This is a genomic window from Pseudomonas sp. LD120, from assembly GCF_009861525.1.
Lineage (GTDB): Bacteria > Pseudomonadota > Gammaproteobacteria > Pseudomonadales > Pseudomonadaceae > Aquipseudomonas.
Genome location: NZ_WVHL01000005.1, coordinates 2,745,926 through 2,859,770, shown reverse-complemented (window position 1 = coordinate 2,859,770; position 113,845 = coordinate 2,745,926). Strand labels below are relative to the sequence as shown.

Annotated in this window: 99 protein-coding genes, 1 tRNA gene and 3 pseudogenes (2 of these 103 cut by a window edge); 53 read left to right on the top strand and 50 right to left on the bottom strand. The window is 63.7% G+C overall.

Features of this window, described 5'->3' with window-relative positions; genetic code table 11:
* The 5 genes from rtcA to PLD_RS27475 form a co-directional block, all read right to left on the bottom strand.
* Nucleotides 1-961: the 5' portion of an RNA 3'-terminal phosphate cyclase gene (gene rtcA / locus PLD_RS27495; protein ID WP_159897849.1), read on the bottom strand. Its footprint begins 68 nt before the window's first position; the window shows 961 of its 1,029 coding nt (coding positions 1-961); it begins with the start codon at nucleotides 959-961; the stop codon falls past the left edge of the window.
* A gap of 8 nt (nucleotides 962-969) precedes the next feature.
* Nucleotides 970-1,758, bottom strand: a complete 789-nt coding sequence (locus tag PLD_RS27490) for a nucleotidyltransferase domain-containing protein (protein ID WP_159897848.1) — start codon at nucleotides 1,756-1,758, stop codon at nucleotides 970-972.
* A 145-nt stretch (nucleotides 1,759-1,903) separates the two neighbouring features.
* Entirely contained in the window at nucleotides 1,904-3,247 is a 1,344-nt protein-coding gene (locus tag PLD_RS27485) for a PBS lyase (protein WP_159897847.1), read from the bottom strand.
* 4 nt (nucleotides 3,248-3,251) lie between these two features.
* Nucleotides 3,252-4,478 (bottom strand): RtcB family protein, encoded by a 1,227-nt coding sequence (locus PLD_RS27480; RefSeq protein ID WP_159897846.1) that lies wholly within the window; start codon nucleotides 4,476-4,478, stop codon nucleotides 3,252-3,254.
* Between the two features lie 900 nt (nucleotides 4,479-5,378).
* On the bottom strand, nucleotides 5,379-6,929 hold the full coding sequence (locus tag PLD_RS27475; RefSeq protein ID WP_159897845.1) for an RNA-binding protein: 1,551 nt from the start codon (nucleotides 6,927-6,929) through the stop codon (nucleotides 5,379-5,381).
* 204 nt (nucleotides 6,930-7,133) lie between these two features.
* Between PLD_RS27475 and rtcR the strand changes: the two genes are divergently transcribed.
* From rtcR to PLD_RS27410, 13 genes are all read left to right on the top strand, one after another.
* Complete coding sequence (gene rtcR / locus PLD_RS27470; RefSeq protein WP_159897844.1) at nucleotides 7,134-8,726, top strand: RNA repair transcriptional activator RtcR; 1,593 nt, start codon at nucleotides 7,134-7,136, stop codon at nucleotides 8,724-8,726.
* Between the two features lie 269 nt (nucleotides 8,727-8,995).
* Nucleotides 8,996-9,277, top strand: a complete 282-nt coding sequence (locus tag PLD_RS27465; RefSeq protein ID WP_007924449.1) for a peptidylprolyl isomerase — start codon at nucleotides 8,996-8,998, stop codon at nucleotides 9,275-9,277.
* A 145-nt stretch (nucleotides 9,278-9,422) separates the two neighbouring features.
* Nucleotides 9,423-11,285, top strand: a complete 1,863-nt coding sequence (locus tag PLD_RS27460) for an extracellular solute-binding protein (protein ID WP_159897843.1) — start codon at nucleotides 9,423-9,425, stop codon at nucleotides 11,283-11,285.
* Nucleotides 11,285-12,346 carry a microcin C ABC transporter permease YejB gene (locus tag PLD_RS27455; protein WP_159897842.1) on the top strand — a complete coding sequence of 354 codons (1,062 nt, stop codon included), beginning with the start codon at nucleotides 11,285-11,287 and terminating at the stop codon, nucleotides 12,344-12,346. The genes PLD_RS27460 and PLD_RS27455 overlap by 1 nt, the downstream gene beginning before the upstream one ends.
* Nucleotides 12,346-13,368 (top strand): ABC transporter permease, encoded by a 1,023-nt coding sequence (locus PLD_RS27450; RefSeq protein ID WP_159897841.1) that lies wholly within the window; start codon nucleotides 12,346-12,348, stop codon nucleotides 13,366-13,368. The genes PLD_RS27455 and PLD_RS27450 overlap by 1 nt, the downstream gene beginning before the upstream one ends.
* Nucleotides 13,369-13,382: 14 nt before the next feature.
* Nucleotides 13,383-14,957 (top strand): ABC transporter ATP-binding protein, encoded by a 1,575-nt coding sequence (locus tag PLD_RS27445; protein ID WP_159897840.1) that lies wholly within the window; start codon nucleotides 13,383-13,385, stop codon nucleotides 14,955-14,957.
* A 226-nt stretch (nucleotides 14,958-15,183) separates the two neighbouring features.
* Nucleotides 15,184-16,602 carry a sigma-54-dependent Fis family transcriptional regulator gene (locus PLD_RS27440; protein WP_159897839.1) on the top strand — a complete coding sequence of 473 codons (1,419 nt, stop codon included), beginning with the start codon at nucleotides 15,184-15,186 and terminating at the stop codon, nucleotides 16,600-16,602.
* Nucleotides 16,603-16,933: 331 nt separating this feature from the next.
* A complete protein-coding gene (locus PLD_RS27435; protein ID WP_159897838.1) occupies nucleotides 16,934-18,325 on the top strand; it encodes a GntP family permease in 1,392 nt (463 codons plus the stop codon).
* Nucleotides 18,326-18,332: 7 nt separating this feature from the next.
* Nucleotides 18,333-19,106: a 3-hydroxybutyrate dehydrogenase gene (locus tag PLD_RS27430; protein WP_159897837.1), complete on the top strand. Its 774-nt coding sequence runs from the start codon at nucleotides 18,333-18,335 to the stop codon at nucleotides 19,104-19,106.
* A gap of 211 nt (nucleotides 19,107-19,317) precedes the next feature.
* Nucleotides 19,318-21,273 (top strand): acetoacetate--CoA ligase, encoded by a 1,956-nt coding sequence (locus PLD_RS27425; RefSeq protein ID WP_159897836.1) that lies wholly within the window; start codon nucleotides 19,318-19,320, stop codon nucleotides 21,271-21,273.
* A 434-nt stretch (nucleotides 21,274-21,707) separates the two neighbouring features.
* Nucleotides 21,708-24,260 (top strand): PAS domain-containing sensor histidine kinase, encoded by a 2,553-nt coding sequence (locus PLD_RS27420; RefSeq protein WP_159897835.1) that lies wholly within the window; start codon nucleotides 21,708-21,710, stop codon nucleotides 24,258-24,260.
* 39 nt (nucleotides 24,261-24,299) lie between these two features.
* Nucleotides 24,300-24,575 (top strand): peptidylprolyl isomerase, encoded by a 276-nt coding sequence (locus PLD_RS27415; RefSeq protein ID WP_011061856.1) that lies wholly within the window; start codon nucleotides 24,300-24,302, stop codon nucleotides 24,573-24,575.
* A gap of 227 nt (nucleotides 24,576-24,802) precedes the next feature.
* Complete coding sequence (locus tag PLD_RS27410; protein ID WP_159897834.1) at nucleotides 24,803-25,852, top strand: GGDEF domain-containing protein; 1,050 nt, start codon at nucleotides 24,803-24,805, stop codon at nucleotides 25,850-25,852.
* A 104-nt stretch (nucleotides 25,853-25,956) separates the two neighbouring features.
* Here PLD_RS27410 and PLD_RS27405 read toward each other — a convergent pair whose 3' ends face one another.
* From PLD_RS27405 to PLD_RS30865, 5 genes are all read right to left on the bottom strand, one after another.
* Nucleotides 25,957-26,865, bottom strand: a complete 909-nt coding sequence (locus PLD_RS27405; RefSeq protein ID WP_159897833.1) for a sugar kinase — start codon at nucleotides 26,863-26,865, stop codon at nucleotides 25,957-25,959.
* Between the two features lie 119 nt (nucleotides 26,866-26,984).
* Nucleotides 26,985-28,202 carry an amino acid deaminase gene (locus tag PLD_RS27400; RefSeq protein WP_159897832.1) on the bottom strand — a complete coding sequence of 406 codons (1,218 nt, stop codon included), beginning with the start codon at nucleotides 28,200-28,202 and terminating at the stop codon, nucleotides 26,985-26,987.
* Between the two features lie 47 nt (nucleotides 28,203-28,249).
* Entirely contained in the window at nucleotides 28,250-29,014 is a 765-nt protein-coding gene (locus PLD_RS27395) for an IclR family transcriptional regulator (RefSeq protein WP_159897831.1), read from the bottom strand.
* Between the two features lie 163 nt (nucleotides 29,015-29,177).
* Nucleotides 29,178-29,564 carry a RidA family protein gene (locus PLD_RS27390; RefSeq protein WP_159897830.1) on the bottom strand — a complete coding sequence of 129 codons (387 nt, stop codon included), beginning with the start codon at nucleotides 29,562-29,564 and terminating at the stop codon, nucleotides 29,178-29,180.
* A 431-nt stretch (nucleotides 29,565-29,995) separates the two neighbouring features.
* Entirely contained in the window at nucleotides 29,996-30,157 is a 162-nt protein-coding gene (locus PLD_RS30865; RefSeq protein WP_256674784.1) for a hypothetical protein, read from the bottom strand.
* Here PLD_RS30865 and PLD_RS30860 point away from each other — a divergent pair.
* The 4 genes from PLD_RS30860 (at nucleotide 30,156) to PLD_RS27370 (ending at nucleotide 31,302) form a co-directional block, all read left to right on the top strand.
* On the top strand, nucleotides 30,156-30,284 hold the full coding sequence (locus PLD_RS30860; protein WP_256674783.1) for a hypothetical protein: 129 nt from the start codon (nucleotides 30,156-30,158) through the stop codon (nucleotides 30,282-30,284). The two genes, PLD_RS30865 and PLD_RS30860, sit on opposite strands and share 2 nt — an antisense overlap.
* A gap of 89 nt (nucleotides 30,285-30,373) precedes the next feature.
* Nucleotides 30,374-30,553 carry a type II toxin-antitoxin system HicA family toxin gene (locus tag PLD_RS27380; RefSeq protein ID WP_159897829.1) on the top strand — a complete coding sequence of 60 codons (180 nt, stop codon included), beginning with the start codon at nucleotides 30,374-30,376 and terminating at the stop codon, nucleotides 30,551-30,553.
* 50 nt (nucleotides 30,554-30,603) lie between these two features.
* Nucleotides 30,604-31,029: a type II toxin-antitoxin system HicB family antitoxin gene (locus tag PLD_RS27375; RefSeq protein ID WP_159897828.1), complete on the top strand. Its 426-nt coding sequence runs from the start codon at nucleotides 30,604-30,606 to the stop codon at nucleotides 31,027-31,029.
* A 48-nt stretch (nucleotides 31,030-31,077) separates the two neighbouring features.
* Nucleotides 31,078-31,302: a hypothetical protein gene (locus PLD_RS27370; RefSeq protein WP_159897827.1), complete on the top strand. Its 225-nt coding sequence runs from the start codon at nucleotides 31,078-31,080 to the stop codon at nucleotides 31,300-31,302.
* 78 nt (nucleotides 31,303-31,380) lie between these two features.
* On the opposite strand, the gene PLD_RS30855 is transcribed toward PLD_RS27370, so the two are convergent.
* Together PLD_RS30855 and PLD_RS27365 are read right to left on the bottom strand one after the other, a co-directional pair.
* Nucleotides 31,381-31,503, bottom strand: a complete 123-nt coding sequence (locus PLD_RS30855) for a hypothetical protein (RefSeq protein WP_256674782.1) — start codon at nucleotides 31,501-31,503, stop codon at nucleotides 31,381-31,383.
* Nucleotides 31,504-31,766: 263 nt separating this feature from the next.
* Entirely contained in the window at nucleotides 31,767-33,200 is a 1,434-nt protein-coding gene (locus tag PLD_RS27365; protein WP_159897826.1) for an RtcB family protein, read from the bottom strand.
* Between the two features lie 220 nt (nucleotides 33,201-33,420).
* Here PLD_RS27365 and PLD_RS27360 point away from each other — a divergent pair, with 220 nt between their 5' ends.
* Nucleotides 33,421-33,993, top strand: a complete 573-nt coding sequence (locus tag PLD_RS27360) for a type 1 glutamine amidotransferase family protein (RefSeq protein ID WP_159897825.1) — start codon at nucleotides 33,421-33,423, stop codon at nucleotides 33,991-33,993.
* Between the two features lie 123 nt (nucleotides 33,994-34,116).
* Here PLD_RS27360 and PLD_RS27355 read toward each other — a convergent pair whose 3' ends face one another.
* A complete protein-coding gene (locus PLD_RS27355) occupies nucleotides 34,117-34,578 on the bottom strand; it encodes a DUF6368 family protein (RefSeq protein ID WP_256674781.1) in 462 nt (153 codons plus the stop codon).
* A gap of 482 nt (nucleotides 34,579-35,060) precedes the next feature.
* Between PLD_RS27355 and PLD_RS27350 the strand changes: the two are divergent.
* Nucleotides 35,061-35,273: pseudogene (locus tag PLD_RS27350) on the top strand (UDP-N-acetylglucosamine 2-epimerase); the annotation flags it as partial.
* 76 nt (nucleotides 35,274-35,349) lie between these two features.
* Here PLD_RS27350 and PLD_RS27345 read toward each other — a convergent pair.
* The 3 genes from PLD_RS27345 to PLD_RS27335 form a co-directional block, all read right to left on the bottom strand.
* On the bottom strand, nucleotides 35,350-36,912 hold the full coding sequence (locus PLD_RS27345) for a TerC family protein (RefSeq protein WP_159897824.1): 1,563 nt from the start codon (nucleotides 36,910-36,912) through the stop codon (nucleotides 35,350-35,352).
* Between the two features lie 343 nt (nucleotides 36,913-37,255).
* Nucleotides 37,256-37,633 (bottom strand): VOC family protein, encoded by a 378-nt coding sequence (locus tag PLD_RS27340; RefSeq protein WP_159897823.1) that lies wholly within the window; start codon nucleotides 37,631-37,633, stop codon nucleotides 37,256-37,258.
* Nucleotides 37,634-37,709: 76 nt separating this feature from the next.
* The gene (locus tag PLD_RS27335; protein ID WP_159897821.1) at nucleotides 37,710-38,591 is read right to left on the bottom strand and encodes a LysR family transcriptional regulator; all 882 of its coding nucleotides are present in this window, start codon (nucleotides 38,589-38,591) and stop codon (nucleotides 37,710-37,712) included.
* Nucleotides 38,592-38,847: 256 nt separating this feature from the next.
* On the opposite strand from PLD_RS27335, the gene PLD_RS27330 reads away from it, so the two are divergent.
* On the top strand, nucleotides 38,848-40,389 hold the full coding sequence (locus tag PLD_RS27330) for an MFS transporter (RefSeq protein WP_159897820.1): 1,542 nt from the start codon (nucleotides 38,848-38,850) through the stop codon (nucleotides 40,387-40,389).
* 141 nt (nucleotides 40,390-40,530) lie between these two features.
* Nucleotides 40,531-41,610 (top strand): FAD-binding oxidoreductase, encoded by a 1,080-nt coding sequence (locus tag PLD_RS27325; protein WP_256674779.1) that lies wholly within the window; start codon nucleotides 40,531-40,533, stop codon nucleotides 41,608-41,610.
* Here PLD_RS27325 and PLD_RS27320 read toward each other — a convergent pair.
* Nucleotides 41,607-43,814, bottom strand: coding sequence for a TonB-dependent siderophore receptor (locus PLD_RS27320; RefSeq protein WP_159897816.1), 2,208 nt, complete (start codon nucleotides 43,812-43,814; stop codon nucleotides 41,607-41,609). The genes PLD_RS27325 and PLD_RS27320 overlap by 4 nt on opposite strands.
* Before the next feature lie 141 nt (nucleotides 43,815-43,955).
* Nucleotides 43,956-44,906: a helix-turn-helix transcriptional regulator gene (locus tag PLD_RS27315; RefSeq protein ID WP_159897814.1), complete on the bottom strand. Its 951-nt coding sequence runs from the start codon at nucleotides 44,904-44,906 to the stop codon at nucleotides 43,956-43,958.
* A gap of 180 nt (nucleotides 44,907-45,086) precedes the next feature.
* On the opposite strand from PLD_RS27315, the gene tssI reads away from it, so the two are divergent.
* From tssI to PLD_RS27295, 4 genes are read left to right on the top strand one after another with little or no spacing between them, the layout of a single operon-like run.
* Nucleotides 45,087-47,168, top strand: coding sequence for a type VI secretion system tip protein TssI/VgrG (gene tssI / locus PLD_RS27310; RefSeq protein WP_159898223.1), 2,082 nt, complete (start codon nucleotides 45,087-45,089; stop codon nucleotides 47,166-47,168).
* Nucleotides 47,168-48,277, top strand: a complete 1,110-nt coding sequence (locus PLD_RS27305) for a DUF2169 domain-containing protein (RefSeq protein ID WP_159897813.1) — start codon at nucleotides 47,168-47,170, stop codon at nucleotides 48,275-48,277. Before tssI ends, PLD_RS27305 begins: the two co-directional genes overlap by 1 nt.
* Before the next feature lie 2 nt (nucleotides 48,278-48,279).
* Entirely contained in the window at nucleotides 48,280-53,241 is a 4,962-nt protein-coding gene (locus PLD_RS27300) for an RHS repeat-associated core domain-containing protein (protein ID WP_159897812.1), read from the top strand.
* A complete protein-coding gene (locus PLD_RS27295) occupies nucleotides 53,238-53,597 on the top strand; it encodes a hypothetical protein (protein ID WP_159897810.1) in 360 nt (119 codons plus the stop codon). The genes PLD_RS27300 and PLD_RS27295 overlap by 4 nt, the downstream gene beginning before the upstream one ends.
* A 123-nt stretch (nucleotides 53,598-53,720) precedes the next feature.
* Here PLD_RS27295 and PLD_RS27290 read toward each other — a convergent pair.
* The 8 genes and pseudogenes from PLD_RS27290 to PLD_RS27255 form a co-directional block, all read right to left on the bottom strand.
* Nucleotides 53,721-54,650, bottom strand: a pseudogene (locus tag PLD_RS27290) (IS66 family transposase); the annotation flags it as partial.
* A pseudogene (locus tag PLD_RS27285) lies at nucleotides 54,651-55,634 on the bottom strand (tyrosine-type recombinase/integrase); the annotation flags it as partial.
* Nucleotides 55,635-55,870: 236 nt separating this feature from the next.
* Nucleotides 55,871-55,946 (bottom strand) — tRNA-Gly (locus tag PLD_RS27280).
* Nucleotides 55,947-56,011: 65 nt separating this feature from the next.
* Nucleotides 56,012-56,572 (bottom strand): CDP-diacylglycerol--glycerol-3-phosphate 3-phosphatidyltransferase, encoded by a 561-nt coding sequence (pgsA, locus tag PLD_RS27275; RefSeq protein WP_159897808.1) that lies wholly within the window; start codon nucleotides 56,570-56,572, stop codon nucleotides 56,012-56,014.
* A 32-nt stretch (nucleotides 56,573-56,604) separates the two neighbouring features.
* Entirely contained in the window at nucleotides 56,605-58,428 is a 1,824-nt protein-coding gene (gene uvrC, locus PLD_RS27270; protein WP_159898222.1) for an excinuclease ABC subunit UvrC, read from the bottom strand.
* Between the two features lies 1 nt (nucleotide 58,429).
* Nucleotides 58,430-59,071 carry a UvrY/SirA/GacA family response regulator transcription factor gene (gene uvrY, locus PLD_RS27265; RefSeq protein ID WP_159897806.1) on the bottom strand — a complete coding sequence of 214 codons (642 nt, stop codon included), beginning with the start codon at nucleotides 59,069-59,071 and terminating at the stop codon, nucleotides 58,430-58,432.
* Between the two features lie 263 nt (nucleotides 59,072-59,334).
* Nucleotides 59,335-59,796 (bottom strand): N-acetyltransferase, encoded by a 462-nt coding sequence (locus tag PLD_RS27260; protein WP_159897804.1) that lies wholly within the window; start codon nucleotides 59,794-59,796, stop codon nucleotides 59,335-59,337.
* Nucleotides 59,796-60,548 carry a carbon-nitrogen hydrolase family protein gene (locus PLD_RS27255; RefSeq protein WP_159897802.1) on the bottom strand — a complete coding sequence of 251 codons (753 nt, stop codon included), beginning with the start codon at nucleotides 60,546-60,548 and terminating at the stop codon, nucleotides 59,796-59,798. The genes PLD_RS27260 and PLD_RS27255 overlap by 1 nt, the downstream gene beginning before the upstream one ends.
* 638 nt (nucleotides 60,549-61,186) lie before the next feature.
* Between PLD_RS27255 and PLD_RS27250 the strand changes: the two genes are divergently transcribed.
* On the top strand, nucleotides 61,187-62,254 hold the full coding sequence (locus PLD_RS27250; protein WP_159897800.1) for a 3-deoxy-7-phosphoheptulonate synthase: 1,068 nt from the start codon (nucleotides 61,187-61,189) through the stop codon (nucleotides 62,252-62,254).
* Between the two features lie 351 nt (nucleotides 62,255-62,605).
* Here the strand turns inward: PLD_RS27250 and PLD_RS27245 are convergent, their stop codons facing one another.
* Both PLD_RS27245 and PLD_RS27240 read right to left on the bottom strand, forming a co-directional pair.
* Nucleotides 62,606-62,836 (bottom strand): helix-turn-helix transcriptional regulator, encoded by a 231-nt coding sequence (locus tag PLD_RS27245; RefSeq protein WP_159897798.1) that lies wholly within the window; start codon nucleotides 62,834-62,836, stop codon nucleotides 62,606-62,608.
* 9 nt (nucleotides 62,837-62,845) lie between these two features.
* Entirely contained in the window at nucleotides 62,846-63,406 is a 561-nt protein-coding gene (locus tag PLD_RS27240; RefSeq protein WP_159897796.1) for a DUF2975 domain-containing protein, read from the bottom strand.
* Nucleotides 63,407-63,768: 362 nt separating this feature from the next.
* Between PLD_RS27240 and PLD_RS27235 the strand changes: the two genes are divergently transcribed.
* Nucleotides 63,769-64,566, top strand: coding sequence for a DUF4349 domain-containing protein (locus PLD_RS27235; protein WP_159897794.1), 798 nt, complete (start codon nucleotides 63,769-63,771; stop codon nucleotides 64,564-64,566).
* A 22-nt stretch (nucleotides 64,567-64,588) separates the two neighbouring features.
* Here the strand turns inward: PLD_RS27235 and PLD_RS27230 are convergent, their stop codons facing one another.
* On the bottom strand, nucleotides 64,589-65,206 hold the full coding sequence (locus PLD_RS27230) for an ATP phosphoribosyltransferase regulatory subunit (RefSeq protein ID WP_159897792.1): 618 nt from the start codon (nucleotides 65,204-65,206) through the stop codon (nucleotides 64,589-64,591).
* A gap of 362 nt (nucleotides 65,207-65,568) precedes the next feature.
* A complete protein-coding gene (locus tag PLD_RS27225; protein WP_159897790.1) occupies nucleotides 65,569-66,660 on the bottom strand; it encodes a DUF1615 domain-containing protein in 1,092 nt (363 codons plus the stop codon).
* Nucleotides 66,661-67,105: 445 nt separating this feature from the next.
* On the opposite strand from PLD_RS27225, the gene PLD_RS27220 reads away from it, so the two are divergent.
* Both PLD_RS27220 and PLD_RS27215 read left to right on the top strand, forming a co-directional pair.
* Nucleotides 67,106-67,720, top strand: coding sequence for a LysE family translocator (locus tag PLD_RS27220; protein WP_159898221.1), 615 nt, complete (start codon nucleotides 67,106-67,108; stop codon nucleotides 67,718-67,720).
* A gap of 63 nt (nucleotides 67,721-67,783) precedes the next feature.
* Nucleotides 67,784-69,334 (top strand): FAD-dependent oxidoreductase, encoded by a 1,551-nt coding sequence (locus tag PLD_RS27215; protein WP_159897788.1) that lies wholly within the window; start codon nucleotides 67,784-67,786, stop codon nucleotides 69,332-69,334.
* Here the strand turns inward: PLD_RS27215 and PLD_RS27210 are convergent.
* Nucleotides 69,321-70,178, bottom strand: coding sequence for an SDR family NAD(P)-dependent oxidoreductase (locus PLD_RS27210; RefSeq protein WP_159897786.1), 858 nt, complete (start codon nucleotides 70,176-70,178; stop codon nucleotides 69,321-69,323). The two genes, PLD_RS27215 and PLD_RS27210, sit on opposite strands and share 14 nt — an antisense overlap.
* Nucleotides 70,179-70,338: 160 nt before the next feature.
* Between PLD_RS27210 and PLD_RS27205 the strand changes: the two genes are divergently transcribed.
* The gene (locus tag PLD_RS27205; protein WP_159897784.1) at nucleotides 70,339-71,334 is read left to right on the top strand and encodes a LysR family transcriptional regulator; all 996 of its coding nucleotides are present in this window, start codon (nucleotides 70,339-70,341) and stop codon (nucleotides 71,332-71,334) included.
* On the opposite strand, the gene PLD_RS27200 is transcribed toward PLD_RS27205, so the two are convergent.
* The 7 genes from PLD_RS27200 to PLD_RS27170 all read right to left on the bottom strand — a co-directional run bounded on the left by PLD_RS27200 (nucleotide 71,286) and on the right by PLD_RS27170 (nucleotide 79,609).
* A complete protein-coding gene (locus tag PLD_RS27200) occupies nucleotides 71,286-73,760 on the bottom strand; it encodes a TonB-dependent receptor (RefSeq protein WP_159897781.1) in 2,475 nt (824 codons plus the stop codon). The genes PLD_RS27205 and PLD_RS27200 overlap by 49 nt on opposite strands.
* A 104-nt stretch (nucleotides 73,761-73,864) precedes the next feature.
* Complete coding sequence (locus PLD_RS27195; RefSeq protein WP_159897779.1) at nucleotides 73,865-74,836, bottom strand: FecR domain-containing protein; 972 nt, start codon at nucleotides 74,834-74,836, stop codon at nucleotides 73,865-73,867.
* The gene (locus tag PLD_RS27190) at nucleotides 74,833-75,354 is read right to left on the bottom strand and encodes a sigma-70 family RNA polymerase sigma factor (RefSeq protein WP_159897778.1); all 522 of its coding nucleotides are present in this window, start codon (nucleotides 75,352-75,354) and stop codon (nucleotides 74,833-74,835) included. Before PLD_RS27190 ends, PLD_RS27195 begins: the two co-directional genes overlap by 4 nt.
* A 111-nt stretch (nucleotides 75,355-75,465) precedes the next feature.
* A complete protein-coding gene (gene hemB, locus PLD_RS27185) occupies nucleotides 75,466-76,440 on the bottom strand; it encodes a porphobilinogen synthase (protein WP_047303488.1) in 975 nt (324 codons plus the stop codon).
* A gap of 271 nt (nucleotides 76,441-76,711) precedes the next feature.
* Complete coding sequence (locus tag PLD_RS27180) at nucleotides 76,712-77,308, bottom strand: hypothetical protein (RefSeq protein ID WP_159897776.1); 597 nt, start codon at nucleotides 77,306-77,308, stop codon at nucleotides 76,712-76,714.
* Complete coding sequence (locus tag PLD_RS27175; protein WP_159897774.1) at nucleotides 77,305-78,207, bottom strand: PhzF family phenazine biosynthesis protein; 903 nt, start codon at nucleotides 78,205-78,207, stop codon at nucleotides 77,305-77,307. Before PLD_RS27175 ends, PLD_RS27180 begins: the two co-directional genes overlap by 4 nt.
* Before the next feature lie 100 nt (nucleotides 78,208-78,307).
* A complete protein-coding gene (locus PLD_RS27170) occupies nucleotides 78,308-79,609 on the bottom strand; it encodes an IS4 family transposase (RefSeq protein ID WP_159890820.1) in 1,302 nt (433 codons plus the stop codon).
* 891 nt (nucleotides 79,610-80,500) lie between these two features.
* Between PLD_RS27170 and PLD_RS27165 the strand changes: the two genes are divergently transcribed.
* Nucleotides 80,501-81,751: an IS256 family transposase gene (locus tag PLD_RS27165; protein ID WP_159890008.1), complete on the top strand. Its 1,251-nt coding sequence runs from the start codon at nucleotides 80,501-80,503 to the stop codon at nucleotides 81,749-81,751.
* 162 nt (nucleotides 81,752-81,913) lie between these two features.
* Here the strand turns inward: PLD_RS27165 and PLD_RS27160 are convergent, their stop codons facing one another.
* Nucleotides 81,914-82,618 (bottom strand): glutathione binding-like protein, encoded by a 705-nt coding sequence (locus PLD_RS27160; protein WP_159897773.1) that lies wholly within the window; start codon nucleotides 82,616-82,618, stop codon nucleotides 81,914-81,916.
* A gap of 226 nt (nucleotides 82,619-82,844) precedes the next feature.
* On the opposite strand from PLD_RS27160, the gene PLD_RS27155 reads away from it, so the two are divergent.
* The gene (locus PLD_RS27155; RefSeq protein WP_159897771.1) at nucleotides 82,845-83,519 is read left to right on the top strand and encodes a histidine phosphatase family protein; all 675 of its coding nucleotides are present in this window, start codon (nucleotides 82,845-82,847) and stop codon (nucleotides 83,517-83,519) included.
* Here the strand turns inward: PLD_RS27155 and PLD_RS27150 are convergent, their stop codons facing one another.
* Genes PLD_RS27150 through PLD_RS27135 form a run of 4 tightly spaced genes read right to left on the bottom strand, consistent with a single transcriptional unit; the run spans nucleotide 83,520 to nucleotide 87,036 of the window.
* Nucleotides 83,520-84,809 (bottom strand): FAD-binding oxidoreductase, encoded by a 1,290-nt coding sequence (locus PLD_RS27150; protein ID WP_159897769.1) that lies wholly within the window; start codon nucleotides 84,807-84,809, stop codon nucleotides 83,520-83,522.
* Nucleotides 84,806-85,552 carry an amino acid ABC transporter ATP-binding protein gene (locus PLD_RS27145; RefSeq protein WP_159897767.1) on the bottom strand — a complete coding sequence of 249 codons (747 nt, stop codon included), beginning with the start codon at nucleotides 85,550-85,552 and terminating at the stop codon, nucleotides 84,806-84,808. The genes PLD_RS27150 and PLD_RS27145 overlap by 4 nt, the downstream gene beginning before the upstream one ends.
* Nucleotides 85,549-86,205 (bottom strand): amino acid ABC transporter permease, encoded by a 657-nt coding sequence (locus PLD_RS27140; protein WP_016964559.1) that lies wholly within the window; start codon nucleotides 86,203-86,205, stop codon nucleotides 85,549-85,551. The genes PLD_RS27145 and PLD_RS27140 overlap by 4 nt, the downstream gene beginning before the upstream one ends.
* A 60-nt stretch (nucleotides 86,206-86,265) precedes the next feature.
* Complete coding sequence (locus tag PLD_RS27135; RefSeq protein ID WP_159897765.1) at nucleotides 86,266-87,036, bottom strand: ABC transporter substrate-binding protein; 771 nt, start codon at nucleotides 87,034-87,036, stop codon at nucleotides 86,266-86,268.
* 171 nt (nucleotides 87,037-87,207) lie between these two features.
* On the opposite strand from PLD_RS27135, the gene PLD_RS27130 reads away from it, so the two are divergent.
* From PLD_RS27130 to PLD_RS27110, 5 genes are all read left to right on the top strand, one after another.
* A complete protein-coding gene (locus PLD_RS27130) occupies nucleotides 87,208-87,984 on the top strand; it encodes an IclR family transcriptional regulator (protein ID WP_159897763.1) in 777 nt (258 codons plus the stop codon).
* A gap of 225 nt (nucleotides 87,985-88,209) precedes the next feature.
* Nucleotides 88,210-89,265 (top strand): permease, encoded by a 1,056-nt coding sequence (locus tag PLD_RS27125; protein WP_159897762.1) that lies wholly within the window; start codon nucleotides 88,210-88,212, stop codon nucleotides 89,263-89,265.
* An 86-nt stretch (nucleotides 89,266-89,351) separates the two neighbouring features.
* Nucleotides 89,352-89,603: a type II toxin-antitoxin system HicA family toxin gene (locus PLD_RS27120; protein ID WP_019094202.1), complete on the top strand. Its 252-nt coding sequence runs from the start codon at nucleotides 89,352-89,354 to the stop codon at nucleotides 89,601-89,603.
* On the top strand, nucleotides 89,600-89,941 hold the full coding sequence (locus PLD_RS27115; protein WP_159897760.1) for a type II toxin-antitoxin system HicB family antitoxin: 342 nt from the start codon (nucleotides 89,600-89,602) through the stop codon (nucleotides 89,939-89,941). The genes PLD_RS27120 and PLD_RS27115 overlap by 4 nt, the downstream gene beginning before the upstream one ends.
* A gap of 459 nt (nucleotides 89,942-90,400) precedes the next feature.
* A complete protein-coding gene (locus PLD_RS27110; RefSeq protein WP_016964563.1) occupies nucleotides 90,401-90,742 on the top strand; it encodes a DUF3077 domain-containing protein in 342 nt (113 codons plus the stop codon).
* 52 nt (nucleotides 90,743-90,794) lie between these two features.
* Here PLD_RS27110 and mnmH read toward each other — a convergent pair whose 3' ends face one another.
* Genes mnmH through PLD_RS27095 form a run of 3 tightly spaced genes read right to left on the bottom strand, consistent with a single transcriptional unit; the run spans nucleotide 90,795 to nucleotide 93,340 of the window.
* The gene (gene mnmH, locus PLD_RS27105; protein ID WP_159897758.1) at nucleotides 90,795-91,895 is read right to left on the bottom strand and encodes a tRNA 2-selenouridine(34) synthase MnmH; all 1,101 of its coding nucleotides are present in this window, start codon (nucleotides 91,893-91,895) and stop codon (nucleotides 90,795-90,797) included.
* Complete coding sequence (gene selD / locus PLD_RS27100) at nucleotides 91,895-92,929, bottom strand: selenide, water dikinase SelD (RefSeq protein WP_159897756.1); 1,035 nt, start codon at nucleotides 92,927-92,929, stop codon at nucleotides 91,895-91,897. Before selD ends, mnmH begins: the two co-directional genes overlap by 1 nt.
* Nucleotides 92,930-92,974: 45 nt before the next feature.
* Nucleotides 92,975-93,340 carry a DUF4440 domain-containing protein gene (locus tag PLD_RS27095; RefSeq protein ID WP_159897755.1) on the bottom strand — a complete coding sequence of 122 codons (366 nt, stop codon included), beginning with the start codon at nucleotides 93,338-93,340 and terminating at the stop codon, nucleotides 92,975-92,977.
* Between the two features lie 213 nt (nucleotides 93,341-93,553).
* On the opposite strand from PLD_RS27095, the gene PLD_RS27090 reads away from it, so the two are divergent.
* From PLD_RS27090 to PLD_RS27045, 10 genes are all read left to right on the top strand, one after another.
* Nucleotides 93,554-94,501 carry a LysR substrate-binding domain-containing protein gene (locus tag PLD_RS27090; RefSeq protein WP_159897753.1) on the top strand — a complete coding sequence of 316 codons (948 nt, stop codon included), beginning with the start codon at nucleotides 93,554-93,556 and terminating at the stop codon, nucleotides 94,499-94,501.
* 165 nt (nucleotides 94,502-94,666) lie between these two features.
* The gene (locus PLD_RS27085; protein WP_159897751.1) at nucleotides 94,667-96,127 is read left to right on the top strand and encodes a 2-hydroxymuconic semialdehyde dehydrogenase; all 1,461 of its coding nucleotides are present in this window, start codon (nucleotides 94,667-94,669) and stop codon (nucleotides 96,125-96,127) included.
* A 13-nt stretch (nucleotides 96,128-96,140) separates the two neighbouring features.
* Nucleotides 96,141-96,953, top strand: a complete 813-nt coding sequence (locus PLD_RS27080) for a fumarylacetoacetate hydrolase family protein (RefSeq protein ID WP_159897749.1) — start codon at nucleotides 96,141-96,143, stop codon at nucleotides 96,951-96,953.
* Nucleotides 96,954-96,966: 13 nt separating this feature from the next.
* The gene (locus PLD_RS27075; RefSeq protein WP_159897748.1) at nucleotides 96,967-97,905 is read left to right on the top strand and encodes an acetaldehyde dehydrogenase (acetylating); all 939 of its coding nucleotides are present in this window, start codon (nucleotides 96,967-96,969) and stop codon (nucleotides 97,903-97,905) included.
* Between the two features lie 12 nt (nucleotides 97,906-97,917).
* On the top strand, nucleotides 97,918-98,952 hold the full coding sequence (gene dmpG / locus PLD_RS27070) for a 4-hydroxy-2-oxovalerate aldolase (protein ID WP_159897746.1): 1,035 nt from the start codon (nucleotides 97,918-97,920) through the stop codon (nucleotides 98,950-98,952).
* Nucleotides 98,949-99,740, top strand: a complete 792-nt coding sequence (locus PLD_RS27065) for a 2-keto-4-pentenoate hydratase (protein WP_159897744.1) — start codon at nucleotides 98,949-98,951, stop codon at nucleotides 99,738-99,740. The genes dmpG and PLD_RS27065 overlap by 4 nt, the downstream gene beginning before the upstream one ends.
* A complete protein-coding gene (locus tag PLD_RS27060) occupies nucleotides 99,737-100,171 on the top strand; it encodes a RidA family protein (protein WP_016965506.1) in 435 nt (144 codons plus the stop codon). The genes PLD_RS27065 and PLD_RS27060 overlap by 4 nt, the downstream gene beginning before the upstream one ends.
* Nucleotides 100,172-100,173: 2 nt before the next feature.
* Nucleotides 100,174-100,746: a 3-hydroxyanthranilate 3,4-dioxygenase gene (locus PLD_RS27055; protein ID WP_159897742.1), complete on the top strand. Its 573-nt coding sequence runs from the start codon at nucleotides 100,174-100,176 to the stop codon at nucleotides 100,744-100,746.
* Nucleotides 100,747-100,754: 8 nt separating this feature from the next.
* Nucleotides 100,755-101,732, top strand: coding sequence for an amidohydrolase family protein (locus PLD_RS27050; RefSeq protein WP_256674773.1), 978 nt, complete (start codon nucleotides 100,755-100,757; stop codon nucleotides 101,730-101,732).
* A 102-nt stretch (nucleotides 101,733-101,834) separates the two neighbouring features.
* The gene (locus PLD_RS27045) at nucleotides 101,835-103,187 is read left to right on the top strand and encodes an MFS transporter (protein ID WP_159897739.1); all 1,353 of its coding nucleotides are present in this window, start codon (nucleotides 101,835-101,837) and stop codon (nucleotides 103,185-103,187) included.
* An 82-nt stretch (nucleotides 103,188-103,269) separates the two neighbouring features.
* Here PLD_RS27045 and PLD_RS27040 read toward each other — a convergent pair whose 3' ends face one another.
* From PLD_RS27040 to kynU, 3 genes are all read right to left on the bottom strand, one after another.
* Nucleotides 103,270-104,601, bottom strand: a complete 1,332-nt coding sequence (locus tag PLD_RS27040) for an OprD family porin (RefSeq protein ID WP_159897737.1) — start codon at nucleotides 104,599-104,601, stop codon at nucleotides 103,270-103,272.
* Between the two features lie 152 nt (nucleotides 104,602-104,753).
* Complete coding sequence (locus PLD_RS27035; RefSeq protein WP_159897735.1) at nucleotides 104,754-106,169, bottom strand: amino acid permease; 1,416 nt, start codon at nucleotides 106,167-106,169, stop codon at nucleotides 104,754-104,756.
* Between the two features lie 31 nt (nucleotides 106,170-106,200).
* Nucleotides 106,201-107,445, bottom strand: a complete 1,245-nt coding sequence (kynU, locus tag PLD_RS27030) for a kynureninase (RefSeq protein ID WP_159897733.1) — start codon at nucleotides 107,443-107,445, stop codon at nucleotides 106,201-106,203.
* Nucleotides 107,446-107,815: 370 nt separating this feature from the next.
* On the opposite strand from kynU, the gene PLD_RS27025 reads away from it, so the two are divergent.
* The 3 genes from PLD_RS27025 to PLD_RS27015 all read left to right on the top strand — a co-directional run bounded on the left by PLD_RS27025 (nucleotide 107,816) and on the right by PLD_RS27015 (nucleotide 110,286).
* On the top strand, nucleotides 107,816-108,763 hold the full coding sequence (locus PLD_RS27025; RefSeq protein ID WP_159897732.1) for a nucleoside-specific channel-forming protein Tsx: 948 nt from the start codon (nucleotides 107,816-107,818) through the stop codon (nucleotides 108,761-108,763).
* A gap of 109 nt (nucleotides 108,764-108,872) precedes the next feature.
* Nucleotides 108,873-109,901, top strand: coding sequence for a purine nucleoside permease (locus PLD_RS27020; protein WP_159897731.1), 1,029 nt, complete (start codon nucleotides 108,873-108,875; stop codon nucleotides 109,899-109,901).
* Between the two features lie 157 nt (nucleotides 109,902-110,058).
* Nucleotides 110,059-110,286: a DUF6555 family protein gene (locus PLD_RS27015; RefSeq protein WP_011060569.1), complete on the top strand. Its 228-nt coding sequence runs from the start codon at nucleotides 110,059-110,061 to the stop codon at nucleotides 110,284-110,286.
* A 46-nt stretch (nucleotides 110,287-110,332) separates the two neighbouring features.
* Here PLD_RS27015 and PLD_RS27010 read toward each other — a convergent pair whose 3' ends face one another.
* A complete protein-coding gene (locus PLD_RS27010; protein WP_159897729.1) occupies nucleotides 110,333-110,506 on the bottom strand; it encodes a metallothionein in 174 nt (57 codons plus the stop codon).
* A gap of 252 nt (nucleotides 110,507-110,758) precedes the next feature.
* Here PLD_RS27010 and glcD point away from each other — a divergent pair, with 252 nt between their 5' ends.
* The 3 genes in view from glcD to glcF are tightly spaced (at most 3 nt apart) and all read left to right on the top strand, a layout consistent with a single transcriptional unit that may run on beyond the window.
* Nucleotides 110,759-112,258, top strand: a complete 1,500-nt coding sequence (gene glcD / locus PLD_RS27005; protein WP_159897727.1) for a glycolate oxidase subunit GlcD — start codon at nucleotides 110,759-110,761, stop codon at nucleotides 112,256-112,258.
* Nucleotides 112,258-113,322: a glycolate oxidase subunit GlcE gene (gene glcE / locus PLD_RS27000; protein WP_159897725.1), complete on the top strand. Its 1,065-nt coding sequence runs from the start codon at nucleotides 112,258-112,260 to the stop codon at nucleotides 113,320-113,322. Before glcD ends, glcE begins: the two co-directional genes overlap by 1 nt.
* A gap of 3 nt (nucleotides 113,323-113,325) precedes the next feature.
* On the top strand, nucleotides 113,326-113,845 hold the 5' end (the start) of the coding sequence (gene glcF / locus PLD_RS26995; RefSeq protein WP_159897724.1) for a glycolate oxidase subunit GlcF. The gene runs 698 nt beyond the window's last position; the window shows 520 of its 1,218 coding nt (coding positions 1-520); the start codon lies at nucleotides 113,326-113,328; its stop codon lies off the right edge, out of view.

Below are 113,845 nucleotides of genomic sequence, written 5' to 3'. Positions count from 1 at the left end.
GCAGGAACGCTTCGATCACCCGGATATTGCTTTCCAGGTGCTCGGTCATGCGCGGCGTGGTGAAGCTGCCACCACCGGCCAGGGCCAGGGGCAGCAGCAGTTGATCGGCCAGGTGCTCGGCCACCGCCGCGCCAGAATCCAACCAGTCCCGGGCCTGATCGATGGCAAGGTCCGCGACCTTTTCCGCCCGCAGGCTGTTCTGACCGAAGCCACAAAACAGCTCGGTCAGGTGTTCAAAGGCGAACTCCAGCAACAGCACATTGCCCGGGCCGTATTGTTCATCCAACCGCACCGGGGTGAGGTGCTCCCGCGGCAGTTCCAGGCGATTGTGCACCCGGCGCAACTCGCGCTCCGCCACATGCTCGGGCAGGCCAGCGCTCAGGGCCCAGGCCCGACTGCCCTGCAGTGCGCCACGCTCCTCAAGGTGCAGGGGCTGCAGCACCGACGGTTGAACAAAGGCCTCCAGCTCACCACCGCCAGCCGGGACGAAGCCGTGGCGCAACAGTTGCAGCTCGACCCGTCCCCCCATGCGCCGCAGCTGTGGCAACCAGGCCTGCTGGAGGAAGTCCACCGGTGGCGCCAGGGGGTTGTGGGTGCCGCCGCTGATGCTCACACGGCTGGGCTGCGGCGCCTGCAACAAGGCCGGCAGCAGGGTCTGCAGCACCAGGGTGCAGCTGCCCGCAGTGCCGATGGCAAAGCGGTAGTCGCCGCCACGGATCGGCCCCGGTTCGAAGGTCAGCGCCTGAGAGCCGAGTTCGCCCCCCGAGGTCCTGGCGCCACAGACCTGTGCCGCAGCCTGCACCGCCGTCAGGTGCTGACGCAGCAGCCCCGGGCGGCTACGCCGGGCACGAATATTATGGATACGCAGGGGCTTGCCACTGAGCATCGACAGGCTCAAGGCGCTGCGCAGTACCTGACCGCCGCCGATGGCGCCGTCCAGTTCGATTACATCCTGTTTCATCTCATTCCTCAGGCGTAGTGCCGGACCGTTTCCCGCAGGTAGGCGTCCAGCAACGCGTTGTCTTCATGGGTGCGCGCCAGCTTCGGCACCGGGCGTTCCAGCTCAGCGGCGATAAAGGCGTGCAGTGCCGGGCGTCGCGGCCCGTAGGCGGACTCGTCAGCGCAGCGTTTCAGCACCAGCAGCTCGGCCACTTCGTCCAGCAGCGGTGGGTGGTCGACCGTGGTCAGCAGGTCGGCGAAGGTCATCGGCGGTCGGCCGCGGCCTTGATCGATCCAGCGCACGGCGAGCAAGGGGCGCAGCACGTAGAAGTACTTCTTGAAACGCACGCTGTCGCCTTGCAGGTAACCGCGAAAGTTCTTCTTGGCCATCGACAGATAATGATTGCGCGCCGCCGGCGGGCTGTAGAACGCCTGCGCCAGCTCGCGCAGGCGCGCGGCGGCAGCCGGTTCGCTGCGATACACCAGGGGCGAGTCGAGCCACTCCAGCAGGGTCGGGTTGGACTTGCGCAACAGCCCGAGGGTCTTGCGCAGTTCCCAGCCGCTGATGTCCAGCTCGTCGTCCAGGGGCCGCTCGATCACGTCGCGCCCGGCATCCACCTGGATGAACCATTCGGGCTTTTCCACATAGACGAAACGCACGTCGTAATCACTGTCGGTGGAGGCAAAGCCCCAGGCCCGACTGCCGGATTCGCAGGCATACAGCACCCGCACATTGCGCTCACGCTCGATCCGCGCCAGCTCGACCAATACCCGTTCGCGCATGGCGCTGCTCAGGGGATGGTGTTCCAGGTGTTCCATGATCCTTGTTCCTTGTTCAATCCGTGGCGCTGGCGGCCAGCACACTCAGGGGCCGGGGCACGGGGTTCCACACCGTCAGGCACCAGTCCCACCCTGCAATCCAGGTCAACAGCGGCAGCGCGGACATCGGGGCGTTCTCGACTCTTCAAAGCAGGCGCTTGGCTGAACCTGCGGGCAATTCACCGGCGGCCTCCATCGCCTGTACACGCTGCAACATGGCTTCGCGCAGCGGCTTGGGGGTGACCGGGTCGAACATCCCGTAGCGGCCATCGCACCAGCGCGCCAGGGTCTGACGCCAATAGGCGGCTTCGCTGCCCCCCTGCCCCTGGCGCCACAGCAGGTATTCCAACTGGCGCCAGCCCGGCTTGAGGGCCAGCAGGGCCCAGCGCCGTGCCTTGGGCAGGTCATGCCAGTGCTGGTCCAGCCGCTGCTCCAGGGCCTCGTCGAAGACTGCCCAAGGCTGCTGACGCAGCAAGGCCAGGGCGCATTCGAAGACCTTGTCCGAAGCGTCGTCCAGGGCCGCCAGTTGCTCGGCCATGCCGCGCTCGCCCAAGGTCTGCAAGGCCAGCAGGCGCACGCTCACTGCCGGCGAAGCCAGGGCCTGACGCACCATGGCGTCGGCTTGCGGCGCCTGCAGTTCCCGGACCAGCCCCAGCAGCCCCAGCCACTGGCGCTTGTTGCGTGGCGCCGGCTGCTGCAAACGGGCCAGCAGCACCTCCTGCGGCTCCAGTCCATGGCGCGGCGCGGTCCAATGGGCCAGGCAACGCAGAGCCCCTGAAGGGTCCAGCAACGCCTGAGCCAGATACTCGCGAGGGTCGGCCAGCAATGGCAGCAACAGGCGCAGAGCCTTGACCCGGACACTGGCGCCGCAACGCTGCATCACCTCTTCCAGCAAAGGCACGGCCTGCGCGGCGGGCAGTTCGGCGCAGGCATCCACCGCCATCTGCCGCACGCTGACCTCCGGGTGGCGCAGCGCCCGGCCCAGCAGCGCTGCCCGATCCGGCGCCCCTTCGAGCAACAGCTCGAAGACAAAGCGCGCGGCCTTGCCCCGGCAACCGGCAAAGGCCTCTTCAACTGCTTCGCGTACCTGGGCCAACTGCAACACCGCACGCGCCCGCTGCAGGGTCGCGCCATGGTCGGCACGCTGCTTGCCGGCCAGGGCTAGCAGCGGCGTCAGGCGCTGCAACAGCAGCTCGGCGCGCTCTGGCGTCAGATAACCCTCGACCGCCGCGGCGGCCTCTTGGCGCACCTGGGGCACCCAGTCGTTGAGGCGTTCCAGCAAGGCCGCCAGGGCCTCGGCCGAAGGCTGTGCGGCCAGGCCGCGCACGGCGGCCTGGCGCACGAAACCGTTGCCAAAGCGGCTCAGTTCCAGCCAGGCGCTGTGCCGATCCAATTCGTCCATCACCTCCCGCACGCGGCGGGCTTCGTAGTCGCTCAGCGGGTCATGCCAGCCGGGCGGCGCCGCTATCAAGGCGTCCATGTCGTCCATTGTTCTACCCCTTAACGCACACCACCTGACGCAGGGTGTGCAGCACTTCCACCAGCTCGCGCTGGGCGTGCATCACTTGGTCGATGTCCTTGTAGGCCATCGGGATTTCATCGATCACCGCTTCGTCCTTACGGCACTCCACATGGGCGGTCGCGCGGATCTGGTCGGCCAGGGTGAAGGTGTTCTTGGCCTTGGTGCGGCTCATGGTACGCCCGGCACCGTGGCTGCAGGAGCAGAACGCCTCCTCGTTACCCAACCCACGGACAATGAAGCTCTTGGCCCCCATCGACCCCGGGATGATCCCCAGTTCGCCCCTCTTCGCCGACACCGCGCCCTTGCGGGTCACCAGCACCTCTTCACCGAAGTGGCGCTCCTTCTGCACGTAGTTGTGGTGACAGTTCACTGCCTCCAGCGCCACCTCGAAGGGCTTGCTGATCACCTGGCGGGTGGCCTGGATCACCAATTGCATCATCAGCTCGCGGTTCTGCCGGGCGAAATCCTGGGCCCAGGCCACGGCTTCCACGTAATCGTTGAAGTGCTGGCTGCCTTCCTCGAAGTAGGCCAGGTCGCGGTCCGGCAGGTTGGCGATATGTTGACGCATATCAGCCTGGGCCAGGTGAATGAACAGGTTGCCGATGGCGTTACCGACGCCACGGGAACCGCTGTGCAGCATGAACCAGACCCGGTTGGCTTCATCCAGGCAGACCTCGATGAAGTGGTTACCCCCTCCGAGGGTTCCCAAGTGCTTGCGGTTGTTGCTGTTGGCCAGGGCCGGGTACTTATCGGTGATCGCCTTGAAGCGCGGATGCAACGCCGCCCAAGCCTGGTCGGCCTGATTCGGCACATCACCCCAGGCGCCCTTATCGCGACCGCTACGGGGCGAAGTACGACCGTGAGGCACCGCCGCCTCGATGGCGCTGCGCAATCCAGCCAGGTTATCCGGCAGGTCGGCGGCGGTCAGCGAAGTACGGGCGGCGATCATTCCACAACCGATATCCACCCCGACCGCCGCCGGGATGATCGCGCCCACCGTGGGGATCACGCTACCGATGGTCGACCCCTTACCCAGGTGCACGTCGGGCATCACCGCCAGGTGCTTGAAGATGAACGGCATCTTCGCGGTGTTCATCAGTTGCTGGCGGGCTTCGTTTTCCACGGGCACGCCCTGGGTCCACATCTTGATCGGCTTGCCGTTGGCCACTTCCAGCAGTTGGTAGGTTTTGTGTTCCATGTCGTTGACTCTTTTTTCCTGTGGCCGGTGATCCGGCCTTGTTCAATAGATTGTGTAGGAGCCGAGTCGCAGAAGACGTTCTCAAAGCCTCTTCGCTGGCAAGCCAGCTCCTACGGAGTTGCGGTGTTCGGTGCAGGCAGCGACCAGTGGAGGTGAAACCTGCCGCGCGCTCTGCCTCTGAGCCAGCACCTTGCGATGCACGGGACTCGAACCCGCGACCACGCTGTCCTGTAGCTCCACCGGCATTCGCCGGGTCAATCGGTGCAGGCCGGGCCTGCGGGCAGCGACAAGGGAACAGGCACATTGGCTCTACCCACTGAGCTACAGCCTTGCGGCTGGCGGGGCTCGAACCCGCGACACGATGTAGTACCCGTGGCATTCGCTGCCGTCCCGCCGAGGCGGGGAAAAAGATGCGACGACAAGGGTCGATGAAACAGTGCGCTCGTGTTCTGACCGTTGAACCACGGCGCCGTTTTCCAGCACCGGCGGGAATCGAACCCGCATCTCGAACCTGGGATGTAGTTCCACCAGCATTCGTCGCAAAAACTGCAAAAAAGGTGGCACGACAAAAGAAGTGACTGATCGCCGGATTCGAACCGGCTTAACCAATATGTACAGCCACTGGCATTCGTGCCGTCACCGGCCCTGACAAGAGTTGCTGAGACGCCTTTAGATGTAGTCACAGCGGCATTCAGGGCCAATGAGCAAAAAATCTTCGGTGTGCGCCGGCTGGCCGGCGCACGGTTTATCTCCATTTCCCAGAACCTGTCCAGGCTCTAGCGCGCAACGCTCAGGCAAGGCAAAAACGCCTGAGAACGCGGAGTTTAGAAACCTGAATGAGCATTTCGAAACCGTTTTTGACGCCGCCTGGGCTAAGCGCAGCCGATCATGAGCAGGCTCTTAGAGCGCCATCGTCTCGATTGCCTTGACCCAGTGTTGGGCACCGTAGTTACCGGCGGTGAACTGCTCGATCACATCGAACACCGCGTCACTGAAACCGCCGACGTTGAGGATGTCCTCGCGGTCCGGCGCCTGGGTCGTGGCCCCCGGTTGCATGTCGATGCACACCAGCTTCGCCTGCGGGTTGATGGCACGGATCCGCTCCCACTGGCGCAGGGTTTCCGTGGCCCCGTGGCGCCGCGCATCGATCCACGACTCGTTGTCCGAGACCAGGATCAGGGTGTCCACGCGGCTCTTGGCGTTGGCCAGTTGCGCCAGGGGCGCCGAGCAGTTGGTCCCGCCTCCGCCGATGTTCGCCAGCTTCTGGGCGTTGCTCATCACGCTGTCCCGCGGGTTGAGGTGGATGTTCACCACCCCCCGCTCGAACGGCATGACCCGCGCCGCCGGCTGCTTGCGCAGCACCGCTGCCGCCACCAGTGCCGCCACATCAATGCAACGCACCGCGGTGGTGGCGCCCTGGCGATAGCCGGTGACCGGGCTGTGCATCGAGCCCGAGACATCCGGGCACACCACCACGTGGCCCGCCAGCGCCGGCACGTTGGCCAGGGACAGCTCCAGGGCATCCTGCAGCGCCTCGCGGACCGCTTGCGGCACGTCCTCGCCGGCCATGCGGTAGGCCGCCAGCAACTGGTATGGGTAGACCCGCGCCTTGGCCACCTCCCCCGCATCCGCCAACCGCGCCGCCACGTACTCGCTGCAACCCGGCACCTGGAACGCGCCGTGGCGGGCCAGGGTGTTGAGGTTCATGCGCAGCCCCTGCCAACCCATGTTGCGCGCCTGTGCCGCCCATTGTCCGGCGCTCAGTGCTTCGTTGCCGAGCAGCTGGAACGGCACCTGCGGCACCTGAGTTGTCTCGCCATTGCGAAACGCCAGTAGCTCGCGGGTCAGCTCAGGCAGCGCCTGCACATCCACCGGCTTGCCGATCAACCAGGCGAAGAAGGCTTCACGCCAGGCTTCACTTGGCTTGGGGTGAACCATCTTCACCACGTCCGCCAGGGACGGCTGGCTACCCACCGAGGCCTGCAGCAACTGACGCTCGGTGGCCGTGTTCAGCCAGTTCTGCACCAGGCGCTTGGGCTGCGACCCCAGGGATTTGCGCCCGGTCACGCCGCTGCGCAGGATCTGCACGAAGTTGCGCAGCATCTTGCCGTTGTCCACCACCTGGGCGAACAGCTCCGGTACCAGGACCGAGCGTTGTGCGGTCAGCGCCGCCAGCAGCAGCGCCGGCATGTCTTTCATATGGCCTTGCTGCCGAGCGTAACGGGCGGCCTGGGCGACGAAGCGGCTGTCCAGTTCGCTCACCAATTGCAGCACCGCTTCCAGTTGACCTTCAGGCGAGGTGTAGAAGGTCGAGTTCAGGCAACCGGTGACCGCCAGCTGGGCCAGGCGATGCTTGGCGTTGTAGGCATAGGCCGGTGCCTTGGAAGCGTTCAGGGTGGTGCTCGCTGGCGCTTTTGCCTGTTGGGTGTTGAACAGCTGGAAGTTGGCCATCTTGGCGTCTCGCTCTGTTGTCTCGTTCGTTGCCAGATACATTGCAGCCGCTGTGCCAGGTTTTGTTTTTTCGGCAAATTATTTTTTAACTTATTGATTTATAAATATTTTATTTTTATTCGCTTTTTCACTGGCCATTCGACAAGACAAACGCCTCGATAATTTTATATCTTTACCTATCGCCTTTTATCTTCAGGTATAAACATGTCGAGCAAGCCCACGGTCGCCATCGGTTTTGTCGGCTCCACCCTCGATCGCGTCGGCAAGGGCGCCAATCGCTGGAGCCATTGGCGCCCCACGGTCGGCCTGTGCCAGCAACCGGACGTGCTGATCCAGCGCCTGGAACTGATCCACGGCCTGGACGCCCGGGATGTCAGCCTGGCCGAACGGGTGGCCAACGATGTGCGTCAGGTGTCACCGGAAACCGAAGTACGCCTGCACCCCATGGGCTTGAAGAACCCCTGGGATTTCGAGGAGGTGTACGCCGCCCTTCACGACTTCACCAGCGCCTACCCGTTCGATACCGAGCGCGAGGACTATCTGGTGCACATCACCACCGGTACCCACGTGGCGCAGATCTGCTGGTTCCTGCTGACCGAAGCGCGCTACCTCCCGGCCCGGCTGATCCAGACCTCACCGGCCCGGCGCGGCGACCCCAGCGAACACGCCACCGGCACCCATGCGCTGATCGACCTCGACCTGTCGCGCTACGACCGCATCGCCTCGCGTTTTGCCCACAAGCGCCTGGAAGGCCTGGCCTTCCTCAAGTCCGGCATCGCTACCCGCAACCCGGCGTTCAACCGCTCCATCGAGCAGATCGAGCGGGTCGCCGTGCGCTCCAAGGCGCCGATGCTGCTGATCGGCCCCACCGGTGCCGGCAAGTCGTTCCTGGCTCGACGCATCTATGAGCTCAAACGCGGCCGGCACCAGGTGCAGGGACGTTTTGTCGAGGTCAACTGCGCCACCCTGCGCGGCGACGGTGCCATGTCGGCGCTGTTCGGGCATATCAAGGGGGCCTTCACCGGTGCCCAGAACGCCCGGGACGGCCTGCTGCGAGCGGCCCACAGCGGCATGCTGTTTCTTGACGAGATCGGCGAGCTGGGCCTGGACGAACAGGCCATGCTGCTCAAGGCCATCGAGGAAAAGCGCTTCTTCCCCATGGGCGCGGACCAGGAAGTGGAGAGTGACTTCCTGATCATCGCCGGCACCCACCGCGACCTGCGTGGCCGGGTGGCCCAGGGCCTGTTCCGCGAAGACCTGTATGCGCGGATCAACCTCTGGACCTTCAACCTGCCGGGGCTGGCGGGACGCCGCGAGGACATCGAGCCGAACATCGATTTCGAGCTTGAACGCCACGCCCGGGAGCAAGGGCAACTGGTGCGTTTCAACCTGGAAGCACGGCGCCGCTACCTGGCCTTTGCCAGCTCCAGCGAAGCGGCGTGGCTGGGCAACTTCCGCGAGCTGTCGGCCTCCATCACCCGCATGGCCACCCTGGCCGACAGCGGACGCATCGACCAGGTCCAGGTCGAAGAGGAAATCCAGCGCCTGCGCCACGCCTGGGGCCTGGAAAATGCCGAGGATGAACTGCAGCAACTGTTGGGCGACGAGGTAGAGCTGGACCTGTTCGACCGCCTGCAACTCAAGGCGGTGATTGCCGAATGCCGCCGCGCCGACAGCCTGTCGGACGCCGGGCGCCGGCTGTTCGGCGTGTCGCGCCTGGGCAAGGCCAACCCCAACGACGCCGACCGCCTGCGCAAATACCTGGCGCGCTTCGGCCTGGACTGGAAGCAGCTGTAGCCGCTGCCGCAGGCTGCGAACGACTTCGCGACAGTGCGCTGAAGGAACGCGGCGTTCTCATGAGCGCTGCGGGTTCGGCGGCAGACCGCCAGGCAAGGTCCTGCGGACCTTTGCGTAGCCTCGCGGGCTCAGCAGCACCTACAGGGCCCCTGTCGATCCGAGATGGGTGTCGCCGCCAGCGCCGGGCGGTAACGCATTGAAGGAACTTTGACAAGAAATAGCCACCTGAATCCGGTAGGCTCTCAACTTTCTTGAAAGGAGCAACATCCATGGCCAAAGCCACCGCCCGTCACATCCTGGTTGCCAGCGAAGCCAAGTGCAATGAACTCAAAGCCGAAATCGAAGCTGGCGCCGATTTCGCCGAAGTCGCGAAAAAGAACTCCACCTGCCCGTCCAGCCGCGACGGCGGCAACCTGGGCTCCTTCGGCCCGGGCCAGATGGTCAAGGAATTCGATACCGTGGTGTTCAGCGCCCCAGTCAATGTCGTACAAGGTCCGGTAAAAACCCAGTTCGGTTACCACTTGCTGGAAGTCACCAGCCGCCAGGACTGATTCCCTCGCGATTTGCCTGCTCAACGGCCCGCCTCATGGTGGGCCGTTGTGCGTGTGGCCACTGTACGGGTGAAAGCGGCTGGCCAGTCATGCGCCGCTAGCGTACAAATCGTGGTCATCGTTCACCCGCCTCGTAAGGCTGACCATGCGACTGTTTTTCTCCACCGCTGTTTTCACCGCACTGCTATTGGCCGCTGCCAATGTCCTGGCCGCGCCACAACATGCCATGACCGTCTACGGCGAACCGGCCAAGTACCCCCAAGGCTTCAGCCACTTCGACTACGCCACCCCCCAGGCCCCCAAGGGCGGGACCCTGCGCCGCTCGGCGATCGAGATCGGCCGCTTTGACCATGTACTGCCTTATATAGACAAAGGTATTGGCGTCTCCCAGCTCGACGGCCTGGTCTACTCGCCGCTGGCTGTGCGCTCTTTGGACGAGCCCTACACCGTCTACGGCCTGGTGGCCCAGAAGATGGAGCGCGCCAAAGACGGTCTGTGGCTGCGCTTCTACCTCAACCCCAAGGCCCGCTTCGCCGATAACACGCCGATCACCGCCGAAGACGTGCGCTACAGCTATGACCTGCTGATGACCCAGGGCAGCATGCGCTACCGCACCCAGTTCGCGGACGTCAAAGGGGTCACCGTGGAATCGCCGCGGGTGGTGCGCTTCGACTTCAAGAGCAACGAAAATCGCACCCTGGCGCTGGACATCGCGACCCTGCCGGTGTTCCCCGAGCACTGGTGGAAGAGTCGCGATTTCGCCGCTGGCGGCGGCTATGAAGCGCCACTGGGCAGCGGCCCCTATCGCGTCGGCAAGGTCGACTCGGGCAACAGCATCACCTTCCTGCGCAACCCCGACTGGTGGGGCAAGGACTTGCCGGTCAGCCGTGGGCTGTACAACTTCGACCGTTTCAGCGTCGAGTACTTCGGCGACATCGACGTCGCCCGACAAGTGCTGCGCGGCGGCGCTTATGACTACAACCGCGAGTTTTCCGCCACCGGCTACTCCATCGGCTACGACAGCCCAGCGCTGAGCGACGGCCGTCTGCAGAAGGCCCACTTGGCCAAATCGGCGCCGCAACCGGCCCAGGGCTACGTGTTCAACCTCGACCGGCCGGTATTCCAGGATCGTCGCGTGCGTCAGGCCCTGGCCATGCTCTGGGATTTCGAATGGAGCAACCGGCAGATGATGCGCAACCTGTACATCCGCCAGCAGAGTTTCTTTTCCAACACCTCCCTGGCCGCTCGCAGCCTGCCGGACGCCGAAGAACTGAAGATCCTCGAACCCCTGCGCGGGCAGATCCCCGATGAAGTCTTCACCCAGGTTTTCGAGGCCCCCAAGACCGATGGCAGCGGCGTAATCCGCGACAAGCAGTTGCAGGCCCTGGCGCTGTTGAGACAAGCCGGCTGGAAAGCCAAAGACGACAAGCTGGTGAACGCCCAAGGCGAGCCTCTGAGCTTTACCTTTCTCATCACCCAGAACTCCATTGAGCGCCTGCTGTTGCCCTACAAGCGCAATCTGGCGCAGATCGGCATCAGCCTAAACATCCGCCGCATCGACGCCTCGCAATACGTCAACCGCCTGATGGCCAGGGACTACGACATGATCGTCACCGGCTATCCAGTCACCACCTCACCGGGTATGGAGCTGTACAACTACTTTGGCTCGGCCGCGGCCAACGACCCCGGCTCCAACAACTACATGGTGCTCAAGAACCCGGCGGTGGACACCCTGCTCAAAGGCTTGGTGAAAGCCAACAGCCAGCCGGAGATGCAGCGCTATGCCCACGCTCTGGACCGGGTGCTGCAGTGGAACTACTACTGGATCGCCAACTACTACCCGCCCGGCACCTCCACGGTGTGGTGGAACCGCTTCGGCATTCCCAAGGTGCCAGCCAGCAATGACGCGGCCATCGAAAGCTGGTGGGAAGTCAGCCGCACCGCGCTGACCAATGAACAAATGGCCGCCGAACTGATCCGCCGTGGCCAACCCGGAGGACGCCACTGATGCTGGCCTACATTCTGCGGCGCCTGGTGCTGATCATTCCGACCTTGCTGATCATCCTCCTGGTGAACTTTGTCATCGTCCAGGCGGCTCCCGGCGGCCCGGTCGAACAAGCCATCGCCCGTCTGCAAGGGATTGGCGGTGGCGCCGTCGGCGGCTCCGCCGATGCCATGAGCAGCAGCGGCTCGCGGGCCAGTCGTGGCCTGGACCCCAAGCTGATCGAAGACATCGAACGACAGTACGGCTTCGACAAACCGGCCCATGAACGCCTGTGGCTGATGCTCAAGAACTACGCCCAACTGGACTTCGGCAAGAGCTTCTTCCGCGGCGCCACGGTCACCGACCTGATTCTGGAAAAGATGCCGGTGACCCTTTCCCTGGGGCTCTGGGCCACCCTGATCACCTACCTGGTGTCGATCCCCCTGGGAATTCGCAAAGCAGTGCGCCACGGCAGCCAATTCGACATCTGGAGCAGCACCGCGATCATTATCGGCTACGCCATGCCCGCCTTCCTGTTCGCCATGTTTTTGATCGTGCTGTTCGCCGGGGGCACTTCGCTGAACTGGTTCCCGGTGCGCGGCCTGGTCTCGGACAACTTCGAGCAACTGAGTACCCTGGGCAAGGTCGCCGACTACTTCTGGCACCTGGTGCTGCCGGTGAGCTCCCTGGTGATCGGCGGCTTCGCCACCCTGACCATCCTCACCAAGAACTCGTTTCTCAACGAGATCACTCGCCAGTACGTGGTCACCGCCCGGGCCAAGGGCCTGAGCGAACGCCGGGTGCTGTATGGGCATGTGTTCCGCAACGCCATGCTGCTGGTGGTCTCGGGGATTCCCCAGGCCTTTATCAGCGTGTTCTTCGCCGGTTCCTTGCTGATCGAGGTGATCTTCTCCCTCGACGGCCTGGGGCGCATGAGCTACGAGGCCGCGGTCTCCCGCGACTACCCGGTGGTGTTCGGTTCGCTGTTCATCTTCACCCTGTTTGGCCTCCTGATAAAACTCATCGGCGACCTGTGCTACACCCTGGTCGACCCGCGTATCGACTTCGCCGCGAGGAACGCCTGATGCTCAAGCTTTCTCCCGTGGCCCGCCGGCGCCTGGACCGTTTCAAGCAAAACCGCCGCGGCTGGTGGTCGCTGTGGCTGTTCATCGGCCTGTTCATCCTGACCCTGGGCGGCGAGCTGATCGCCAACGACAAACCCCTGGTGGTCAGCTACCAGGGCTCTTTGTACTTCCCGGTGTTCAAGCGCTACACCGAGCAGCAATTCGGTGGCCAACTGCCGTTCCAGGCCGACTACCGCAGCGACTACGTGCAGCAACTGATCCGCAAGGACGGTGGCTGGCTGCTGTTCCCGCCCATCCCCTTCAGCGAAGACACGCCCAACTATGAGCTGAGCCAGCCGGCCCCCAGCCCGCCGAGCACGGTCAACTGGCTGGGCACCGATGACCAGGCCCGGGACGTGGCCGCGCGGGTGATCTACGGCGCCCGGGTATCGATCCTGTTCGCCCTGGCCCTGACCGCCATCAGCGCCCTGATCGGCGTCACCGCCGGCGCCCTGCAAGGCTATTACGGTGGCTGGGTCGACCTCCTGGGCCAGCGCCTGCTGGAAGTCTGGTCCGGGTTGCCGGTGCTCTACCTGCTGATCATCCTCTCGGGGTTCGTCGAGCCGAACTTCTGGTGGCTGCTGGGGATCATGGCGCTGTTCTCCTGGCTGGCCCTGGTGGACGTGGTGCGCGCCGAGTTCCTCCGTGGGCGCAACCTGGAGTACGTCAAGGCCGCCCGGGCCCTAGGCCTGAGCGACCGCAAGGTGATCCTGCGGCACATCCTGCCCAACGCCATGAACGCCACCCTGAGCTACCTGCCGTTCATCCTCACCGGCGCCATCTCGACCCTCACCGCCCTGGACTTCCTCGGCTTCGGCATGCCCGCTGGCAGCGCCTCCCTGGGCGAGTTGATCGGCCAGGGCAAGCAGAACCTGCAGGCGCCGTGGCTGGGGCTGACGGCGTTCTTCACCCTGGCGCTGATCCTCTCGCTGCTGGTGTTCATCGGCGAGGCGCTGCGCGATGCCTTTGATCCACGATCTTGAAGCGGACGCTAGAAATGACTGACAACCTCATCGAAATCCGCCAGCTCAAGGTCAGCTTCGGCGCGCAGACCGTGGTTCGTGACCTGAGCCTGGACATCCGCCCCGGCGAATGCCTGGCCCTGGTGGGTGAGTCCGGTTCGGGCAAGTCGGTGACCGCCCACTCGATCCTGCAACTGCTGCCACAGACCGGCTGCAGCAGCTCAGGCAGTGTGCGCTACCGCGGCCAGGAACTGATGGGCTGCGATCCGGCGACCCTGCAAAAACTGCGAGGCAACCGCATCGCCATGATCTTCCAGGAGCCCATGACCTCCCTCAACCCGCTGCACAACATCGAGAAGCAGATCGGCGAAACCCTGCTCCTGCATCGCGGCCTGGGCGGCAAACAGGCCCAGGCACGAATTCTCGAACTGCTGGAACTGGTGGGCATCCAGAAGCCTCGGGAGCGGCTCAAGGCCTACCCGCACCAACTCTCCGGCGGCCAGCGCCAACGGGTGATGATCGCCATGGCCCTGGCCTGCGAGCCGGAGCTGCTGATCGCCGACGAACCCACCACCGCCCTGGACGTGACGGTGCAGCGCAAGATCCTGCAACTGCTCCAATCCCTGCAGCAGCGCCTGGGCATGTCCCTGTTGCTGATCAGCCACGACCTCAACCTGGTGCGGCGCATCGCCCAGCGGGTGTGCGTGATGAAGGCCGGGGAAATCGTCGAACAGGCCGACTGCGACACTCTGTTCAACGCCCCGCAGCATCCCTACAGCTGCGAACTGCTGCACGCCGAGCCCGAGGGCCGACCGTTGTGCCACGACAGCCGGGAAACTGTGCTGGAGGTGAACAATCTCAGCGTCGATTTCCAGATCGGCGGCGGTCTGTTCCAGCGCAAGCAATACCTGCGGGCGGTGGATGGCATCAGCCTCAGCGTGGAGCAAGGCAAGACCCTGGGCATCGTCGGCGAATCCGGCTCGGGCAAATCCACCCTGGGGCAGGCGATCCTGCGACTGCTGGACTCCCAAGGCAGCATCCGTTTCCAGGGCCAGGCCCTGGACGGCCTCAACCAGAAGCAACTGCGCCCCTGGCGCAAACAGATGCAGGTGGTGTTCCAGGACCCCTTCGGCAGCCTCAGCCCACGCATGTCGGTGGCGCAGATCATCAGCGAAGGCCTGGAAGTGCACAGCCAGTACGACGCCCGTCAATGCGATGAACAAGTGATCCGCGCCCTGAAGGAGGTCGGCCTCGACCCCGACAGCCGCCACCGCTACCCCCACGAGTTCTCCGGCGGCCAGCGCCAGCGCATCGCCATCGCCCGGGCCCTGGTGCTCAAGCCGGCGCTGATCCTGCTGGACGAACCGACCTCGGCCCTGGACCGCACCGTACAGAAACACGTGGTGGCCCTGCTGCGCCAGCTGCAGGAAAAGTACGGACTGACCTACCTGTTCATCAGCCATGACCTGGCGGTGGTACGGGCCCTGGCCCACGACATGATCGTGATCAAGGACGGCCAGGTGGTGGAGCGCGGCGCCAGCCACGACGTGTTCGACAACCCGCAGCACCCCTACACCCGAGAACTGCTGGCCGCCGCCCACCTCGGCTGACCCGTCGCCGACGCCCCCTTTTCGCAGCCTCGCCAGGGCCAGGCAGCGAACGCTCTGGGCGGCACTCCGCCACAGGAGACGCTCGATCCTGAGAGCGCTGAAGTCCTTGTCGGAGGGGGACTGCCAGATTTTTCGCAGCCTCGCTGGAGCTCGACAGCGGCTACAGCGGCGCAACAACAGACGTGGACTGCGGCATAATCCCTGCGCCCATTTTCAGGATGCCGCCATGAACGACAGCGAAAGCCTCAAGGATTACCAGCGTGTGCGCCAACTGGCGATCCGTTCGCTGTTCGAGATCATCGAGCAGTCCAGCGAAGGTACGGTGATCGTCGACCGCGACGCCAATATCGTCTGGATGAACGAGCGCTACGCCCGGCGCTTCGGCCTGGAGTCCGCCGCCTTCGCCATCGGCAAGCCCTGCGAACGCGTGATCCCCGGCAGCCTGCTGCGGGAGGTGGTGCGCAGCGGACGCCCAATCCTGCTGGACATGCAGGACACCCCCAAGGAGCCGCTGGTGGTGATGCGCCTGCCGATCCACGACGATGCCGGCACGGTGATCGGCGCCATTGGTTTTGCCCTGTTCGATGAGTTGCGCAGCCTGTCACCGATGCTCAAGCGCTACCTGAGCATGCAGGAAGAACTGGCCTCCACCCGCTCCCTGCTGCGGGCCCGGCAGACCAAGTACAACTTCGCCCATTTCATCGGTACCAGTGCCGCCAGCCTGGAAGTCAAACGCCGGGCCCGACGCAGCGCCAGCGCCGAGTCGCCGATCCTGCTGCAAGGCGAAACCGGCACCGGCAAGGAGCTGCTGGCCCAGGCCATTCACGGCGCCTCGCCCCGGGCCCACAAGCCCTTTGTCAGCATCAACAGCGCAGCGATTCCCGAGGCCCTGCTGGAGGCGGAGTTCTTCGGCACCGCCCCCGGCGCCTTTACCGGCGCCGACCGCAAGGGCCGCGCCGGCAAGTTGCAGATCGCCCAGGGCGGCACCCTGTTCCTCGATGAAATCGGCGACATGCCCCTGCCCCTGCAAAGCAAGTTGCTGCGGGTGCTGCAAGAGAAGGAGTTCGAGCCGGTGGGCTCCAACGAAGTGATCCACAGCGATGTGCGGGTCATCGCCGCCACCTCCACCGACCTGGAAGCGGCGATCAAGCGCGGCGAGTTCCGCGCCGACCTGTACTACCGGCTCAACGTGCTGCCGATCCAGGTGCCAGCGCTGCGCGAACGCCTGGACGACCTGCCGGCCCTGAGCGAGGGGATTCTCGAAGAGCTGCGCAGCCAGCATGAACTGGACCGCGAAGCCTTGGCCCTGCTGGCGCAACATGCCTGGCCGGGGAATATCCGCGAGCTGCGCAATGTGCTGGAACGGGCGGCGCTGCTCAGCGACGACCTGATCCTCACTGCCGCGGACATTCGCGCAGCGATTGGCAGCTTCAGCCCGGTGCAACGCCATGCGGCCGCGCTACCCGCCGAGTCGCCGAGCCAGGAAACCTTCGCCGTGGCCCGGGAACGTTTCGACCGGCAGTTGATCAGCGCGACCCTGGTGCAATGCGCCGGCAAGGTGGAGGAAGCGGCCCGGCGTCTGGGGTTGGGGCGCTCGACGCTGTACAAGAAGATGGCGGCGCTGGGGATTGCCGAGTCTCAATAAAGAGACGCAAATCCCGATTAGGAGACAAGCACTTGAGTGGCAAGAGAACCTGCCCTCGCCGGGCCGCCCTGCGCCCCCAAACCCCGGCATTGCGGCCTTTCTGATGCCACCCCAGCCTGGGAAGCGCTACGCATTGGAGCGCCCGCCCGGTCCAACGAGGGCAGGTTCCCTCGCCATACTGTCTCCAATTGGAGAATCCCCGGGTAGACCACAGTCAAAAAATTGAGAAATATCGTTATATTTCAATGACTTAGATATATGGCACAGTTCTCGCTATAACGCTCTCCACACGCAACACCCGACAACAATAACAATCCTGGAGAGACACACCATGAGTGTGATCATTGCTTTGGCAGCCCTGGCGCTGCTGATGCTGGCGGCCTACCGTGGCTATAGCGTCATCCTCTTTGCCCCCATCGCCGCCCTCGGTGCGGTGCTGCTGACCGATCCGTCCGCCGTGGCGCCCGCCTTCACCGGGGTGTTCATGGAGAAGATGGTCGGCTTCATCAAGTTGTATTTCCCGGTATTCCTGCTGGGCGCGGTGTTCGGCAAGCTGATCGAGCTATCGGGCTTCTCGCGCGCCATCGTCGCCGCGGCGATCCGCCTGCTGGGCACCCGCCAGGCCATGCTGGTGATCGTTTTGGTCTGCGCGCTGCTGACCTACGGCGGGGTTTCGCTGTTCGTGGTGGTGTTCGCGGTCTACCCGTTCGCCGCCGAGATGTTCCGTCAGAGCAACATCCCCAAACGGCTGATCCCGGCCACCATCGCCCTGGGCGCGTTCTCCTTCACCATGGACGCCCTGCCCGGCACCCCGCAGATCCAGAACATCATCCCCAGCACCTTCTTCAACACCACCGCCTGGGCCGCGCCCTGGCTGGGACTGATCGGCACCGTGTTCGTGTTCTGCGCCGGCATGCTGTTCCTCCAGCGCCAGCGCAACAAGGCGCAGAAGGCCGGTGAAGGCTACGGCACCGAGCTGCGCAACGAGCCGGAAACCGCCGAGGACCTGAAGCTGCCCAACCCCTGGCTGGCGCTGTCGCCGCTGCTGCTGGTGGGCCTGATGAACCTGCTGTTCACCCACTGGATTCCCCAGTGGTACGGCAAGACCCACAGCCTCAGCCTGCCGGGCATGGCGGCGCCGGTGACCAGCGAAATCGCCAAGCTCACCGCCATCTGGGCGGTGCAGGCCGCCTTGCTGGTGGGCATTTTGATGGTGCTGGTGTGCGGCTACTCGGCGATTCGCAGCAAGCTCGCCGAGGGCAGCAAGAGCGCGGTCAGCGGTGCCCTGCTGGCGGCGATGAACACCGCCTCGGAATACGGTTTCGGTGCGGTGATCGCCTCGCTGCCGGGCTTTCTGGTGCTGGCGGACTGGTTGAAAAACATTCCCAACCCGCTGGTCAACGAGGCCATTACCGTGACCCTGCTGGCGGGCATCACCGGCTCGGCTTCCGGGGGCATGAGCATCGCCCTGGCGGCCATGTCCGAAAGCTTCATCAGCGCCGCCCACGCCGCCAACATCCCCCTGGAAGTGCTGCACCGGGTGGCGTCCATGGCCAGCGGCGGCATGGACACCCTGCCGCACAACGGCGCGGTGATCACCCTGCTGGCAGTTACCGGGCTGACCCACCGCGAGGCCTACAAGGACATTTTCTGCATCACCCTGATCAAGACCCTGGCGGTGTTCGTCGTGATCGCCACTTTCTACGCCACCGGCATTGTATGAGGTATTCATGAGCACTCTTTCTGGCAAGACCGCCCTGGTCACCGGATCCACCAGCGGCATCGGCCTGGGCATCGCAGTGGTCCTGGCCAAGGCCGGGGCCAAGCTGATCCTCAACGGCTTTGGCGACGCCTCGAAGGCGATCGCCGAGGTCGCACAATTCGGCGGCCAGGTTGGCCATCACCCGGCGGACGTCAGCGACCCGGCACAGATCGCCGAGCTGTTCGCCTACGCCGAACGGGAGTTTGGCGGCGTCGATATCCTGGTGAACAACGCCGGCATCCAGCACGTGGCGGCGGTGGAGGAATTCCCCGTGGAGCGCTGGGATTCGATCATCGCCATCAACCTGTCGTCGGTGTTTCACAGCACCCGCCTGGGGCTGCCGGGCATGCGCGCCAAGGGCTGGGGGCGGATCGTCAACATCGCCTCGGTGCACGGCCAGGTCGGTTCCGTGGGCAAGGCCGCCTATGTGGCGGCCAAGCACGGGGTGATCGGCCTGACCAAGGTGGTGGGCCTGGAAACCGCCACCAGCAACATCACCTGTAATGCCATCTGCCCCGGCTGGGTGCTGACCCCGCTGGTGCAGAAACAGATCGACGATCGCGTCGCGGCGGGCAGCGAGCCGCAGCAGGCCCAGCATGACCTGCTGGCGGAAAAGCAGCCGTCCCTGGAGTTCGTCACCCCATCGCAACTGGGCGAGCTGGTGCTATTTTTGTGCAGTGCAGCCGGCGCCCAGGTGCGCGGCGCGGCGTGGAATATCGACGGTGGGTGGCTGGCGCAGTAGAGCTGCCCATCCCCCCTCTTTCCGTGGCGCGAAAGCCTGCTCTCGCTGGACCGGGCTGGCACTCTAGTGCCTAGTGCTCCCAGCGCGGGGTTGGCATCAGAAAGCCCCCAATGCCGGGGGCTGGAGCCGCAGGGCCGCCCTGCGGGAGCAGGCTCCCTCGCCACAATGAGCGACAGCGCACACCGACCATAAGAACAAATAGAGGCCTTGCATGTCCGACCTTCTCTGGCAACCCAGCGCCGAACGCATCGGCAAGACGCGGATGGATGCCTTTCGCCGCTTCATCAATCAGCGCCACGGCCTGGAGATCAGCGACTATCCCAGCCTGCACCAGTGGAGCATCGACCAGCGCGAAGGCTTCTGGCAGGCGATCGTCGACTTCTTCGACGTCCGCTTCAGGCAGAGCGCCGAATGCGTGCTCCGCGAAGGTCCGCAGATGCCCAACGCCCAGTGGTTTCCCGGCGCCACCCTGAACTTCGCCGAGCACCTGCTCAAGCGCCGGGACGACGCAGTGGCGGTGGTGGCGATCAACGAAAACGGCCAGCGCGAACCACTGACCTACGCCGAACTGGCGGCCCAGGTCGCCGGCCTGCAACGCAGCCTGCGGGCTGCCGGGGTCGGCCGCGGCGACCGGGTCGCCGCCTGCATGCCCAACACCTGGCAAACCCTGGTGGCGATGCTTGCCAGCACCAGTCTCGGCGCGGTGTGGTCCAGCTGTTCGCCGGATTTCGGCACCCAGGGGGTGATCGACCGTTTCGGCCAGATCGAGCCCAAGCTGTTGATCACCTGCGCCGGCTATCGCTACGCCGGCAAGGACATCGACCAGACGGCCAAGGTCAATGAAATCCTCGAACGCCTGCCGTCCCTGGAGCAGTTGCTCATCGTGCCCTATGCCCGCCCGCAAGCCCGGGCCGAAGACTTCCGCACCCCGGCCAGCGTCAACCTGTGGGACGACTTCTACCGCCCTGGCGGCGAGCCCGAGTTCGTCCCTGTGCCCTTCGCCCATCCGCTGTACATCCTGTATTCCAGCGGCACCACCGGGGTGCCCAAGTGCATCGTCCACGGCACCGGCGGGGTACTGCTGCAACACCTCAAGGAACACGGCCTGCACACCGACCTCGGCCCCGGCGAGCGGCTGTTCTACTACACCACCTGTGGCTGGATGATGTGGAACTGGCTGGTCTCGGCGCTGGCCACCGGCGCCAGTCTGGTGCTCTACGACGGCTCGCCCTTTCATCCGGCCAACGAACACCTGATCGACCTGATCGACCGCGAGGGCATCAACGTCTTCGGCACCAGCCCCAAGTACCTGGCGACCCTGGAAAAGGCCGGCAGCCGGCCGCGCCAGAGCCACCGCCTGGACAGCCTGAAGACCTTGCTCTGCACCGGTTCGCCGCTGTCGCCACAGAGCTACGACTACGTGTACCGCGAAATCAAAGCCGACCTGTGCCTGGCCTCGATGTCCGGCGGCACCGACATCGTCGCCTGCTTCGTCACCGGCAACCCGATCCAGCCGGTGCGACGCGGCGAGATGCAAGGCAAGGGCCTGGGCATGGCCATCGAAGTGTGGAACGACCAGGGCCGGCCGGTGATCGGCGAGAAAGGCGAACTGGTGTGCACCCGGCACTTTCCGAGCATTCCGGTGGGCCTGTGGCACGACCCGGACCAGAGCAAGCTCAAGGCCTCGTACTTCAGCCTGTTTCCCGGGGTCTGGGCCCAGGGCGACTACGCCGAACAACTGGCCGATGGCGGCTGGTTGATTCACGGCCGCTCCGATGCGGTGCTCAACCCGGGAGGGGTACGTATCGGCACCGCGGAAATCTACCGCCAGGTGGAAAAACTGGAACAGGTCCTGGAAAGCCTGGCCATCGGCCAGAGCTGGGAGCACGACGTGCGGGTGGTGCTGTTCGTGCGTCTGCAAGACGGCGTGGTGCTGGATGAAGCATTGCAGGAACAGATTCGCCAAGTCATCCGCAGCAACACCACCGCGCGCCATGTACCGGCGAAGATCCTCGCAGTGACCGACATTCCGCGAACCATCAGCGGCAAGATCGTCGAACTGGCGGTACGAAACCTGGTGCATGGCATACCCGTGAAAAACACCGACGCCCTGGCCAACCCCGAAGCCCTGGAGCAGTTTCGCGACCGCAAGGAACTGCGCGACTGACAACCGCACACCCAGCGCCGCGCTACCGCTCCCACCAGAGCAGCGCCTCCTGCGCAGCCGTTAGCAGCCTGGCAGCGACTACAAAAAGCAGCGTGACACCTGTAGCCGCTGTCGAGCCTGCGAGGCTGCGCAAAGCTCCCCAGGGCCTTCACCCCCCCCAAAAAAACGGCCTCACCTACACAACTCTTCGCAGCCTGCGGCAGCGGCTACAAAAACAGCGGGACACTTGTAGCCGCTGTCGAGCCTGCGGCAGCGGCAAAGACCGTTCAGCCCCTCTAGACTGGTCATGCGCCGCAAAAGCGGGTGAAAATGCCGGCGCCAAAAACGCCTACACTCCATCCGTTTGAATATGCTCGGCATGTCCATACGACTTTTCCAGTACGCGCCCCCATGACGTTGCCGCGTAACACCGCTGCGCCCAGGACACACCCGACATGAATGCCCCCCACTCAGGCAGCGAAGCCGCCACCCTGATTGCCCGCCTGGACTGGTCGTCCACGGCCCTCGGTCATTCCGGCCAGTGGCCGCAGAGCCTGCGCACCGCCGTGGATATCGTGATCCATTCGCCGATGCCCATGCTGCTGCTCTGGGGCACCGAGCTGACACAGATCTACAACGACGGCTTCGCCCTGCTGGCCGGCAACAAGCACCCCACGGCCTTCGGCCGGCCGGCGCACCTGATCTGGCCGGAGCTGATGGACTTCACCGACCCCATCTACCACGCCGTACTCAACGGCCAGGTGCGCACCTTCAGCGAGCAGCGTTTCAACCTGCAACGCAGCGACGGCACGGAGCACGAGCTGTGGCTGGACCTGACCTACAGCCCAATTCGCGATGAGCGTGGGCACGTGGCCGGCATTTTGATGACCGCCATCGAAACCAACGAACGCCGGCGCATCGCCCTTGAGCTCAAACAACGCTCCGACGCCAGCCAGCGGGCCCAGCAAGACACCGAAGAACGCTTGCAACTGGCGCTGGCGGCGACCGATGCGGTGGGCACCTGGGACTGGGACATCGGCGAAGACCGCTTCATCGCCGACGCGCATTTCGCCCAGTTGCACAGCGTCGACGCCCAGCAATCCCGGCAACTGCCCATCAGTGAATACCTCAAGGGGGTGCACCCCGAAGACCGCGCCCTGGTGGCCCGCAGCATCAAGCACTGCATCACCCAGGGCAGCGAATACGCCGAGGAATACCGCCTACAACTGGCCGACGGCCAAGTGCGCTGGGTGTTTGCCCGAGGCCGCTGCTACAAGGATCACCACGGCCGACCAATGCGCTTTCTCGGCGCCGCCCTGGACCTCACCGAGCGCAAGCAGATGGAACAGGCGCTGCGCCAGAGTCAGACCGAACTGCAGTTGATCATCAACGCCATGCCGGTGCTGATCGGCTACGTCGACCGCGATGAGCGCTTTCGCCTGAACAACAGCGCCTACCTGGACTGGTACGGCCTGACCCCACAAGAGTTGTACGGCAAAACCATCCGCGAAGTGCTCGGCGACGACATCTACGCCACCCGCGCCGAACTGATCGCCGCCGCCCTGGCGGGCAAGCCCTGCAGCTTCGAAACCCGCACCCAACACCGTGACGGCCACCAGCGCCACGCCCTGATGAAATACCTGCCGCGCCACGGACCGGACGGTGCGATCAATGGCTTCTATATCTTTGTCATCGATGAAACCGAGCGTCGGCAAACCGAAGAAGCCCTGCGCCACCTCAACGAGACTCTGGAAGAGCGGGTCAACCAACGCACCGAAGCGCTGGCCAGCGTCAACCAGCGCCTGCAAAACGAGATGTTCGAACGTGAACGCGCGGAAGACGCCCTGCGCCATGCGCAAAAAATGGAAGCCCTGGGGCAACTCACCGGCGGCATCGCCCACGATTTCAACAACATGCTCACCGGGATCATCGGCAGCCTGGACCTGATGCAACGCTACCTCGACAACGGTCGCATCGATCAAATCGGCCGCTTCAGCGAGGCCGCCATGTCCTCGGCCAAGCGCGCCGCGTCCCTGACTCACCGATTGCTGGCCTTTTCCCGCCGTCAGTCGTTGGACCGCCAGCCCCTGGACCCGAACCAGTTGGTCCGTTCGCTTTACGATCTGTTCAACCACACCAAAGGCGAGCACATCGAACTGCAGCTGCAACTGGCAGACGGCATATGGCCGGTGAGCAGCGATGCCAGCCAGCTCGAAAACGCCCTGCTCAACCTGGTGATCAACGCCCGCGACGCCATGCCCCACGGCGGCCGGCTGCTGATCGAAACCGCCAATAGCTACCTCGACGGCAGTGACATCAGCACCCTGGAACCGGTCAAGGCCGGCGATTACGTGATGCTCGGTGTCAGCGACAATGGCGCCGGCATGACCCCGCGCATCCTGGCCAAGGCCTTCGACCCGTTCTTCACCACCAAACCCATCGGCCAGGGCACGGGCCTCGGGCTGTCGATGATCTACGGCTTTGCCCAACAGTCCGGCGGCCACGTGACCATCAGCAGCGAGCCGGACCAGGGCACCTGCGTGCGCCTCTACCTGCCACGGCTGTACGCCGCGCCGCTGGACAGCAGCCAACCGGACACCAGCCCCGAAGCGCCCCAGGCCCTGGCGGGGGAAAGCGTGATGGTGGTGGAAGACGACCCGGCGGTGCGCAAGCTGGTGCTTAGTGTGCTGAGCGAATTGGGCTACCGCGCCTACGAGGCCGAGGACGCCCGCCGCGCCCTGCCCTTGCTGGAATCGTCGACGCGGGTCGATCTGCTGGTCACCGACGTGGGCCTGCCGGGCATGAACGGTCGACAACTGGCGGAGATCGCACGCCAGCAGCGACCGCAACTGAAGGTGCTGTTCATGACCGGTTATGCGGAGAAAGCCGCTGAGCACCAGGGCTTTCTGGAACCGGGCATGGACCTGATGGCCAAGCCGTTTTCCCTTGAAGAAATGGCGCAGAAGATTCGTCAGATGATCGGCCGCGTGCCGTCAATTGAGGCATAATCCGCGGCCGCCGATTTCCCGCTACCAGGTCACCTGCCCATGAAAGCCCAAGCCCGCCACATCCTGGTGAAAACCGCCGAAGAAGCCGAACAGCTCAAGCAACGCATTGCCAAGGGCGAAGCCTTCGACGTCCTGGCCAAGAAATACTCCACCTGCCCGTCCGGTAAGCGCGGCGGTGATCTGGGAGAAGTGCGCCCAGGCCAGATGGTCGGCGCCATTGACCAGGTGATCTTCAAAAAGCCTCTGCGCACCGTGCATGGCCCGATCAAGAGCAAGTTCGGCTACCACCTGGTCCAGGTGTTCTTCCGCGACTGAGGCCCACAAGCTGCCCCGACGCTCGGGACAGACTCACAATCCGCCAGCGCCCCTCTCCCGCGTAACCGCCGGCATAAAGTGGCTAGTAGCCACTGTACAACCGCCATCTCAGCTCGTACTGTGAGCGCCACACACCTTGTGCAACCTTCTTTCTACGCTTCTTTTCCGTTTACTTGGCTGATCCACTTCAGAACGGGTACGCACCGAATCTTGAGGTACCAGGTTCAATGCAAGGGACATACTCGCAGAACCCGCACAAAAGCGAAGCTCGCCCGGAATTCTGGCAGCTGTCCATGCGCTGCTGCCAAGTGGCGGGCTGCGTGGATGTCGCTTTCTTCTTTATTTTTCTGATTCTGGGCTCGCCCATTCTGGCCTGGATAAACGTGCTCAGCGTGGCCATGTACATCTACGCCTATCGCGCGTTCGACCGGCGCCGCAACCGGCTGGCGGTGATGCTGATCCGCACTGAAGTGCTGGTTCACGCAGGGCTGGGCACGTTGCTAGTGGGCTGGGGAAGCGGCTTTCATTACTTCTTGCTGATGTTCATCCCGGCCCTGTTCGTGAGCATGCGGGCCCGCAGTGCCTGGATTCTTGCCGCGTGCCTGTGGGCCTACTATGTCGGGTTGGACGCCCTGATGTGGTACATCGAGCCTTTGCAACCGATCTCCTCCAATGCTCTGTTAGGCGTGCATATTTTCAACCTGACGGTGGTGTTCTGCATGTTCAGCTACCTGGCGCTGTTCTATGTGGTGACCGTCACCCGCGCCCACAAGAGCCTGGCACGGATGGCCACGACCGACTCGCTGACGGGCCTGTTCAATCGCCGGCACATGATCACGCTGACCGAAAAGGTACTGGCCCGGCACAATCGACGCCCCAGCCACCTCACGCTGATGCTGATGGACATCGATCACTTCAAGCAGATCAATGATCAATACGGCCACGACACCGGTGACCGGGTGCTCAGCGCCGTGAGCCATTTACTCCAGTGCTCAATGCGCGAACAGGATTTTATTGGCCGCTGGGGCGGTGAAGAATTTCTCGCGGTGTTGCCAGATAGCGACCTTGAACAGGCGACCGAAAGCGCGGAGCGCATCCGCAGTGCGATCCAGGCCCTGGAGACCGACAGTGACCTGGACAAAATACGCGTGACGCTGTCCATCGGCATCACTCAGTACCGCGCAGAAGAACCCCTCAGCCATGCCATTGCGCGGGCCGACAGTGCGCTTTATCAAGGCAAGTCAGCGGGACGCAACCGGGTCGTGGAAGTCGCCTGAATCAGGCGACTGAGCCACCCACCCGAGCCAGGCCCCTGAATCAAACGCCTGAGCCAGGCGTCTGCGCCAAGGCGGCGCGATGCCTGATACAGCGCCTGAAGCCCTCATTCGCGGGGAAGCAGTGCCCCCGGATGCTGAATCACCCGGCTGGCCAGTCGATGCCCGGCCTCTGCCGCCGCCACCGGGCCGCCCCCCCGCACACGACTGGCCAGATACGCGGCACTGAACGCATCCCCCGCCGCCGTGGTGTCCACCACCTGTTCCACCTTCTGCGCCGGTATTTCGTGAGTCACACCCGCGCAGCGCAGCAGGCACGACTGCGCCCCGCGCTTGATCACCACCTCGGCAATGTGCGGGTACGCGGTAAACACCCCATGGGCGTAGTCATGGCCAAACAGCGCCTGTTCGTCCTCCAGGGTCAGCAACGCCAGGTCGACATGCTCCAACGCCTGTAAATACGCCGCCCGCGCCTGCTCCGCCGAGTTCCAGAGCCGGGGCCGGTAGTTGTTGTCAAAAACGATCAGGCACTGGCGGATGCGTGCTTCCACCAGCAGTTCGATCAACTTCTTGCGTCCCGTCTCGCCGAGCACCGCCAGGGTGATACCGCTGAAATACAACACGTCGTAGTCGCGCAAATCCGCGAGAATCGGCCCTGCGGCGGCGGTATTGAAACAATCGCGCACCGCCGCTTCATTGCGCCAATACAAAAAGCGCCGCTCACCCCGGGCATCGGTCTGAATGCAATACAACCCCGGCAAACGCCCAGGCAGGCGCTGGACCTTGTCCAGGCCAATGCCCTCCTCGGCCCAGCCCTGGCACATGGCATCGCTGAAACTGTCGTAGCCCAGGGCGGTCACATAATCCACCTGCGCCTGCTGGCCGAGCTCCCGGCACAGGTACACCGCCGTGTTCAAGGTATCGCCACCAAAGCCCTGTTGCAGACTGCCGTCGTGGCGCTGTTGCAGCTCGATCATGCATTCGCCAATGGCGGCAATGCGCTTCTTCCCGTTCAAATTCTTCACCTCCCCTCAAAGCACACACCACCTTGTAGAACCTGGTTTGCCAGCGAAAGCGTCCTCAAGACCTGCGCCCTAGCCAAGGGCTTCTTCGCCGGCAAGCCGGTTGCTACAGGTCAGAAGCAGGTTTCCAGGTTCTCGATCACTCGCAGGTGCTCATCCACCAGCAGCCCGATGCGCCACTTGTCGAAGGTCAGGCACGGGTGCGAGGTGCCGAAGGCAATGATGTCACCAATGCGCAGCTCCACGCCCGGCGCCACGGTGAGAAACGCATGCTGGTCCATCACCGCCGTCACCTTGCACGCCGTCACATCATCCCCGGCGCCCGCCTCGGCCCCGGCTTGATAACGCCGCAGCGGCACCGGCAAACCGGCGTCATAGGCGACATCGCGCTTGCCCAGGGCCACCACGGCAAAGCCCGGCTCCGGCAGCGACTGCACATGAGCCCAGACCTCCATCGCCGGGCGCAGGCCTTCGTGCAGATCACTGCGTCGATCCAGCACGCAGCACTGGGCCTCCTTGTAGATACCGTGGTCGTGGGCGATGTAACTGCCCGGACGCAGCACGCTGAGGAAGCGGCCCTTGGCATTGTGGGTCTCGAAGGACTCGGCAATCAGGTCGTACCAGGCCGACCCCGAAGCGGTGATGATCGGCCGCTCGATGGCAAATAGCCCGTCGCTCTGCAAATCCACCGCCAGGCGCACCAGAGAATCGGCAAACTGACGAATGCCGCTGATGGCCTGGTCGCCGTGGATCACCCCTTCGTAGCCTTCGATACCGCACAGGGCCAGGGCCGGCTGCGCCTGGATCGCCTTGGCCAGAGCCAGTACTTCCTGCTCGCTGCGACAGCCGCAACGACCGCCGACCACGCCGTACTCGATCATCACCTTGAGGGTGACGCCGCGCCGGGCGAAAAACGCCCCCAGGTCGGCGACGTTGTCCGGGTGGTCGACCATGCAATAGAAATCGAAATCCGCGTCCGCCAGCAACTCGGCGATCAGCGCCATGTTCGGCGCGCCCACCAGTTGGTTGGCCATCAACACCCGGCGCGCGCCATGGGCGTAGGCGGCGCGGGTCTGCACCGCAGTGGCCAGGGTGATGCCCCAGGCGCCGGCGTCCAATTGCCGCTGGAACAGCCCGGGCATCATGCTGGTCTTGCCGTGGGGCGCCAGCTCGGCGCCGCTGTCACTGACGAACGTCTGCATCCAGCGGATGTTGTGTTCCAGCGCCTCGCGGTGCAGCACCAGGGCCGGCAGGCTGACGTCGCTCAGCAGACTCGCGCCGATAGAAGCGGCGCCCTTTTCCACCCGGGGCAGATTCAAAGCAGAAGACATGTTGGCACTCCTTATCAAGGCGGCTGCGCACAGCCGCGACACCGTCATCAATCGTTGATCCGCCGGGCCAGACGGTTGGCGCTGTCGATCAGCACCCGGCGATAGTCCTGGTAATGGCTCTGCGCATCGGCCCTGGGCGCGACGATGCACAGGGTGCAGATGCACACCCCGTGCTCATCGCGCACCGGCGCGGCAAAACAATGGGTGAAGGTGTCGGCGACGCTGTCGAAGGAAAAGAACCCCTCCTCGGTGGCCTGACGGATTTCCTTGAGGAAGGTCTCCAGCGGCAACCGCTCACCATTAGGCAGCATGAAGTCCTGGTCATCGACCATCTCGACGATCTGCTCATCGCTCATATGCCCCAACAGCAACCGCCCGGAAGCGGTCCAGGGGATCGGCGCGTTCTCGCCAATGTCCGAGGTAATGCGGAAATTGCGCTGGCCCTCCTTCATCAGCGCCACGGTGTATTTGCGCCCGTTGAGCAGGCACATCTGCGCGGTTTCCCCGGTCTGGCTGACGATCTCCTGCAAGGCCTGATCGGCCTCGCGGCTCAGATCGAAATGACGCAAGTGCGCCTGCCCGAGAAAGTACAGCTGACGGCCCAGGTACACATGACCGTCCTTGCCCACCGGCTGCAGCACCCGCCGCTCCAGCAAGGACGCCACCAGCTCGTAGACCGTGGACTTGGGACTGCCAATGCCCTTGGCGATATCGTTGGGTCGCAGCGGTTGGCCGATCTCCTTGAGGAAATCAAGAATATCGAACGCCCGATCCAGGCCCCTGGCCCGGCGCTTGATGCTGTCTTCAGTCATCGCCCCCCCCTATGCAAAACACAATCCCTGTAGCCGCTGCCGCAGGCTGCGAACGCCCTGAGCGACACGCCGTCGCAGGGGCCGCAGCGATCTCATCACCCTGCGCCCGCGTTGCGGTCGATCGCAGCCTCGCCCAGGCTCGGCAGCGGCTACAGAAGCGCACTCAAGGCTTCTTGTACGCCACACAATCGATCTCGACCTTGCAGTCCACCATCATGCTGGCCTGCACACAGGCCCGGGCCGGCGCGTGCTCGGGCTTGAAGTACTCGCCGAACACCTTGTTGAAACTCCAGAAATCCCGCGGGTCTTCCAGCCACACGCCAACCCGCACCACATCCTCCAGGCCGTACCCGGCCTCTTCGAGAATGGCCAGCAGATTGCGCATCGTCTGATGCGTCTGCTCGACGATCCCACCGTGAATGATCTCGCCATCCAACGCCGGCACCTGGCCAGACACATGCAGCCAGCCATCGGCCTCGACGGCGCGCGCGAAAGGACGCGGCTGGCCACCGCCTGCGGTGCTGCCGGTGCCGTAACGGGTGATGCTCATGAAAGATTCTCCTGGTTGAAGGTTGGCCATCTGGCGGCTCCATCTGGCCGCCCTGCGCGAACGCGCGCGCACGGCTCGCCGCGGGATTCTGTGCAACCTGTACCGCAGCAACCCGCGATGGCCTGGAAACGCACAGGCGTTGGACAAATAAGTTCCACTATAACGGAACAAAATACCAAATAGCGGAACAGGCACCAGAGTGTGCCATGGAGAACAAAGGAGATAACAGAGGGGATGGCGAAACTTTCAGGAACAAGGAATGGAGAGACGAGAGCCAGCCATCAGCCAGTGTCAGGCATCTCTGTATTTGCTGAAGGCACGCCCGAATGCCTGGTAATGCTACTCGCCACCTTCTACATTTCGTTGCGTCGCAGCAGTTCTGCGACCGGATTTGGCAGTCCGAACCTCCATGAGCACACCTCAATATTCCTTCATGGAGCGTCACTGCCATGGTTCTCCATCCGTTCACCAGCTCCACCACCGACCACCCCGTCGCCTTCATCAACCCACAAGCGCCGCTGCTCGACCTGCTGACCTACGCCAGCCTGCGCATCCGCGCCGCCCGGGACATGCTGGACATGCCTGACCGACATGACCTGCCGCCACGCCGATCACCTCGACCTGCAGCGCTTCTCCAGCGTGGCGACCCTGTTATTGCAGGACGGCTGCGATGTGTTGCATGCAGTTGAGCAACGGGCAATGGATCTGCCCGGGGAGTAATGGTCAGGTTTCGCAAATAACAAAACACAAGTGTTGTACAAAAATATGAATGTTGTACCGTGCAGACATCCAAGCCATGAGGCGAGGTGATGAAATTCAGCGAATTCAGACGATGGTTGAAAGCTCAAGGCGTGGTCTTCGAGACCGGTAAAGGCAGCCACTTCAAAGTCACGGCCCCAAATGGCAACAAGACCACCTTCGCGGATCACGGCAGCAAGGAAATGCCCGAACCCACCCGCAAGGCAATCATCAGGCAATTGGGGCTCTAGGACTCTGATCCATCCTCTGCATGCTGAAACGTCACCTCCGAGGAGTGACCATGTACGACTACGCCATTCGCTTCGAGCAAGACTGTGCACCGGGGGTGGCGGTCTTCTGCCGCGATCTGCCCGAACTCAACAGCTTCGGCGATGATCCTGAGCACGCCATCAACCAGGCCATTGACGCGCTCGAAACCACGCTGTCCCTTTACGTCGACCAGCGCCGCGCCATTCCCCCGGCCTCCGCGCCGCTACCAGGGGAACAGGTCATTCATTTGCCCATGGTGACCGTGGCCAAGATAGCGCTGTGGAACACGATGATGGAGCGGGACATGCGCAAGGCCGATCTATGTCGACTGCTCGGAATCCACCAGGCACAAGGAGACCGCCTGGTGGACTTTCTACACAGTTCCAGAATGGAACAGTTGGAAAATGCCCTGGCAGCCTTAGGTAAACGTCTTGCGGTATCAGTGGAAGCGGCATAGCCCCAAACGGACAGCCCGATAAAGCCCTCGAACTCATATCGATTGAGCATGGAAAAGGGCCCGAACTCAGGCTCGATCTGCCCGATGGCCGTCGAGCTGGCTGAAACGCTCGAGAAATTCGGCCAGTCGCGGCCGCTCATCCAACACCTTGATCGAGGGGTCAGGCTTGAAGAAACAGGACACCACCTCGTCACACTGAGCGAGCACCGCCAGAAGCTCGGCAAGGGGCGGCTTGTCGACGATAAACTCGCTGGCAGCTGCAAATGGCGCTAACGCACATGCTTCAGGCTTTCATCTTGACTCATGCCTAAGCACCCGAGGTTGGCCGCAAACAGACCCTCGCCATGACGATTACCGCGCCCTGGGCTTTTGCGGCCGCAGATAAAAACCGGAGATCAGGGCAATCATCACCAGCATCAAGGCCAAGCCAGAATCACCCTTGGGCAGCATGAACTGATAGATACCCGCGCCCATGGTCAAACCAGAAGCCACGCACAAGACAAACCACAGTATTTTTTTAAGTAGCTTCACGAGCGGATAACATCCCTTTCATCGACAAATGAACGGCCGCGATGACACGCGGATCTCGGCCGAGGGCGACAATGTAGCGGCCAACTCCCCGAACGGCAAATCCGCCGCCCCATCAGCCTTGCGCCCAAGTTGCAACGAGCATTCAGGCCTGCCACCGCGGCCGCCTTAAATGCAGCGCCTCAACCCAGCCGCAAGGGCCTGAGCGCTTACGCCTTAAAGGTCAGAATCGGCGAAAACCGCGCCATCACCGACACCGTGCCCTCTTCCACCTGGGACTGGATCACCTGGCCGATTTCCTTGTAGGCCCCCGGTGCTTCTTCGATCATCCGCTCTTCCTTGGTGGTGATGCACTCCACGCCCTGCAAGCCGAGGAACGCCTTGTCCTTCTTGGCCTTGAACACAATCTCGCTGCGCGACATCGAGCGCCCGGCGCCGTGACTGGCCGAACGCAGCCAGCGCTCATTGCCCAGCCCGGTGAGCAGGTAGGAGTCATGCCCCATGCTTCCCGGAATCAGCAGCGGCTGCCCGGCATAGGCCGGCGTCGCCCCCTTGCGATGCACGTTGCCGTCTTCTTCGCGCAGCACGATGTTGTGCGGCACATCGACAATCAGCGGCGCTTCGATGCCCGCGCCAAACACCTGCCGGGTGCGCTGGCGCACCATTTCCGCGATCAGCGCGCGGTTGGCGTCAGCGTAATGGGCAGCACTGTGCATGGCCAGCAGGTACTCGTCGGCCATCTCGCCAAACAGGGCGAAGATCTTCGAGTCCGGGTGCTTGATCCCCGCCGGCCACAGGGCCTTGGCCTTGTCCATCCAGCGCCGCCCCACATAGAAGCCTACGTCGCGGGAGCCGGTGTGAATCATCATCACCACCTGCCCCACGGACAAGCCCTGAGCAAAGCAGGCCTGACGATCCACCAACTCGGTGACCACCTGGATTTCGACAAAGTGATTGCCGCCCCCCAGGGAACCCAGGCCCGGATCGCGGAGGATTTTGCGCGAGCGGTCCTGCAAGGCTTCCGGCGCGTAGTCCGCACTGCCGCGGGCGAACGACGACTCGTGCAGGCCCGACAGCTCACGTTGCAATTGGGTGAAATCCGCCCCGGCGAACAGCCCGATGGGGTCCTGCTGCTGCACCTGGGCCCAGAAGTCCCCCAGTCCCGCTTGAAACAGCGCGGTCATGGCCGTTGGGCTGGTGGGAATATTGCGCGTGCCCTCTAGCAGGTCGCCGCGCACCAGGGCGGTCCACTTGGCTTTCTGCGCCATGAATTGTTCGTAGTTCAGCCCCAGCTTGTGCAGGCGCATGCCGCAATTGATGTCGGTGCCGATGGCTTGCGGCACCACCATGTCGTGGCTGGTGACAATCACACTGCCCACCGGAATCGGGCTGCCGGTGTGAAAGTCAGGCGTGGCGCAGGCGCACTTCACTTCACCGCCATGGGGGTGAGCCACCTTGGCGAAATCCATCAGTTGGAGGATGGCTTTTTCTTCGATGGCAAAGCTTTCGGGCAGCAGCAAATCCACCTTGAGCCCGGCGTCGTTGATCGAAGAGATAGAGAGGGAATTGGAATTCAGGCGTTCGATGGCCACCCCGGAACGGGCGAGCTTGTGCTGAATTCTTTTCAGAGAAGTCTTGGTCATTTTCAACTGCTTTTCTTGGACGCAACAAAACAACCACCCTGTTGGTGGCTGGAATTGTCTGGTCAGCAGCGAAACGTAGACGACGCGGATAGTGGGGAATAACACAGTGGATGTAAACAGGCCGGGGGGAATATTTGCCCAGGCGCCAGGGAAGCCACCCACCGAAAACTAGGCTACCCTGGCGCTCCCAACCGCTCATCGCCCCAAGCAAGGACGCTCCATGACCCGCGCCATCACTCTGCTCAGCGACAACTTCGCCGACTGGGAAACCGCCCTGATCAACGCCACCGGCCGTGGCTACTATGGCTTCGACTGCCGTTACGCTTCTCCCAAGGGCGCCATCGTGACCTCCATGGGCGGCCTGCGGGTGACCCCGGATCTGGCGTTGGAAGACATTCGTTTGGACGAAGTGGATCTGCTGATGGTCTGCGGCGGGAGCGTTTGGCAAAGCGACAAGGCGCCGGACATCGGCGACCTGCTGCGCGCTGCCCAGGCACGCAACATTGTTATCGCTGGCATTTGCGACGGCACTCGCGAATTGGCTCGGGCCGGGGTGCTGGACCACCTGCGGCACACCTCCAACTCGGCGGCCAATCTGCTGGCAGTGGGTTATGCCGGCGCCGCGCACTACCAAGATGTGCCCCACGCCGTCGCGGACCAGCGCGTGATCACCGCTCCAGGCAGCGCACCGGTGAGTTTCATGGCGCAGATTCTCGGCACCCTGGGCATCAGCGACGACAACCTTCGCGCCTACCTCGGCATGCATGCCGCCGAGCACCAGCAGAAGATCTGACCTCTCCCTTGTAGGAGCCGGCTTGCCGGCGAAAGCGATCTCACGGCCGCCTTCGCTGGCAAGCCAGCTCCTACGGAAGGTGGTGGGTGGGGCGGCAGTGCGGGCATGTAGCCGTGGACTATTTCACCCGTCGGAAATCCCGGTGGCCCAACCAAGCCGCAAAGTCCGCGGCGCTGAAAATGCTCTCACCCTCATGCTCGATGATCGCAGCCCCGCCAGAAATTCGGCATCCCGAGTGTAGGTATGGATACTGGCGCAGAAGGCCACCACGCCATCCAGACGACGGACCAACGCCAGCGCCGCCTCTCCTAGTCGTTGGTGATCCAACTGATCTTTATCCATGGCCGCCAGGCTCAGGATGCCTTCAGGGAGCCATCCAAGCTCCCCGGCCAGCCCGGCATATTCCGCCAGTTCCTCTGGATAATCGGCCCCCAGCGCGCAAAGCATGGGACTGCCTTCAATAAAGAACACCCCCCTACCCGCCCAGGACTGATCTGCAACCTCGGCCAAGCAGGCGCACACAAGGCTTTCGACCAAGCCATCGATCTTGCGCGGCAACAGCACCCTGACAGTCGGTCCGGCCATTGATTGATGTTCTCCAGCGGGCCGCCTGCGCATGATAAGGAGCGGCAAGACATGGTGGATTGCATCCGCTCCGATGCCCCGGAGCAGATCACTTCATTCACCGGACCGAGAGCATACAGACAGCAACAGACGTGTACAAAAACCTGCGCCACATTGATGCGACTCAACGCCTGGAGCCATTACCCGCCAGCACCTGCTCCAGGCATTTGTCCCACACGCCCTGGCTGGACAAGAGCAGTTCCCGCTGTTTTGATTCAACCTTCGTTCCGATCGCATCGCACCCAAAGAGGGGAACATACCTTTTAAAGTCGTGATGGTTTTCGGTACACGCCCAGAAGCAATCAAGATGGCGCCACTGGCCAGGGTGCTAAAACACTGGCCAGGTCTGCAACCGAACATTGTCCTGGTGCATGGCGACACCACCATTTTTATCGCCGCCCCCGCCGCGTTACACCACCAGTTACCCATCGACCATGAAGCACCGGCCACCGGAGCCAGAGGGCGGTACCGTGTTGCTGGTGGGCACCGACCGCGAACGCATCGTGCACCATGCCAGCGAACTGCTGGACGATGCCGAGCTCTATGCCCGCATGAGCCGAGTACACAACCCCTATGGCGACGGCCATGCCAGTGAACGCATCGCTCGCCGCCTGTACACCTGGCTGGAGGCAAAAGCCCTGCGTGGCAGGGCATGACCCTGGGCCTGAACCTCTGCGTCCGAGCCACGCAACGGCATAGCACCTTGCAGCGCCAACTCCAGGACTTCCACCGTCAGGCAGGCACCTGCCGAGACAGCTGGACCTGGGTCACGCGGCGCTCTTCCACCGCCATCACCTGAATGTTCCAGCCCTCCCATTCCAGGCGGTCGCCCTTGACCGGCAGACGGTCCAGCAGGCTCATCACCAGCCCGGCCAGAGTCTGGTAATCCTCGGTAGGCTCGGCGCCAAAGCCGGTACGCTGACGCACCTGGGGCAGGTTCAGGGCGCCATTGACCAGGAAACCGCCGTCCTGCTCCACCACATCCGGGCCCTCGACCTCGCTGGCATCCGGCAGCTCACCGGCAATGGACTCGAGAATGTCGGTCATGGTCAGGATGCCCATGAAGTCGCCAAATTCGTTGATCACGAAGGCGATATGGGTCGACGCCTTGCGCATCTGTTCCAGGGCGTTGAGGATCGAAAAACTGTCCAGCAGGTTGATGGTCTTGCGCGCCAGGTGCTCAAGGTTCGGCTCGTTGCCCGCCAGGTACTCCTTGAGCAATTCCTTTTTGTGCACAAAGCCCAGCGGCTCATCCACCGCACCATCGCGAATCAGCGGCAGGCGCGAATAGGACGAATGCATCAACTTGGTCCGGATGCTCTCCGGGCTGTCCGTGAGGTCGATGGAGTCGACCTCAGCGCGCACCGTCATCAGCGTACGGATCGGCCGCTCCGCCAACTGCAGTACGCCGCTGATCATCACCCGTTCGCGGCGGTCGAACAGCTCGCTGGTGGGGGCATCGCCGTTTTCCAGCAAGTCGGCGATTTCCTCGCCCACTTCTTCCGCCGCCAGCGTGCGGCCACCCAGCAGGCGCATCACCGCATAGGCCGTGCGCTCACGCATCGGGCGCAGGCCCTGCATGGACTTCTTGCGGCGGGCCCGGGCGATCTGGTTGAACAGCTCGATCAGAATCGAGAAGCCGATGGCCGCGTACAGGTAACCCTTGGGAATATGGAAGCCCAGGCCTTCAGCGGTCAGGCTGAAGCCAATCATCATCAAAAAGCCCAGGCACAGCATGATCACTGTCGGGTGTTCGTTGACGAAACGGGTCAGCGGCTTGCTGGCCACGATCATCACACCGATGGAAACCACCACCGCGATCATCATCACCGACAGGTGTTCCACCATGCCCACGGCGGTAATCACGGCATCCAGAGAGAACACCGCATCGAGCACCACGATCTGCGCCACGATCGGCCAGAACAAGGCGTAAGTTGCACTGCCGGCCCGCTGGCTGACATGGCCCTCCAGGCGCTCATGCAACTCCATGGTGGCCTTGAACAACAGGAACACACCACCGAACAGCATGATCAGGTCGCGCCCCGAAAAGCTCTTGTCGAACACCTCGAACAGCGGCTGGGTCAGGGTCACCATCCAGGAGATGCTGGCCAGCAGGCCCAGGCGCATCAGCAGGGCCAGGGACAGGCCGATGATGCGCGCGCGGTCACGCTGATGCGGCGGCAGCTTGTCCGCGAGGATGGCGATAAACACCAGGTTGTCGATGCCCAGCACCAGCTCCAGGACGATCAGGGTCAAAAGGCCAAGCCAGGCCGTGGGGTCTGCGATCCATTCCATAACGACGACTCAAATGCTCCGAAAAAAATCAAACGACCAAGCGCGACGAAGCGACAAGGCGCAGGGAATGCGAGACCTTGGGTTCGGGCAGGTAAAGATAGGCGGTGGCAAATGCCGAGGAAGTGCGGCCGGGAGAATGGCTGCCTGAGCGTCTGCGTCTCAGAGCGCCCGGGTGGCGCGAGACGTCATGAGGTAAAACGAGGAAAGAGCACCAATTGGGAGGCTCCGAGAGCGTGTTCATGCAAGTCCTGAGTGAAAAAACGGATTTGGAGATTACAGGGGCTGCGGCACTTTTCCCCAGCGGGAAATCATTACAAAAGTTTATCCGCCCCCCTCAAACCGCCTACACCCGCTCGGCAATCTCGATGAGGTTCAAGTCCGGGTCCCGCAGGTACACCGAGCGGATCGGTCCCGTGGCTCCGGTGCGCGCCACCGGGCCCTCGATGATCGGCCAGTTGACTCGGCGCAGATGGGCAATCACCTGCTCCAGCGGCACGCTGGCGATAAAGCACAGGTCCAGCGCCCCCGGTACCGGCAGGTGGGCCTTGGGTTCGAATTCCTGGCCACGCACATGCAGGTTGATCTTCTGCTGGCCGTACTTGAAGGCCTTGCGCCCGCCGGCAAAGGTTTGCAGTTGCATGCCTAGCACCCGAACGTAAAAGTCCTCGGCGGCCACAGGATCGATGGTGGTCAGTACCAGGTGGTCAAGGTGGTCGATCATCGAGGACGCAGCTCCTGAAGGAAGAGAAATAGCCCGGCGGATTATCCTCGCCGGGCGCAGTGCTGAACATGCCGTATCAGGCCGAACGCCGGTGCTCGCGCTTGACCTGGTCGATGTAGCGCACCACCGCCGGCGCCTGCTCGAAACGCCGGTAAATCAGCGACAGCCAGGACGACGCCGAACTGCCGCCGATCGGCCGGTACACCACATGGGGCAGGCTCAAATGGCCCACCACCGATTCGGGTACCACCGCCACGCCCTGCCCCAGGGAAACCAGGGCCAGCACCGCCACCAGGCCGCCGGGCTGGGCACCGAGCTTGGGGGCATAGGCCCCCTGGGCCGCCACTTGCAAGGTGCCGCTGATCTGCTCAGGAAGGATGAAGGTTTCATTGAGCAGGTGCTCGGAGGCGATCTGCGGCAGCCGGCACAGCCAGGACTCGGCGGACAGCGCCAGGACAAACCCCTCGGCGTCCAGGGCAATGGCCTCCACGCCGTCGGGCAGGGTCATGGGCGAACGAATGTAGCCGACGTCCAGGCGTCCGTCGGCAATTCGCGCCGGCAGGGTTGCCATCGGACACTCGCGCACATTCAGGCTGACGTCCGGGCAGTCGCGGCTGAAGCTCTGCACCTGCTTCTGCAACAACCCGGAATACACCGCCGAGGCCACATAGCCCAGCTCGATGTGGCCGATCTCTCCGCGCCCGGCGCGCTGGGCGTTGCGCTGGGCGAACTCGAACTGGCGCACCGTGGCTTCGGCCTCCAGGAGCAAAGTGGCACCGGCCTCGGTGAGACTGACCTCGCGCTGCTGACGCAGGAACAGCCGGGTTCCCAGGGCCCTCTCCATGTCCTGGATCTGTCGGCTCAAGGTCGGCGGGGCGATCCCCAGTTGCTCGGCGGCACGGGTGAAATTGCGTTGCCGGGCCACGGCAAGGAAGTAGCGAAAGTGACGAATTTCCATTTTTTGTATTAGCTCAAAGGTAATGAACTGACCGGCAGCGGCTAACAAACAGCGCCGCCGGCCGGGATAAGCTGAGCGGACCTTCACACTAGAGACTCGCTGCCATGCCCGTCAAACTCGTGTTTCTGGCAATGATCGCCCGCTACGACGCTGTCGCTGGCACCGCCTGGACAAACCGCGCCGGCATTGCTCCAAAAGCAATCCTCACTCTCAAGCCTATCCGGCGCCTACGGCAAATCGCCTTATGGGTCGCGCCATGAGCCGCCCCATCAACCCACGCGCGACCCTGCTGACCGCCTCCGGGGTCTGCTCGCTGATCGTCCTCGACACCAACATCGTCGCCGTTGCCCTGCCGAGCATCGCCCGGGACCTGGGGGCCAACTTCGCCGATATCGAATGGGTGGTCAGTGCCTACATGCTGGCCTTCGCCGCCCTGCTGCTGCCGGCGGGCAGCCTGGCGGACCGCTTCGGACGCAAGAGGACCCTGCTCTGCGGCCTGGGCCTGTTCATCCTCGCCTCCCTGGGCTGCGGCGCCGCCCCCAACGCCCTGCTGCTGGACCTCGCTCGGGCCCTCAAAGGCGTGGGCGCGGCGCTGCTTCTAACCTCGGCCCTGGCCTCCATCGGCCATACCTTCCATGACGAAGCGGAACGGGCCAAGGCCTGGGCCTTCTGGGGGGCCTGCATGGGCATGGCGATGACCGCCGCGCCCACGGTCGGCGGCTTGATCACCGAGTACTTCGGCTGGCGCTGGATCTTCTACTTCAACCTGCCAGTGGGCGCCCTGCTGCTGTGGAGCGTGCTGCGCAACGTGCCCGAATCCCGGGATACCCAGGCCGCACGCCTCGATCCCTGGGGCAGCCTGGCCTTCAGCGCCAGCCTGTTGTGCCTGATCTGGGGCCTGATCGAAGCCAACCGCATCGGCTGGAATCATCCGGCCACCGCCACACGGCTGCTGGCAGGCCTGGCCCTGCTGGGTCTGTTCGTGCTGATCGAGCGCCTGCAAAGCCGGCCCATGGTGGACCTGCAACTGTTTCGCCATCCGCGCTTTATCGGCGCCCTGCTGGGCATGTTCGCCTACGCCGGTTGCGCCCAGGTGATGATGACCCTGCTGCCCTTCTACCTGCAGAACGGCCTAGGGTTCTCGGCCATTGCCTCGGGTCTGGGCATGCTGCCCTTTGCCCTGACCATGCTCATCTGCCCACGGATCGGCGCGCGCCTGGCCGGGCGTTACGCCCCGGCCACGCTGATGGCCGCCGGGCTGGCCCTGGTGGGCGGCGGCAACCTGCTCAGCGCCTGGGCCGTGCACGTCGGAGGCTACCTGAGCTTCGCCCTGGCGATTGCGGTGACCGGCGCCGGGGCCGGCCTGCTCAACGGCGACACGCAGAAAAACATCATGGCTTGCGTCCCCCGCGAGCGCACCGGCATGGCCTCGGGCATGAGCACCACCATGCGTTTCAGCGCCATCATGCTGGCCATCGGCGTGTTCGGCGCGCTGCTGGCCAGCCACACCCAACAGCTGCTGCAAGGCAGCCTCAGTCAGGTACCGGGCCCTTGGCTGGCGCAGGTGCCGGAGATTGCCTCGCGGGTAGTGGCTGGCGACCTGCAAGGTGCCTTGGCGCACCTGCCGCACAGTGTCCTCGCACAGGTACAACCCCTGGCCCAGCAAGCTTTTGTCGGCGGTTTCGGACGGGTGCTGACGGTGGCGGGCCTCCTTGCGCTGCTGGGCGCCCTGGTCGTCGGGCGGCTGATGCGCAATCCGCTGCCCCAGGCCCAAGGGCTGGCCCTGAAACCCCAATGACAGGCGATGTCGGCAATCAGGTGCCGGCCGCTGTCGAAGCGGGCAGCCGCCTGGCGCTGAGCGTTGCATAACCGCTAATCAGCGGCTTGAGCGCCGCGTCGAGCGCTAACCTGCACCAACGGATTGAAAAACGAGGAACGCGTGAACGACTCGACGGTGATTGTTGTGGGAGCTGGCATCGTCGGCGCCTCCATTGCCTACCATCTGGCGCGCCAAGGCGCGCAGGTGAGCGTGCTGGAACAGGCGACACCCGGCGCCGGGGTCACCGGCCATTCGTTCGCCTGGATCAACCTGGCCGATGAACTGCCCAGCGCCATCAGGCCTCTGCGCAGCCGCGCGCTGGCGGACTATTGGCGCCTGCAGGAAGCGCTGCCGGCGTTATCAATCAATTGGTCGGGAGCGCTTTCCTACACCAAAGCGACCCTCGATTCGCTGCCCCTCAGCGACCTCCGCTGCAACCCTTCACTGCGCTGGCTGGATCGCTCCCAGGTGGCGCAGTTGGAACCCAATCTGCGCGCGGTGCCGGAACGGGCCCGCTACGCCCACGCCGAAGGCAGCCTGGAGCCGATTGCCAGCACCCTGGTGCTGCTCGAAGGCGCCCGCGCCCACGGCGCCCAGGTATTCGACGCCACCCCGGTGCTGGGCCTGCAACTCGACGGCCCTCGGGTGATCGGCGTCAACACCGCAGCGGGCACCCGGTATGCCGATTACGTGGTTCTGGCCGCGGGCTGCACCACGCCGGCGCTGCTGGCCCCGCTTGGCATTGACTTACCGGTACACGCCTCGCCATCGATCCTGATTCGCGTCGACGCGCCACCGGGGCTGGTCAAGACCCTCATCTCCAACCAGCAGATGGAAATCCGCGAGGCGGCGGACGGTAGCTTGCTGATGGCCGAGGACTATATCGCCGCCGACGGCCCCCAAGGCCCGCACGCCATCGCGCAGCAGGCGGTGGCCAGCGTCCGTCAGGCGTTGCGTGGGGCCGAAACCATCGCCTTGCGCAGCGTGAACGTCGGCCAACGACCAATGCCCGTGGACCAACTGCCAATCATTGGCCAGAGCGCCGACTACCCGGGACTGTATCTGGCGGTGATGCATGCCGGTGTGACCCTGGCGGCCACGGTCGGCCATTTGGTCAGCCAGGAGCTGCTGCACGGGCAATGCTGTGCCGAACTGGCGCCGTGTCGCCCGGCGCGCTTCACCCTCGCCCCCAGCCGTTAGAACGCCGCCTTGAGGCCCAGCCGCAGGTTGCGTGGTTCCCCCCACCAGCCCTGGCTATAGAAACCGATTTGCTCGTAGTACTGCTTGTCGAACAGGTTATCCAGGTTGGCCGTCAGGGACAGGTTGTCGTTGATCTGGTAGCGCGCCATGAGGCTGGTCAGGGCATAGGCGCCCTGGCTGACTTCGGTACTGCCCTTGGGGCTGGCGACATCGCTGCGCGAGACACTGCTGTTCCAGGTGGTGCCGCCGCCCAGGGTCAACCGGTCCAGCCTGCCGCTCAGACGATAAGTGGTAAACAGCTTGAACTGAGTCCGCGGGTAGCTGGTATTGATCGCCCGGCCCTCGCCGTTGCGAGCGATGAAGTGGGTGTAGCTGGCCGACAGGTTCCACTGATCGGTCAATTGCCCAGCGATGTCCAGGTCAAAACCATCGACTCGCGCCCCCGTGCCGGCCTTGTAGGCCTGCTCGTTGGGGCGACCGTCGACATTGACCCCGGGAATGGCTTCAGCAAGGCCCTCTTGCTGAGTGCGATACACCGCCAGCGCGGCATTCAACCGGCCGTCCAGGTAGGCCGCCTTCAACCCCGCCTCATAGCTGTCGCCGGTCACCGGATCGAGGATGCTGCCATTGGCCGCGCGGGCATTCTGCTGATTGAAAATGCTGGTGTAGCTGGTGTAGAGGCTGTAGGTCGAATCCAGGTCGTAGACCAAGCCCGCATAAGGGGTGATTTCGTTCTTGTAACGGTACTTTCGCGGCGTGCCGTAGTAGTTCTGCTCAATGTTCCAATCACTGATCCGCGCCCCCAGGATCAGGTGCAACGGGTCGGCCAGGGACAGACGGGTGACCAGGTAACCGCCGGTCTGCCGGGTGTGGGTCGCGTCCCCCGAAGCCCGCGTGTGAGACCACACCGGCTCGGGGATATGGTCGCCACGCCAATCCAGAAAACTCCCGGTGGCGGGCGACTTGCCCGCGGGCAGGTACTGGTCGATGTTCAGGTCATCGTCGATGCTCATCCAACCAAGGCCCAGTTCATGACGGCGCCCCAGCAGCTCGAAGGGCCCGCTGGCGGTCAAGTGCCAATCGTCCCGGGTGCGCTCGCCGTCGTACTTGAGAAAGCTGGCACGCATGCCGCTACCGCTTTGCCGGTCCGGGTAGCCACCGCGATACAGGTAGCGCATCTCGTAGTTGCCTTCGTAGCGACTGTAAGCGCTGCGCAGTTTCCAGTCGTTCTCCAGGCTGTGCTCCAGGTCGATGAAGGCGGTGGTGGACTCGGTGGCAAACGCGCTCCATCGGGTGTTGTTGGCCACTGAACGGCCAAAGTCAGTGCGCGAGCCGTCGCTGTAGAACAGCGGAAAACCGCTGCCCATGCCACGGGTCTGGTTCTTCTGGTACTCCAGGCTGCCGGTCAACCGGGTACGGGGCGTCAGCTCGGCACTGATCACGCCATAGAGCGTACGTGAGTCGTTATCGAGAAAGGTCACATAGCTGTCCTTTTCCGAGTATGCCGCCACCACCCGCGCCGCCACTCGACCGTCTGCGGCCAGGGGCAGCGACATGTCGATATCACCCCGGCGCTCATCCCAGCGTCCGACGCCCGCCGAGCCGCTGAGGGCGAAATCCGCCAGCGGCCGCTTGCGTACAAAGTTCACCGCCGCCGAGGGATTGCCGGCGCCGCTCAACAGCCCGGTGGAGCCGCGCACCACTTCGACCCGGTCATAAATGGCCGAGTCCATCTCGGTGGCGCCGAAATTCCAGAACCCATTGATCGGCGAGGCCAGACCGTCGAACTGGAAGTTGTCGATGGCAAAGCCACGGGCGGAAAAGGACAGTCGATTACTGTCGTTGCGGCTGTAGGAAATACCCGGAGCGCTGGCCAGGATATCGGCAGTGGTGCCCAGGCCTTGGTCATCGATGCGCTGGCGGGTGATCACACTGACTGACTGCGGGGTCTCCTTGATCGACAGCGGCAAGCCGATGGCCGTGGACATGGCCCCGGTGGTGTAGCTGCCCGAGTCCTCGGTGGTCTGCCCGAGCACCGGCTCGCCCTGCACATTGAATATCGGCAACTCCAGGGACGCGGCCGGCCTGGGCTCGGCGTCGGGCTCTTGGGCATTGGCCGACAGGGACGCCAGCAGGCTGCCAAGCAGAGCAGTCGGCAGGCGGCGGACGCGGCGCAGAGAAACGAAGGAAACAAGGCAAGGCATGTGCAAGGGCATCCGATGAGCATTATTGTCGGATGCGTATTATTCACATTTGCATTCGGCTCGAACTTTGGGCAATGCCAAGGATGTTATGCGAGCTGCCAACTGCGTGCCTTGGCGCTGAACGTCGGCGCTCTCCAGCGGTCATTCGCGACTGCTGGGTGACACCCCGAAACGCTGTCGAAACGCCGTGGCGAAATTGCTGGCATGGCGATAGCCGACAAAGTGCGCAGCCTGTTGCACCGACCAGCCTTGCTGCAATTGCGCCTGAGCGACATCCAGGCGGCGCTCGCGCAGATAGCCAAACACCGTCTGCCCATACGCCGCCCGAAACTTGCTGCGCAAGGAACTGCTGCTCATGCACGCCAATTGCGCCAGTTCATTGAGGGCATGCTCCTCTGCGGGCAACTGATGCAGGCGTTCGCGAACCCGCTCCAGCAACTGTCGATCCCGGGGGCTCAAGCTAGCCGCCCGAGGCTCGGCGGCGTCCAGACCGGCCAGGGCATGAGCCAGCAACTGCAGGCTCACGCCCTGGCAGAGCACATTCTGCAATGCCCCACTCCACTGTCCTGACAGCAGTTCATCGATGGCCTGACGCAAGTGGCCCGGCAAAGGCCCGCAGTGCATCCGCGAGCCCCCCTTGCGCAGCGCATTGTCCAGCAATTGGGCCAACGGCTGGTCTTGCAGATCGTCCGGGCAGGCGAGCGAAAGATTCAGCCCACGCAGCCGCACACCGCCCACATGTACAGCCGACATCGGCTGGCCATCGGCACACAGGCTGGCCATGAAAGCACCGGGCAGCAACTGCTGATCACGGGTAAAAGCCAGCGCCGCCCGGCCCTCCAGGACCAGGGCCAGACTGAAGCACGGCATCAACAGGGCGTCGGCCTGATAGGTATGAAACGGCAGCACATGGGAGTTCACCAGGGTCAGCCCGGAAGGCAGGCGGTGCTCGGCGATATGGCCTTCCATCAAGCAGGTGTCATCATCTTCAGCACCCAGCCCGGGCAGGCTGTACTGAACCGCATACCGCTCACCGAACTGCCGGAAATCCCTCAGGTAATAGCGCTGGTTCAACGGTTGGGACTGGAACAATGCCGATACTCGCAAACAGGACGTCAGGGACACGATATTAGCATTAATTCTCATTTACATTGTGCGACGTGCCGCCCCCCAGCCAATCTCGCTAGAACAGGCCAAGGGCTTTAGCCTGTCCCTGTTCAAAGCGGTGATAAGCGGGCGGGGGGATGAAGCCGTAGAACTGGCCAATACCAACTGGTTGAAGGTTATCAAGCTCAAGCGCTAGGGTTTGGAAGGCCCATCAGTCATCGGGATCTAGCGTCCCTCTGCGAGTCACGCGCTGAAGGCATCCACGGCCTGATCGACGACATCGAAATCGGCGACAGCGGCAAGCGCATGACCCGCTATCACCTGATCCTGCGTCCTCACCTTTATCAGTTGCAGCACCGCCACAACCAACGGGTCTACCAGAACCTGACGGTGCCGCAGATCATTGCCAAGGTGTTCAAGGAACACGGCATCCTCGCCGACCAATACCGCTTCAACATCGCCCCCAAGCCGTCGGTGCCCCGGGTGTATTGCGTGCAATACGGCGAAACGGATTTTGAGTTTCTACAGCGCCTGTGCTTCGAAGACGGCATTCACTGGCACCACGAACACAGCCTCGACCAGCACCTGCTGGTGTTTTCCGACAACCAGACCGACTACCCGATCCTCGCTACCGCGCGCTATCAGCAAGGCAGTGGCCTGGCCGCCGAAGACCCGGTGGTCAGCCATTTCGCGGTGCGTTTCAGCACCCGCACCAGCCAGGTGGTGCGCCGCGACTACAACCTGAAAAAGCCCGACCCGCGCAGCGCCTCCAGCGGCGCCCCGCTCGACCCGGTGCCCAGCACCCTGCACAGCTGCGCACAGAGCGAGGCGCTACCAATCCTTGAGGACTATCGCTACCCCGGCCGCTACAGCACTGGCGCGGTGGGCCAGCAACTGAGCCAGATCGCCCTTGAAGGCCATCGCGCCGACTACCAGTTGGCCAAGGGGCAGAGTGATCTGTCGACCTTTCGCTGCGGCCATCTGGTCACCCTCAGCGAGCATCCGCGCGGCGAATACAACCAGATGTGGCTGCTGGTCAGCGTTGAACATGAAGGTCGACAACCGCAGGTGCTGGAAGAGTCGGTCACCAGCGACGACCGCCACGGCGGCTTTACCCAGGGTTACCGCAACCGCTTCAGCGCCATCCCCTGGGACACTTTCTTTCGGCCGCAAGAGCCCGCCCCCAAGCCCCGCCTGAGCAGCCAGACCGCGCTGGTGACCGGCCCTGCCGGCGAGGAAATCTGGTGTGACGAACACTCACGGATAAAAATTCAGTTTCATTGGGACCGCGAAGGCGAGCGCAACGAGTTTTCCAGCTGCTGGGTGCGGGTGGCCACCAGTTGGGCCGGTGAAGGCTTTGGCCACGTGATCATCCCGCGGATCGGCATGGAAGTGCTGGTCAGCTTTATCGGCGGCGATCCCGAACAGCCCTTGGTCACCGGCTGCGTGCCGAACCAGCACACGCCCGTGCCTTATCCGTTGCCGGCGAACAAGACCCGCAGTGTGTTCAAGACCCGCAGCAGCCTGGGGGGCAATGGCTCCAACGAATTGCGCATCGAGGACAAAAAGGGCGCCGAAGAGATCTACGTCCACGCAGAAAGAGATCAGAACATCGAAGTCGAACACGACGAAACCCACTGGGTGGGACGTGATCGCACCAAGACCATCGACCGCCACGAACGTGATCGCATCAAGCGCAACTGGTCGATCAATGTCGACTGCTTCAAGACCGAGACCATCAACCTGGCCTCTCTGCAAAACGTCGGGCTGGCCAAGATGATGAACATCGGCACGGTCTACAGCCAGAACGTCGGCCTGCACATGAACACCCTGGTGGGAATCAACCAGAGCACCCAGGTGGGCCGTAGCCAGAGCACGGTGGTGGGCACGTCCTACAGCCTCAAGGTCGGCGATGGCAGCGTGCAAAGTGCCGCACCGCCTGCGGGTGAGGAGCCTGCGCCGCAGGCCAGCGGACCGGGATCGAGCATCAAGCTGGACGGTGAAAGCATCACCTTGCAGGTCGGACGCTCGAAAGTGGTGATCACCGATGCCGGGATCTACCTCGACGGACCGGACATTCACCTGGTGGCAGGCAACACGGTCAACGCCGATGCCCCCGCAGACGTGCACCTCAACAGCGGCACCGCACAACCGGCGCCGAACCTGCCGGTGGACGCCGAAACCACCCAGCTCAAAGGCCTGGATGTGACCGATGCCATGCCGCTCTTGATCGACGGTAGCTGGTGATGGGCGTCATCCACATCGAGAACCACACCGGCCTGCCACACCTGCTGTATGAAAAAACCACCCCGGCGGGCGTGCCCACGGACATCCTGGTGATTCGCGGCACCTTTGATTTTGCCCAGGGCTTGGCCATGCCCTTGAGTGCAGAACAGAGCGCGATTGTCCTCGGCGATCGCTTCGATGGACCGATAGCCACTTTTCCCTTGCAGGCGGTGATCGCCGAAGAAGGCGATCTGCTGTTGGGCAAGCCCGGCACCGATGTGCTGCTGCAAGGCAGCGTGCACAGTGCTGAGGGGCACTGGCGCACGAACTGGCCGGTCGAGGTGCAGGTCGGAGCGCTGCGCAAGCGCTTGCAGATCCACGGTCCGCGCACCGTGCACAAGGGGCTGATGGGCTGGACGCTGAGTGCCCCCGATAAAGTGGAAAAGGTCGCGCTGGATTACCGCCTGGCGTTTGGCGGCTGCTTCTACGACCCCGAGCCGTCACCCGGGCAGACGCCGATTCCCAGCGTCAGCTACCCCAGCAACACCGCCGGTTGTGGCTGGCTGCCGAGCGCGGCTGAATTGAACACCCTGGAGGCTTCGGTGCGCCAACGCATCGAGGCACAAATCGCGCAGTTGGACAGCCTGCCCGCCCCTCAGATTGAAGACCCAGCACATCCCTACAAAGCGCCCTCGCAACGTTTGCAGCCCGTGGGCCTGACCGCGCTGGCGCGCTGGTGGCAGCCGCGCGTGGGCTTGCAAGGCACGCTGGACGCGCAATGGCTCGCTGAACGCTATCCGCTGCTGCCGGACGACTTCGACCCACGCTTTTACCAGAGCGCCCCGGCCGACCAGGTGGCCGTGCCCTATCTGACCGGTGATGAGAGTGTGCAGCTCAAGGGCTGCCTGAGCGAGGGCGACTACATCACGCAACTGCCCGGAGTTGCACCGCTGGTGGTGTGTGAAAGCACGGACACTGAGCCCTTCGTAAGCGTACCGGTGCTCGACACCCTGCGCCTTGACCTGGACCAGCGTCAGGCCGTGTTGCTCTGGCGCCTGCCGGTAACGGCGGGGGTCAGCCAGATAAGCATGGCGCTGGTTGGCACCGCCGCGTTGCCAGGGAAGGCTTGAACATGACGGACAAGTTAACGATCTCCGACAGCGCCGATGATGCGGCAGCGGAACAACGCTTGATGGATCAGCGCAGGCTCAGTGAACTGCGGCAGTTGAAAGCTGAGCTGGACGCGCAAAAAGCCGCCGCCACTCAAGCGGTAGCCGCCGAGTCGGCACCGGTCGATAGGGACGCGGCCGCCACCGCCAAAGGCGGCAGCAAGCGCCACGTCGCCCATGACAGCAGTGAATGGCAAGCCGTGTGCAGCGTGCCGGACTTCTGCTGGGTCGGGCCGGTGGTGGTGGCTTTCGACTCGTTCGCGACATTGGACAGACCGGTGCTGGCTTCCCGCGACGTCAAGGCCCGTGGCACCAAGGTCTATCGGCTGGGGGACCTCTTCAATCAGGTCCAGGCCGACGCCGGTGCTCATGTGGTCGCCGGCACCTCGCTGGGTGCCGGCCACGTCAAGCTGCTGGAGGGCCACGGCAACGTCAAGGTCAATGGCTTGCCGCTGGCCCGGCACGACAGCGCCTGCCTGATCAACTGCAACGCAGCCGGTGTGGGCGGCACCTTGGGCAAGATTGTGACGGTCGCCCAGTCGGCCAGTCCGGTGGCCAGTGAGACGAGCGACCTGGCACCTCCCGGAGAGCGCACCAGCGAACGCCTGCTAGCGTTGGAGGCCGAGCGCGAAGCCCTGAAGCAGCAGCAACTCGACATCGATGGGCTGGATAAGTACATCGATTTTGACGGCTGGAACAAAAGCGCCGATGAGGGCATCGCCAGCATCAAGCAAGGGGCGGTGCTGGGCTCGACGCCCATGGGTCCGCTGATTGCCCATTACTTTCCGGCGGTGGCGGACGCCGATGCGCAAGTCACCCGTGGCGTGACCGGGTTTGCCAAAGACACCGTCATGGGGTTGGGTGAACTGGCCTACACCGGGGCCAAGCATCAAGCCAAGAGCCTGCAGAGCAACTACACCGCCGATGGTCTGCGCGGCCGTGCCTTGGATGCGCAGATCCTCGCGGAGAACATGCGCCTTGGAAACATAACGCCGGGGACTGTCGGAGCGGACATCAGCAGCGGTGCCAAGGCCATAGGTTCGGCCCTGGTCAAACCCGTGACGGACGCCTGGTCCAAGGGCAACCATATTGAAGCAGTGACGCGGGCCGGGGTGGAGATTGCTACCTTGCCGTGGGCACTGTTCAAGGCAGGCAAGGCCGCGTCTGCCGCTAAAGCAGCCAAGGCGTTGAAAGCGCTCAAGAACACCGGCACGGCTGAAAAAGTCGAGCCTATTGCTACCAAAGTCGGCGATGGCGTTCACGTCAAGCCAAAAGGAGCAGCGCATGGAACTGCCGAGGATGTAAAAACCGGAAGAACCTCCGACAGCGGCAAGAACTGCGAAACCAGCAAATGCAGCCTGGAAGGCGAACCGGTGGATGTCGCCACCGGCGACTACCTGCAGACCTGGCCGGTGCTGGAAATCCCCGGCAGCATCCCGCTGAAACTCTCGCGCCTGTATCGCTCGCGGGCCAGTTTTCGTGGGTTACTGGGGTGGAAATGGGTCGACGATTGGTCCCAGCACCTGGTGCTCGATCGCCAGCGCATTACCTATCACACCGTCGATGGCAGCACCCTGGACTACGAAGCGCCGGACGACGAAGTCCAGGCCCATAACCGGCGCAACGGTCGCTACCTGCTCAGCGGCCAACGTTCCGGCACCCTGCGCCTGTATGACCGCGCGACCCAGCAAACCCTGAGCTTTGCCCACAGCCCGAACCACACTCGCCCCCTGACGGCAATCGAAGACGGCAACGGCAACCGCATCCGCTTCATCTACGGTCCACAGCAGCGGTTGCAGCGTATCGAGCACAGCGACGGCTATCAGTTGCACATCGAGCTCAGCAGCACGGGCCTGCTGACAGGCGTCACCCTGCACGACGGCGAACAACGCCCGCGCCGCTTGCTCAGTTGCCGCTATGAGCAACACAGCATGCTGACCGGCTGCGCCAGTCACCAATTCGGCACCCTGTACCACGCTTACAACAACGCCGGCCACATGACCCAGTGGCACGACACCGACAAGACCCATTTCCACATTGCCTACGACGCCAAAGGGCGAGTCATTCGCACCCATGCCGACAGTGGTCATTACACCGACCGCTTCGAATACCACGATGCCAACCGCTGCACCGACTACCACGACGCTGAAGGCGGTAGCAGTCGGCACTACTACAACAGCGACTTCCTGGTGGTGCGCAAAGTCGATGCGCTGGGCCACGAATGGGTCACCGAGTGGAACGAATACACCCACAAGGTCGCCACCACCGACCCTCTGGGCCGCACCACCACGTACCGCTACAGCGACTTCGGCGAGCTGCTGACCCAAATCAACCCGGACGGCACCCGGCACACCTTTGACTACAACGCCCAAGGCCTGCTGACACGCTACGTCGCCGCCGACGGTGTCACCTGGCAAATGGCGTACGACGCCCAAGGCAACCTCAGCAGCGTCAAAGATCCCGATGGGCGAACCACCACCTATCAACACGGCGCCCACGGCGAGCTGCTGAGCCAGACCTGGCCGGAGGGCACCCAGACCCTTTACCGCTACGACCGCAAACAGCGCCTGAGCGAAATCCAGCAACCGGACGGCCAAATCAGCCGCGTACAGCTGGACACACTGGGCCGCCCTCTCCAGCAGCAAGACGCTTTGGGCCAGGTCACCCGTTATGCCTATCAAAGCAAGCATGCCCATCCCCGCGGCTCCCTCAGCGGCGTGACCCTGGCCGATGGCACCGAACAACACTGGGCTTACGACAGCGAACACCGACTGGCCAGCTTCATCGATGGCGAGGGTCATCGCACTCGCTACGGCTACGGCGCCTTCGACCTGCTGGAAAAACTCACCTACCCCGGCGGGCAAAGCCTGACCCTGGGCTACGACAAACTCACCCGCTTGACCCGACTGACCAATGGCGTCGGCGACGTGTATCAATACGCCTACGACAAGGCCGGACGCTTGATCGCCGAACGCGACTTCGCCGGCACCCTCACCCGCTACCGCTACAACGCCGTCGGTTGGCTCAGCGAAAAACACTGCGCCGACGGCGCCCGCGTGGCCTACCACTACGACATCGCCAGCGCACGCCTGCTGAGCATTGCTCACTACCGGGCCACCGGCGAACTGAGCGAACAGACCGAGTTCAACTACAACGACGTCGGACACCTGATCCGCGTCAACAGCCCCGGCGCCCGTATCGAATACCAACGCGACGCCGTCGGCCGCCTGCTCAGCGAACGCTTCAATGGCCGCCTGATCGAACATCAGTACGACCCCGCCAGCGGCCTGCCCATCGGCCAACAGGCCGGCGCCATCGCCGAACAGGCCAACGCCCAGGAAGCCTTCGCTGCCCTGCCCCAGGTACAGTGGCAGCACGACCGCAATGGCGGCCTGGCGCAACTGCTGATCGCCGGCCATGCACCGCTGCAGATCAGCCGCGACGCCCTGGGCCGCGACATCCAGCGCAGCAGCAGCGCCGGCTTCAACCTGCACCAGCACTACAACCGCCTCAGCCTGCTGACCGAGCAAAAGACCGGCGCAGCCGCAAGCTCTTTTGTCGAACGCCACTACCGCTACGACAAAGCCTTCAACCCGATCCAGATCGACGACAACCGCTGGGGCCAGAGCCACTACCGCTACAACGCCAACCAGCAACTGATCGCCGCCCACCTGGGCCAGGGCCAGCCGCAGCAATGGCTCTACGACAACGCCCTGAATCTGCTCAGCGAAGGGCAGATCCACAGCGCAAAGGGCATGGGCGTCCAGGCCGAGCAAAAAGGCGGGCGCGTGGTCAAGTCCGGGGCCAACCGCTACCGCTACGACGCCTGCGGCCGCCTGGCCGAAAAAATCGTCGACCGCCACGGCTTCCGCCCCCAGCGCTGGCAATACCGCTGGAACAGCGACAACCGCCTCACCGACCTCTACACCCCCAACAACGAACACTGGCGCTACGAGTACGACGCCTTTGGCCGCCGCACGCGCAAGTTCAACTTCAGCCGCAGCAACAAACGCGACACACACTACGCCCACAGCGAACAACACATCATCGGCGAGGAATACCTGTGGAGCGGCGAACAACTGCTCGAAGCCGCGCCCATCTACGCCGACGGCACCGTCGCCTTCGAACACGCCACCCGCTGGAGCTACGCCCCCGGCGGCATCACCCCGCTGGCGCAACAGCAAGGCGACAAACTCTGGTACATCGTCACCGACCACCTCGGCACGCCCCGAGAGCTACTGGACGAAAGCGGCCAACTAGGCTGGAGCAACAGCCCCAACGTCTGGGGCCAAGCAAGGCTATGGCAAGCCGCGAATGACGAGTTCGCCAGCAGCAATGTGGTGCCGATCAACAAGACCACCTGCCCGATCCGCTTTCCGGGTCAGTACTACGACGAAGAGAGTGGCCTGCACTACAATCGGCATCGATACTACGACCCGGAGACGGCGCAGTATTTGAGTCCGGATCCGCTGGGGTTGGGAGGTGGGACTCGACCGCAGGGGTATGTGGATAATCCGTTGAGTTGGGTTGATCCATCTGGTTTGCAGATGGTAAGCCCGAAAACTGTTCTTTATTCTCAGGATACAATTAACCCCACATTTGCTGATGGCGGCAGTTTAAATGAGTTAAAACACCGACTGATGAATGACCCCACCTACATAAATGAGGTTGAGCCTATACGTAAAGTAAGGATGAGAGATCTTCCTTTAGAAACGCAGGAAAGACTCATACTACAGGGTGCAAATAAAAACTCCGTGTTCAGCCTAGACAATCGTAGATTGTATGCAGCCAAAGAAGCAGGGATTGAAAAAATGCCATCTCGCTGGGCTACACCCGCGGAACTTAACGCTATAGATTTGAATCGTAGATTCTCGACCGAAACGGCAGGAAAATCAATTTACTTGAAGTGCGGGGGGATAAAATGAACGTAAAACCAGTCGAAACAAAATATGGAAAAATACATTCAAGAGATGCAGTGAGCGTAATTCAATTTTTTTTGACTCCAGCTCCTTTTGAAATAAAAATAATTGCAACTCTCTGGCTTCCTGGGTGCATACCTAAGCAAAAGGAGAGAAAGCTCGTCAACATTACATTTAACTTTCGAAAAATAGACATGATTTCAATATATACACTCGACAAATACCCATATGAAAAACATAGCATATCCAGCTTTGATGAGGTAATTGGTGAGAATTATGGATGCAAGAAGAGATATATATTAAGCACTTACGACCACGTTTTTGATATCGTAGGAGATTGCGAAATTTCATTTCCGGCATAATTCAATACAATTGAAAAACAAATGTCTCTCTATAAATTCGCATTAAAAATTCGGTATCACCCCGCTGGCCCAACAACAGTATGCGATCCATAAACCCCACCTGCCCAACAGTGGGTCAACGGTTTACTGTGGCATTTCGGGCGAGCAGTTCCACGGCAGTAGCGCCTCGTAGTCCTTTACTGACGAGGCATGCGGCAGCCACTCTAGTACGTGGCGCAGCCACGTATAGGGCTCTTGGCCGTTGACCTTGGCGGTCTCGACCAGGCTGTAGATCTTCGCGCTGGCAGTGGCGCCGTTGACGGTATCGCTGAACAACCAGGCCTTGCGCCCGATGACAAACGGCTTGATCGCTCTTTCGGCCGTGTTGTTGTCGATGGGCAAATAACCCGCTTCGACATAACGTTCCAGTCGGCTCCAGTTATTCGCCAGATAATGCACCGCCTTGCCTAGTGCACTTTGCGGCGTCACCTGGGATTGGGTTTTATCCAGCCAGACTTTCATCTGCCCCGAGATCGGCAGGCTCTTTTCCTGGCGAGCGATAAACCGCTGTTCATCGTCGGCTTTCTTAAGTTCACGCTCGATGCCGTACAGCTTGTTGATCATCGTCAGCGCGATATCGGCCCGTCCGGTTTTACCCTTGGGCTGCACTTTTTGCGCGTCCACGAACTTGCGTCGTGCATGGGCCATGCACGCCAAGCGCTCCACACCCGATTGCAATGCCAAGGCGTTATAGCCGCCGTAATCATCGGTCATGACATAGCCACGGTAATTTTCCAGCAGACGCAGTGGCTCTTCCTGAGCGCGGCTGGACGTGTAGTCAAACAACACGACTTTGCGATCGGGTGGGCCGCTGGCTTGTACCCACATCCAGGATTGGCGGGTCGGGTCTCGATCCGGTTCCTTGAGGACCTGAACGCTGGTTTCATCGCAGTGGATGACCGGACTTTCCAGTAACCGATCACGCATCAGATTCAGCAGCGGTTGGAAGTGTTCGCTGCACTGGATAATCCAGCGAGCCAGCGTTTACCGAGGGATCTCGATGCCGTGTCGGCTGCGTTTACTGAGGTCGCTGCAATGCGCTAGCAGATAACGTTGAGCGGGCACAACGTTGCTCAGCAGTTGATGCTCTAGTTCCAGCGCTTGAACTGATAATGGAACGATGTAAGGAGGAATATTTGCGGCCTGCCGCCCAGACTTTCACATCTCGCTCTGCAGCTGTTTCACGATTTCGGGCGGTATGACCCACAAACGATTCTCCGGATCAAACCGATCAGGTGTAGCCTGGCGCAGTTCACCTGTGCGGACACCGGTCAGCAGCAACAACTGAAGGCCAAGCCGAGTTTGATTAGCCCTACCGTAGCCTTGGATTGCCGCCAATAACGCTGGCAGCTCGTGCATACGCAAGAATGGATTATTCGCAACAGACGGTTTGGGCAATGCGACAACATCAAGATCCGAGGCTGGGTTCTGCTCGCCCCCCTCAACCTTAACCAGTGCATATCGGAACAGTTGATTAAACCAGGTGCGACATTTTTCGGCAGTGGTCAACGCCTTACGTCGCTCAATTCTGCCTAGCACATCCAACAAATCATGACGGTTGATGTCGAAAATCGAGCGTAAACCCAGAGTTGGCAGAATGTCTTTATTAAAAGTTCTCAATATCTGAGAGAGCGTGCTCTGTCGGCCCTCCTTCAGGCTAAGCCTGCGGAACTCAATCCACTGTTCAAACACTCCCTCAAAGGTATGTTCTTGCGCACCGAGCGCAGCACGTCGTCGTTGCTTACGGTCTTCAAGGGGATTGACGCCATGGGCAACCAAAGCACGTGCCTCATCACGCTGCGCACGTGCTTCTTTCAGGCTGATTTGCGGATAGCCGCCCAAGGACATGCGCTTCTGCTTGCCCGCCCAATAATACCTGTAATGCCAGATCTTGCTGCCACGAGCTGTTACGTTGAGCGCAAGCCCATCAGTGTCGCCGAGAGAATAATCATGACCGGTGATTCGGGCTTGCCGAACGGCCATATCCGAGAGTGCCATCGTGAGCGCCTGAACAGAGTCAGGGGCCGGATGCTCATCTCGATGCTCGCACCGCTCCAGCAACAAACCGATTCAGCGCTTGCCCGAATTCAAGCCTTTTTACAGGGACTCAATTCTGGACTTAAAAGCACTGGATGGTGCTGGATTTCAGTGGAACCCGCCTGAACGAAAAAAGGACCCGAAGGTCCTGATTTCAATGGCTTACAGAATTCTGTGGAACTCTGCAGCACTGTATTTGGAGCGGGAAACGAGACTCGAACTCGCGACCCCGACCTTGGCAAGGTCGTGCTCTACCAACTGAGCTATTCCCGCGTCGTCTTGGTGGTGCGCATTCTATAGAAATCAGAATGCGCGTCAAGCCTTTGATTCAAAAAAAGTTATTTTTTTTCGTTATCGATTTTCAGATGCGGCCAGGCAGCCCGCAGGTACTGCAGCATCGACCACAACGTCAGCCCCGCCGCAACCAGCAGCAAGGCATACCCCACCAGCACCCAGAAGCTGAAATCCGATGGATTGGCCAGGAGGATCACCAGCGCCAGCATCTGCGCCGCGGTTTTCCATTTGCCCATGTTGGACACCGCCACTTGGGCTCGGGCGCCCAGTTCAGCCATCCATTCGCGCAAAGCTGATACAACGATCTCGCGACCAATGATCACCACGGCCGGCAAGGTCAGCCACAGATTGCCGTGCTCCTGCACCAGCAGCACCAGGGCTACCGCGACCATCAGCTTGTCGGCCACCGGATCGAGAAACGCGCCAAATGGCGTGCTCTGCTCCAGGCGCCGCGCCAAGTATCCGTCCAGCCAATCCGTGGCGGCCGCGAAGGCGAATACTGAACTGGCCGCCATGTAGCTCCAGCTATAAGGCAAATAGAACAGCAATATGAAAATCGGAATGAGCAGAACGCGTAGAACGGTAATCAGATTAGGGATATTCATCGGCACAACTGGCTACGAGGTGATTGAGCATTCTACTCGCTGTGCAGATTTGCATAAATCAACTCTGCGAGCTTTTTACTGATTCCCGGCGCTTTGGCAATCTCGTCGATGCTGGCACGGGACAGTTCTTGCAATCCACCAAAATGTTTAAGGAGGTCACGCCGACGCTTCGGCCCGACGCCCGCCACCCCTTCAAGGGTCGAGGTGCGCCGGGTCTTGCCACGTCGCGCGCGGTGACCGGTGATCGCGAAGCGGTGTGCCTCATCGCGAATTTGCTGGATCAGGTGCAGCGCCGGTGAGTCGCCCTTGAGGGTGAATTCATGGGCCGCGTCATTCAGGTACAGGGTTTCAAAGCCGGCCTTGCGGGTTGTGCCCTTGGCCACGCCCAGAAGAATCAGGTCCGGCACTGCCAGCTCATTGAGCACGTCTCTCGCCATGGACAACTGCCCCTTGCCGCCATCCACCAAAAGAATATCCGGCAGCTTGCCTTCGCCGTCCTTGAGCTTGCTGAAGCGCCGGGTCAAGGCCTGATGCATGGCCGCATAGTCGTCGCCAGCGGTAACGCCTTCGATGTTGTAACGGCGGTAATCGGATTTCAGCGGCCCTTCCGGTCCGAACACCACGCAGGAGGCCACAGTGGCTTCGCCGCTGGAGTGGCTGATGTCGTAGCACTCCAGGCGCTGCGGTGGCTCTTCCAGGTTCAGTACCTCGGCCAGGGCCTCAAACCGTGCGGCCACGTGCTGACGGTTGGCCAAACGCGCGCTCAATGCCTGCTCGGCGTTGGTTACGGCCAATTGCTGCCAACGGGCGCGTGTGCCACGAACCCGATGGCTGATGGTCAGCTCACGGCCGCGCAATTCGTCGATGGCGGCAATCAGGCTCGGAAAGTCCTCATGGACCACATTGACGATCAGCTCGGCCGGCAGGTCGCGCTCAGGGCTGCTGATAAAGTACTGACCGAGAAAGGCCGACATGACTTGCGCCACGTCTTCCTCGATGCCGACCTGGGGAAAGAAGTTCTTGCTGCCCAGCACCCGCCCGCCACGCACGCTGATCAGGTGCACACAGGCGCCGCCCGGATTGACGAAGGCCGCGACCACATCCACATCACCAGTGCCGCCTTCCATGCTCTGCTGATCCTGAACCCTGCGCAGCAGGGAAATCTGGTCCCGCAGTTGGGCAGCGCTCTCAAAGTCCAGGGTACTGGCGGCCATTTCCATGGCGCTGGAAAGCTCATCGGTCAGCGCATTGCTGCGCCCTTCCAGGAACATCACCGAGTGGCGCACGTCTTCGGCATAGACCTCGGGCTCCACCAGGCCGACGCAAGGCGCCTTGCAGCGCTTGATCTGGTATTGCAGGCAAGGCCGCGTACGGTTCTTGTAATAGCTGTCCTCGCACTGGCGGACCATGAAGGTCTTCTGCAACAGGCTGAGGCTTTCACGAATGGCACCCGCACTGGGATAAGGACCGAAGTACTTGCCCTTCTGCTTCTTTGCCCCGCGGTGGATACTCAAGCGCGGAAAGTCACCGTCCGACAGGAACACATAGGGATAGGACTTATCGTCACGCAGGAGGATGTTGTAGGGCGGTCGCCATTCCTTGATCAGCGTCTGCTCCAGCAGCAGCGCTTCGGTTTCGTTGGCGGTGATGGTGGTTTCAATCTGCGCGATCCGCGCCACCAGGGCAGCGGTCTTCGGTGCCTGGCCGGTCTTGCGGAAATAACTGGACAGGCGGTTCTTCAGATTCTTGGCTTTGCCGACGTAGAGCAAGCGTGCATCGCTGTCGAACATGCGATACACACCGGGGCGGCCACTGCAGGTAGAAAGAAAAGCGCTGGGATCAAACAGGTCGGTCATTTCAGAGGCTGGCATCGACCATGCCATGACGAACCGCCAGCAGCGTCAATTCAACATCGCTGCTGATCGACAGCTTCTCGAAAATACGATAACGATAGGTGTTCACGGTTTTCGGCGACAAACACAGCTTGTCGGAGATGATCTGCACTTTCTGGCAGCCAACAATCATCAATGCGATCTGGATCTCCCGCTCCGACAAGGCGTCGAAGGGAGAGTCACTGGAAGGCTGGAATGATTTGAACACCAGTTGCTGGGCAATCTGCGGGCTGATGTAGCGCTGACCGGCAAACACCAGGCGAATCGCCTGGACCATTTCGTTGAGGCCCGCGCCCTTGGTCAGGTAACCCGCCGCGCCGGCTTGCAGCAAACGGGTCGGGAACGGATCTTCCTCGCACACGGTCACCGCCACGACCTTGATGTCCGGATGACTGCGCAGCAGTTTGCGCGTGGCTTCAAGACCGCCAATTCCCGGCATCTTGACGTCCATCAAGACCACATCGGGCTTCAATTCCCGCGCCTTGAGCAGGGACTCCTCTCCGGACTCCGCCTGCCCGACTACTTGCAGGCCATCGATGTCAGCCAACATTCGTGTAATGCCCATACGAACGAGATCATGGTCATCGACTACTAGCACCCTAATCAAGCAGACACCTCACGATATGGTCTTTAAAGGATGCCGGACACCTTAGCAAAAAAGCGCCGTACAAACCTAATCACAAGCGCTATAAAAAAAACATCGGCAGGCGATAAGACAAGCCGTTTGCCAGATGCCGCAAACCTCTCAAGCGCCGCGCCCAATCGCTGCGGGGGTTTTGTACCGGACAGACCGGAAAACTCGCCTTCCAAGCAGGTTCTGAACGTTCACAATGACCTTGCGTATTAGCGCCGGCCATGATCGATTGACGCTCAATTATTCTGGTCGCCTTCAAGGTCTACCGCCGTCGCGCGCTCCATGCGCCAGAAGCAGTCATCCTCGCCCACCACCCGTAGCCCGGCCCGCTCGTACAAGCGCTGTGCCGGGTTGCCCTTGAACACCGTCAAGCGCAAGAGCCCGCGCCGCTCCTGGCGGGCCATCTGCAGCACCCGCTGCAAGGTCCAGGCTCCAGCGCCCCTGTCACGCGACGCCTGCAGCACATGCAGCTCACGGATATACAACGCACGCAGATCACGGCTCAGGCTGACAAAACCCAGCACCTGCGAGCCCTGGCAAATCAGTAGATTCTCACGCCCGGTCCATGCCACATCAAAGGCGTCATCGAGCCACAGCAGATCATTGCGGATGTAATAACCCAGCATGCTGGAACGGGTCAGGTCCCGGGCAAACACCAGGTCCGCGTCAGTAGCCGGGCGCAGTTCAAATGCAGCCATCACCGCACAATCACTGCGTCGGCCTGCCATTGCCCCGCAGTGCGCCGGGCGATCAACAGCGCCTCGCCGCCCCCCTCGATAGCCGCAAGCAACTGGCCATGAGCATCCCAAATGGCGCTGCGCCCGGCACAAGCCCAGCCACCGCTGGGGCCACCATGGTTAGCCATCAGCACCAGGATTGCGTGGTCGCGGGCGTACCCTTGCAGCAATGCGCTATCAGCCGCGTAACCTCCCTCGCTGATCAGCGCCCCGGCGGCGTAGATCGACGCCCCGGCCTCCACCGCCGCCTGCACATGACCGGCATGGGAAAAGTCCGCACACACCGCCAAAGCCACGGTCTCACTGCCCAGGTTTAACGGCGCGCCACCACAACCTGCGGCAAAAAAGCGTGCCTCGCCGGCATGCAGATGCTGCTTGCTGTAGACCGTCAGCTCACCGTCGGCCTGCAACACCAAAGCGGCGATCAATACCGGACCATCGCTAGCCACTCGGATGGGCATGCCCACCACGGCCGTCAACCCCAGTTCTCGGGCCAAATCGCGCAGCGGTTGCAGCGTCGGCGAATCTGCTGTCAATGCCAGATCGGCGGCCAACTCGGGTTCATAGCCGGTCAAGGACAGCTCGGGAAACACCAGCAACTGCGTGCCCTGCTGCGCCGCCAACCGCATCAAATGCTGATGCCGAGCCAAATTCGCCGACACGTCGCCAGCAATAGACACCGATTGGGCGACAGCGAGGGTCAGCACGGTCATGGAGATTCCTTGGCGGGGCAACGAGGGAGAGCGGCGAGTGTGGCATAAATCCCGGCGCCGCTTAATCCATCGCCCGAGACAATAACGTCCATAGAAATTACTGATTGAATCGCGGACCTGGCCTCTAGTAAGCTCGCTCCACTTCACGGAGAAAACCCATGTTGTCCCAGACCCTTTCCCTGCATCGTCACACCGCCAACGCACTGCGTTCGGTTGCGGCTGCCCGGGTCAATGACAACGGCGCTCCGGTCAACTTTTATTTTGGGTATTGGTTTAGCCACTGGCGCGCCTGATACCCAACCGGCGCCCACTTAAACGGGTCGCCCACCAGAGATTTCTCAACCCCCGGTCGGCCTCCCGACCGGGGGTTTGTTTTTTCAGGCTCAATGTTTTTAACCGATTTTTTTGCAACACACCGAACTGACTGAGGATTGCCCCCCATGAACTACGCCACCTATTACCGCTACGACATGTTTTCCGCCTGGCGATTTAGCAGCCTCCGCTCGGGACAGCCTGCCGCCTCCGATCGGTCACCTACCGGTGGCAATTGCACACTGATGGCCAGTACGGCCAATTGTCGAACACCCCAGTAGGGCCGCGCGCGGGCCATGCCCCGCCGCCGCCCAGGAAGACCGAACATGAACTCGTCCGTATCCGCTCTGCCCCTGTCCGCTCACATCAGCGCCAATGAACCCCTGACCCGGCGCCTGCCCAGCTCCCTGGAGCTCAAGCAGCAACTGCCGCTGTCCCTGGCCCTGAACCAACAAGTCACCAACCACCGCCTGGCGGTGCGCGCCATTCTCGAAGGTCGCGACCCACGCCTGCTGGTCGTCGTCGGCCCCTGCTCCATCCACGACCCGCAATCGGCCCTGGAATACGCCGCCAACCTGGCCCACCTGGCCGAAGAGGTGAGCGACCAGATGCTCCTGGTGATGCGCGCCTACGTGGAAAAACCGCGCACCACCGTCGGCTGGAAAGGCCTGGCCTACGACCCGCGCCTGGATGGCAGCGACGACATGGCCGGCGGCCTGAGCCTGTCCCGGGAGCTGATGCGCGAGATGCTGCGCCTGGGCCTGCCGATCGCCACCGAGCTGCTGCAACCCATGGCCGCCGGCTACTTCGACGACCTGCTGAGCTGGGTGGCCATCGGCGCTCGCACCACTGAGTCGCAGATCCACCGCGAGATGGCCAGCGGCCTGGAGATGCCCGTGGGCTTCAAGAACGGCACCGACGGCGGCGTCGCCATTGCCTGTGACGCCATGCGTTCGGCGGCCCATCCGCACCGTCACTTCGGCGTCGACAGCCAGGGCCACCCGGCGCTCATCCAGACCCCGGGCAACCCCGACACCCACCTGGTGCTGCGCGGCGGCCATCGCGGGCCGAACTACGATCGCCAGAGCGTGGCCCAGGTCCAGCGCGACCTGCACAAGCTGAAGATCCCGGCGCGGATCATGGTCGATTGCAGCCACGCCAACAGCGGCAAGGACCCCTTGCGCCAGCCCGCGGTGTTCAACGAGGTCCTGGAGCAGCGCCTGCAGGGCGATCGCTCACTGATGGGCGTGATGCTGGAAAGCCACCTGTTCGAAGGCTGCCAGCCCCTGAGCGGCCAGCTGCGCTACGGCGTCTCGGTGACCGACGGCTGCCTGGGCTGGGCCGCCACCGAACAATTGCTGCGCAGCGGCGCCCAGCAACTGCGGACACGCTAAGCACCTCTGCCGCTGCCGCAGGCTACGAACGGGCGGCGCGGCAGTGCGCTGAAGGGCCGCGGCGTTCTTGAGGCCGTCGCGGGTTCGGCGGGCGATCGCCAGGCAAGTCCTGCTGACCTTTGCGCAGCCTCGCGGGCTCGGCAGCACCTACAGGATGCGCAATCGCAGGGATCGAGGTGGCTTCTTGTAGCCACTGCCGCAGGCTGCGAACGGGCTGCGCGGGAGACGCGGGAGACGCGGGAGACGCGGGAGACGCAGGGATTTTTAACGGTTCTGGAGGTTCGCGGGAGGCCGGCAGGCAAATCAGCACCAGCCTCCAGAGCCCCCAGCCAGCGGCACGCAGTGAGGCCACTAAACAGAGTCGGTCAAGACATAGGGTTGCGGTTGATACACCAACAGGTCACCAGGCTGGCAGCTCAAGTAGCGACAAATGGCTTCAAGGGTACTGAGGCGAACCCCCTTGACCTTGCCTTGCTTCAACAAGGACAGGTTTTGTTCGTTGATACCAATCGCTGCGGCAAGGTCTTTTGACTTCACCTTGCGCTTCGCCAGCATCACATCCAACTCAATAATGATCGACATGAAGTGACCTTATACAAAAGTTTGATTTTCAGAGTCGACTTCACTTGCACGCAACAGAATCCGGGCTATCACAGCAATACATCCGGCGAGGAAAAGAGCGACAAAATCGGCAGGCGTGAAGCTGACGGTAAAAAGGTGCTCGCCAGATGGTGCGTGCAGGGTCACCAGCATGCTCAGTAGCGGCGTGCATATAAAACCCGAAACCACCCAAAGCACGACCCCACGCCCCACTTTCCCCAAATGAACGGCAGCGCTGCTGGAAAAGTATTCGCCATGGGCATATCCCTGAAACAGCCGACGCAGGTGATTCAAGCCACTGGCCAAAGCAATCAAAGGCACACTGGAGATCAAGATCGCCCCCGATACTTGCCACCACGCAAGCGTCTCAAGTCTTACAGCAAGCTGGGTAAGCATCACCCCGCTTAGAGAAAACCCCGCCCCCAACCCATCACTTGCCCCCAGCACCGGAAAGATCCACAGCGCGGCATTGAACACAAGCATGCATGTAATGAACACCAGCGTCAGAACAGCCATACGCTGGCTAAATTGAGCGAGAGGATTAAGGGACATCGGCTTGCCTCATGAGTGATTGAGGCGCCAACAATACAAATAAAATTATCGTAAAACAATAATTTTTATACGTAAAATACCAATTAATCATATTTTCCAATCATCCCCACTGCAGAGCACCCTTAGACTGGGATGGCGACCTCAATGGTTGTGCGCACCCGCTTCGGGCCAGGCCAATAGGCAATGATGACGATGGGGAACCCCGTAACGAACGGGCTGATCGCTGCGAGCGATCTTGCGCAACGAGGTATATGGACGACATGGGGCTTTACCCACCACAACAAAATCCTGGCTATCCGTGGAAGGACGCTAAGATGCGCACCTGCGCCCCAGTGGCAGTTTCAAGCATTCAAGGAGCCCCCATGCGACATCAGGACGACCACCCTTCCATCCCCCGCCGCCTGGCCTTTGCCCTGCTGGGTGCCCTGGCCCTCAGCGCCTGCTCCCCCAGCGATCACAGCAGCAGCGCTGTGGCCCTCGGCGGCGCCCAGGGCAAAGCCGGTGCGCAATTGGCCTACGAACATGAACTGACCCTGTCCCTGCCGGGCGAACAGATCGGCCCGCGTCTGGCGCAAACCCGCGAAGCCTGTGAGAAAGCCCGGTTCGGTGCCTGCAACATCCTGCGTCTGGAACAGGGCAAGTACCGCGCCCAGGCAGTGCTGCGCATCGTCCCGGACGGGGTCGAGCCGATCGTCGAGCAAGCGTCCCGGGGCGCGGAGCTGGGCGAGCGCATCACCACGGCCGAAGACCTGGCCGATGCGGTGGCTGATGTGCAGCGCCAACAGCAGCGGCTCAAGGCCCAGCAGCAACGCCTGGATGAACTGGCGGCGCGCAAGGACATCAGCGTCAGCGACTTGATCGCCTTGAGCAGGGAACAGGCAGGAATCGAGAACGACCTGCAAGCCCTGGCCCAGACCGCTGCCGGCCAGCAACGCCGGCTGGACACCAATCGCCTGACCCTGAACTTCGTGCCCAGCGACGGCAGCAAACGCGACTCAAGCCTCAAGCGCGCGTTCAGCAACCTGCTGGACAATCTGGCCGATGGCACTGCCGAAGCCCTGGAGAAAGGCAGCTACGTGCTGCCCTTCGTGATCCTGGCCTTCCCCCTCGTGCTGCTATGGGTATGGCTGTGGCGCAAGTTCGTCCGCCGTCGCCCCTGACCAGGCCGTGGGAGCCGGGCGGTCAGGCTTGCAGCGCCAGTTGCAGGCGCTCCAGGCCAATGCCGAAGCCAGCACCCTGGCGATAGGCCCCGGCTCCCACCACTTGTTGCTGTGCGCCCAGGCGCGGGCAACGCACTTCGAAGCCCTCGCCGTTGAGGTAGTAGGTCAGGCCACGCTTGACCCCGAGGTTGAGCTCATAGTCCAGGCCCAGTGAATCGAGAAAACCCACGCACAACTGGCGTGCCTGCTCCAGGGCCCGCTGCGGGTCGGGACCGAGGATCTCCAGGCCCAATTGGGTGAACTCGCGGTAGCGCCCGGCTTGCGGGCGCTCGTAGCGATAGCAGCGGGCAACATAGAAGAACGCCGCCTGCTCACGCCCCGCCAGCAGTTGGTCGGCCGTTTCCTGGAACAGCGCGGTGGCTTCCGGGATCAGGCAGCAGGGCCGTCCGGCCTTGTCGTTGAAGGCCCACATCTGGCCGATGACTTCGCTGCCGCCGGCCTTTTCGATAAAGGTGTCCTGGCCCCACAGCGCCGGGACAATGACTTCTTCAGCACCCGCTTCGATGAAGCCAGCTCCGGAAGCGTCCTTCCAGGGTGCGCAGGGCGGCGGCTTGCGGGCCGGCGATGATACGGGTGCCACGGAGCATGGTCATGGGTGTTTCCTCTTGGTTTTTGACAGGCCATAAAAAAGGCGCCTTGCAGGGCGCCTTGGTTTTTTTCATCGTTGGTCAGTGATCGCGTTCTCTCGATAACTGACCGCTCGACGCGCACACGCGACCACGGCCCCGAAGGTGAGGTCGATGGTGATGGAGGCGGGAGTCGAGGCGGAAAAAATTCATGGCGCATCCTGCCACGCCGCCAGGGCGCCTGACAAGCCAGACACTCACCGCAGGAACCGGCTTGCCGGCGGACAGGCCGTTGAATTTTGCGTTGCCATTGAGTGCGCCTTCGCTGGCAAGCCAACACCTACCGCAGGCAGGCATACCGTGCAGCCGTTCGGGGTTACAGCGACCGTTGCAGGCAGCGCTGGTAGCGTTCGTCGACGCGCTTGGCGAACCAGGCGGTGGTCAGTTGGCGGGTGATCTTCGGGCTCTTGAGTTCGATGCCCGGCAACTGCTGGCGTGGCACGGGGCGGCCCGCCGCGCGATCGGCCAGAGTAAACACCTGGCGGTACAGCTCGGTCTGTGCGAAGTCCTGGCGGTCGCCCTTTTCCAACTGGGCGCGGATCTGCGGGTTGCGCAGCCCCAACTGCTTGCCCAAGGTACGCACCGCCCGTTCGGTGCTGCCGGGCAGGAGCGAGTCGTAACGGATAAGATCGCCATCCAGGGCCAGCTTGATGCCGCTGAGGCGGCTCACCGCGGCCTGGAAGGCGGCATTGCGGCTGGCGTACCAGCCGGCATTGAAGTCGGCGAAGCGGTACAGCGGCTGCGGGTAGTCCACCGGGTAGCCCAACAGGTGGGCGGTGCCGAAGTACAGGCCGCCCCGGCGACTGAAGACCTCATGACGGATCGAGCCCTGCAGCGCATAGGGATAGTCCTGGGCATGCTTTTCGGCAAACGCGATGCTGACCTGCATCGGCCCGCCGGTGTGCACTGGATTGAAACCGCCAAACAGGGTCTGGCCCAAGGGCACCATGCCAGTGAAGTCATCGAAGATCGCACTCAGTTCCTTCTCGGTTCGGGCCTTGGCCAGGCGCTGGCTGTAGGACTGGCCGTCCGCGCCGCGCACTTGCAGGGCGGCGCTGACCAGCAGCGCCGGCACATGCACCTTGGCCGCGCGGCGGTCGATTTCTTCCCGGGCGATGCGCCCCAGGCCCGGCACCGCCGGGTCGACCTGGAAGGTCGATTCCTGCTCGGTCACCGCCAGCACCGCGCATAGGTTGCTCTGACTCGGCTCCAGTCCCTGGGCGCTGAAGGTCACCTGGATATCCCGGGCCCAGCCCGGACGGTCGCTGACCTGGGACGGCAGCAGACGCAGGATCCGCGCCTGGGTCTGTTCCGGGGTCAGCGTCGGCGCCTGGGTGCCGTGCTGGCTGGCGCAACCGGCCAGCAACGACAGGCCCAGGAAGCCGCTGAGAAGACGAGGGGCAAGCATGGCGCTCCTTGAAATAACGGGGTGACGGCCGTGCCAGTAAAGCAGCGGCACGCGGCTTTCGACCAGCCAATGGCGGCTCTGTTCCCAAGCCCTCCCACTGCCGCAGGCTGCGAATGGTCTGCGCGGCAGTGCGCCGAAGGGGCGCGGGGTTCTTGAGGCCGCTGCGGGTTCGGCGGGAGATCGCCAGGCAAGGTCCTGCGGACCTTTGCGCTGCGAACGAACTGGGCAACATAGCGACGCTGGAGCCGCTCGATCCTGAGCATGCTGAAGAACTGCCGGGGGATTGCCCGCCTTGGCGCAGCCTCGCCAAGGCGAGGCTGCGGCTACAAGCTAAAATTCTTCTATTGCCGGTGTGGTCAGGTGTATTTTGATGGCCCCAACCCTCGACGCGGTGTCCCGAACGGATCTGACCCGACGCCCCCCCCCTCAATGGAGTGCCCCCTGGATGTTGACCCTGGATTTTCTGCTCACCAGCCTGATTGTCGTGCTGATTCCCGGCAGCGGCGTGATCCTGACCATTTCCACCGCCCTGGTGGCCGGCAAGCGCGCCAGCCTGTTCACCGCCATCGGCTGCACCGCCGGGATCGTCCCGCACTTGCTGGCCTCGACCCTTGGCCTATCGGCGATCCTGCACACCAGCGCCCTGGCCTTTCAGGGCCTGAAGTTCGCCGGGGTCGCCTATCTGCTGTACCTGGCCTATGCCACCTGGCGTGATCGCTCGGCCTTTGCCGTGGACAACAACGCGCTCAGCCACAGCGCCGGCGCGCTGGTGCTCAAGGCCTGCCTGCTGAATATCCTCAACCCCAAGCTGACGATTTTCTTCCTCGCTTTCCTGCCCCAGTTCATCGCCCACGACGGCAGCGACCCGATCCCGCAGATGCTGCTCCTGAGCGGCGTGTTCATGGCCATGACCTTCTTCGTGTTCGTGCTCTATGGCTTGCTGGCCAACCTGTTCCGCACCGCAGTGATCGAGTCGCCCAAGGTGCAGGGCTGGCTACGCCGCAGCTTTGCCGCCAGCTTTGCCGGCCTCGGTCTGAATCTGGCCTTCGCTCAGCGTTGACCCTGCGGCAGACGCCGCCCGCAGCCAGAGGCATGACGTTGATCTCCTAATGAGGGCAAACCCATGAACTGCAGCGACGTACTGATCATCGGCGCCGGCCCCACCGGCCTGGTCCTGGCGCTCTGGCTGCGCCAGCAAGGGGTCAAGGTACGGATCATCGATAAGACCCAGGGCCCGGGCACCACCTCACGGGCCCTGGCGGTACAGGCCCGGACCCTTGAACTGTATCGCCAACTGGACCTGACCCAGGCCATCGTCCAGCGGGGCTACCACGTTCCAGCGGTGAACCTCTGGGTCAGGGGCGAACAGGCCGCACAGTTGCCGTTCAACGCCATCGGCGAAGACCTGACACCCTACCCTTTCCTGCAAATCTTTCCCCAGGACGAACACGAGCAGTTGCTGATCGAACGCCTGGCGCTGCTCGGCGTCAGCGTCGAACGTGAAACCGAGCTGCTGGCCTTTACCGATCACGGCCACCTGATCAGCGCCCGCCTGCGCGGCCCCGACGGCCGCGAAGAACATTGTCAGGCGTTCTATATGGCCGGCTGTGACGGCGCCCACTCCACCGTACGCAAAACCCTGGGCACGGGCTTTCCTGGCGGCACCTACCAACAGGTGTTCTACGTCGCCGATGTCGAGGCCAGCGGGCCGAGCCTCGACGGCCAATTGCACGTAGACCTGGACGACGCCGACTTCCTCGCCGTATTCCCCCTGGCCCAAAGCGGCCGCGCGCGGCTGATCGGCACCGTGCGTGACGAGCGCGCCGAGCACCCGGAAAATCTGCGTTTCGAAGACGTCAGCCAACGCGCCATGCACCAGCTCAAGGTCGAAGTCAGCCAGGTCAACTGGTTTTCCACCTACAAGGTGCATCACCGGGTGGCCGAGCAGTTTCGCTGCGGCCGGGTGTTCCTGCTGGGCGATGCCGCCCACGTCCACAGCCCCGCCGGCGGCCAGGGCATGAACACCGGGATCGGCGACGCCATCAACCTGGCCTGGAAACTGGCAACGGTGCTCAAGGACAACAGCGCCGAAAGCCTGCTGGACAGCTATGAAATCGAACGCCTGGAGTTCGCCCGGCGCCTGGTGTCCACCACCGATCGGGTGTTCAGCCTCGCCACCGCCGACGGCCCGGGCGCCTACCTGGTACGCACCCGCCTGGCGCCCTTGCTGCTGCCAAAGATCGCCGCCTTCGACAGTGCCCGGGAGTTTCTGTTTCGCACCGTGTCGCAGCTCACCCTGAACTACCGGGGCATGCCCCTGAGCGCCGGCGGCGTCGGCCCGGTGCACGGTGGCGACCGCCTGCCCTGGGTGCGCGATGGTGAACACGACAACTTCGACAGCCTGGAGTACCTGGGTTGGCAGGTGCATGTCTACGGCGTCACCAGTGATGCCCTGCGCGACTGGTGCAGCGCGCACCAGGTGCCGTTGCGCACCTTCGACTGGCGCCCGGCCCATGCCGCCGCGGGGCTGGCGCGCAACGCCTTCTACCTGCTGCGCCCGGACACCTACGTGGCCCTGGCCGAGCGCTCGGCCGACCCGCGAGTGCTGGAGCGCTACTTCCGCGAACGGGATATCTCCCCGCAGAGCGCCGCCCCCTCCCTCAAGCCCCGATGAAAGGCTGCTTGATCTGCCCCCAGCGCCGGGCGAACTGCTCCGGCGTGGCCGCCGCGATCCGCTTCAGGTCCAGGGGGTAATCCACACCGGGGGCCTCCTGGGGGCGCCAGGCACTGAACTGGCCATTGCTGGCCCGCAGGATGTAGCCGCTGTCCTGGCACTGCTCGCTGACCAGAAACAGCACCCCCGGCGTCACCCAGTCCGGCTTGAGTTCCGGCGGCTCCTCGCTGATGCCCCACATGCGGGTCTTGGCCACCGGCGACACCGCGTTGACCCGGATCCCGTGCTCCGCCCCTTCCTGGCCCAGGGCATTCATGATCCCGACCTGGGCCATCTTGCCCGCGCAGTAGGCCAGCAGCCCCGGCTGGGCATATTCCGGGTACAGCGCACGGTCGGAGGTGGTCAGCAGCAGCCGCGGTGCGGCGGACTGCCGGAGATGGGGCCAGGCATGCCTGGCCAGCCAGATGGGCGCATACAGGTTGACCCCCAGCATGCGCTCGAGAAACCCGGCGTCGGTCTGCTCCAGCGCCTGGTAGCCCACCCAGCCGGCGTTGTGAATCAGGATATCCAGGCTGCCAAAGGCCTCCAGGGTGCGCTGCACCAGCCCCTGGCAACCGGCCTCGGTGCCCAGGTCGGCGGTGTCGGCCAGGGCCCTGGCACCGCTGGCCCGCAACGCCCGCGCCGCCTCATGGGCGACACTCTCATCCGCCCCGCTACCGCTGCCGTCGCTCCCGCAATCGCTGATCACCACCTGGGTACCACGACGGGCCAGAGCCCGTGCATAACTCAAGCCCAGGCCGCGCCCGGCGCCGGTGACAATAGCCGTTCTGCCGCTGAAATCCATGCTCTTCCCTCCTTTGTGAATTCCAGGGTAACAGCATGAAAATCAGTGACTTAATACTAAATTCCAGGTTCTGTGAGAGGTTTTTGATATCAATGAATTCGCTGTGAAACCGTGAGCCTTGGGGTTTACAGTCCCAAAGCCCCAGCCAGGAATCATCGCCATGATCGAAACGCGCCTGTTGCGCCAGTTCATCGCCGTCGCCGAGGAACTGCACTTTCACAAGGCCGCCACGCGCCTGCACATGGCCCAGCCGCCCCTGAGCCAGGCCATCGCCCGCCTGGAGGAAAAACTCGGTTTCAGCCTACTGCGGCGCAATCGTCGAGGCGTGGCCCTGACCCCGGCCGGGGCGGATTTTCTGCACAGCGCCCGGCGCACCCTGGTTACCCTGGAACAGGGCATCGAGCAGGCGCGCCATGTTGCCCAGGGCCTGGCCGGCAGCCTGCGCGTCAGTAGCCTGTCACTGGCCGGCTATCCGAGCTTGCTCGCCCGCCTGCGGGGCTTTCGCCAAGCCTTGCCCGAGGTGCGCCTGGAACTGCGGGAACTGCCTTCGGCTGAGCAGCTCAAGGGCTTGCTCGGCGGCGACATCGACCTGGCGTTCATGCGTGAGCTGCCGCTGCCCGAAGGACAGATAGCCTCGCGCTTGATCCTCGATGAGCCGATCGTCATCGCCCTGCCCCACGACCACCCCCAGGCCCAGACGCCAGAGGTGGACCTGCGGAAGCTGGCCAACGACGACTTCGTGTTCACGTCCCAGGCCCTGGGCAGCGGCTACCACAACCAGTTGATGGCGCTGTGCAGCGCGGCCGGGTTCACCCCGAAGGTGGTCCAGGAAGTGGCCCGGGTCCACACCCAGCTGGGCCTGGTGGGCTGCGGTTTCGGCGTGGCCCTGGTGCCCCGCTCGATGGCCGATGCAGTGCTGCAAGGCAGCGTCGCCTACCGCCCGCTGCGGGCCATGGGCACGCAGCCCGGGCCAAGCATCGGGCTGTACATGAACTGGCACCGGGACAACCCTTCGCCACAGCTGCAGCGTTTCATGGCCTTGCTCGACGCCGGGCTCCCAAAGCCTGAAGCGGCCGTGCAGAAGGCCTGCGCGGCCGCCACCAGGCCTCAGAAGTCGGCCTTGACCGACAGGGTGAAGTTGCGCGGGTCTCCGTAGAAGTTACCGAAGCCTTCGGTGCCGATGGTGGTGTAGTAGCGCTTGTCCAGCAGGTTGTTGCCGTTCAGCGCCAGGGACCAGGTGTCGTCGATGCGATAGCCGATGCGCCCGTTCCAGATCGCATAGCCGGCCTGACTGATGGGCTTGCCGCTGATGGGCGAGACCCGGTAGTTATCGCTTTGCGCATTGACCCCAGCCCCCACATTGAAGCGCTCCAGCGCACCGCCCAGCTGATAGTCGCCCCAGACCCGCAGCAGGTGGCGCGGCACATAGGTGTTGTACGACAGACCGTCGTTGTTGCGATCGGCATCCTCCAGAGTCTTGGTCTGGGTGTAGGTATAGCCGGCCAGCAGTTGCAGGCGCTCGATCACCTCACCGCTGAGTTCGGCTTCAAAGCCCTGGGCGCGAACCTTGCCCGAGTTCAGCGAGCAGGTGCTGTCCGGGCAGGCCGGGTCGTCCTGCTGCGCGTCCTGCTGGATGGTGCGGAACAGGCTGAAGGCACTGTTCAGGCGGCCCTCGAACCACTCGCCCTTGATCCCCAGCTCATAGCTCTTGCCCACCAGCGGCTTGAGCGTAGAACCGTCCAGGGTCCGATAGCTGCCCTGGGGGGTGAAGATGCTGGAGTAGCTGGCATAGGCCGTGAGGTTGTCGTTGAGGTCGTACAGCACCCCGGCGAACGGCGTGACCTCACCGGTTTCCTTGGATCGGGCACTGCTGGGCGTGCGGGTGTCGCGCCAGTAGGCCACGGCATCGTTCTGCGACTTGTACCAACTGACCCGGCTGCCCAGGACCAGGGTCAGCGGGTCGGCGAGCTTCAGGCGCAGGGTGGAATACAGCCCTTGCTGCTGGATGCGCAGATCAGTGGGGCCGCCCCGGGTGGAATTGCTTTCGTAGTAGCTGGCATCGGGCTTGGGCAGGTGATGATTGGGGTCCAGCACGTTCTGCCGCTGCGGCAAGCCGGCCACAGCATAGAAATCGTCCTTGATCGAACGGCTGGCGTTGGCGCCGAAGGTCAGTTCGTGCTCCTGGCCAAAGGCCTGGAAGTGGCCGTCGACATAGGCATCGAAGCCGTAGTCCACCTGGTCGTAGTCATAGGTGCTGCCCAGCATCAGGGTGCTGGAGCGGCTGGCACCCACCGGCACCGAACCGCTGGGGAAGGCGTACTCAATGTCCTGGGTATTGCGGCTGTAGACCCCGGCCACCTTCAGCGCCCAGTCATCGTTGAGCTGTTGCTTGAGGTCGGCGAAATAGGTCGCGCGCTTGCTGCGCGAGTTGTTCCAGGCGGTGTTCAGGCAGGTGGAACGGCCGAGCTTGAGGTCGCTGCCGTCGCTGTAGCGCGGCAGGCCGCCCCAGCACGGACGCGAGTCAACGTCTTCATAGGCCATGCCCAGGCCCAGGATGGTGTCGTCACTGAGGTCGAAGTCCAGAGCGCCGTAGTAGACCTGATCCTTGCGCTCCCCCAGGTCGTAGAAATACTGCCGGGTCTGCTGGGTCACCACCGCCCGGCCGCGAACGGTGCCGGCATCGTTCAACGGCCCGCCGGTGTCCACCTGGGCCCGGTAGTTGTCCCAACTGCCGGCGGACATTATCAGTTGGGTGTGGGGCGTGGCCTGGCCACGCTTGCGCACGAAGTTCACCGAGCCGGCGGTGCCGCCCGCGCCCTTGAGCATGCCGGCGGCGCCGCGCAGGATCTCCACCCGGTCATAGAAGGCCATGTCGCTGCTGAAGCTGTCGGCCTGCACGTAGCTGCTGCCCATGTCCAGGGGCACGCCGTCGTACTGGTACTGGCCGGTCATGCGAAAGCCCCGGGAGTAGAAGTACTTGCCGCCCATGGGCGAGTCGTAGAGGGTGATGCCCGGGGTCTTTTCCATCACCTGGTCGATGGTGTTGAGGTGCTGGTCATCGAGCATCTTGCGGGTGATCACGGTCACCGACTGCGGGGTTTCCTTCAGCGAGTGCTGGCCCTTGCCGATGGTCACGGCACCGGTGGTGTAGGAACCGGAGTACTCGGTGGTGGCCCCCAGCTCCTGGCCCTGCACCTGAGTGGTGCCCAGCTCCAGGGTGCCATTGCCCTTGGGCACGGGGCGCAGCACATAGCTGCCGTTACTCTGCGGCTCGGCCTGCCAGCCGCTGCCGGCGAGGATCCGGGCAAAGCCTTCCCGCACCCCGTAATCTCCCTGGAGCCCCGCCGAACGCAGGTCGGCCATCTGTCGCGCATCGAAGGAGATGGCCGCTCCGGCGGCACTGGCGTAACGGCTCAGCACCTCAGTGAGATCCCCCGCCACGATATCGAAGCGGCGCACCGCCATCTGTTCGCTGGCCGCCACCGCGGTCAACGGCAGCAGCGTGGCGCCATACACCGCCAGCGCGCCCCAGAGCCCGACCTTGATGGCCTGGGCCAACTGCGACATGTGAACTTCAGACATGCTTTGCCTTCCCCCGCTCTTGAAAATGAATCCACTGGGGGATAAGCCGGATCAGAATGGGCAAAAGTGCAAAGACCGGAATAATTATTTTTTACCGCTTGGTTTCAGCCGACGCGGCGCTGGGACACCCGCACCCAATAGCGGGTGTAGCGCTCGATGCGCAGCGAGAAACCGCTCTCAAGCGCCGCCAGGGCGCGATCGGTGTCATCGATGGGAAAGGCCCCGGAAATCTTCAGGCCGGCAATCTGCGGATCGCACTGCACCACTCCGCGGCGGTAGCGCGACAGGTCCGCCAGCAAGTCCCCCAAGGGTCGGTCGAGGGCGATGATGCTGCCCTGGCGCCAGGCGCCCACCGACGCATCGCTGGACCGCAGCGCAGCAAAGCCTCCAGCGCTGAACGCCAGTTGCTGGCCGGCCTCGACTCGGCGCGACGCCATACCGTTGTCCAGGCTGACCTGCACGCCCTGCTCCAGCACCGCCACCTGATCCTCACGCTCGTCGCTGCGCAACACAAAACGCGCGCTCTGGGACTGCACCTCGCCGTGGCGCGTGATGACCCGCAATGGCCTGTGCCGCCCATCCAGGCCGGTGCTCACCAGCATCTCGCCCCAGAGCAACTGCAGCCGGCGCTGCTGACCGTCGAAAGCCACATTCACCGAGGTGTCGGTGTTGAGCAGCAATGCGCTGCCGTCCGCCAAACGCACTTCGCGGCGCTCGCCGACCCGGGTCCGATAGTCCGCCAGCCATTGCTGGGCGCTGTCGCTGCGCCAGCCCAGCCAGCCCAGGGACCCAGCCGAGGCCAGCACCACCAGGTTGCGCATCAGCTCACGGCGCGAGCGCCCGGCCCCGCGCAAGGTGGAACCGGCCAGACCACCAGGCAGGGCCGACATCTGCTCGCCCAGTTGCTGCGTGCGTTCCCAGGCCTGGCGATGCAAGGGGTCGGCGGCCAGCCATTCGCGCCAGGCTGCCTGCTCCTGTTCGCTGGCGGTGCCGGAGCGCAGCTGCGCATACCAGCGCGCCGCGCCGCTGATGGCCTGGCGCTCGCCCACGCTCAGTTGCAGGTTGGCAAAACTCATGACAGCTGCATCCGCATCTGCATCAGGCAGCAATGCTCCATGGCCTTGGCCATGTAGTTGTTGACGCTGCGCACCGAGATCTGCAGGCGTTCGGCGATCTGCTCGTAGGTCAGGCCGTCGCATTGGGACAGCAGGAAAGCCTGCTTGACCCTGGCCCCCAGGCCGTCCAGCAGCCGGTCGACTTCCAACAGCGCCTGGAGCATCAGGTTCTGCTCCTCCGGCGACGGCTGCTCGCCCTCGGGCACCAGCGCCAGGGCCTCCAGGTACGCCTGCTCCAGGGAGCGGCGGCGAAACAGGTCGATCAGCAGGCCATTGGCGATGCGCGACAAGTAGGGCCGCGGCTCGCGGATCTCCAGGGCATTGCGCGCCTTGAGCACCCGCACGAAGGTGTCCTGGGCCAGATCGGCGGCATCGAAGGTGTTGCCCAGGCGCTGGCGCAACCAGCCCTGCAGCCAGCCCTGGTGATGGGTGTACAAATCGGTGACGGCACTGCGCAGGGATAAGTCGTCGGCGGGCATGACAATAAGGATTCATATTTGATAATGAATCGCATTGTCATGTAGGGGCGGAAGTCTTGGCAAGAGCCACGAACGCCGGACGACGTTCGTGGCGGTACGGCGGGGGCCTGGTCAGATCCCGGCCAGGGCCAGGTCCATGGCGAAGTAGGTGAAGATCAAATCGGCGCCGGCGCGCTTGATCGAGCCCAGGGTTTCACGCACCACCCGCTGCTCGTCGATGGCCCCGGCCTGGGCGCCGAACTTGATCATCGCGTACTCGCCGCTGACCTGATACGCCGCCACCGGCAGGCGCGAGGCCTCGCGGATGTCGCGGATGATGTCCAGGTAGGCCCCGGCGGGCTTGACCATCAGCGAGTCGGCGCCTTCCTGCTCGTCCAGCAGGGACTCGCGCACCGCTTCGCGACGGTTCATCGGGTTCATCTGGTAGCTCTTGCGGTCGCCCTTGAGCGCGCTGCCGCCGGCCTCGCGGAACGGGCCGTAGAGCGCCGAAGCGAACTTGGTGGAATAGGCCATGATCGGCGTCTGGGTGAACCCGGCGGCATCCAGGGCCCGGCGGATGGCCTGGACCTGACCGTCCATGGCCGCCGACGGCGCGATCACGTCGGCGCCGGCACGGGCCGCGGCCACCGCTTGCTTGCCAAGGTTGATCAGGGTCTGGTCGTTGTCCACTTCATGGCCGTGCATCACGCCACAGTGGCCGTGCTCGGTGTATTCGCAGAAGCAGGTGTCGGACATCACGATCATTTCCGGCACCGCGTCCTTGGCGATGCGCGACATGCGCGACACCAGGCCGTTTTCCTTCCAGGTGTCGCTGCCGTCGCAGTCCAGGTGGTGAGACACACCAAAAGTCATCACCGACTTGATCCCGGCCCGGGCGTAACGCTCGATCTCCCCGGCCAGCTTGGATTCGGGAATGCGCATCACCCCGGGCATGCTCTTGATCGGCACGAAATCGTCGATTTCCTCCTCGACGAAAATCGGCAGCACCAGGTCGTTGAGGGTGAATTCGGTTTCCTGGAACAGACTGCGCAGTTGTTCGGAGCGACGCAGGCGACGGGGACGGGCTTCTGGGAACTGGCTGGACATGATTTTTCCTAAGGCTGAGCGCGGGATAACACGAGCGATGGCGAAAAAAGGCAGAAAGCTTATGCCCAGAGCCGCCAGGGTACAAACCCGCACAGCTCAAGAGAGCCTTGCCGAAGCCGTAACAATACCTGCCAGGCCCCGCGATTCAGGGGGTGTTGGCCCCTCGACGCGGCCAGCCTGCGACCATCTGACGCAACAGCGGCAGCCGCCATTGAAAACCGGCGCGCGACAAATCTTGCAGCGGCGCTTGGTTCTAGCACGGTTGCGCACACTACGGCGGCTCGCTGCCCTGCAAATTGAGGGTGTAGTCCTTCAGAGGCGTATTGAAGTAGGCCATGCCGCCGTCGTCAACCTTTCCCCTGAGCACGATTTTCTTGACCCTGTCGGCAATTTCATCGTCAGCCTTTTCGGCTTGAATTGTCGCCTCGATGCACTCGCCAAGCGGGTAACCCACGGTTCGAACGATCAGATTGAGATCGACGTAATGGTCAGCCTCGCGGCCCACGACGCGACGATTCTCCGGGCCCTGGGTCCAATAGATTTCCACGACCTTGCCGGCGGATGGCTTGAGCGGCAGGTTGCACGTGGCATTCACCGCCACGCCCTTGCCCCCTGGCGTGGCCGCCACGCTGGCTGATGCCGCGGATTCACTGCGCGGTGTATTGCCAGGCAAGGTTGCTGGGCCGGGCTGTTGTTTGACCGCCGTGGTTTCTGCGCTGCAAAGCAGGGGATCAAGGGCTAGTAAACCCACCAGGCCGGCCCGCAGCAGCCAGCCCTTGCAGGACACAACCTGGGCCCAGGCGCACCGAAGCTGTGCCGGCTTGTGCGTGCCGGCGCATACAAAATCGCCAGGGCTCAGCACGCTCATGGATGCCTCGGATCAGTGGGCGAAGGTGTATTCCCGCATGCTTGCTCACTGGTTTGGAGAAGCCTCAGGTGTCCCTCAATGCAGGTTCGCGCCGTGCCGCCGATCCAGATTTCATCGCCGATCTGTTCCACGTCAATCCGCCCTGCCCGCCCCATGCTCAGGCCCTGGCTGACGCGGTAGCGAGCCGGTGCCAGCCCGGCGCCCAGCAGCCACTGGGCGAGGCCGGCGTTGAGGCTGCCGGTGGCCGGGTCCTCGGGCATGCCATCACCGGCGATAAAGGCCCGCACTTCGAACTGTGCATCGGTGTCATCGCGCTCGGGGTCACAGGGCGCAATCACCCCTACCGCCAGACCGATCAGCGCCGGGTAGTCCGGTTGCAGATCCAGCACCTGCTGGCGTTCGGCGAGCATCACCGCCAGCCAGCCGGCGCCGTTGTCGACCCACTGCGCCTGCACGATATCCCCGGACGCCAGGCGCAGACCACGGCGCACCTGCTCCAGCACCTCGGGCTCCACCGGGCCGGACTTGAGCAGCGGCGGCGCGAGAAAGGCCAGCTGATTGCCCTGACGGCGGATGCGCACCAGGCCCACTTCGCACTCCTGGATGACCTCCTCGCCCTGGGGCACGCCGCCGGCTTCGAGCCAGGCGTGGCAACTGCCCAGGGTCGGGTGACCGGCAAACGGCAACTCCTGGGTGGTGGTGAAGATCCGCAAGCGGTAGTCGGCCCGGGGGTCGCGGGGTTTGAGCAGGAAGGTGGTTTCGCTGAGGTTGGTCCAGGTGGCGAACGCAGCCATGCGTTCGTCGCTGAGTTCGTCGGCATCGAACACCACGGCCAGGGGGTTGCCTTTAAGCGGGGTGGAGCTGAAGACGTCGATTTGCTTGAAATTCAGGGCGGGCATTTAGAAGGGGCCTGGGGTCGGTGGGGGACTGGGGGTGAAGTGTACATATTCGTTGTTGCGGGTGTGGCGGTTGGTGGTTTCGCTCTTATAGCCATCCCTTTCAAGGTCTTTTCGTTTTGGCTGCCTTGATGACTCGATCGGTTGAAACATGGGCATTCACGGCCGTCCCCTGCACCCATGTTTTGGGCTTGGGCACCTTGGGGCCTCGGGGGCTTTTCGCAACTTGTTTTGGCTGGATGTTTCTGGCTAATTCCAACAAGCGCTGAGCCAGTTTTTCCGCAGGGATAACGGGAAGGTACTCCGAGGGCAGCGCAATCTGCATTCCCTCATAACCACTCCTGACCTGGACCGCCAAGTGATAGGTCGAGGCTTCCCAGCCTTCAGGCTGGGTGTCCCGATGGGCTTGTTCGACACTTCGTTTGAGTACGGCCAGGACGTTGTATGCCAATACCGCAGTAGCGAACCCGAGCAAGGCAGCTTTTGGGCTGCCAAGGGTTTCGATTTCACTTTCCAGGATCGCTTCCAGTCGCTGGAACATGCCCTCAATACTCCAGCGGCGGCGATAGAGTTCCGCGATCTGCTGTGCACTGACGCTCTCAGGTAGATTGCTCCAGAACATCAAGCTGCTGTCACCCGAGTCCGTTGGCGAATGAAGCGTCAGTTCCACGCGCCGCCATTGGTAACCGCCTCTGACGTGGATGATCTGCTCGCGCACAGTGCCTGTTTCCACAGGTACGGGCTCTTGCCACTCACCCTCTTGAATCAGGCGTGGGTGCTTGGCTTGCTGACGAATGACAAAGGATGTCTGGACCTGCTCACAAGCTTCCATGACCGGAAGCGTGCAGTAGAGTCGATCAGCCAGCCACACCTGGCCCGGCTCGGCATCAGCCAATAAAGGCAGCACACAAATACGCTCGCTTGCGTAGGCATCCTCACACGCCTGAAGGTCGATGACCTGATCGAGATCGGGGTCGTAGACAACCACCGAAAAGCCAGGACGAGCGGCACCTCGCTCGTGGCGTAGAGCGCCCAGACGTTTCTCAGTGGATGCCAAGTGGTTGCCGTCCACTACCCGAACCTGCCAGCCCGGCAGCATCGTGGTGCAACCCAGCTCTTTGATGGTTGGGGTCAGGCGTTGCGCACAGCCTGTGACCAGCGCGCGCAACAGAGCAGGTTCGGTACGACTGATCTTGTCGTAGAGGGCTGCCAAGCTGACAGGAAGATCTTCCAGTTGCCGAGCGGCGGCGTGCAGGGATGGCTTCAAACCCAATGAAACAAGGGACATCAGCTTGATGATGGTCGAGAACAGTAGTTCACGAGAGTACTGCCGTTGCCGATGTTCTTCGAAGACCTGATCGACCCACTCAGGAGCAATAGCCTGCTCCAGCGCCAACTTGGCCATGACGCTGGCAGGTGCTTTTTTCTCGAATCGAGCTAGAACATCGGTCCACATCTTCGGGGATCCCTGACTGAGATTTCAGGGGATTCTACCTAAGACCTTGAAAGGGATGGCTCTTATAGCGAGTGGGACGGGGTGCATATCCATTGCTGCGGTCACGGCCGCTGGCGGTTTCGCTCTTACAGCGACTCACTTTTGAAAAGCGCAAAAGGTGAGCAAAACGCTTCTGCCCCTCCACTCGGTGCCTCGCATAGCGAGGCATGCCCTCACTCCGGCATTGATCCGTGGGCCGCCGCCACCGGCCATCCATGGCCGGATGGCGGCTAACCCGGCGTCCTGCCGGGTTACCCACGGCTCAATGCCTGCGTTCGGCCATCGTGTCTAAGGGGGCAGGAAGATCAAAAACCAGATCAAGATCAAAATCTGACGGCGGCCTACCGGCCGGCCTTGTTTCATTTGTCCTTCACTGGGCGACGTTGCTCTTGGGAGGGCTGAAGGTCCTGCGGACCTTTTCGCAGCTTCGCAGGCTCAGCAGCGGCTACAGAACGCACATACTCTGTAGCCGGCCTGCGCACCTTGGCTTTTGATCTTGATCTTCAGGCCCCTTCCCAGCAGGCGTTGCGTAGGGGGCAGCTCGGCATGGATGCTGAGCTAGCCGCCATCAGGCCATGGATGGCCTGTGGCGGCGAGCCCCCGGAGCAATGCCGAAGCGAGGGCACCCCGAGCCCCAGCGAGGGGCCGTATGGAGGGGCAAGACTTTTTGCTTACTTTTGTGTCGTTTGACAAAAGTGAGTCGCCGTAAGTGCGAAACCCTAAGTGGCCATGACCGCAGCAATGGATATGAGACTGTCAGAAATTTTGTGTTCGGGCATACCATGAGTAAGAGGTGCATGTATGCCAACCAAAAAAAAACCGCTTCGAGAGTTACCAAAGGTTCCGAAAGAGCTGCTTGAGCAGTTTTCCGCTGCTCCGCTGATGACCGCAGAAGCCATCGAAGAAGCCTCTGCAGCGTTCAAGAAGGCGCTGATTGAGCGAGCCCTGAATGCTGAGCTGGGTCATCACCTGGGCTATCCTCCGGGCGCACAGCGGCCGGAGGATGAAACCAACCTGCGCAATGGCAAGAGCGCTAAGACGGTACTCACCGGTGATGGCCCGCTACGGCTTGATATTCCTCGTGACCGGGATGGCAGCTTTTCGCCCATTCTGATTCCCAAGCACGAGCGCCGTTACACCGGTTTCGACGACAAGATCATCGCCATGTATGCCCGCGGGATGACGGTTAGGGAGATCCGGGCCTTTCTTTCCGAGCAGTACGGAACGGACGTATCACATGACTTCATCAGCTCCGTGACCGATGAGGTCATGGAAGAGATTGGTGCCTGGCAGCAGCGCCCGCTGGAGCCGATGTATCCGGTCATTTTCTTTGATGCGCTGCGAGTCAAAATCCGCGAAGAAGGCTTGGTTCGTAACAAGGCGGTCTACTTGGCGCTGGGCGTTTTGCCCGATGGCACCCGCGATATTCTGGGCATCTGGATCGAGAACACCGAAGGCGCGAAGTTCTGGATGAAGGTGTTCAACGACCTCAAGACCCGTGGCGTCGAGGACGTGCTGATTGCTGTGACCGACGGCCTTAAAGGCATGCCAGAGGCGCTCAGTGCGGTGTTCCCGGACACAACGCTGCAGACCTGCATCGTGCACCTGATCCGCAATAGCCTCGACTATGCGGCCTGGGACAAACGTAGAGCCCTGGCCAAGGCCCTCAAGCCGATCTATCAGGCAGTTAACGCCGAAGCTGCTGAACAGGCGCTGGATGAGTTTGAAAACGGGCCCTGGGGTAAGCAATATCCAACGGTGGTGGCTGCCTGGCGACGGGCGTGGGATCGAGTTATTCCGTTCTTTGTCTTCCCACCCGCCATCCGGAAAGTGATCTATACCACCAATGCCATCGAGAGCATCAACGCCCAGTTACGCAAGATCATAAAAACCCGTGGCCACTTCCCGAACGATGATGCGGCGACCAAACTGATCTGGCTGGGGCTGCGCAACATCACAGCGAACTGGGGCTCAGCGGCGCATGATTGGAAAAGTGCGATGAATCAGTTTGCGATTTTGTACGGAGATCGATTTATCAGGCCGACCTGGTAAAAGCATGGCCTGCCTAGCGGCAGGCCGTTACCGGCCCGCACACAAAAAATATGACAGTCCCATGGATATGTACCCCGCGGCACAGCACCCTAAAGACAAAACCGCCAGCCGCCACACCCGCAATACCGAAGATGCCCCCCTTCGCGCCCCTAAAAAAACACCTCAAACCACCTTGGGAATCTCCAACCCACGGATCACCGCCGGCCGCGCCACAAACTTGGCCAGCACCCGCTGCACCTGCGGGAAGCTATCAAACCCCACCAACCCGCCCGCCTCATAAAACCCGACCAAATTCCGAATCCACGGAAAGGTCGCAATATCGGCAATGGTGTAGCGCTCGCCCATGATCCACTCGCGCCCCTCCAGGTGCTTGTCCAACACCCCCAGCAACCGCTTGGCCTCGTTCACATAACGCTCCAGCGGCCGCTTGTCCTCGTAGTCCTTGCCGGCGAATTTGTGGAAGAACCCCACCTGCCCGAACATCGGCCCGATGCCGCCCATCTGGAACATCAGCCACTGGAGGGTTTCATAACGCGCCGCCGATTCCTGGGCCAGCAACTGCCCGCTCTTGTCCGCCAGGTAAATCAGGATCGCCCCCGATTCGAACAACGCCAGCGGCTGGTCGCCAGGACCATGGGGATCGAGAATCGCCGGGATCTTGTTGTTCGGGCTGACGCTGAGGAACTCCGGGGTCATCTGATCCTGAGTCTCGAAGCTGACCCGGTGGGCCTCGTAAGGCAGGCCGATCTCTTCGAGCATGATCGAGACCTTCACCCCGTTGGGGGTCGGCAACGAGTACAACTGAATCCACTCGGGAAATTGCGCAGGCCATTTCTGGGTAACGGCAAAGGCGGAAAGATCGCTCATGACAGGCTTCCAGTCTCAATCAAAGGGGGCGACGCCACAGATGGGCAACGGCGGAGGATTATCCGCCGGGCTTTCTTAAATCGGCAACATGCGGCGCTTAAGCTGCAGACAATCGAACCAAATGCCATACAAGGACTCAGAAACCACGGCCGCGACAGGCCACGCTCGATGACAGGAAACAGCGGTTTGTCAGCCGCGCCTCATTACCCCGAAGAATCGCCCCCCCATGAAGCTGCTCCGCCGCCTTGCCCGTCACTTCAAAGATCGCCGCTACCTGCCGTTGCCCGCCCTGTTGCTGGGCAGCGCCCTGTGCCTGTCGCTTGAGTCCAGCGTCAGTCGTGCACAACCGGCGGACGGCACCCAGACCCTGGTGTTCCTGCGCCATGCGGAAAAGCCCGCCGGCGGCCTCGGCCAGCTCAACTGCCAGGGCCTGAACCGCGCCATCGACCTGGCCTCGCTGCTGCCGGAAAAATTCGGCAAGGCGCAGTACGTGTTCGCCGCCGACCCGACGCGCAATGTCGAGGAAGGCGAGCTGGACAACGCCTACAGCTACATCCGCCCGCTGATGACCATCAGCCCCAGCGCCATCAAGCTCGGCCTGCCGGTGAACATCGATTTTGCTGCCAACGACACCCATGACCTGGCGCGGGAGTTGCTCCACGACCGCTATCACAACGCCATCGTCTACACCGCCTGGTCCCACGGCTACCTGCCGGAGCTGATCAACAAGGTCGCCGAAGAGGCCGTGGGCGAAAAACGCGCGATCACCGAAGACTGGGCCTCCAGCGACTTCGACTCGCTGTACGTGCTGACCCTGACCTGGCGCAACGGCAAGGCCAGCCTGCACAGCCAGAGCTACAAGCAGGGCCTGGACGGCGGCGAGCAGGATTGCCCGAGCTGATCAGCCCAGGGCGTCGAGCAACCGGTACCAGGCGATCCCCGCGCCCAGGTAGAGGCGTTGCAGGCCGTGCAACGGAATCGGCCGCAACGGCGTGACCGGGAACGGAAAGCCCTGCCCCGCTCCCGTCAGCCGCGCCGCCAGGTGCTTGCCCAGCAGGGTCGACAAGGCAATGCCGCGCCCGTTGTAGCCCAGCAGAATCGACAGCCCCGGCGCCGGCTCATGCAACTGCGGCAGAAAATTCGGGGTCAGGGCCACGCGCCCGCTCCAGCGGTACTCGATGGGGATGCCCGCCAATTGCGGAAACAGGTTCAGCAACGAGCGCTCCAGGTGGTTCCAATCGGCATCCCGGCGCGGCTCGGAAAACGGTCCGCGCCCGCCCAGCAGCAGGCGCCCCTGGGCATCCTGCTTGAAATACAGCAGCAGGCGCCGGGCATCGGAACACACCTCGCCGCCAGGCAGGATGCTCTGGCGCAGCTCGGCCGGCAGTGGCCGGGTGGCGATGATGAAACTGTTGGCGGCGATCACCGTCTGGCGCAGCCCCGGCCACAGGTCGTCGGTGTAGCCATTGGTCGCCAGCAGCACCTTCGAGGCGCGCACCCGCGCGCCGCGGTCGGTCTCCAGGGTCCAGCGCCCGCCGTCGCGCCGCAGTTGCCGCACCCGGCTCTGGCCGTGAATGCTCACCCCCAGCCCCATCGCCACCCGGGCCAGGCCCCGGGCGTAGTTCAGCGGGTGCAGGCTGCCGGCCCGCGGGTCGACCCAGCCGCCCAGGTATTGCGAGCTGCCGATGCGCTGGCTCACCGCCGCCTTGTCCAGCAACTCCACGGCCACGCCGCGCTGGCGCCACTGCTCGGCGCGCTGCTCCAGGGTGTGCATCGCAGCGCCGGAAAACGCCGGCTGGATCCAGCCCTTGCGCGTGGCGTCGCAGCGAATGCCGTGTTCCTTGATCAGCTCGAACACTTCATCGGCCGCCGAGCCCACGGCTTCGATCAGCGCCTGGCCCTGTACCGGGCCGAACTTGGCCAGCAGTTGCTCGGGGTCGAACTTGAGCCCGGGGATCACCTGCCCGCCGTTGCGCCCGGAGGCGCCCCAGCCGGGCTCGCCGGCATCCAGCACACAGACGCTGGCACCGCTCTGGGCCAGGCGCAGGGCGCTCACCAGGCCGGTGTAGCCGGCGCCGACAATCGCCACATCGACCTCCCGGTCCTCGGCCAGGGCCGGGGTGTGCTCGGCCGGCCTGGCCGTGGCCGCCCACAGCGAGGGCGGCATGCGCAGGGTCTGGGACGCGCTCATGCCTGCACCTCCGCGCCCTGGTTGAGCAAGCGCCGCAGGAAGTCCTGGGTGCGCGGGTGGCTCGGGGTGCTGAGCACGGTTCGGGCCGGGCCGGCCTCGACGATGCGCCCGCTGTGGAGGAAGCACACCTGATCCGCCACGTCCTGGGCAAAGCCCATTTCATGGGTGACCACGATCATGGTCATGCCCTCGTCGGCCAGCTTGCGCATCACCGCCAGCACCTCGCCCACCAGTTCCGGGTCCAGGGCCGAGGTCGGCTCGTCGAAGAGAATCGCCTCCGGGTCCATGGCCAGCGCCCGGGCGATCGCCACCCGTTGCTGCTGGCCGCCGGAGAGCTCGTCCGGGTAGGCGTGCATGCGATGGGCCAGGCCGACCTTTTCCAGCAGGGCCTCGGCCCGCAGGCGTGCCTGCCGGGGGTCCTGTTTCTTGACGTAGATCGGCCCCTCGGTGACGTTCTGCAACGCCGTGCGATGGGGGAACAGGTTGAAGCGCTGGAACACCATGGCCACTCGGGTGCGCAGTTCATGGATGCTCTTGGCCTGCCGGTCGACCCGCGCCCCGCTCACCAGGATCTCGCCCTGCTCGTAGCTTTCCAGGCCGTTGATGCAGCGCAGCAGGGTCGACTTGCCGGACCCGGAAGGCCCGATCAGGCACACCACTTCACCGCTGCGCACCTGTAGGTCGATGCCTTCGAGCACCGCCACGTTGCCAAAGCTCTTGTGTACGCCCTTGATCTGGATCATGGCTTTCTCCGGGTGCTGATGCGCGCCTCCAGGCGGCGCAGGGCAAAGGACAGCGGCAGGCTCAGGGCCAGGTAGAGCAAGGCCACCAGGGTGTAGACGGTCATGTTCTCGAAGGTCGAGGAGGCGATCAGCTGCCCGGCCCGGGTCATCTCGGCCACGGTGATGGTCGACACCAGGGACGAGTCCTTGAGCATCATCACCAGGGTGTTGCCATAGGGCGGCAAGGCGATGCGCAGGGCCTGGGGCAGCACCACCCGGCGCATGATCATCGGCCCGCGCATGCCGATGGATTCGGCGGCCTCGATCTGCCCCTGGTGGATGGCCTGGATGCCGGCGCGGAAGTTTTCCGCCTGGTACGCCGAGTAGGCTATGCCCAGGCCGATCACCCCGGCCTGCATGGCGCTGAGCTGGATGCCGAAATCCGGCAGCACGAAGTAGATGTAAAACAGCTGGACGATGATCGGCAGCCCACGAATGACGTTGACCACGCCGATGGCGAACAACGCCACCGAGCGCACCTTGGACACCATCATCAAGGCGAAGACCAGGCCGATCAGTGAACTGAGCACGAATGAGCCAACGGTGACCTGCAGGGTGACCACTGCGCCTTTCAACAGAATGGGCAGGAAGTCCAGAGCGTTCTGGAGAAACATGGAGAGACCCGTTTAATCAGCTGGAAAGGGACCCGGGCCAGGCGCCGGGTCGCGACTGGATCAGTTGAGCTTCCAGTGCTCGATGATGCGCTCCAGGGTGCCGTCGGCCTTGATCACGGCGATCCCGCGATTGACCTCGGCCAGGGTCTGGGCATCGCCCTTGCGCACGATCAGGCAGACATCGCCCATGACCACCGGCTGGTAGCCCTTGACCAGCCGCACCTTGTTCTGGGTGCCCTGGGCCAATTGGTAGGCGAGGATCGGCCGGTCGGCGAAACCGGCCTTGATCCGCCCCAGGGCCAAGTCGCGCATCAAATCGGGAATCGAGTCGTAGCCGCGCACTTCCTTGAAGATCCCGCGCTGGTTCAACTCGTCGATAAACACCGTGCCGACCTGGGCGCCGACGATTTCCCCGGCCAGGTCTTCCATGCGGCGGTAGTCGCCGGTGTCGTCGGCCTTGACGATCAGGCCCTCGCCGTAACTGAACACCGGATCGGAGTACTGCACCACTTTCTCGCGCACCGGGGTGCGCAGCATGGCGGCGGAGATGATGTCGATCTTGTTCGAGGTCAGGGACGGGATCAGCGCGGCGAAGGTGGTCTGCTGGATGTCCACGGCGAAACCGCCAGCCTTGCCCACGGCCCGGGCGGCATCGATCATCATGCCCTCGATGCTCTGGCTCTTGACGTCAAGAAAGGTGAAGGGAATGCCGGTGGCGGTGGCCCCGACCTTGTACAGCGGCTCGGCCTGGGCCGACGCCGAAAGGCCCAGGCCAAGGGCGCAACAGAATGCGAAAACAGCGGGTGCAAGGACGCAGGTGCGTGTGTGCATGACGAATCTCCCATTGGACGGTTTTATTGTTTGAAGTCCGTGATGGATAGCCTCTGGTGTGGAAGGCAGGAGGCATGAGCCCGACTATAAACAATTTACAAAAATCGTAAAGAGATTTATAAATATCGAATATCGATATTTAAAACACAAAATAGCCTGAAAGGACTGGTCATGAGCGATAACAACAACTCCCTTTTCAACCAGTCACTGGAGAAGGGCCTGGCAGTGCTACGGGCCTTCAACGCCGCGCAACGGACCATGAACCTGGCGGAAATCGCCGCGGCCGCCGACATCAACAAAAGCTCGGCGCAGCGCATGATCCACACCCTGGAACAGCTGGGCTACGTGCGTAAGCACCCGCAGACCAAGCGCTTCCAACTGACCCCGCGGGTGATGGAGATCGGCTACAACTACCTGGCCGCCGACACCCTGGTGGACGTGGCCAACCCCTTCCTCGCCGAGCTGACCCAGGTCACCGGGGAAACCACCAACCTCACCGAGCCCGATGGCCTGGACATGGTCTATGTGGCGCGCTTCGTGGCCCCCAAGTTCATCCCTATCCACATGCCCATCGGCAGCCGTATCCCGATGTACTGCACCGGCTCGGGCCGCGCCTACCTCAGCGCCCTGCCCGCCGCCGAGGCCACACAGATTCTCGAAGCCAGCGAGCGCAAGGCCCACACCCGGCACACCCTGACCGAACTGGCGGACATCCAGCGCGAGATCGACGCCACCCAGCGTCGCGGCTACGCCCTGAACCCCGAGGAGCTGTTCCTGGGGGACATGAGCATTGCCGCGCCGATCCTCGGCAGCCAGGGCCTGCCGGTGGCCGCGGTGCACGTGGTGGTGCCCAGCAGCCGCTGGACCCTGGAAGAAGCCGAACGCAAGCTCGCGCCCTCGGTGATCGAATGCGCCCGGGCCATCCGTACCTCAATTCGCACCCTCTGAAAATCGCTCCCCGCTGCCGCTCGGCAGCGGCTACAGGGCCAGTGCCGATCAGGGATTTGTGTAGCCGCTGCCGCAGGCTGCGAACGGCCCGTAGGGACGCGACGCTCTCAAGGCCGACAGCGCTCCGACGGGGGATCGCCAGGCAAGGCCGGACGAGATCGGTTCGCGGCGCAGCGGCGCCAGCGGCTACAATTCGCGCTTATTGTCTTGTGCGGAATTCCCTTCATGTCCAACCTCGCCTCTACCCAGCCCGCTCGCGGCTGGGCGTTCTGGTGCAAACCCCTGTTGTTCCTGCTGGTCGCCGCCATCGGCCTGTATTACGTGAAGTGGTCGCCCTACTACCTCAAGGCCTTTGTCGCCGCCGACAGCCACAGCATCGGCGCGTCGATCCTCAACGATCAGCCAAGCTCGCCCTGGAGCGCCGCCCTGGCCTATTCCCAGGTGTACTTCCTGGCCATCTGGAAAGCCGCGGTGCTGGCGGTGATCTTGGGTTCCCTGTTGCAGGTATTGATTCCCCGGGACTGGCTGCTGCGCCTGTTCGGCCGCGCCGGTTTTGGCTCGACCCTGCGCGGTGGGCTGTTCGCCTTGCCGGGCATGATGTGTTCCTGCTGCGCCGCGCCGGTGGCTGCTGGCCTGCGCCGGCAGAAGGTGTCGGTAGGTGCGGCCCTGGCGTTCTGGATCGCCAACCCGGTGCTCAACCCGGCGACCCTGGTGTTCATGGGCTTTGTCCTGGGCTGGGGCTTTTCCGCCTTGCGCCTGGTGGCGGGCATCGTCCTGGTGCTGGGCGTGTCCCTGGTGGCGCAGCGGGTCGCCGGCCCCGAGCAACTGCCGGAAGCCGCGGTGGATGCGGTGGTGGAAGCCAGCGCGGTGAACGACCAGCCGTTCCTCAGCCGCTGGGGCAAGACCCTGTGGCAACTGTTCTGGAGCACCATTCCGATCTACGTGCTGGCGGTACTGGTGTTGGGCGCGGCGCGGGTCTGGCTGTTCCCCCATATCGACGGCGCCATGGGTGACAGCCTGTGGTGGCTGGTGCCGCTGGCGATTGCCGGAACCCTGTTCGTGATCCCTACAGCGGCAGAGATTCCCATCGTCCAGACCATGATGACCCTGGGTTTGGGTACAGGCCCGGCGGTGGCCCTGCTGATGACCCTGCCGAGCATCAGCCTGCCGTCGCTGCTGATGCTGCGCAAAGACTTCGATGCCCGAGTGCTGGTGACCGTGGCCGTGCTGACCATGCTGGTGGGGATTGTCTGCGGGTTGATGGGTGCGGTGTTGTTGTAGAACCCTGGTGGTCGAAGCTTATAAGTGACTCACATTGACACCCTTGAATTACGCAACTAAATTTAGTCGCAAAAAAAGAGGATGCCGTGTCCAAGAACGATAAGCTTCTCGCCAAGTTACTCAACGACCGGGGGACCTTTTCCTGGCAGGAACTGGTCACTCTCCTCAAGCGCCTGGGCTACACACCGTTGGAGGGCTCAGGCAGCCGGGTAAAATTCGACAATGGCGATCCAGGCGCAATGATCAACCTGCACAAACCGCACCCCGGTAATGAGCTTAAGGCCTACATACGCCGCCAAGTGATCGAGCAACTGAAATCGGGAGGTCTCATACCGTGAACAACTTACTGCAGTACAAGGGCTATTTCGGCTCTATCGAAGTCAGTACCGAGGACAATTGCCTCTTTGGCAAACTTCAGTTCATAAGGGCCCTGGTTAGCTATGAAGGGCAGACCGTGGCTGAACTCGAAGCCGCCTTCAAAGAGGCAGTAGACGACTATCTGGAAACCTGTGAGCAATCGGGCACAGCTCCAGAAATCCCCTGCAAAGGCTCGTTCAACGTTCGGGTAGGCCACGACCTTCATCTAGCGGCTGCCGTGGCCGCCACCCGGCAGAATGTATCGTTGAACGATCTGACCCGTCAGGCGCTGAACGAATACCTGCAACATCACCACTGATCGGTATCTCGTGGAGGTTCTGGCGTTCGTTGAGTGCTGGCCTCCAATGGAAATTCCCGCATGCCCCCCGCATCGTCTTGAAACAAATTGATCAGGGAATGCCATTCCCGAAACCAGAGTTTTCGCTTTGTTTTGTAAGGCTTGTCCGAGAGAATCGCCAACGCCTTTGAGCGGCTTGTGCCCTTGGTGTTCGTCAGGCAGTCTCCCACGGTCGCTGCACCATCAGCGACTCGGATGTGGAAGTCCGGAAGGGTCATAGGTACAACGCTTCAACGCGCCTGCCGACGCTTTGCGCCTGCGGATACGTGTTATGGCGGCCATGCGTGGGGCACCTTCGGGTGCGCCGGGTTTTGGGTACCAAAAGACTCCCCGGTCTTCCACACCCACGCACGGCTGCCACCCTCTCGTGTGGAAGCGAGACCGGCGGCTCTACTTAACCTTAGAGTCGTAGGTACCCCAATGAAAAAGCTCGTCCCCGATCCACCCCGCCCACTGCGCGACCCCGAGCTGGATCGCGCCAACGCCAACCTGCTCAGCGCACTGAAACCGACCCAGGCACGCCCATTCGGCCTGCGCGATGCCCAGGGCAATACCCTGTTCAGCGTGCAAGCCGGGGTCAGCGCTGAAGAGGCCCTGAGGCACGTCGCCCTGCTGCTCAAGTGCGCCGAGGAGGTGTCCGATGAAATCACCGAGCGCGCCAGCGGCATCGAACGCGGCCTGATCTGGTCCATGGTGCATTCCGTGGAAATGGCCCGGGCGGTGGTCGAGGCCTTGCTCGACCGTCCACGCCCTGCCGGCTGACGCCCACGCACACCGCGCGCTCAGGTGTTGCGAGCGCGCGGGTTATTGAGCGCTAGCGCGATGGCGGCTGGCGCTGGCGCAGGTAATCGAGCACGGCGCCGTGCTCGCCGCTGAACTCGATCCGCGCGCCCTTGCTCTCGCGCTGGAAGGCGTACATCGGGTCGTAGTATTCACCCAGCAAGCCTTCGATCCAGGCCCGGTGCAGCTCCACGTCGCCGCTGCGGGCCTGTTCCGCCAGGGCCGCTTCCATCAGCAGGAACAGGCGCTGGTGACGCTCGCCCCCCAGGCGCTTGTGGATCTTGTTCAGGCTTTCCAGCAGGCGTTCGGCAAACAGGGCAAAACCTTCCTCGCCATGCACGGCCACGAACTCGGCGCTGAGGTTGACCACGTAATCGTCAAGGATGCGCTGCACCCGGCTGTCGAGGCGGTCTTCCAGCCAGACCATGGGCAGGCCCTGCATGCTCTGGTACAGCGGCAGCGGCAAGGCGCAGCTGCCGATCATGCGGTTTTCGTCTTCCAGGACAAAAGCCTGCACGCCGCGCTCACGCTTTTTCAGCAGGTCCACCGCCAGACGGTTTTCGAAGTCGATGTTGCTTGGCTGTCCGGTGGCGCGGCGGCCGAAGCTGGAGCCGCGGTGGTTGGCGTGGCCTTCCAGGTCCAGGGCGTTGTCCAGCTGGCCCAGCACTTCGGTCTTGCCGGTGCCGGTCATGCCCCCCAACAGGACGAAATCACACTGCTGCAACGCCTGTTCGGTGGTGTCCAGCAGGAAGCTGCGCATGGCCTTGTAACCGCCGCCAACCCGCGGGTAGTCGATGCCCGCGTCCCTGAGCCACTGCTGGACGATCTGCGAGCGCAGACCGCCACGGAAGCAGTACAGCAGGCCGTTGGGGTGGGCCCGGGCGAAGTCGGCCCAGGCCTGGACGCGCTGTTGCTTGATGTCGCCGGACACCAGTTGATGGCCGAGCACGATGGCCGCCTGCTGCCCCTGCTGCTTGTAGCAGGTGCCGACCCGCTGGCGTTCCTGGTCAGTCATCAGTGGCAGGTTGAGCACCCCGGGAAAGGCGCCCTTGGTGAATTCGATCGGCGCCCGGGTGTCCATCATCGGCCGGTCGTTGAGGAAGATCTCGCGGTAGTCGGTGCAGTCCAGAGGCATCAGCACACCTCGACCGCGTGGCTCTGTCGCTCCACCAGTTCACCGATGGGCGCCAGTTCCAGGCCCAGCTCCGCCGCCAGGGCGAGGAACTCGGCATTGCCTTGCGGGGTCACCGCTACGAGCAGGCCGCCACTGGTCTGTGGATCGCAGAGCACGCGTTTGTGCAGCTCCTGAACCCGGCCGATTTTCTCGGCGTAGCTGCTGTAGTTGCGCAAGGTGCCGCCGGGCACGCAGCCCTGATCCAGGTAGTACTCAACCCCTGGCAGGCGCGGAACGCGGTCGTAGTGAATGCGCGCGGTGAGGCCGCTGCCATCGGCCATTTCCACCAGGTGCCCGAGCAGGCCGAAACCGGTGACGTCGGTCATCGCGGTCACCCCTTCGAGCTTGCCGAAACGGCTGCCGGGCTTGTTCAGGGTGCACATCCAGTCGCGGGCCAGGCCGATGTCGGCGTCGCGCAGCTTGCCCTTTTTCTCGGCGGTGGTGAGCACGCCGATCCCCAGGGGCTTGGTCAGGTACAGCAGGCAGCCGGCGGTGGCCGTGTCGTTGCGTTTCATAAAGCGTTTTTCCACCAGCCCGGTGACCGCCAGACCGAAGATCGGCTCCGGCGCGTCGATGGAATGGCCGCCCGCCAGGGGAATGCCCGCCGCGTCGCACACGGCGCGGCCGCCACGGATCACTTCCCGGGCGATTTCCGGGGCCAGCACGTTCACCGGCCAGCCGAGAATGGCGATCGCCATCAGCGGGTCGCCGCCCATGGCGTAGATATCGCTGATGGCGTTGGTGGCGGCGATGCGGCCGAAGTCGAAGGGGTCGTCAACAATGGGCATGAAGAAGTCGGTGGTGGAGACCACGCCGCGTTCTTCGTCGATGGCGTAGACCGCCGCGTCATCGCGCGAGGCGTTGCCGACCCAGAGTTTCGGGTCGAGGTTCTGCGCCCCGCTGCCGGCCAGAATCACCTCCAACACCTGGGGTGAAATCTTGCAGCCGCAGCCGGCTCCGTGGCTGTACTGGGTCAGGCGAATCGGCTCGCTCATGGGGCACCTCGTCAAGTTCGGGACGCAGGATTCTAGCAGAGGGGGTCAGGCCCCGGGCCGGGGCGTGCCCTGGTGGAACAGCATCTGCCAGCGCCCTTCGCGGCAGCGCCACAGCGAACTGCGCCAGGCGCTGCTGGGCGCACGCCCACCGGCTGCGGCGTTATGGCTCAGGTAGGTGACCTGGGCCAGATCAGCCGCCAGGCGCTGCAGCGCAAACTCGCTGATCCGCCGTTCGATGAAATCCTGCTGCGGCAGGCTGTGCAGTACCTGGGCCTTGTCCCAACGTCCGCCGCTGGCGCCGAATTCGAGAAAGTCATCGGCCAGCAAGGCGTCCAGTGCCTGGCGATCAGCGCGCACTTCGGCTTGTTGCAGTTGGCGTTCGAGCATCAACAGGTGGTCGGACAATTCCATGGTCACTCCCAAGGCGGCGGATCAGTGGCGCACTCTAGCATCCGCGCCCAGCCCCTCAAGGCAGGACACTTGCGCTAGCGCTTGAACCAAGCAAATGCGCCGGACTTTGGTTAGGCTTGCAGCGCCCTGCCCGGGCACGCTTGTCCTCATACCCACAAAAGCGCCCCCCCGACCCTCACCCGAGGCCAGGGCAAGACGCTGACGGAGCCCGCCATGAAATTCACCCCCCAGTCCATCGCCCGCAAGCTCAAGTTCCACCAGTTGGTGGTGTTCGAGCAGGTGCTGCAAAGCGGCTCGCTGGTGCGCGCCTCTCAGGCGCTGAACCTGACTCAGCCGGCGGTGACCAAGATCATTCACGAACTGGAGTCCTACTTCGAGGCGCCGCTGCTGGTGCGCAGCAACCGTGGGGTCAGCGCCACCGAGCTGGGCCAGGTGGTGGTGCAACGGGCCAAGTCCTTGCTGGCGGAACTGCGGGCCCTGACCGACGAGGTCAACGCCTTCCAGGAAGGCACCTCGGGGCAGGTGATGGTCGGCACCCTGATCTCGGCCTCGACCTCGCTGCTGCCCCGGGCCATCCAGTTGCTCAAGCAGCGCGCGCCGGGGGTGCTGGTGTCATTGCGGGTCGGGCAGATGGACCAGTTGTTCCCGGCGCTGGCGGTGGGCGATGTCGACCTGGTGGTGGGCCGGGTGCCGGACGACTGGCATCGGCGCAGCGAGGCGCTGGAGGTCGAGGTGCTGTACCGCGAGGACTTGAGCATCGTCGCCGGCGTCCACCACCCGTTGCACCAGCAGACGCCGGTCAGCCTGGAACACCTGCACGCCTACCCCTGGGTGCTGCCGACCCGCGACTCGCTGCTGCGGCGCACCGCCGACCGGTTGTTCGCCGACAACGGCCTGTCGACCCCGGACAATGTCGCTGAATCCTTGTCGATCCTCACCAACATCAGCCTGATGCAGGACCAGCGCACCGTGGCCCTGATGCCCTTCGAGGCCTCGTTGCAATTCACTCAGGCCGGCATGCTTAAGGCCTTCGATCTGGGCATGGCGTTGCAGTTCGGCGACATCGGCTGTTTCTTCGCCGCCCAGCGCACCCTGGGCCCCGCCGCCCGTTTGTTTCGCCAATGCCTGGCGCTGGCCCGCGATGAATCGGCGAGTGCGTAAGGTCTGTTGCCGTTTGGCCCAGCAACGCGCTCGTCACCAAACGGTGAACAGACCTTAGGCCCCGCCATGTATTCCAAAAACCAATACCAAGAAGCGATTTTTTGATTATTCAGTGATATCAGGCCTTCCTACACTCGCCCCGAAACCCATGTTTCGGAGGTTCAAGTGTCCACTGCCCTGCTGCGTCATTTCATCGACGGCGAGTTCGTCGCCAGCCCCCAGACCTTTGCCAATATCTCCCCGGTCGACGGCCGTGTGCTGGGCCAGGTCTGCGAGGCCGACCGCCCCCTGGTGGACCGTGCCGTGGCGGCGGCCAAGGCGGCGCAGTCCGGCCCCTGGGCCGATTACAGCGCTAGCCAGCGCGCCGACCTGCTGCTACGGATTGCCGCCGCCATCGAGGCGCGTTTCGAGGCGTTCGTCGCCGCCGAAGTCGCCGACACCGGGCGCCCGGTGCAGCAGGCGCGCACCCTGGATGTGGCGCGGGCCGTGCACAACTTCCGCACCTTCGCCGAGCTGCTGCGCCAGTCCGGCGGCGAAATCTTCGAGATGCGCGGCGCCGACGGCAATGACGTGTTCAGCTACAGCGTGCGCAAGCCCCACGGCGTGGTGGCGATCATCTCGCCGTGGAACCTGCCGCTGTTGCTGCTCACCTGGAAAGTCGCCCCGGCCCTGGCCTGCGGCAACTCGGTGGTGGTCAAGCCGTCCGAGGACACCCCCTCCAGCGCCACCCTGCTGGCCGAAGTGATGCACGACGCTGGGGTGCCGGCCGGCGTGTTCAACCTGGTGCACGGCTTCGGGCCGAATTCGGCCGGGGAATTCCTCACCGCCCACCGCGACGTCGACGCCATCACCTTCACCGGTGAGTCCCGTACCGGCGCCACCATCATGAAAGCCGCCGCCGAAGGCGTGCGCGAGGTGTCCTTCGAGCTGGGCGGCAAGAACGCCGCGGTGGTGTTCGCCGACTGCGATTTCGACGCCGCGGTGGCCGGGGTGCTGCGCGCAAGCTTCACCAACGCCGGGCAGGTGTGCCTGTGCTCGGAGCGGGTCTACGTCGAACGGCCGATCTACCAGCGCTTCGTCGCGGCCCTCAAGGCCGGCGCCGAACAGTTGAAGATCGGCTACCCCGATGAAGACGGGGTGAACATGGGTTCGCTGATTTCCCACAAGCACCGGGACAAGGTCCTGGGCTACTTCCAACTGGCCCTGGAGGAAGGCGCGACCCTGGTCAGCGGCGGCGGCATTCCGCAGTTCGGCGATGCCCGGGACCAGGGCGCCTACGTCCAGCCGACGATCTGGACCGACCTGCCGGACCACGCCCGTTGCCTGCGCGAAGAAGTGTTCGGCCCGGTCTGCCACATCGCCCCGTTCGACACCGAGGACGAAGTGCTGCGCCGGGTCAACGACTCGGCCTATGGCCTGGCCACGGCCCTGTGGACCCGTGATCTGAAGCGCGCCCATCAGCTGTCGCGGCGCTTCCGTGTGGGCATGGTCTGGGTCAACACCTGGTTCCTGCGCGACCTGCGCACGCCGTTCGGCGGCACAAGGCTTTCGGGCGTGGGGCGCGAAGGCGGCCGTCACTCCCTGGATTTCTACTCCGAGATCACCACCATCTGCGTCAACCCTTGAGGGGCACCCCGACATGCATGCAGACCTGATTGAAGCGGCGCACCACCTGCGCCAGGCCCAGCTCAACGGCCAGCCCTGCGCCCCGGTGCGCGAGCTGATTGCCCAGGCCCAGGCCGCACAACCCCACACCTCCCTGGCCGACCTGGCCTACCAGGTGCAGCACTACAACAACCTGGCGGCCATCGATGCCGGACGCCGCCCGGTAGGCCACAAGATCGGCCTGACCTCCCGCGCCGTGCAGCAGCAACTGGGGGTGGACCAGCCGGACTTCGGCCAGCTGTTCGCCGACATGGCCCGCGGTGACGACCAGCCCATCGCCTGGAGCGACACCTGCCAGCCCAAGGTCGAAGCCGAGGTGGCCCTGGTGCTGGAACATGACCTGAACCATGAGCGCCACACCCTGGCCGACCTGATCCGTGCCACCGCTTTTGCCCTGCCGGCCATCGAGATTGTCGGCAGCCGCATTGCCCAGTGGGACATCCGCCTGAGCGACACCATCGCCGACAACGCCTCGTCCGGGCTGTTCGTGCTCGGCAGCCAGCCGGTGGCCCTGGAAAAACTCGACCTGGTGCGCTGCGGCATGAGCCTGACGCGGCGTGGCGAGCCGGTGTCGGTGGGCGCCGGCGCGGCCTGCCTGGGCAACCCGCTGAACGCCGCCCTGTGGCTGGCCGACACCCTGGCGCGCCTGGGCACGCCGCTGCGGGCCGGCGACATCCTCCTGACCGGCGCCCTCGGACCGATGGTCGCGGTGCAGCCGGGGGACCGTTTCACCGCGCACATCCAGGGCCTGGGCAGCGTCAGCGCCGCCTTCGCCAGCGCTCAATGACCGGGAGTCGTCCATGAACAGAACCCTCAACGCCGCGATCATCGGCTCGGGCAATATCGGCACCGACCTGATGCTGAAAATCCTCCGTCAGGCCCGGCACCTGCAACTGAGCGCCATGGTCGGCATCGACCCGGCTTCCGACGGCCTGGAACGGGCCCGGCGCCTGGGCGTGGCCACCACCCACGAAGGCGTCGAAGGCCTGCTGCGCATGCCCGAGTTTGCCGCCATCGACCTGGTGTTCGACGCCACCTCGGCCGCCGCCCACCAGCACCATGAGGCCGTGCTGCGCCAGGCCAAGCCGGGCATCCGCCTGATCGACCTGACCCCGGCGGCCATCGGCCCCTACTGCATTCCGGTGGTCAACCTGGAGCAGCACCTGAACAGCCTCAACCTGAACATGGTCACCTGCGGCGGCCAGGCGACCATTCCCATGGTGGCCGCGGTGTCGCGGGTGGCCCAGGTGCACTACGCGGAAATCGTCGCCTCGATTGCCAGCAAGTCCGCCGGCCCCGGCACCCGGGCCAACATCGACGAGTTCACCGAGACTACTCGCCACGCCATCGAGACCCTCGGCGGTGCCACCCGGGGCAAGGCGATCATCGTCATGAACCCGGCCGAACCGCCGCTGATCATGCGCGACACGGTGCTGATGCTGTCGGCCGCCGCCGATCAGCGGGAGATCGCCGCCTCCATCGGCGAGATGGCCGCGGCGGTGCAGGCCTATGTGCCCGGCTACCGGCTCAAGCAGCAGGTGCAGTTCGAGCCGATCCCGGCCTCGGCGCCGCTGTTGATCCCGGGGCTGGGGCGTTTCAGCGGGCTCAAGACCTCGGTGTTCCTGGAGGTCGAGGGCGCCGCCCATTACCTGCCCGCCTACGCCGGCAACCTCGACATCATGACCTGCGCCGCGCTGGCCACCGCCGAGCGCATGGCCCAGTCGCTGCTCAACCGCTGAAGGAGCTTCGCCATGACTTTCAACCCCGGCAACAAGCTCTACATTTCCGACGTGACCCTGCGTGACGGCATGCACGCCATCCGCCACCAATACAGCCTGGATCAGGTCCAGGCCATCGCCCGGGCCCTGGACGCGGCCCGCGTCGACAGCATTGAAGTGGCCCACGGCGACGGCCTGCAGGGTTCCAGCTTCAACTACGGCTTCGGCGCCCACACCGACCTGGAATGGATCGAAGCGGCGGCCGATGTGCTCGAACACGCGCGCATCGCCACCCTGCTGCTGCCCGGCATCGGCACCGTGCACGACCTCAAGGCCGCCTACCGGGCCGGCGCCCGAGTGGTGCGGGTCGCCACCCATTGCACCGAGGCCGATGTCTCGCGCCAGCACATCGAATGCGCCCGGGAACTGGGCATGGACACCGTCGGCTTTCTGATGATGAGCCACATGACCAGCCCGGAAAATCTCGCCGTGCAGGCGCAGAAAATGGAAAGCTACGGCGCCACCTGCGTCTACGTGGTGGACTCCGGCGGCGCCATGAACATGCAGGACATCCGCCTGCGCTTTCGGGCGCTGAAGGCCGTGCTCAAGCCGGACACCGCCACCGGCATGCACGCCCACCACAACCTCGGCCTGGGGGTGGCCAACTCCCTGGTGGCGGTGGAAGAAGGCTGCCAGCGCATCGACGCCAGCCTCGCCGGCATGGGCGCCGGGGCCGGTAACGCGCCGCTGGAAGTGTTTATCGCCGCCGCCGACAAGCTGGGCTGGAACCACGGCACCGACCTCTATCGCCTGATGGACGCCGCCGACGATCTGGTGCGCCCGCTGCAGGACCGGCCGGTGCGGGTCGACCGCGAAACCCTGGCCCTGGGCTACGCCGGGGTCTACTCCAGCTTCCTGCGCCACGCCGAACAAGCCGCCCACAAATACGGCCTGAAAACCGTCGACATCCTCGTTGAGCTCGGCCGCCGGCGCATGGTCGGTGGCCAGGAAGACATGATCGTCGACGTCGCCCTCGACCTGCTCGCTGCCCGGGAGTCCCGCCCATGAACCTCGATCTTGCCCCCATCGCCAGCGCCCTGGATCAGGCCGCGCGCAAGGCTCGCGCCCTGCCCCAGTTCAGCCGGCACACGCCCTTCAACCTGGAGCAGGCGTATCAGATCCAGCGCGCCTCCATGGCCCACCGCTACGCCGATGGCGAACGCATGATCGGCCTCAAGCTGGGCTTCACCAGCCGCGCCAAGATGCAGCAGATGGGCGTCGACAGCCTGATCTGGGGCTGGCTCACTGACGCCATGCTGGAAGAGGACGGCGGCCTGCTGAACCTGGATCGCTACATCCACCCCCGGGCCGAACCGGAGCTGTGCTTTCTCACCCGGCGCGCCATCGACCGGCCGCTGACCCAGCTCGAAGCCGTGGACTATCTGGAGGCCGTGGCCCCGGCCATCGAGATCATCGACTCGCGCTACGAGGCGTTCAAATTCAGCCTCGAAGACGTGGTGGCAGACAACTGCTCCTCGGCCGGGCTGGTGGTCGGCCCCTGGTCCCGGGACTTTTCCACCCTGGCCAACGCCGGGGTACTGATGCGCCTGGACGGTGCCCTGGTGGAGGTCGGTTCGACCGCGGCGATCCTCGGCCATCCGCTGCGCAGCCTGGTGCACGCCTCGCAACTGCTGGCCCGGGCCGACATCAGCCTGCCCGCCGGCAGCCTGATCATGGCCGGCGCCGCCACCGCCGCCGTGGCCCTGACACCCGGCGCGCAGTTGACGGTGGAGATCAATGGCTACGGCGAATGCGCCTTCACCTGCAGCGGCCAGGCACAAGGGGAACGCTCATGACCGTCAACCGCGCGACCCTGGTGCCGGGCAAGGCCAAGCCTCGCGGCCGCTTCCCCCACATCAAGCGCGCCGGCGATCTGCTGTTCGTCTCCGGCACCAGTTCGCGGCGTCCGGACAACAGCTTCGACGGCGTCGAAGTGGACGAGCTGGGCACCACCCGCCTGGACATTCGCGCCCAGACCCGGGCGGTGATCGAGAACATCCGCGATATCCTCGCCAGCGAAAACGCCGGGCTGCAGGACCTGGTGGAGATCAGCGCCTTCCTGGTGGATATGAACGACTTCGGTCCCTACAACCAGGTCTACGCCGAGTACTTCGACGAACAGGGCCCGACCCGCACCACCGTGGCCGTGCATCAGTTGCCGCACCCGCACCTGCGCATCGAAATCAAGGCGGTGGCCTACGCCCCGCTCAATCGCCGAGAACAATAACAATGGACAAGCACCACTACAGCGCGCCGCTGAACTTCAACCGTTGGCTGGATGAACACGCCCATTTGCTGCAACCGCCGGTGGGCAACCGCCAGGTGTGGCAGGACGCCGACTTCATGGTCACCGTGGTCGGCGGCCCCAACCAGCGCACCGACTTTCACGACGACCCCATGGAAGAGTTCTTCTATCAGTTCAAGGGCAATGCCTACCTGAACATCTGGGACCGCGGCCGCTACGAGCGCATCGATCTGCGCGAGGGCGACATCTACCTGATGGCGCCCCACGTCATTCATTCCCCGCAACGCCCAGAGCCCGGCAGCCTGTGCCTGGTGGTGGAGCGCCAGCGGCCCGTGGGCCTGCTGGACGCCCTGCAATGGTCTTGCGCCCGCTGCGGCACGCTGATCCAGCGCTATGACATGCAGCTGCAGAGCATCGTCAACGACCTGCCACCGGTCTACGAAGAGTTCTACGCCACCAGCCAGGAGCAGCGGCGTTGCACCGGCTGCGGCGAAATCCACCCGGGCCGCGACTGGCAGACCTGGCACCACACCCTCAAGGCGGCGACCCCCTTATGAAAATCGACATGCATTCGCACTTTTTCCCCGACATCAGCCAGGCCGAGGCCGCACGCCTGGACCCGGTGCGCGCGCCCTGGCTGCACAAGGACGGCGCCCGGGGCCAGATCATGGTCGGCGACAAAGCCTTTCGTCCGGTGCACGACGTGCTCTGGGACCCGGCGCGACGTGTCGAGCACCTGGACGAGCAAGGCCTGGACCTGCAGATCATGTGCGCCACGCCGGTGATGTTCGCCTACGACGCGCCCATCGAACGGGCCCTGCCCTGGGCCCAGTTGATGAACGATCGGGCGATGGCCATGACCGCCGGCCACGAACGCCGGCTCAAGGTCCTGGCCCAAGTGCCACTGCAGGACCTGGACGCCGCCTGCGCCGAAGCCAGCCGAGCCCAGGCCATCGGCCACGTCGGCGTGCAGATCGGCAACCACGTGGGCAATCACGACCTGGACCACGATCATCTGGTGACCTTTCTCGATCACTGCGCCCGTAACCAGATCCCGGTGCTGGTGCACCCCTGGGACATGATGGGCGGCGAGCGCATGCGCAAATGGATGCTGCCGTGGCTGGTGGCGATGCCGGCGGAAACCCAGCTGGGGATTCTGTCGCTGATCCTCTCTGGAGCCTTCGAGCGCCTGCCCGAATCCCTGCGCATCTGCTTCGCCCACGGCGGTGGTGGCTTCGCCTTTCTTCTGGGGCGGGTGGACAACGCCTGGCGTCACCGTGACATCGTCCGCGAAGACTGCCCGCAGTTGCCGTCCAGCTACGTCAAGCGCTTCTTTGTCGACTCGGCGGTGTTCGACCCGGGCGCCCTGACACTGCTGGTGGAAGTGATGGGCAGTGAACGGGTGATGCTGGGTTCGGACTCACCCTTCCCCCTCGGCGAACAGCGTATCGGCAGCGGCATCGCCGACCACCCGACCCTGGCCGAAGCCGACAAGGCACGCCTGCTCGGCGGCAACGCCCAGGACTTCTTCAACCTGTACTGAGTGCCCGCACTCAGCCCCTCATCCCCCTCGCTGCACCCGTCACCGTGGTCATCCGGCGGGCACCCCATGCCCGCCTCGAACAAAACCTATAAGGAGCCACCCATGTACGAGCGAACGCAACACCTGAGTGAACTCATCGACCGCAGCCCACTGGGCGCCTTGCAGATACGCGTGTTGCTGCTGTGTTTCCTGATCGTCCTGCTGGACGGTTTCGACACCGCCGCCATTGGCTACATCGCCCCCGAGCTGATCCACAGCTGGAACATCGAACCCGCGCAGCTGGCCCCGGCCTTCGGCGCCGGGCTGTTCGGCATGCTCCTGGGCAGCTTCTGCTTCGGCCCCCTGGCCGACCGCCACGGACGCAAGAGCGTACTGCTGATTTGCGTGGCGATCTTCGCCCTCGGCACCCTGGCCTCGGCGCTCTCGCCGAACATCGAAGTGCTGAGCATCCTGCGCTTTGTCACCGGCATCGGCCTGGGCGGCGTGCTGCCCAACTGCATCACCCTGAGCTCGGAATACTCCCCGGCGCGGCGGCGCATGCTGCTGGTGACCCTGAGCTATTCCGGCTTCACCCTGGGCCTGGCCCTGGGCGGCGCGGTGGCCGGCGCGCTGCTGCCCCGGGTCGGCTGGCAGGGCCTGCTGCTGATCGGCGGCCTGGCGCCCCTGCTGCTGTTGCCGGTGCTGTACCTGGCGCTGCCGGAGTCGGTGTGTTTCATGGCCAACAGCCCGCGCCACACCGCCACCTTGCGCCGCATCATCACCCGCATCAGCGGCCAGTCCGACTGGGAACGGGTGCGACTGGTGGGCGATAGCGGCGAGGCCGGCGCACGCTCGCCACTTTCAGCGTTGTTCAGCCCCGGCCAGTTGGCCCGCACCCTGCTGCTGTGGCTGACCTTCTTCTGCTGCCTGTTCGTGTTCTACCTGCTGACCAACTGGCTGCCCACGGTGCTGCGCACCAGCGGCTACGACACCGGCGGCGCGGCACGGATCAGCGCCATGATTCCCTTTGGCGGCGTGCTGGGCGGCATCGCCATGGCCCTGCTGATGGACCGTATCGGCGCCCTGCGCATCCTGCCCTGGCTGTGCCTGCTCGCCGCCTGCGCCCTGGCCCTGACCGGCAGCCAACTGCACAGCGCCGCCGGCACCCTGGCCATCGTGTTCCTGGCCGGTTTCAGCCTCACCGGCACCCTGAACAACCTCAGCGTGGTGGCCGCCACCCTCTACCCCACCGCCTCCCGGGCCACCGGCGTGGCCTGGGCCCTGGCGGCGGGTCGTGCCGGCTCGATCATCGGCTCGCTGCTCGGTGGCTGGCTGTTCGCCCAGGCCGGCGGCCTGCAGCAATTTTTCGCCTGGATCGCCGTGCCGGTGCTGCTGGCGGGATTGGCCCTGGGCTGGATGAAGCGTCTGGGGCATTCGGCCGCAATTTCGGCGAACAAGGCCGTGGAACAGGACTGAGCCCAAGCCGAGGTTATCGCCCAATAGCAGCGAGCCGCGCCTTCTTCGGGGGCGCGGCTCGCTGCTGTCAGGCCGGGTCGATTCAGAAGAGATCGATCGGGTAATCGGTAATCAGCCGGAACTCATCGACATTGCCCTCGCCCTGAGCGGGGTTGGCCCGGTGCCAGGTCTGGCGCAGACGAAAGCTCAAGTCCTTGAGCGGGCCGTTCTGCACCACATAGCGCGCTTCGAAGTTGATCTCGCGGTGCACGCCGTCCCGGCCATACATCCCGGCGTAGGCGCTGCCTGCCGGGGTGTGCGTGCCGTCGATGCCGGAGCCGCGCAAGTAGCGCGTCATCAGGTCCCAGCCGGGCATGCCGTAGCCGGCCAGCGACAGGTCGTAGCGCAGTTGCCAGGAGCGCTCGTTGGGGCCGTTGAAGTCCGAGTACTGCACCGAGTTGGGCAGGTAGATCGAGGCGCCCTGGTCGCGGCCATTGCGGCCGTTGCGGTCCAGGTCGCCCACCCCCAGGTAGTCGAACGGGGTGTTGCCGTCGACGTTCTGCAGCGCCAGGGTCAGGCGGTGGGCGCCCAGGCCATAGAACACCGAGGCACCCAGGGTGGTGTTGTCGATGGCGCCGGCTCTGGCCCGGCCGGTGTCGAAGGTGCGGTAGAGGTTGAGGTCGAAACCGGCCTGCCGGCCCTGCCCCAGCTCGGTACGGCCATTGAGGTTGGCGTAGTACTGGTTCCAGATGTCGGCGAAACGCGCCGCGTAGAAGCTGGCGCCCCAGTCAGGCGTGAACGCGTACTGGCCGCCCAGGTAGTCCACCGAGGGCGTGGTGACGCCGGCATAGAAGGCCCAGAGGTCGCCGTTGCTGTTGGTGGTGACGTGGCCGGTGGCCGAGGTGAAATGCCCGGCCTGCAGCGTGAGTTTGTCCAGTTCCTGGCTGTCCAGGGCAAAGCCGGTGGCGGTTTCCGGGATCAGGCGGTTGTGGCCGACGGCGAACACCGGGGTGTCCACCGACTGCTCGCCGAAACGCAGCACGCTTTCGGAGACTTTCAGTTTCAGCGCGGCACCGGCCTTGGCGTATTGGTCCGCCGGCTTGCCGTTGTCGTGGATCGGCAGGTTGTAGGTGCCGGTCTTGCCCCCGGAGGCATCCAGCTTGAGCCCGAGAGTGGCGAAGGCATCCACGCCGACGCCGACCGTGCCCTGGGTGAACCCGGATTCGAAGCGGCCGATAAAGCCCTGGGTCCAGTCCTTGCGGTCGGCACGGCCGTCCTGGACGCTGCGGTTGAGGTAGTAGTTGCGGGCTTGGATGCGCAGATGGCTGTCCTCGATGAAACCGGCCGGCTCCTCCCCAGCCCCATGGACGCTCCAGGGCAGGCAACCCAGCAGCGGCAGCAGCAAAAGCGGTGAACGGCGCATTACGTCAGACATGGCAAAACCCTTGGTGAATTATTGTTTTTGTAAAGGTGACGACAGGGATCGACAGTGACCAAAGGCCCCCTGGGAGCCGGCTTGCCGACGAAGGCGATCACGCGGACCGCTTCGCCGACCAGCCGGCTCCCGCAAACGGGGTGCTCCGGAACTCAGGGTTGGATCGGCAACGGCTTGGGCGCCGCGGCGTCCAGCGGGCGCTGGCCGCGAAAGCGCAGGTAGTAGATGAGCAGGATCAGCGCGAGGAACGGCAGCCCGCAGACCAGGGTCAGGAAAAACTGCTCGGTGAACAGCGTGGTGATCATCACCGCCAGCATCAGCAACAGCCCTCCCAGGCTGGTCCAGGGATAACCCCAGAGCTTGAACGCCAGGGGCTCGGAGCCCTGTTGCCGGCGAAAGAACAGGTGGGTGAGGAAGATCCCGGCCCAGGTGAACATGGCGCCAAACATGGCGATGGACATCATCAGGGTGAAGGCTTTTTCGGCGTAGGCCAGGTACAGCAAGGTGGCCAGGGCAATCCCCAGGGACGACAGCAGCAGCGCCGCCAGGGGCACGCCATTGTTGGTCAGGCGCCCGAACAGCGACGGCGCCTGGCCGGCCCGGGACAGGCTGAACATCAGCCGCGTGGTGATGTACAGCTGGCTGTTCATCGCCGACAGCGCCGCCACCAGGATCACCGCATTGATCACCCCGCCGGCATAGGGAATGCCGGTGGCCGCCATGACCATGACAAAGGGGCTTTCGCCGCCGGTGTTGCGGCTCCAGGGCACGATGGCCAGGACCAGAGCAATGGTCAGCAGGTAGAACACCACCAGGCGCACCATGGTGATGCGAAAGGCCCGGGTCACTGCACGTTCCGGGTCCTTGGCCTCGCCCGCGGCCACGGCGATCATCTCGATGCTCAGGTAACTGAAGAAGGCCACGATCACCGCCACCCAGGTGCCCCAGGCGCCGTTGGGAAAGAAGCCACCCTCGTTGCTGTAGTTGGCAAAACCGATGCCCGAGCCGGGCGCCGCGCCGTACACCACCCAGGCCCCGAGCAGGATGAACACCAGGATGGCGCACAGCTTGAGCAGCGAGAACACATACTCGATGCCGCCGAACACCTTGACGCTGAAGGCGTTGGCCAAAATCAGCGCCAGGGAGAAACCGAGCATCCAGTAACCGCCGGGCACCTCGGGGTACCAGTACTTCATGTACATCGCCGCCGCGGTGATTTCCGTGCCCACGGCAAACACGATGGAGGCCCAGTAGGCGTAGCGGATGGCAAACCCGAACCAGGGCGCCACATAGAATTCGGCGAATGAACCGAACGAGCCGGACGTCGGATGGCGCACGGTCATTTCCGCCAGACAGCCCATCAGCAACAGGGCGATTACCGCGCCGATGGCGTAGCTCACCAGCACGCTGGGCCCGGCAAAGCCGATGGCGAAACTGCTGCCCAGAAACAGCCCGGTGCCGATGGCCCCGCCGATGGCGATCATCGACAGCTGGCCGCTGCTCAGGCTTTGCTTGAGGCCGTGTTCACGGTCTGCCACTTGTTTGAAGGTGCGTATTGTTTTTGTCATGACACTCTTGCTCCAAGGCTGGGCACGGGGTTCAGGTCACCGCTTTGCGGGCCAGGAACTGCGGCTGGTTCCATGCCTCGCTGACGAGGATGTCGCGCAGTGCGTCGACGCAGCTCCAGATGTCTTCAAAGCGGTTGTACAGCGGGGCAAAACCGAAGCGCAGGATGTCCGGCGCGCGAAAATCACCGACGATGCCCCGGGCAATCAGGGCCTGCATCACCGGGTAGGCCTGGGGGTGGCTCAGGGAAACCTGGCTGCCGCGCTGCTGGGCATCGCGCGGGGTCTGCAACTGCACGCCCAACCCGGCCAGTTGCTCGTCACACAGGCGGATGAACAGCTCGGACAAGGCCAGGCTCTTGCTGCGCAAGGCTTGCAGGTCAACGCCGTCGAACACCTCCAGCGCCGCTTCCAGGGCCAGCACACCCAACTGGGGCGCGGTGCCCACCAGCATCCGGTCGAGGCTCGGGTGCGGCTGGTAGTCATGACTGAAATCGAAGGGTTTGGCGTGCCCGTGCCAACCGGTCAGCGGCTGGCGCAATTGGGCGATGTGACGCTCGGCGACAAACACAAAGGCCGGCGCGCCGGGGCCGCCATTGAGGTACTTGTAGCCACAGCCCACGGCGAAATCCGCGCCAGCGGCGTTCAATTCCACCGGCATGGCCCCCGCCGAGTGGCACAGGTCCCAGACCACCAGCACGCCCAGCTCATGGGCCCGCGCGGTGATCGCGGCCATGTCGTAGCGGCGACCGCTCTTGTAGTTGACGTGGGTCAGAGACAGGATCGCCACCTCGTCGCTGAGGGCATCGAGGATCTGCTCGGGATCAACGCACTGCAGCTGGCAGCCGGTCAGCTCCGCGACGCCCTGGGCGATGTACACATCGGTGGGAAAGTTGCCGTTCTCTGCCAGGATCACCCGGCGCGACGGCTGCATGCGCAAGGCCGCCACCAGCACCTTGAACAGGTTGATCGAGGTGGAGTCGGCCACTATCACTTCGTGCCCCTGGGCCCCGATCAGCCCGGCGATGCGGGCCCCGGTGCGCTGCGGCGCGGGGTACCAGTCGGCGTCGTTCCAGGAGTTGATGAGGCCCTCGGCCCACTCCACCTTGAGCACCTGCTCCAGGCGCGCCGGGACATGGGCCGGCATGGCCCCCAGGGAGTTGCCGTCGAGGTAGATCTTGTGTTGCGGCAAGGTAAAACGCTGGCGACAGAAGGCCAACGGGTCTGACTGATCCAACTGCTGGATCTGCTCCCGGGTACAGGGCGCGGAACGGCTCATGACGATCCCTCGGTATCGATGATTGGGGCGCCGGGGTTGCAGCAAACAGCCCCCAGCGAGTCCGGATGCTAGCCAGGGTCGCCATTACTGGATAATAGAAAAGACGGCCCTTTATATTCCCGCTGGTAATACCCAATTCTGCTCACCGCCAGCCCGCCATCGGGCGGGGCCACTCGGTAGCGCTGTCAGCCAGAACGGCGCTGGCGCAAAAGCCCTATCGAGGACTGATTGCAGCTTTTATTGGCGAAGGCCACCTCAAGTTGGTACGCCATATGCAAACGTTTGCGAGTTGCATTTTTGTGAGTGTTCGCCACCGCCACGCGCGCGAACGGACATCAGGGACTTCACACCGCACGAACAGGGACTTTCCATGCACAACCGCTTCCCCCGTCATGGCCAATGGGCCGTTTCCCTCGGGCTGGCCGGCGTTACGGGGCTACTCAGTCACGCCGCATTGGCCCAATCCCCCGCGCCGGATGAATCGGCCCAGGGCGAAAGCCTGAGCGCCGAGGTCCAACCGGGCAAACAAGGTGCCTACCTTTCCGACTGGTACAACCAGGACCTGATGCTGATCGGCAGCAAGGACATCAGCTTCGGTCCGCGCCCGGCGGACGACATCTACCTGGAATACGAATACTTCGGGCGCAAGGGCCCCTTCGAGCTGTACGGCTACATCGACCTACCGAAGATCCTCGACATCGGCAACAGCCACGACAAGGGCATCTGGGACCACGGCTCGCCGCTGTTCATGGAGCACGAACCGCGAATCTCCATCGACTACCTGGCCGGCCGCAGCCTGGCCATCGGCCCGTTCAAGGAGTGGTATGTGGCCTTCGACTGGATCTACGACCATGGCAGCCGCACCGCCAACCGCGCCAACACCCTGTACAGCGGCCTGGGCACCGACATCGACACCCATTCCCGGGTCAATCTCTCGGCCAACTTCTACGGCCGCTACCAATGGGAAAACTACGGCGCCAGCAACGAGTATTCCTGGGACGGCTACCGCGCCCAGCTCAAATACATCGTGCCCATCAACACCTTCAGCAACGGCGCCTCGCTGACCTACATTGGCTTCACCAACTTCGATTTCGGCTCCGACCTGCACCAGGACAACCCGGCGCGCACCGCCAATGCCACGGTGGCCACCAACGTGCTGCTGTACGCCTTCACTCACCTGCGCTTCACCCTGGTGGGCCGCTACTTTCACAACGGCGGCAACTGGGAGGATGGCAGCGTGCTGAATTTCGGCGACGGCGAGTTCCGTGCCCGCTCCAACGGCTGGGGCTATTACGCCGGGGTCGGCTATCAGTTTTAGAAGCAGCGGCAAGCGTTGAGCGGCAAATGGCAAGACAAGAACGGTTGCGATGAGTTGCAACCTGGATCAGCCAGGATAAGCGCCGGCAAACGGCAGTCATGGAGGTTGTATGCGTCGGATTAAAAAGGTTTCGTGGGTATTGGGCTTGAGCACGCTGATGGTCAGCGGCGCCTGGGCCAATGAGGCGCCGATCAGGCCCAAGGTGGTGCTGATCAGCATGTTCGCGCCGGAAGCGCAGCACTGGATCGAGCGCCTGGAGCTCAAGCGCGAGATTCGCCTGCCGGGGCTGGCGGCGGAGTATCCGAGCATTCGCTGCAATGACCGGGACGTGTGCCTGTTGACCACCGGCATGGGCCAGACCAATGCCGCGGCCTCGACCCTGGCGCTGGCCCTGTCGCCCCAATTCGACCTGCGCAAAAGCTACTTCCTGGTTGCCGGGATCGCCGGCATCAGCCCGCACCACGGCACCATCGGCACGGCCGCCTGGGCTCATTACCTGGTGGAGTTCGGCACCCAGTGGGAACTCGACGCCCGGGATGCGCCCAAGGACTGGCCCACCGGCTACCTGGGGATCAACACCAAGGGGCCGAACGAAAAACCGCCCCTGGACTACAAGACCGAAGTCTTCGAACTCAACCCCAAGCTCCAGGCCAAGGCCTTCGCCCTGAGCCAGCGGGTGATCTTGAGCGAGAGCCAGCAATCGGCGGCCTGGCGCCTGAAATACCCCAAGGCCCCAGCCAACCAGCCACCGGTGGTGACCCGCTGCGACACCCTGGCGGGCAACACCTGGTTCTCCGGCACTCGCCTGAGCGAACGGGCCGAAGTCTGGACCCGCTTACTGACCGACAACAAAGGCACCTACTGCACCACCCAGCAGGAAGACAACTCCACCTACGAAGCCTTGCTGCGGGCCAGCCGTGAGGGTCTGGTGGACATCCAGCGCCTGGCGGTGCTGCGCGCCGGTTCCGACTTCGACCGCCCGGCACCGGGGGCCAGCGAAGTGGACAACCTGCTCAAGTACGCCGACCAGGGCGGCTTTGTCCCGGCCCTGGAAAACCTCTACCGGGCCGGCAATCCGCTGGTGCAGGACATTCTCAACAACTGGTCGACCTGGGAAAAGGGCGTGCCCGAAGCCTGATCCCTGCAAACGTGTATCCCGCAGCAGCCGGCGTGCCGGCGAACGCAAAGGCGCTCTCAGGGGCGCCATGACCGTTGGCGCCAGAGTCGGCCAATCAAAGTGAATTTTTGCGCCTGCGCGGGATCACTCAAGGATCACAGGGAGGAACAGAGGCTTTATGAACAACGCAAAACTCTTCGTCATCGAATACACCCTTCACGGCGCTCCCAAGTCCTTCATCATCCGCCAGGAAAAGATGGACAACGCCGAGGCCTGGCACTGGGCAAGCTGTGATGCGGGAGTGGGCCGCATCGGCCGTTTCGGCCGGGAACGGGTGAAAAAGACCAGCAAGCCCATGGCGGAAAAGTTCGGTATCGAGAATGTCACCTGGCGGCCTTCGGTCTAGGCCCGCCGCAAACGGGTGGAGCCGCAGCCCGACCCGTTTGCGCTCTTCAGCCGTGGGCGCCTTGGGCGCATTTGCACCCTTGAGTGGAAGCACAAGGCTCACCGTGGGCGTGATGATCGGCGCAAGCCTGACAGCAGCAGTGCTTGCCGTGACGGACAATCGCATGCCCCCCCCCCAGCTTGCAGGTGCAGGCCAGACAGGCGCAGGTTTCATTGGACATGGCAGGGTTCCTTTTTATCAGTCTTTCAGGGGACTCGATCACCGCGCCACCTCAGACAATGGCGGCCACTGCACGGTGCGAGCCCTCCAAAGACCAGGCCAACCCAGCCCCCCCGCCACGCCCACAGCGACTAAAGTGATTCGGCCAGCGCCCGCATGGACCGAGGAACACCCCGGCCCGGCCAGCCAATGATGCAGGCCGTGGTCATGCTGTCTCGACCTGACAAGAACAACCCAAGGTCATTCACCGCCCATGACGATTCTCTATGACGAAACCCTCGACGACGCCCTGCCCGACGTCGACCAACAGGCCCTGATCCGGGCCTTGCGCAGCCAATTACCGGACCTTGAACTACTGGACCAGGAGCCGCAGCTCAAGCCCTACGAATGCGACGGCCTCAGTGCCTATCGCACCACACCGATGCTGGTGGCCCTGCCGCGGCATCTGCACGAAGTCCAGCGCATCCTGCAGATCTGCCATGCGCACCGGGTGCCAGTGGTCCCCCGAGGGGCCGGTACGGGTTTGTCCGGAGGCGCCCTGCCCCTGGAAAAAGGCCTGCTGCTGGTGATGGCGCGCTTCAAGGACATCCTGCAGATTGACCCCGCCGCGCGTTGTGCCAGGCTCCAGCCCGGGGTACGCAACCTGGCCATCTCCCAGGCCGCCGCGCCCTTCGGCCTGTACTACGCCCCCGACCCGTCGTCGCAGATCGCCTGTTCGATTGGCGGCAACGTCGCGGAAAACGCCGGGGGCGTGCATTGCCTGAAATACGGCCTGACCGTGCACAACCTGCTCAAGGTCGAGATGCTCAGCGTCGACGGCCAGCCCCTGACCCTGGGCAGCGAGGCCCTGGATTCGCCGGGCTTCGACCTGCTGGCGCTGTTCACCGGCTCCGAGGGCCTGTTGGGGGTGATCACCGAGGTCACGGTCAAGCTGCTGCCCAAGCCGCCGATCGCCAAGGTGCTGCTGGCGGCCTTTGATTCAGTGGAAGCCGCCGGCCGCGCCGTGGCCGACATCATTGCCGCGGGGATCATCCCTGGTGGCCTGGAGATGATGGACAACCTGGCGATCCGCGCCGCCGAGGACTTCATCCACGCCGGCTACCCGGTGCACGCCGAAGCCATCCTGCTGTGCGAGCTGGACGGGGTGGAGGCCGATGTGCATGACGACTGCGAGCGGGTGCGCCAGGTGCTGGAACGCGCCGGCGCCAGCGAGGTACGCCTGGCCCGGGACGAAGCCGAGCGCGTGCGCTTCTGGGCCGGGCGCAAGAACGCCTTTCCAGCGGTGGGCCGCTTGTCCCCGGACTACTACTGCATGGACGGCACCATTCCCCGGCGCCAGCTGCCGGGGGTGTTACGGGGCATTGCCCGTCTCGCCGCCGAGCATCAACTGCGGGTGGCCAACGTGTTCCATGCCGGGGACGGCAACATGCACCCGCTGATCCTGTTCGATGCCAACCGGCCGGGCGAGCTGCAGCGGGCCGAGGCCCTGGGCGGCAAGATCCTCGAACTGTGCGTGGCGGTGGGCGGCAGCATCACCGGCGAACACGGTGTGGGCCGGGAGAAAATCAACCAGATGTGCGCCCAGTTCAACGCCCACGAGCTGGCGCTGTTCCATGGGGTCAAGGCCGCCTTCGATCCTGGCGGCCTGCTCAACCCCGGCAAGAACATCCCGACCCTGCAGCGCTGCGCCGAATTCGGCGCCATGCATATCCATCATGGGCAACTGCCCTTCCCCGAACTGGAGCGTTTCTGATGACCGCGCCACCCGACGGCGATGCCAGCGCCGCGCTGCTGGAACAGGTCCGCAACGCCTTGCAGGACAGCACCCCGTTGCGTATCCAGGGCTCCAACAGCAAAGCCTTTCTCGGCCGCGAGTGCGCCGGGGAAATCCTCGATACCCGCAGCCATCGCGGCATCGTCAGCTACGACCCCACGGAGCTGGTGATCAGCGCCCGGGCCGGCACCCCGCTCAGTGAGTTGCACGCCACTCTGGAGGCCGCCGGGCAGATGCTGCCCTGCGAGCCGCCATCGTTCGGCGCTGGAGCCACCCTGGGCGGCATGCTCGCCAGCGGCCTGTCCGGACCGCGTCGACCCTGGGCCGGCGCGGTACGGGATTTCGTCCTCGGCACCCGGATCATCAGCGGCAGCGGCCAGCACCTGCGCTTTGGTGGCGAGGTGATGAAGAACGTCGCCGGTTACGACCTGTCGCGGCTGATGGCCGGCAGCTACGGCTGCCTGGGGCTGATCACCGAAGTCTCGCTGAAGGTCCTGCCCAAGCCCCGGCAATGCCTGAGCCTGAGCCTGGAAATGACGCCCGGCCAAGCCCTGGCCAGACTCGCCGAATGGGGCCAGCAGCCCTTGCCGATCAGCGCCGCCTGCCACGACGGCGAGCGCCTGCACCTGCGCCTGGAAGGCGGCGCAGGTTCGGTGGCCGCCGCCCATGAGCGCCTGGGCGGCGAGCCCCTGGACGCGGGCTACTGGAGCCAGCTCAATGAACAGCAACTGGACTTCTTCAACCCCGGCCTGCCGCTGTGGCGCCTGTCGCTGCCGCACAACACGCCGCTGCTGGCACTGCCCGGCGAACAACTGCTGGACTGGGGCGGCGCCCAGCGCTGGCTGAAGACCGACGCCACGGCCGCCGAGATCCGCGCCGCCGTCAGTGCCGTCGGCGGCCACGCCAGCTGCTACAGCCACGGCCTGCAGGACAGCCCGTTCCAGCCCCTGGCGCCGACCCTTTTGCACTATCACCAACGGCTCAAGGCGCAACTGGACCCGCAAGGGATCTTCAACCCCGGCCGACTCTACGCGGAGCTCTAGCCCATGCAGACCACCCTCAGCCCAGAGGCCCGGCAACTGCCCCGGGCGGCAGAAGCCGAGCGCATCCTGCGCAGCTGCGTGCACTGCGGTTTCTGCAATGCCACCTGCCCCACCTACCAGTTGCTGGGCGACGAACTGGATGGCCCACGGGGCCGTATCTACCTGATCAAGCAGGTGCTGGAGGGCGCCACCGCGACCGCGCAGACCCAGCAACACCTGGACCGCTGCCTGTCGTGCCGCAACTGCGAAACCACCTGCCCGTCCGGGGTCGACTACCACAACCTGCTGGACATCGGCCGCGCCGTGGTGGACGCCGCCGTGCCCCGTCCCCTGGACCAGCAATGGCTGCGTCGCGGGCTGCGGGCCCTGAGCGCCAATGCGCAGTTGTTCAAGGTCCTGATCAACAGTGGCGCCCGCCTTCATCCCCTACTGCCCCAAGCGCTGCAGGACAAACTGCCGCGTCAGGTGCCCCCAGCCAAGGCGCGGCCGGCCATGAGCCACCCACGCCGGGTGCTACTGCTCG

What these genes read in the sequence shown, in the direction of transcription:
- PLD_RS27490 (WP_159897848.1), bottom strand. Translation starts at nt 1,758, where the DNA reads ATGGAACACCTGGAACACCATCCCCTGAGCAGCGCCATGCGCGAACGG.
- PLD_RS27485 (WP_159897847.1), bottom strand. Translation starts at nt 3,247, where the DNA reads ATGGACGACATGGACGCCTTGATAGCGGCGCCGCCCGGCTGGCATGAC.
- PLD_RS27480 (WP_159897846.1), bottom strand. Translation starts at nt 4,478, where the DNA reads ATGGAACACAAAACCTACCAACTGCTGGAAGTGGCCAACGGCAAGCCG.
- PLD_RS27475 (WP_159897845.1), bottom strand. Translation starts at nt 6,929, where the DNA reads ATGGCCAACTTCCAGCTGTTCAACACCCAACAGGCAAAAGCGCCAGCG.
- rtcR (WP_159897844.1), top strand. Translation starts at nt 7,134, where the DNA reads ATGTCGAGCAAGCCCACGGTCGCCATCGGTTTTGTCGGCTCCACCCTC.
- PLD_RS27465 (WP_007924449.1), top strand. Translation starts at nt 8,996, where the DNA reads ATGGCCAAAGCCACCGCCCGTCACATCCTGGTTGCCAGCGAAGCCAAG.
- PLD_RS27460 (WP_159897843.1), top strand. Translation starts at nt 9,423, where the DNA reads ATGCGACTGTTTTTCTCCACCGCTGTTTTCACCGCACTGCTATTGGCC.
- PLD_RS27455 (WP_159897842.1), top strand. Translation starts at nt 11,285, where the DNA reads ATGCTGGCCTACATTCTGCGGCGCCTGGTGCTGATCATTCCGACCTTG.
- PLD_RS27450 (WP_159897841.1), top strand. Translation starts at nt 12,346, where the DNA reads ATGCTCAAGCTTTCTCCCGTGGCCCGCCGGCGCCTGGACCGTTTCAAG.
- PLD_RS27445 (WP_159897840.1), top strand. Translation starts at nt 13,383, where the DNA reads ATGACTGACAACCTCATCGAAATCCGCCAGCTCAAGGTCAGCTTCGGC.
- PLD_RS27440 (WP_159897839.1), top strand. Translation starts at nt 15,184, where the DNA reads ATGAACGACAGCGAAAGCCTCAAGGATTACCAGCGTGTGCGCCAACTG.
- PLD_RS27435 (WP_159897838.1), top strand. Translation starts at nt 16,934, where the DNA reads ATGAGTGTGATCATTGCTTTGGCAGCCCTGGCGCTGCTGATGCTGGCG.
- PLD_RS27430 (WP_159897837.1), top strand. Translation starts at nt 18,333, where the DNA reads ATGAGCACTCTTTCTGGCAAGACCGCCCTGGTCACCGGATCCACCAGC.
- PLD_RS27425 (WP_159897836.1), top strand. Translation starts at nt 19,318, where the DNA reads ATGTCCGACCTTCTCTGGCAACCCAGCGCCGAACGCATCGGCAAGACG.
- PLD_RS27420 (WP_159897835.1), top strand. Translation starts at nt 21,708, where the DNA reads ATGAATGCCCCCCACTCAGGCAGCGAAGCCGCCACCCTGATTGCCCGC.
- PLD_RS27415 (WP_011061856.1), top strand. Translation starts at nt 24,300, where the DNA reads ATGAAAGCCCAAGCCCGCCACATCCTGGTGAAAACCGCCGAAGAAGCC.
- PLD_RS27410 (WP_159897834.1), top strand. Translation starts at nt 24,803, where the DNA reads ATGCAAGGGACATACTCGCAGAACCCGCACAAAAGCGAAGCTCGCCCG.
- PLD_RS27400 (WP_159897832.1), bottom strand. Translation starts at nt 28,202, where the DNA reads ATGTCTTCTGCTTTGAATCTGCCCCGGGTGGAAAAGGGCGCCGCTTCT.
- PLD_RS27395 (WP_159897831.1), bottom strand. Translation starts at nt 29,014, where the DNA reads ATGACTGAAGACAGCATCAAGCGCCGGGCCAGGGGCCTGGATCGGGCG.
- PLD_RS27390 (WP_159897830.1), bottom strand. Translation starts at nt 29,564, where the DNA reads ATGAGCATCACCCGTTACGGCACCGGCAGCACCGCAGGCGGTGGCCAG.
- PLD_RS30860 (WP_256674783.1), top strand. Translation starts at nt 30,156, where the DNA reads ATGACCTGCCGCCACGCCGATCACCTCGACCTGCAGCGCTTCTCCAGC.
- PLD_RS30865 (WP_256674784.1), bottom strand. Translation starts at nt 30,157, where the DNA reads ATGTCGGTCAGGCATGTCCAGCATGTCCCGGGCGGCGCGGATGCGCAG.
- PLD_RS27380 (WP_159897829.1), top strand. Translation starts at nt 30,374, where the DNA reads ATGAAATTCAGCGAATTCAGACGATGGTTGAAAGCTCAAGGCGTGGTC.
- PLD_RS27375 (WP_159897828.1), top strand. Translation starts at nt 30,604, where the DNA reads ATGTACGACTACGCCATTCGCTTCGAGCAAGACTGTGCACCGGGGGTG.
- PLD_RS27370 (WP_159897827.1), top strand. Translation starts at nt 31,078, where the DNA reads ATGGAAAAGGGCCCGAACTCAGGCTCGATCTGCCCGATGGCCGTCGAG.
- PLD_RS30855 (WP_256674782.1), bottom strand. Translation starts at nt 31,503, where the DNA reads ATGGGCGCGGGTATCTATCAGTTCATGCTGCCCAAGGGTGATTCTGGC.
- PLD_RS27365 (WP_159897826.1), bottom strand. Translation starts at nt 33,200, where the DNA reads ATGACCAAGACTTCTCTGAAAAGAATTCAGCACAAGCTCGCCCGTTCC.
- PLD_RS27360 (WP_159897825.1), top strand. Translation starts at nt 33,421, where the DNA reads ATGACCCGCGCCATCACTCTGCTCAGCGACAACTTCGCCGACTGGGAA.
- PLD_RS27355 (WP_256674781.1), bottom strand. Translation starts at nt 34,578, where the DNA reads ATGGCCGGACCGACTGTCAGGGTGCTGTTGCCGCGCAAGATCGATGGC.
- PLD_RS27345 (WP_159897824.1), bottom strand. Translation starts at nt 36,912, where the DNA reads ATGGAATGGATCGCAGACCCCACGGCCTGGCTTGGCCTTTTGACCCTG.
- PLD_RS27340 (WP_159897823.1), bottom strand. Translation starts at nt 37,633, where the DNA reads ATGATCGACCACCTTGACCACCTGGTACTGACCACCATCGATCCTGTG.
- PLD_RS27335 (WP_159897821.1), bottom strand. Translation starts at nt 38,591, where the DNA reads ATGGAAATTCGTCACTTTCGCTACTTCCTTGCCGTGGCCCGGCAACGC.
- PLD_RS27330 (WP_159897820.1), top strand. Translation starts at nt 38,848, where the DNA reads ATGAGCCGCCCCATCAACCCACGCGCGACCCTGCTGACCGCCTCCGGG.
- PLD_RS27320 (WP_159897816.1), bottom strand. Translation starts at nt 43,814, where the DNA reads ATGCCTTGCCTTGTTTCCTTCGTTTCTCTGCGCCGCGTCCGCCGCCTG.
- PLD_RS27305 (WP_159897813.1), top strand. Translation starts at nt 47,168, where the DNA reads ATGGGCGTCATCCACATCGAGAACCACACCGGCCTGCCACACCTGCTG.
- PLD_RS27300 (WP_159897812.1), top strand. Translation starts at nt 48,280, where the DNA reads ATGACGGACAAGTTAACGATCTCCGACAGCGCCGATGATGCGGCAGCG.
- PLD_RS27295 (WP_159897810.1), top strand. Translation starts at nt 53,238, where the DNA reads ATGAACGTAAAACCAGTCGAAACAAAATATGGAAAAATACATTCAAGA.
- pgsA (WP_159897808.1), bottom strand. Translation starts at nt 56,572, where the DNA reads ATGAATATCCCTAATCTGATTACCGTTCTACGCGTTCTGCTCATTCCG.
- uvrC (WP_159898222.1), bottom strand. Translation starts at nt 58,428, where the DNA reads ATGACCGACCTGTTTGATCCCAGCGCTTTTCTTTCTACCTGCAGTGGC.
- PLD_RS27260 (WP_159897804.1), bottom strand. Translation starts at nt 59,796, where the DNA reads ATGGCTGCATTTGAACTGCGCCCGGCTACTGACGCGGACCTGGTGTTT.
- PLD_RS27255 (WP_159897802.1), bottom strand. Translation starts at nt 60,548, where the DNA reads ATGACCGTGCTGACCCTCGCTGTCGCCCAATCGGTGTCTATTGCTGGC.
- PLD_RS27250 (WP_159897800.1), top strand. Translation starts at nt 61,187, where the DNA reads ATGAACTCGTCCGTATCCGCTCTGCCCCTGTCCGCTCACATCAGCGCC.
- PLD_RS27245 (WP_159897798.1), bottom strand. Translation starts at nt 62,836, where the DNA reads ATGTCGATCATTATTGAGTTGGATGTGATGCTGGCGAAGCGCAAGGTG.
- PLD_RS27240 (WP_159897796.1), bottom strand. Translation starts at nt 63,406, where the DNA reads ATGTCCCTTAATCCTCTCGCTCAATTTAGCCAGCGTATGGCTGTTCTG.
- PLD_RS27235 (WP_159897794.1), top strand. Translation starts at nt 63,769, where the DNA reads ATGCGACATCAGGACGACCACCCTTCCATCCCCCGCCGCCTGGCCTTT.
- PLD_RS27225 (WP_159897790.1), bottom strand. Translation starts at nt 66,660, where the DNA reads ATGCTTGCCCCTCGTCTTCTCAGCGGCTTCCTGGGCCTGTCGTTGCTG.
- PLD_RS27220 (WP_159898221.1), top strand. Translation starts at nt 67,106, where the DNA reads ATGTTGACCCTGGATTTTCTGCTCACCAGCCTGATTGTCGTGCTGATT.
- PLD_RS27215 (WP_159897788.1), top strand. Translation starts at nt 67,784, where the DNA reads ATGAACTGCAGCGACGTACTGATCATCGGCGCCGGCCCCACCGGCCTG.
- PLD_RS27210 (WP_159897786.1), bottom strand. Translation starts at nt 70,178, where the DNA reads ATGGATTTCAGCGGCAGAACGGCTATTGTCACCGGCGCCGGGCGCGGC.
- PLD_RS27205 (WP_159897784.1), top strand. Translation starts at nt 70,339, where the DNA reads ATGATCGAAACGCGCCTGTTGCGCCAGTTCATCGCCGTCGCCGAGGAA.
- PLD_RS27200 (WP_159897781.1), bottom strand. Translation starts at nt 73,760, where the DNA reads ATGTCTGAAGTTCACATGTCGCAGTTGGCCCAGGCCATCAAGGTCGGG.
- PLD_RS27195 (WP_159897779.1), bottom strand. Translation starts at nt 74,836, where the DNA reads ATGAGTTTTGCCAACCTGCAACTGAGCGTGGGCGAGCGCCAGGCCATC.
- PLD_RS27190 (WP_159897778.1), bottom strand. Translation starts at nt 75,354, where the DNA reads ATGCCCGCCGACGACTTATCCCTGCGCAGTGCCGTCACCGATTTGTAC.
- hemB (WP_047303488.1), bottom strand. Translation starts at nt 76,440, where the DNA reads ATGTCCAGCCAGTTCCCAGAAGCCCGTCCCCGTCGCCTGCGTCGCTCC.
- PLD_RS27180 (WP_159897776.1), bottom strand. Translation starts at nt 77,308, where the DNA reads ATGAGCGTGCTGAGCCCTGGCGATTTTGTATGCGCCGGCACGCACAAG.
- PLD_RS27175 (WP_159897774.1), bottom strand. Translation starts at nt 78,207, where the DNA reads ATGCCCGCCCTGAATTTCAAGCAAATCGACGTCTTCAGCTCCACCCCG.
- PLD_RS27170 (WP_159890820.1), bottom strand. Translation starts at nt 79,609, where the DNA reads ATGGCCAAGTTGGCGCTGGAGCAGGCTATTGCTCCTGAGTGGGTCGAT.
- PLD_RS27165 (WP_159890008.1), top strand. Translation starts at nt 80,501, where the DNA reads ATGCCAACCAAAAAAAAACCGCTTCGAGAGTTACCAAAGGTTCCGAAA.
- PLD_RS27160 (WP_159897773.1), bottom strand. Translation starts at nt 82,618, where the DNA reads ATGAGCGATCTTTCCGCCTTTGCCGTTACCCAGAAATGGCCTGCGCAA.
- PLD_RS27155 (WP_159897771.1), top strand. Translation starts at nt 82,845, where the DNA reads ATGAAGCTGCTCCGCCGCCTTGCCCGTCACTTCAAAGATCGCCGCTAC.
- PLD_RS27150 (WP_159897769.1), bottom strand. Translation starts at nt 84,809, where the DNA reads ATGAGCGCGTCCCAGACCCTGCGCATGCCGCCCTCGCTGTGGGCGGCC.
- PLD_RS27145 (WP_159897767.1), bottom strand. Translation starts at nt 85,552, where the DNA reads ATGATCCAGATCAAGGGCGTACACAAGAGCTTTGGCAACGTGGCGGTG.
- PLD_RS27140 (WP_016964559.1), bottom strand. Translation starts at nt 86,205, where the DNA reads ATGTTTCTCCAGAACGCTCTGGACTTCCTGCCCATTCTGTTGAAAGGC.
- PLD_RS27135 (WP_159897765.1), bottom strand. Translation starts at nt 87,036, where the DNA reads ATGCACACACGCACCTGCGTCCTTGCACCCGCTGTTTTCGCATTCTGT.
- PLD_RS27130 (WP_159897763.1), top strand. Translation starts at nt 87,208, where the DNA reads ATGAGCGATAACAACAACTCCCTTTTCAACCAGTCACTGGAGAAGGGC.
- PLD_RS27125 (WP_159897762.1), top strand. Translation starts at nt 88,210, where the DNA reads ATGTCCAACCTCGCCTCTACCCAGCCCGCTCGCGGCTGGGCGTTCTGG.
- PLD_RS27110 (WP_016964563.1), top strand. Translation starts at nt 90,401, where the DNA reads ATGAAAAAGCTCGTCCCCGATCCACCCCGCCCACTGCGCGACCCCGAG.
- mnmH (WP_159897758.1), bottom strand. Translation starts at nt 91,895, where the DNA reads ATGCCTCTGGACTGCACCGACTACCGCGAGATCTTCCTCAACGACCGG.
- selD (WP_159897756.1), bottom strand. Translation starts at nt 92,929, where the DNA reads ATGAGCGAGCCGATTCGCCTGACCCAGTACAGCCACGGAGCCGGCTGC.
- PLD_RS27095 (WP_159897755.1), bottom strand. Translation starts at nt 93,340, where the DNA reads ATGGAATTGTCCGACCACCTGTTGATGCTCGAACGCCAACTGCAACAA.
- PLD_RS27090 (WP_159897753.1), top strand. Translation starts at nt 93,554, where the DNA reads ATGAAATTCACCCCCCAGTCCATCGCCCGCAAGCTCAAGTTCCACCAG.
- PLD_RS27080 (WP_159897749.1), top strand. Translation starts at nt 96,141, where the DNA reads ATGCATGCAGACCTGATTGAAGCGGCGCACCACCTGCGCCAGGCCCAG.
- PLD_RS27075 (WP_159897748.1), top strand. Translation starts at nt 96,967, where the DNA reads ATGAACAGAACCCTCAACGCCGCGATCATCGGCTCGGGCAATATCGGC.
- dmpG (WP_159897746.1), top strand. Translation starts at nt 97,918, where the DNA reads ATGACTTTCAACCCCGGCAACAAGCTCTACATTTCCGACGTGACCCTG.
- PLD_RS27065 (WP_159897744.1), top strand. Translation starts at nt 98,949, where the DNA reads ATGAACCTCGATCTTGCCCCCATCGCCAGCGCCCTGGATCAGGCCGCG.
- PLD_RS27060 (WP_016965506.1), top strand. Translation starts at nt 99,737, where the DNA reads ATGACCGTCAACCGCGCGACCCTGGTGCCGGGCAAGGCCAAGCCTCGC.
- PLD_RS27055 (WP_159897742.1), top strand. Translation starts at nt 100,174, where the DNA reads ATGGACAAGCACCACTACAGCGCGCCGCTGAACTTCAACCGTTGGCTG.
- PLD_RS27050 (WP_256674773.1), top strand. Translation starts at nt 100,755, where the DNA reads ATGCATTCGCACTTTTTCCCCGACATCAGCCAGGCCGAGGCCGCACGC.
- PLD_RS27045 (WP_159897739.1), top strand. Translation starts at nt 101,835, where the DNA reads ATGTACGAGCGAACGCAACACCTGAGTGAACTCATCGACCGCAGCCCA.
- PLD_RS27040 (WP_159897737.1), bottom strand. Translation starts at nt 104,601, where the DNA reads ATGTCTGACGTAATGCGCCGTTCACCGCTTTTGCTGCTGCCGCTGCTG.
- PLD_RS27035 (WP_159897735.1), bottom strand. Translation starts at nt 106,169, where the DNA reads ATGACAAAAACAATACGCACCTTCAAACAAGTGGCAGACCGTGAACAC.
- kynU (WP_159897733.1), bottom strand. Translation starts at nt 107,445, where the DNA reads ATGAGCCGTTCCGCGCCCTGTACCCGGGAGCAGATCCAGCAGTTGGAT.
- PLD_RS27025 (WP_159897732.1), top strand. Translation starts at nt 107,816, where the DNA reads ATGCACAACCGCTTCCCCCGTCATGGCCAATGGGCCGTTTCCCTCGGG.
- PLD_RS27020 (WP_159897731.1), top strand. Translation starts at nt 108,873, where the DNA reads ATGCGTCGGATTAAAAAGGTTTCGTGGGTATTGGGCTTGAGCACGCTG.
- PLD_RS27015 (WP_011060569.1), top strand. Translation starts at nt 110,059, where the DNA reads ATGAACAACGCAAAACTCTTCGTCATCGAATACACCCTTCACGGCGCT.
- PLD_RS27010 (WP_159897729.1), bottom strand. Translation starts at nt 110,506, where the DNA reads ATGTCCAATGAAACCTGCGCCTGTCTGGCCTGCACCTGCAAGCTGGGG.
- glcD (WP_159897727.1), top strand. Translation starts at nt 110,759, where the DNA reads ATGACGATTCTCTATGACGAAACCCTCGACGACGCCCTGCCCGACGTC.
- glcE (WP_159897725.1), top strand. Translation starts at nt 112,258, where the DNA reads ATGACCGCGCCACCCGACGGCGATGCCAGCGCCGCGCTGCTGGAACAG.